The 115,343-nt window shown below is 48.2% G+C and carries 93 protein-coding genes (1 of these 93 only partly in view); 57 read left to right on the plus strand and 36 right to left on the minus strand.

The annotated features are described in order from the left end of the window. Nucleotides 1-1,583 carry the 3' portion of an alpha-ketoacid dehydrogenase subunit alpha/beta gene (locus tag AC4BAP_RS05805; RefSeq protein ID WP_490581677.1) on the plus strand. Its footprint begins 826 nt before the window's first position, so the window shows 1,583 of its 2,409 coding nt (coding positions 827-2,409); its start codon lies beyond the left edge, outside the window; the stop codon is at nt 1,581-1,583. 69 nt (nt 1,584-1,652) lie between these two features. Here AC4BAP_RS05805 and AC4BAP_RS05810 read toward each other — a convergent pair whose 3' ends face one another. Then, nucleotides 1,653-2,243 (minus strand): hypothetical protein, encoded by a 591-nt coding sequence (locus AC4BAP_RS05810; protein WP_490581678.1) that lies wholly within the window; start codon nt 2,241-2,243, stop codon nt 1,653-1,655. A 397-nt stretch (nt 2,244-2,640) separates the two neighbouring features. Between AC4BAP_RS05810 and AC4BAP_RS05815 the strand changes: the two genes are divergently transcribed. After that, entirely contained in the window at nt 2,641-3,561 is a 921-nt protein-coding gene (locus AC4BAP_RS05815; RefSeq protein ID WP_490581679.1) for a zinc-dependent peptidase, read from the plus strand. Nucleotides 3,562-3,893: 332 nt separating this feature from the next. Here the strand turns inward: AC4BAP_RS05815 and AC4BAP_RS05820 are convergent, their stop codons facing one another. The 6 genes from AC4BAP_RS05820 to AC4BAP_RS05845 all read right to left on the minus strand — a co-directional run bounded on the left by AC4BAP_RS05820 (nt 3,894) and on the right by AC4BAP_RS05845 (nt 8,591). Further along, nucleotides 3,894-5,060 carry a sigma-54-dependent transcriptional regulator gene (locus tag AC4BAP_RS05820; protein ID WP_490581680.1) on the minus strand — a complete coding sequence of 389 codons (1,167 nt, stop codon included), beginning with the start codon at nt 5,058-5,060 and terminating at the stop codon, nt 3,894-3,896. Between the two features lie 744 nt (nt 5,061-5,804). Then, nucleotides 5,805-6,218: a c-type cytochrome gene (locus tag AC4BAP_RS05825; RefSeq protein WP_490581681.1), complete on the minus strand. Its 414-nt coding sequence runs from the start codon at nt 6,216-6,218 to the stop codon at nt 5,805-5,807. After that, nucleotides 6,205-6,879 (minus strand): SCO family protein, encoded by a 675-nt coding sequence (locus AC4BAP_RS05830; protein ID WP_490581682.1) that lies wholly within the window; start codon nt 6,877-6,879, stop codon nt 6,205-6,207. The genes AC4BAP_RS05825 and AC4BAP_RS05830 overlap by 14 nt, the downstream gene beginning before the upstream one ends. Then, complete coding sequence (locus AC4BAP_RS05835) at nt 6,863-7,303, minus strand: hypothetical protein (RefSeq protein WP_490581683.1); 441 nt, start codon at nt 7,301-7,303, stop codon at nt 6,863-6,865. Before AC4BAP_RS05835 ends, AC4BAP_RS05830 begins: the two co-directional genes overlap by 17 nt. 294 nt (nt 7,304-7,597) lie before the next feature. Then, nucleotides 7,598-8,011 carry an OsmC family protein gene (locus tag AC4BAP_RS05840; RefSeq protein WP_490581684.1) on the minus strand — a complete coding sequence of 138 codons (414 nt, stop codon included), beginning with the start codon at nt 8,009-8,011 and terminating at the stop codon, nt 7,598-7,600. A 154-nt stretch (nt 8,012-8,165) separates the two neighbouring features. Next, complete coding sequence (locus AC4BAP_RS05845; protein WP_490581685.1) at nt 8,166-8,591, minus strand: DUF2267 domain-containing protein; 426 nt, start codon at nt 8,589-8,591, stop codon at nt 8,166-8,168. A 270-nt stretch (nt 8,592-8,861) separates the two neighbouring features. On the opposite strand from AC4BAP_RS05845, the gene AC4BAP_RS05850 reads away from it, so the two are divergent. The 3 genes from AC4BAP_RS05850 to AC4BAP_RS05860 all read left to right on the plus strand — a co-directional run bounded on the left by AC4BAP_RS05850 (nt 8,862) and on the right by AC4BAP_RS05860 (nt 12,971). Then, nucleotides 8,862-9,494, plus strand: coding sequence for an SIMPL domain-containing protein (locus AC4BAP_RS05850; RefSeq protein ID WP_490581686.1), 633 nt, complete (start codon nt 8,862-8,864; stop codon nt 9,492-9,494). Nucleotides 9,495-9,746: 252 nt separating this feature from the next. Next, the gene (gene gyrB / locus AC4BAP_RS05855; RefSeq protein WP_490581687.1) at nt 9,747-11,708 is read left to right on the plus strand and encodes a DNA topoisomerase (ATP-hydrolyzing) subunit B; all 1,962 of its coding nucleotides are present in this window, start codon (nt 9,747-9,749) and stop codon (nt 11,706-11,708) included. Nucleotides 11,709-12,530: 822 nt separating this feature from the next. Beyond that, nucleotides 12,531-12,971 carry an SRPBCC family protein gene (locus tag AC4BAP_RS05860; protein ID WP_490581688.1) on the plus strand — a complete coding sequence of 147 codons (441 nt, stop codon included), beginning with the start codon at nt 12,531-12,533 and terminating at the stop codon, nt 12,969-12,971. 55 nt (nt 12,972-13,026) lie between these two features. Here the strand turns inward: AC4BAP_RS05860 and AC4BAP_RS05865 are convergent, their stop codons facing one another. The 3 genes from AC4BAP_RS05865 to AC4BAP_RS05875 are packed head-to-tail and all read right to left on the minus strand — an operon-like array spanning nt 13,027 to nt 15,533. Then, nucleotides 13,027-13,968, minus strand: coding sequence for a DUF5996 family protein (locus AC4BAP_RS05865; RefSeq protein WP_490581689.1), 942 nt, complete (start codon nt 13,966-13,968; stop codon nt 13,027-13,029). Nucleotides 13,969-14,026: 58 nt separating this feature from the next. Beyond that, nucleotides 14,027-15,097: a hypothetical protein gene (locus AC4BAP_RS05870; RefSeq protein ID WP_490581690.1), complete on the minus strand. Its 1,071-nt coding sequence runs from the start codon at nt 15,095-15,097 to the stop codon at nt 14,027-14,029. Next, entirely contained in the window at nt 15,069-15,533 is a 465-nt protein-coding gene (locus AC4BAP_RS05875; protein WP_490581691.1) for a hypothetical protein, read from the minus strand. Before AC4BAP_RS05875 ends, AC4BAP_RS05870 begins: the two co-directional genes overlap by 29 nt. Before the next feature lie 172 nt (nt 15,534-15,705). Here AC4BAP_RS05875 and ppk1 point away from each other — a divergent pair, with 172 nt between their 5' ends. The 5 genes from ppk1 to AC4BAP_RS05900 all read left to right on the plus strand — a co-directional run bounded on the left by ppk1 (nt 15,706) and on the right by AC4BAP_RS05900 (nt 21,947). Next, nucleotides 15,706-17,808: a polyphosphate kinase 1 gene (gene ppk1, locus AC4BAP_RS05880; RefSeq protein WP_490581692.1), complete on the plus strand. Its 2,103-nt coding sequence runs from the start codon at nt 15,706-15,708 to the stop codon at nt 17,806-17,808. Nucleotides 17,809-18,595: 787 nt separating this feature from the next. Then, entirely contained in the window at nt 18,596-19,495 is a 900-nt protein-coding gene (locus tag AC4BAP_RS05885) for a Ppx/GppA phosphatase family protein (protein ID WP_490581693.1), read from the plus strand. A 98-nt stretch (nt 19,496-19,593) separates the two neighbouring features. Then, nucleotides 19,594-20,289 (plus strand): FRG domain-containing protein, encoded by a 696-nt coding sequence (locus tag AC4BAP_RS05890; protein ID WP_490581694.1) that lies wholly within the window; start codon nt 19,594-19,596, stop codon nt 20,287-20,289. Between the two features lie 117 nt (nt 20,290-20,406). Continuing rightward, nucleotides 20,407-20,865: a hypothetical protein gene (locus AC4BAP_RS05895; protein WP_490581695.1), complete on the plus strand. Its 459-nt coding sequence runs from the start codon at nt 20,407-20,409 to the stop codon at nt 20,863-20,865. 245 nt (nt 20,866-21,110) lie between these two features. Next, entirely contained in the window at nt 21,111-21,947 is an 837-nt protein-coding gene (locus tag AC4BAP_RS05900; RefSeq protein ID WP_490581696.1) for a murein L,D-transpeptidase catalytic domain family protein, read from the plus strand. Here AC4BAP_RS05900 and AC4BAP_RS05905 read toward each other — a convergent pair. From AC4BAP_RS05905 to treZ, 5 genes are all read right to left on the minus strand, one after another. Further along, nucleotides 21,928-22,485, minus strand: coding sequence for a thioredoxin family protein (locus AC4BAP_RS05905; RefSeq protein ID WP_490581697.1), 558 nt, complete (start codon nt 22,483-22,485; stop codon nt 21,928-21,930). The genes AC4BAP_RS05900 and AC4BAP_RS05905 overlap by 20 nt on opposite strands. A 67-nt stretch (nt 22,486-22,552) precedes the next feature. Beyond that, nucleotides 22,553-24,094 carry a 4-alpha-glucanotransferase gene (malQ, locus tag AC4BAP_RS05910; RefSeq protein ID WP_490581698.1) on the minus strand — a complete coding sequence of 514 codons (1,542 nt, stop codon included), beginning with the start codon at nt 24,092-24,094 and terminating at the stop codon, nt 22,553-22,555. Then, nucleotides 24,091-26,799, minus strand: coding sequence for a malto-oligosyltrehalose synthase (treY, locus tag AC4BAP_RS05915; RefSeq protein ID WP_490581699.1), 2,709 nt, complete (start codon nt 26,797-26,799; stop codon nt 24,091-24,093). The genes malQ and treY overlap by 4 nt, the downstream gene beginning before the upstream one ends. Nucleotides 26,800-26,801: 2 nt before the next feature. Then, nucleotides 26,802-29,228: a DUF3536 domain-containing protein gene (locus AC4BAP_RS05920; protein ID WP_490581700.1), complete on the minus strand. Its 2,427-nt coding sequence runs from the start codon at nt 29,226-29,228 to the stop codon at nt 26,802-26,804. Between the two features lie 4 nt (nt 29,229-29,232). Next, nucleotides 29,233-31,071 (minus strand): malto-oligosyltrehalose trehalohydrolase, encoded by a 1,839-nt coding sequence (gene treZ / locus AC4BAP_RS05925; protein ID WP_490581701.1) that lies wholly within the window; start codon nt 31,069-31,071, stop codon nt 29,233-29,235. Between the two features lie 213 nt (nt 31,072-31,284). Between treZ and AC4BAP_RS05930 the strand changes: the two genes are divergently transcribed. The 3 genes from AC4BAP_RS05930 to glgB are packed head-to-tail and all read left to right on the plus strand — an operon-like array spanning nt 31,285 to nt 39,031. Further along, nucleotides 31,285-33,306: an alpha-1,4-glucan--maltose-1-phosphate maltosyltransferase gene (locus AC4BAP_RS05930; RefSeq protein ID WP_490581702.1), complete on the plus strand. Its 2,022-nt coding sequence runs from the start codon at nt 31,285-31,287 to the stop codon at nt 33,304-33,306. A 24-nt stretch (nt 33,307-33,330) separates the two neighbouring features. Next, nucleotides 33,331-36,666, plus strand: a complete 3,336-nt coding sequence (gene treS / locus AC4BAP_RS05935; protein ID WP_490581703.1) for a maltose alpha-D-glucosyltransferase — start codon at nt 33,331-33,333, stop codon at nt 36,664-36,666. Continuing rightward, entirely contained in the window at nt 36,659-39,031 is a 2,373-nt protein-coding gene (gene glgB, locus AC4BAP_RS05940; protein ID WP_490581704.1) for a 1,4-alpha-glucan branching protein GlgB, read from the plus strand. Before treS ends, glgB begins: the two co-directional genes overlap by 8 nt. Before the next feature lie 236 nt (nt 39,032-39,267). On the opposite strand, the gene AC4BAP_RS05945 is transcribed toward glgB, so the two are convergent. Then, nucleotides 39,268-39,651: a hypothetical protein gene (locus AC4BAP_RS05945; RefSeq protein ID WP_490581705.1), complete on the minus strand. Its 384-nt coding sequence runs from the start codon at nt 39,649-39,651 to the stop codon at nt 39,268-39,270. 131 nt (nt 39,652-39,782) lie between these two features. Between AC4BAP_RS05945 and AC4BAP_RS05950 the strand changes: the two genes are divergently transcribed. The 14 genes from AC4BAP_RS05950 to AC4BAP_RS06015 all read left to right on the plus strand — a co-directional run bounded on the left by AC4BAP_RS05950 (nt 39,783) and on the right by AC4BAP_RS06015 (nt 48,937). Further along, nucleotides 39,783-41,171, plus strand: coding sequence for a tyrosine-type recombinase/integrase (locus AC4BAP_RS05950; protein ID WP_490581706.1), 1,389 nt, complete (start codon nt 39,783-39,785; stop codon nt 41,169-41,171). 709 nt (nt 41,172-41,880) lie between these two features. Then, entirely contained in the window at nt 41,881-42,405 is a 525-nt protein-coding gene (locus AC4BAP_RS05955; protein ID WP_490581707.1) for a hypothetical protein, read from the plus strand. A gap of 586 nt (nt 42,406-42,991) precedes the next feature. Continuing rightward, a complete protein-coding gene (locus AC4BAP_RS05960) occupies nt 42,992-43,372 on the plus strand; it encodes a hypothetical protein (RefSeq protein WP_490581708.1) in 381 nt (126 codons plus the stop codon). A gap of 59 nt (nt 43,373-43,431) precedes the next feature. Next, complete coding sequence (locus AC4BAP_RS05965; protein ID WP_490581709.1) at nt 43,432-43,653, plus strand: hypothetical protein; 222 nt, start codon at nt 43,432-43,434, stop codon at nt 43,651-43,653. Between the two features lie 344 nt (nt 43,654-43,997). Beyond that, nucleotides 43,998-44,639: a hypothetical protein gene (locus tag AC4BAP_RS05970; RefSeq protein ID WP_490581710.1), complete on the plus strand. Its 642-nt coding sequence runs from the start codon at nt 43,998-44,000 to the stop codon at nt 44,637-44,639. Between the two features lie 64 nt (nt 44,640-44,703). Beyond that, on the plus strand, nt 44,704-45,381 hold the full coding sequence (locus AC4BAP_RS05975) for a hypothetical protein (protein WP_490581711.1): 678 nt from the start codon (nt 44,704-44,706) through the stop codon (nt 45,379-45,381). A gap of 155 nt (nt 45,382-45,536) precedes the next feature. Further along, nucleotides 45,537-46,040: a hypothetical protein gene (locus AC4BAP_RS05980; protein ID WP_490581712.1), complete on the plus strand. Its 504-nt coding sequence runs from the start codon at nt 45,537-45,539 to the stop codon at nt 46,038-46,040. Between the two features lie 89 nt (nt 46,041-46,129). Further along, nucleotides 46,130-46,771, plus strand: coding sequence for a hypothetical protein (locus tag AC4BAP_RS05985; protein WP_490581713.1), 642 nt, complete (start codon nt 46,130-46,132; stop codon nt 46,769-46,771). 140 nt (nt 46,772-46,911) lie between these two features. Continuing rightward, on the plus strand, nt 46,912-47,247 hold the full coding sequence (locus AC4BAP_RS05990) for a type II toxin-antitoxin system RelE/ParE family toxin (protein WP_490581714.1): 336 nt from the start codon (nt 46,912-46,914) through the stop codon (nt 47,245-47,247). Between the two features lie 2 nt (nt 47,248-47,249). Continuing rightward, nucleotides 47,250-47,561: a helix-turn-helix domain-containing protein gene (locus AC4BAP_RS05995; RefSeq protein ID WP_490581715.1), complete on the plus strand. Its 312-nt coding sequence runs from the start codon at nt 47,250-47,252 to the stop codon at nt 47,559-47,561. 139 nt (nt 47,562-47,700) lie between these two features. Continuing rightward, a complete protein-coding gene (locus AC4BAP_RS06000; protein WP_490581716.1) occupies nt 47,701-47,940 on the plus strand; it encodes a hypothetical protein in 240 nt (79 codons plus the stop codon). After that, entirely contained in the window at nt 47,928-48,221 is a 294-nt protein-coding gene (locus tag AC4BAP_RS06005) for a type II toxin-antitoxin system RelE/ParE family toxin (protein ID WP_490581717.1), read from the plus strand. Before AC4BAP_RS06000 ends, AC4BAP_RS06005 begins: the two co-directional genes overlap by 13 nt. Before the next feature lie 156 nt (nt 48,222-48,377). Continuing rightward, a complete protein-coding gene (locus AC4BAP_RS06010; protein WP_089320658.1) occupies nt 48,378-48,623 on the plus strand; it encodes an AbrB/MazE/SpoVT family DNA-binding domain-containing protein in 246 nt (81 codons plus the stop codon). Further along, nucleotides 48,614-48,937: a type II toxin-antitoxin system PemK/MazF family toxin gene (locus AC4BAP_RS06015; RefSeq protein WP_490581718.1), complete on the plus strand. Its 324-nt coding sequence runs from the start codon at nt 48,614-48,616 to the stop codon at nt 48,935-48,937. The genes AC4BAP_RS06010 and AC4BAP_RS06015 overlap by 10 nt, the downstream gene beginning before the upstream one ends. Nucleotides 48,938-49,177: 240 nt before the next feature. On the opposite strand, the gene AC4BAP_RS06020 is transcribed toward AC4BAP_RS06015, so the two are convergent. Continuing rightward, nucleotides 49,178-49,777: a DUF2179 domain-containing protein gene (locus tag AC4BAP_RS06020; protein ID WP_490581719.1), complete on the minus strand. Its 600-nt coding sequence runs from the start codon at nt 49,775-49,777 to the stop codon at nt 49,178-49,180. A gap of 38 nt (nt 49,778-49,815) precedes the next feature. Further along, entirely contained in the window at nt 49,816-50,904 is a 1,089-nt protein-coding gene (locus AC4BAP_RS06025) for a mechanosensitive ion channel family protein (protein ID WP_490581720.1), read from the minus strand. Between the two features lie 925 nt (nt 50,905-51,829). On the opposite strand from AC4BAP_RS06025, the gene AC4BAP_RS06030 reads away from it, so the two are divergent. After that, nucleotides 51,830-54,049, plus strand: coding sequence for a bifunctional alpha,alpha-trehalose-phosphate synthase (UDP-forming)/trehalose-phosphatase (locus AC4BAP_RS06030; protein WP_490581721.1), 2,220 nt, complete (start codon nt 51,830-51,832; stop codon nt 54,047-54,049). Between the two features lie 606 nt (nt 54,050-54,655). Here AC4BAP_RS06030 and xseB read toward each other — a convergent pair. The 3 genes from xseB to AC4BAP_RS06045 all read right to left on the minus strand — a co-directional run bounded on the left by xseB (nt 54,656) and on the right by AC4BAP_RS06045 (nt 58,077). Beyond that, on the minus strand, nt 54,656-54,922 hold the full coding sequence (gene xseB, locus AC4BAP_RS06035; protein WP_490581722.1) for an exodeoxyribonuclease VII small subunit: 267 nt from the start codon (nt 54,920-54,922) through the stop codon (nt 54,656-54,658). Then, nucleotides 54,915-56,474 carry an exodeoxyribonuclease VII large subunit gene (xseA, locus tag AC4BAP_RS06040; protein WP_490581723.1) on the minus strand — a complete coding sequence of 520 codons (1,560 nt, stop codon included), beginning with the start codon at nt 56,472-56,474 and terminating at the stop codon, nt 54,915-54,917. Before xseA ends, xseB begins: the two co-directional genes overlap by 8 nt. A 121-nt stretch (nt 56,475-56,595) precedes the next feature. After that, on the minus strand, nt 56,596-58,077 hold the full coding sequence (locus AC4BAP_RS06045; RefSeq protein WP_490581724.1) for a helix-turn-helix domain-containing protein: 1,482 nt from the start codon (nt 58,075-58,077) through the stop codon (nt 56,596-56,598). Between the two features lie 154 nt (nt 58,078-58,231). Between AC4BAP_RS06045 and aceB the strand changes: the two genes are divergently transcribed. Further along, nucleotides 58,232-59,833 (plus strand): malate synthase A, encoded by a 1,602-nt coding sequence (gene aceB, locus AC4BAP_RS06050; protein WP_490581725.1) that lies wholly within the window; start codon nt 58,232-58,234, stop codon nt 59,831-59,833. A gap of 77 nt (nt 59,834-59,910) precedes the next feature. Continuing rightward, a complete protein-coding gene (aceA, locus tag AC4BAP_RS06055) occupies nt 59,911-61,191 on the plus strand; it encodes an isocitrate lyase (RefSeq protein ID WP_490581726.1) in 1,281 nt (426 codons plus the stop codon). Nucleotides 61,192-61,271: 80 nt separating this feature from the next. Here aceA and AC4BAP_RS06060 read toward each other — a convergent pair whose 3' ends face one another. Together AC4BAP_RS06060 and AC4BAP_RS06065 are read right to left on the minus strand one after the other, a co-directional pair. Beyond that, the gene (locus AC4BAP_RS06060) at nt 61,272-62,318 is read right to left on the minus strand and encodes a hemolysin family protein (protein ID WP_490581727.1); all 1,047 of its coding nucleotides are present in this window, start codon (nt 62,316-62,318) and stop codon (nt 61,272-61,274) included. 28 nt (nt 62,319-62,346) lie between these two features. Next, the gene (locus AC4BAP_RS06065; protein WP_490581728.1) at nt 62,347-62,739 is read right to left on the minus strand and encodes a hypothetical protein; all 393 of its coding nucleotides are present in this window, start codon (nt 62,737-62,739) and stop codon (nt 62,347-62,349) included. A gap of 259 nt (nt 62,740-62,998) precedes the next feature. On the opposite strand from AC4BAP_RS06065, the gene AC4BAP_RS06070 reads away from it, so the two are divergent. After that, on the plus strand, nt 62,999-63,844 hold the full coding sequence (locus AC4BAP_RS06070; RefSeq protein ID WP_490581729.1) for a hydroxymethylglutaryl-CoA lyase: 846 nt from the start codon (nt 62,999-63,001) through the stop codon (nt 63,842-63,844). 2 nt (nt 63,845-63,846) lie between these two features. Continuing rightward, on the plus strand, nt 63,847-64,587 hold the full coding sequence (locus AC4BAP_RS06075) for a (Fe-S)-binding protein (RefSeq protein ID WP_490581730.1): 741 nt from the start codon (nt 63,847-63,849) through the stop codon (nt 64,585-64,587). A gap of 75 nt (nt 64,588-64,662) precedes the next feature. Here the strand turns inward: AC4BAP_RS06075 and AC4BAP_RS06080 are convergent, their stop codons facing one another. Together AC4BAP_RS06080 and AC4BAP_RS06085 are read right to left on the minus strand one after the other, a co-directional pair. Then, on the minus strand, nt 64,663-65,367 hold the full coding sequence (locus tag AC4BAP_RS06080) for a hypothetical protein (RefSeq protein ID WP_490581731.1): 705 nt from the start codon (nt 65,365-65,367) through the stop codon (nt 64,663-64,665). Nucleotides 65,368-65,377: 10 nt separating this feature from the next. Continuing rightward, entirely contained in the window at nt 65,378-66,010 is a 633-nt protein-coding gene (locus tag AC4BAP_RS06085; protein WP_490581732.1) for an outer membrane beta-barrel protein, read from the minus strand. Between the two features lie 364 nt (nt 66,011-66,374). Here AC4BAP_RS06085 and AC4BAP_RS06090 point away from each other — a divergent pair, with 364 nt between their 5' ends. Together AC4BAP_RS06090 and AC4BAP_RS06095 are read left to right on the plus strand one after the other, a co-directional pair. Then, on the plus strand, nt 66,375-66,722 hold the full coding sequence (locus AC4BAP_RS06090; RefSeq protein WP_490581733.1) for a hypothetical protein: 348 nt from the start codon (nt 66,375-66,377) through the stop codon (nt 66,720-66,722). A 169-nt stretch (nt 66,723-66,891) separates the two neighbouring features. Further along, a complete protein-coding gene (locus AC4BAP_RS06095; protein WP_490581734.1) occupies nt 66,892-67,428 on the plus strand; it encodes a hypothetical protein in 537 nt (178 codons plus the stop codon). 43 nt (nt 67,429-67,471) lie between these two features. Here the strand turns inward: AC4BAP_RS06095 and AC4BAP_RS06100 are convergent, their stop codons facing one another. Then, complete coding sequence (locus AC4BAP_RS06100; RefSeq protein WP_490581735.1) at nt 67,472-67,843, minus strand: STAS domain-containing protein; 372 nt, start codon at nt 67,841-67,843, stop codon at nt 67,472-67,474. A gap of 395 nt (nt 67,844-68,238) precedes the next feature. On the opposite strand from AC4BAP_RS06100, the gene AC4BAP_RS06105 reads away from it, so the two are divergent. Beyond that, nucleotides 68,239-69,105, plus strand: a complete 867-nt coding sequence (locus AC4BAP_RS06105; protein WP_490581736.1) for a pirin family protein — start codon at nt 68,239-68,241, stop codon at nt 69,103-69,105. 344 nt (nt 69,106-69,449) lie between these two features. Here AC4BAP_RS06105 and AC4BAP_RS06110 read toward each other — a convergent pair whose 3' ends face one another. Beyond that, the gene (locus tag AC4BAP_RS06110; protein ID WP_490581737.1) at nt 69,450-70,862 is read right to left on the minus strand and encodes an MBL fold metallo-hydrolase; all 1,413 of its coding nucleotides are present in this window, start codon (nt 70,860-70,862) and stop codon (nt 69,450-69,452) included. Nucleotides 70,863-71,110: 248 nt separating this feature from the next. On the opposite strand from AC4BAP_RS06110, the gene AC4BAP_RS06115 reads away from it, so the two are divergent. From AC4BAP_RS06115 to AC4BAP_RS06125, 3 genes are read left to right on the plus strand one after another with little or no spacing between them, the layout of a single operon-like run. Beyond that, nucleotides 71,111-72,451, plus strand: a complete 1,341-nt coding sequence (locus AC4BAP_RS06115; protein ID WP_490581738.1) for a D-alanyl-D-alanine carboxypeptidase — start codon at nt 71,111-71,113, stop codon at nt 72,449-72,451. A gap of 42 nt (nt 72,452-72,493) precedes the next feature. Continuing rightward, entirely contained in the window at nt 72,494-73,522 is a 1,029-nt protein-coding gene (locus tag AC4BAP_RS06120; protein ID WP_490581739.1) for a dipeptide epimerase, read from the plus strand. 9 nt (nt 73,523-73,531) lie between these two features. After that, nucleotides 73,532-74,605, plus strand: coding sequence for an aminotransferase class I/II-fold pyridoxal phosphate-dependent enzyme (locus AC4BAP_RS06125; RefSeq protein ID WP_490581740.1), 1,074 nt, complete (start codon nt 73,532-73,534; stop codon nt 74,603-74,605). Nucleotides 74,606-75,325: 720 nt separating this feature from the next. On the opposite strand, the gene AC4BAP_RS06130 is transcribed toward AC4BAP_RS06125, so the two are convergent. The 3 genes from AC4BAP_RS06130 to AC4BAP_RS06140 all read right to left on the minus strand — a co-directional run bounded on the left by AC4BAP_RS06130 (nt 75,326) and on the right by AC4BAP_RS06140 (nt 80,569). Continuing rightward, a complete protein-coding gene (locus tag AC4BAP_RS06130) occupies nt 75,326-76,516 on the minus strand; it encodes a C40 family peptidase (protein WP_490581741.1) in 1,191 nt (396 codons plus the stop codon). Nucleotides 76,517-76,584: 68 nt separating this feature from the next. Then, a complete protein-coding gene (locus AC4BAP_RS06135; RefSeq protein WP_490581742.1) occupies nt 76,585-77,844 on the minus strand; it encodes a DUF819 family protein in 1,260 nt (419 codons plus the stop codon). 655 nt (nt 77,845-78,499) lie between these two features. Next, nucleotides 78,500-80,569 (minus strand): M13 family metallopeptidase, encoded by a 2,070-nt coding sequence (locus AC4BAP_RS06140; RefSeq protein ID WP_490581743.1) that lies wholly within the window; start codon nt 80,567-80,569, stop codon nt 78,500-78,502. A gap of 586 nt (nt 80,570-81,155) precedes the next feature. Between AC4BAP_RS06140 and AC4BAP_RS06145 the strand changes: the two genes are divergently transcribed. Further along, nucleotides 81,156-83,987, plus strand: coding sequence for a serine hydrolase domain-containing protein (locus AC4BAP_RS06145; RefSeq protein WP_490581989.1), 2,832 nt, complete (start codon nt 81,156-81,158; stop codon nt 83,985-83,987). Between the two features lie 263 nt (nt 83,988-84,250). On the opposite strand, the gene AC4BAP_RS06150 is transcribed toward AC4BAP_RS06145, so the two are convergent. Then, nucleotides 84,251-84,952, minus strand: coding sequence for an IS1 family transposase (locus AC4BAP_RS06150; RefSeq protein WP_490581744.1), 702 nt, complete (start codon nt 84,950-84,952; stop codon nt 84,251-84,253). 104 nt (nt 84,953-85,056) lie between these two features. On the opposite strand from AC4BAP_RS06150, the gene AC4BAP_RS06155 reads away from it, so the two are divergent. Both AC4BAP_RS06155 and AC4BAP_RS06160 read left to right on the plus strand, forming a co-directional pair. Further along, nucleotides 85,057-87,090, plus strand: a complete 2,034-nt coding sequence (locus AC4BAP_RS06155; protein ID WP_490581745.1) for a T9SS type B sorting domain-containing protein — start codon at nt 85,057-85,059, stop codon at nt 87,088-87,090. 77 nt (nt 87,091-87,167) lie between these two features. Continuing rightward, nucleotides 87,168-88,046, plus strand: a complete 879-nt coding sequence (locus tag AC4BAP_RS06160; RefSeq protein ID WP_490581746.1) for an MBL fold metallo-hydrolase — start codon at nt 87,168-87,170, stop codon at nt 88,044-88,046. A gap of 59 nt (nt 88,047-88,105) precedes the next feature. Here the strand turns inward: AC4BAP_RS06160 and AC4BAP_RS06165 are convergent, their stop codons facing one another. After that, nucleotides 88,106-89,137 carry an SDR family oxidoreductase gene (locus AC4BAP_RS06165; protein ID WP_490581747.1) on the minus strand — a complete coding sequence of 344 codons (1,032 nt, stop codon included), beginning with the start codon at nt 89,135-89,137 and terminating at the stop codon, nt 88,106-88,108. A 280-nt stretch (nt 89,138-89,417) separates the two neighbouring features. Between AC4BAP_RS06165 and hemN the strand changes: the two genes are divergently transcribed. The 10 genes from hemN (at nt 89,418) to AC4BAP_RS06215 (ending at nt 102,914) form a co-directional block, all read left to right on the plus strand. Continuing rightward, entirely contained in the window at nt 89,418-90,788 is a 1,371-nt protein-coding gene (gene hemN / locus AC4BAP_RS06170; protein ID WP_490581748.1) for an oxygen-independent coproporphyrinogen III oxidase, read from the plus strand. A 730-nt stretch (nt 90,789-91,518) separates the two neighbouring features. Continuing rightward, nucleotides 91,519-93,951, plus strand: coding sequence for a heavy metal translocating P-type ATPase (locus AC4BAP_RS06175; protein ID WP_490581749.1), 2,433 nt, complete (start codon nt 91,519-91,521; stop codon nt 93,949-93,951). Nucleotides 93,952-94,176: 225 nt separating this feature from the next. Further along, the gene (gene ccoS / locus AC4BAP_RS06180; RefSeq protein WP_490581750.1) at nt 94,177-94,365 is read left to right on the plus strand and encodes a cbb3-type cytochrome oxidase assembly protein CcoS; all 189 of its coding nucleotides are present in this window, start codon (nt 94,177-94,179) and stop codon (nt 94,363-94,365) included. 756 nt (nt 94,366-95,121) lie between these two features. Then, nucleotides 95,122-97,308 (plus strand): cytochrome-c oxidase, cbb3-type subunit I, encoded by a 2,187-nt coding sequence (ccoN, locus tag AC4BAP_RS06185; protein ID WP_490581751.1) that lies wholly within the window; start codon nt 95,122-95,124, stop codon nt 97,306-97,308. A gap of 101 nt (nt 97,309-97,409) precedes the next feature. Continuing rightward, complete coding sequence (locus AC4BAP_RS06190; protein ID WP_490581752.1) at nt 97,410-97,604, plus strand: hypothetical protein; 195 nt, start codon at nt 97,410-97,412, stop codon at nt 97,602-97,604. Beyond that, nucleotides 97,601-98,809, plus strand: a complete 1,209-nt coding sequence (locus AC4BAP_RS06195) for a c-type cytochrome (RefSeq protein WP_490581753.1) — start codon at nt 97,601-97,603, stop codon at nt 98,807-98,809. Before AC4BAP_RS06190 ends, AC4BAP_RS06195 begins: the two co-directional genes overlap by 4 nt. 416 nt (nt 98,810-99,225) lie before the next feature. Continuing rightward, nucleotides 99,226-100,632: a cytochrome c oxidase accessory protein CcoG gene (gene ccoG, locus AC4BAP_RS06200; RefSeq protein ID WP_490581754.1), complete on the plus strand. Its 1,407-nt coding sequence runs from the start codon at nt 99,226-99,228 to the stop codon at nt 100,630-100,632. A gap of 93 nt (nt 100,633-100,725) precedes the next feature. Further along, a complete protein-coding gene (locus tag AC4BAP_RS06205) occupies nt 100,726-101,205 on the plus strand; it encodes a FixH family protein (protein WP_490581755.1) in 480 nt (159 codons plus the stop codon). A gap of 2 nt (nt 101,206-101,207) precedes the next feature. Further along, entirely contained in the window at nt 101,208-101,939 is a 732-nt protein-coding gene (locus AC4BAP_RS06210; protein WP_490581756.1) for a sulfite exporter TauE/SafE family protein, read from the plus strand. 54 nt (nt 101,940-101,993) lie between these two features. After that, complete coding sequence (locus tag AC4BAP_RS06215) at nt 101,994-102,914, plus strand: universal stress protein (protein ID WP_490581757.1); 921 nt, start codon at nt 101,994-101,996, stop codon at nt 102,912-102,914. Nucleotides 102,915-102,919: 5 nt separating this feature from the next. On the opposite strand, the gene AC4BAP_RS06220 is transcribed toward AC4BAP_RS06215, so the two are convergent. After that, nucleotides 102,920-103,402, minus strand: a complete 483-nt coding sequence (locus AC4BAP_RS06220) for a hypothetical protein (protein WP_490581758.1) — start codon at nt 103,400-103,402, stop codon at nt 102,920-102,922. Between the two features lie 205 nt (nt 103,403-103,607). On the opposite strand from AC4BAP_RS06220, the gene AC4BAP_RS06225 reads away from it, so the two are divergent. From AC4BAP_RS06225 to hemA, 5 genes are all read left to right on the plus strand, one after another. Further along, nucleotides 103,608-105,173 (plus strand): PAS domain S-box protein, encoded by a 1,566-nt coding sequence (locus AC4BAP_RS06225; RefSeq protein ID WP_490581759.1) that lies wholly within the window; start codon nt 103,608-103,610, stop codon nt 105,171-105,173. Then, complete coding sequence (locus AC4BAP_RS06230; RefSeq protein ID WP_490581760.1) at nt 105,160-105,609, plus strand: response regulator; 450 nt, start codon at nt 105,160-105,162, stop codon at nt 105,607-105,609. Before AC4BAP_RS06225 ends, AC4BAP_RS06230 begins: the two co-directional genes overlap by 14 nt. A gap of 14 nt (nt 105,610-105,623) precedes the next feature. Continuing rightward, on the plus strand, nt 105,624-106,847 hold the full coding sequence (locus tag AC4BAP_RS06235; RefSeq protein ID WP_490581761.1) for a sensor histidine kinase: 1,224 nt from the start codon (nt 105,624-105,626) through the stop codon (nt 106,845-106,847). Between the two features lie 74 nt (nt 106,848-106,921). Further along, nucleotides 106,922-107,986 carry a response regulator gene (locus AC4BAP_RS06240; RefSeq protein WP_490581762.1) on the plus strand — a complete coding sequence of 355 codons (1,065 nt, stop codon included), beginning with the start codon at nt 106,922-106,924 and terminating at the stop codon, nt 107,984-107,986. 542 nt (nt 107,987-108,528) lie between these two features. Beyond that, on the plus strand, nt 108,529-109,803 hold the full coding sequence (hemA, locus tag AC4BAP_RS06245) for a glutamyl-tRNA reductase (protein ID WP_490581763.1): 1,275 nt from the start codon (nt 108,529-108,531) through the stop codon (nt 109,801-109,803). 389 nt (nt 109,804-110,192) lie between these two features. Here the strand turns inward: hemA and AC4BAP_RS06250 are convergent, their stop codons facing one another. The 3 genes from AC4BAP_RS06250 to AC4BAP_RS06260 all read right to left on the minus strand — a co-directional run bounded on the left by AC4BAP_RS06250 (nt 110,193) and on the right by AC4BAP_RS06260 (nt 114,799). After that, complete coding sequence (locus AC4BAP_RS06250) at nt 110,193-110,714, minus strand: GreA/GreB family elongation factor (protein WP_490581764.1); 522 nt, start codon at nt 110,712-110,714, stop codon at nt 110,193-110,195. Between the two features lie 2 nt (nt 110,715-110,716). Further along, nucleotides 110,717-111,907: a putative sensor domain DACNV-containing protein gene (locus tag AC4BAP_RS06255; protein ID WP_490581765.1), complete on the minus strand. Its 1,191-nt coding sequence runs from the start codon at nt 111,905-111,907 to the stop codon at nt 110,717-110,719. A gap of 165 nt (nt 111,908-112,072) precedes the next feature. Continuing rightward, on the minus strand, nt 112,073-114,799 hold the full coding sequence (locus tag AC4BAP_RS06260) for a DUF8696 domain-containing protein (protein WP_490581766.1): 2,727 nt from the start codon (nt 114,797-114,799) through the stop codon (nt 112,073-112,075). Nucleotides 114,800-115,073: 274 nt separating this feature from the next. On the opposite strand from AC4BAP_RS06260, the gene AC4BAP_RS06265 reads away from it, so the two are divergent. Continuing rightward, nucleotides 115,074-115,340 (plus strand): hypothetical protein, encoded by a 267-nt coding sequence (locus AC4BAP_RS06265; RefSeq protein ID WP_490581767.1) that lies wholly within the window; start codon nt 115,074-115,076, stop codon nt 115,338-115,340. Nucleotides 115,341-115,343 lie beyond the last annotated feature (3 nt).

Raw genomic sequence — 115,343 nt, forward strand, 5'->3', positions numbered from 1 at the left:
ATGTGCCGGTGCTGGTGCACGTTGAAGAGCTGACACAGCCTCAGGGCCACTCTACATCAGGTTCTCACGAACGTTACAAGTCTAAAGAGCGCCTGGAGTGGGAAGCCGATTATGATTGCCTTAAAAAGATGCGCGAGTGGATACTGGACAGCGAGCTTGCCACCACCGAGCAACTGGACGCCATTGAGGCAGAGGCTAAGGAAGCTGTAAAATCAGCCAGGGGAAATGCCTGGAACGAGTTTGCCAGCTCTATTAAAACAGACCACGAAGAGGCTCTGAGCCTTTTAGATAACCTGGCCGCCGCCAGTGAGCATATCACGGAAGTAGCCACTATTGCAGAAGAACTGCGCAAAACAACAACCCCGATCCGCAGCGATGCGGTTAGGGCAGTACGCCGTGCATTGCGTTACGTACGCGATGAGCGTAACCAGGCCAAGCGTGAGCTGGTTGAGTGGCTGGAACAAAGTATGGGAGAGAACGCTGATCGCTTTAACTCTTACCTATTCAGCCAATCCGATGAGTCGGCGCTGCAGGTAGAGGAGGTGAAGCCGGAGTTTGACGATAATTCACCGGTTGTGGATGGCCGTGAAGTGTTGCAGGCTTGCTTCGATGCCATACTTGCCAGAGACCCGCGCGTATTTGCCATCGGTGAGGACGTTGGCTTTATAGGCGACGTGAACCAGGCTTTTGCCGGCCTGCAGGAGAAGTATGGCGAACTGCGTGTTACCGACACCGGTATCCGAGAGTGTACCATCATCGGGCAGGGTATTGGTGCTGCATTGCGCGGCCTGCGCCCTATAACTGAGATCCAGTACTTGGATTATCTTCTGTATGCTATTCAAATCCTGTCTGATGATGTGGCTTGCTTGCAGTACCGCACCAAAGGAGGCCAGAAGGCTCCATTGATCGTACGTACACGCGGTCACAGGTTAGAGGGTATCTGGCATTCAGGTTCTCCTATTGGTATGATCCTGCACAGCATCAGAGGTATGCACGTACTCGTGCCGCGCGACATGACGCAGGCGGCAGGTTTCTACAACACATTGCTTAAGTCTGATGAGCCGGCATTGATCATTGAGTGCCTGAACGGTTACCGCCTGAAAGAGCGTATCCCGAATAACATAGCTGAGTTTACAGTACCACTTGGCAAACCGGAAATTCTTAGAGAAGGCGAGGACATTACCATCGTTACGTATGGCTCTATGTGCCGCATCGTGATGGAGGCAGCCAAGCAGCTGGAGCAGTTTGGTATCTCCGCAGAGGTAATTGACGTGCAGACGCTACTGCCGTTTGATATTGAGCACGTTATCACAGAATCTATCCGTAAGACCAACCGTGTGCTGTTCACAGACGAGGACGTGCCGGGCGGCGCTACTGCTTACATGATGCAGCAGGTAGTGGACGAGCAGGGAGCCTGGAGATGGCTGGACTCGAAGCCACAGTGCTTATCGGCACACGCGCACCGTCCTCCATACTCTTCTGACGGCGACTACTTCTCTAAACCAAACGCTGAGGATGTGTTTGAGACAATTTATGAGATCATGAACGAGGCAGATCCGGAGGCTTTCCCGAAGATCTACTAACGTATACTTATATATAAAAGAAGAGCCCCGGCAGGTTTACCTGCCGGGGCTCTTCTTTTATGGTTTGTCTTATGGTTTAAAAGTCAGTTTTATTGGCCGCGTTTCTATTATGTTGCTCTTATTAGGTATTGGCGTATTGCGGTCGTAAATAAAGATCTGGAACTTGATGATATCACCGGGTTTAAAGAATTCGTCTGTGATGCTGTTGATCGTATACTTTATCTCGCCTTCCAGTGGCTCGGCGCGGTCGTCGTTGGTTAGCCTTCTGAAGCGTCCGCTAAAGTCGAAGCCCTGCACCGGAAACTGAAACTTTACAAATGCCGAGTCGCTTGGGCTGCCTGGTACAGGCTTTTTGATGAAAAGGTCTGTAATGAAGTTGTTCTGGTATTGCGAACCTGCATTAAAAGGAGCCTTGCTGTCCGGGTCGGTGCTGTTCGGGTTGCTGTCCAGCGGCCTCAGGCCCAGGTTCCCGTTGCCATCCTGAAAACCGATAACGATAGTTAAGTTAGCCGTCGTTATTCCAAACTCCTTTACATAGCTTACATCAACCCGTTTAAACTCGATCTCGGGAGCATCGGCATAATCAGGTTCTTCGCGGCAAGAGGTTAACGTGGTTGCCAGCAGCATAAGGGCGGCGCCATACTTTAGCAGGTGTCTCATGTACAGTCAGAAAAGTGTACTTAAATTTACTAAACAAACGCATACAATATACTAATTGTTGTGATATCTTTTGGTGAGATGCCGGTTTGGGGGTTATGCCACAGCCAGTTGTTTTATACTTTGCCATGGTGCTTGTTAAGTATGAAATACACAATGCTTTGTAAGTATAAAATTGAAGCTGTATCAGAGTTTTTCTTAAAAAGTATAAACCCGCCATTGTTGGTGTTTCTCACCAACAATTAAAAGTCGCTGGCTATTGTACTTGCTGGTGAGAACACGCAGCAAGGGCAGGCAGTATGGATCTTAGTAAACTCTAAACAGGATTATTGATTAAAGTATGGTTACCCAAGTATAGTGCTAAAACATCTTTCCGCAGGTTTAAACGTTTATACCACTCATGGGATATGTAGTATTTACGATTTTGGTAGCAGGCATTTGCCTGCTTTTTTATAGATGGGCCACGCGCAAGGCGCGCAGGCGCAAAGTAGTGCTGGCTCAGGATTTTCCGGTAGAGTGGCGCAAGATACTCGTTGACAGGGTGGGCTTTTACCATACTTTAAAGACAGAGGAGGAAAAGCACCGCTTCGAGAAGATGTTGCAACTGTTTATTTCTGAAAAACGCATTACCGGCATACAGGTGGAGATCGACGACCTGACGAAGGTGCTGGTGGCAGCCAGTGCCGTGATCCCGATCTTTGGCTTCAACGACTGGGAGTACCATAACCTGGGAGAGGTGTTTGTTTTTCCGGGAAGTATAAAGCGCTTTAAAGACCAGGACAGCGAGGCTGTTTCGGAGATACTTGGGCGAGTCAACCCGTTTCAGAACGACCATTATGTTACCCTCTCTAAGCCTGCGCTGGAGCGGGGCTTCAATAACATGGCTGACCGTAAAAATGTGGGCATACACGAGTTTGCGCACATGCTGGATCAGGCTGACGGTGAGATTGACGGTGTGCCGGAAGCATACTTGCCCGATGAACTGGTGCAGCCCTGGCAGGAGCTGATGTACCGCAAGATCCAGAGTATAAAGAAAGGTAAATCAGACATAGATGCGTATGGTGCCACCAGCGAAGCGGAGTTTTTTGCTGTTGTAACCGAGTACTTTTTCGAAAAGCCCGATAAGCTGGCCGAAAACCACCCGGACCTGTATAAGCTCCTGACCAGGATCTTTCAGCAAAACCTGAAGCGGCGGTTCAGGATCAACTTCCAGGAATTGCTTAACCCCTACGGTAAGCGCCTCGGCCGAAATGAGCCATGCCCTTGCGGCAGCGGAGAAAAGTATAAAAATTGCTGTCTGGCTAAAAAGCAGGCTGCATAAGTGGTTTTGGACACAAGACACAAGACACAAGATAAAGGACTCAGGACATAAGACTCAAGACACAAGACTTTTTTCCTGTAACTCCGCAAGTATAAGTATACTATTGCCAGGATTTGTAATCCCTATGCTACTACTATGAGGATTTTCAATCCGATTCTAACCACGGTTAGTAGCTGACAAAGTATAATATCGGATTACAAATCCTGGCAATAGTATACTTCCGGATTGCAAATCCGGAAGAGCGGAAAGTGCCGCTAAATGCAACTTGACTCAATAAAAAAGCCCCTGCAAGTATACTTACAGGGGCTTTTAAAGTAAAAAAATCGACGTTTTTAAGTTACAACAGGTTTAGCATAGGCCTTTACATCTTCTAAAGTGATCTCTGGTCCGCTCATGATCACAAGGCGCTCCACCACGTTTCGGAGTTCACGCACATTTCCGCGCCAGTCCAGTTCTTTCAGGTTCTCCAGCGCATCTTCTGTGATGGTTTTAGGTTTGTTACCGTAATCGTTGGCAATATCACCCAGGAACTTTTGCACCAGGTCCGGAATATCCTCACGGCGTTCGTTTAGTGGCGGCACGTGTATCAGGATAACACCCAGGCGGTGGTACAAGTCTTCCCGAAAATTCTTGGCTTCGATCTCCTCCAGCAGGTTTTTGTTGGTGGCTGCCAGCACACGCACATCCACCTGTATGTCTTTGTCGCCGCCAACACGGGTTATCTTGTGCTCCTGCAGGGCGCGTAATACCTTGGCCTGCGCCGAAAGGCTCATGTCACCCACTTCATCAAGAAATAAAGTACCACCATTGGCCTGCTCAAACTTACCGATGCGCTGTTTTACAGCCGAGGTAAACGAACCTTTCTCATGGCCAAACAGCTCACTTTCTATCAGCTCGGCAGGGATTGCGGCGCAGTTTACCTCAATCAGTGGTCCGCCGGAGCGGTTGCTGTGTTCATGTATGGCGCGTGCCACCAACTCCTTGCCCGAACCGTTTGGTCCGGTTATCAGCACACGGGCATCGGTAGGGGCTACCTTTTCAATAGCCTGCTTCACACGTGTGAGGGCAGGGGAGTGGCCCACCATTTCGTAAGTCTTCGATATTTTCTTTTTTAATATCTTGGTTTCGGTAACCAGGTTAGACTTATCCAGGGCATTGCGCACGCTTACCAGCAGGCGGTTTAGGTCCGGTGGTTTCTGCAGAAAGTCGTAGGCACCTTTTTTAGTAGCCTCCACGGCAGTGTCGATGGTGCCATGTGCCGAGATCATGATAAAGGGTGTGTCCGGTGTGAATTCCATGGCTTTCTCCAGCACCTCAATGCCATCCATACCAGGCATCTTGATGTCGCAGAGCACCACGTCGTATTTATTTTTGCTAAGATGCTGCAGGCCTTTTTCTCCGTCCTCGGCCTCGTCTACGGTATAATCCTCAAACTCGAGAATCTCCTTTAACGTGCTCCGGATGGCCCGCTCATCATCTATGATCAGAATTTTGGGCATAGTTTTATTTTAAATATCTGGCTAAGTATATGAAATAAACAGCCGCTAGTCAAGGTATAAGCTGTTTAGCTGCGGAATTTCAGTTTTAACTGAATTTGGGTAGGGGAGGTTACAGATGGGGAATTATGAATGAGAAATTATGAATTAGGAATTAGTTCAGGTTTTGAGGCATCTTCGGTTATAGCTTTTTACTGCTTTAGAATATTTGCCCTAGCCTTAGCTACTTCTAGTCTATGTTTTGCATGCAAGTATCAATCTTGCTTCTACCGCGAGTTTTCAACTCGTGGTTGTAAATAGGGCAAGCTTTCAGCTTTCGTGATTTGCTTATTATACTTCTGTGTAGCTATGCAAGCAGAAAACTTGCCACATAATAACCCACGAGTTTTCAACCTTATCTTGTCCCATAATTTTTAGATATGAGACTATTCGCCTCAGGCGTATCAAAATTGTCCCTTGAGGGCAGGGCCGTTTCATTCTAAAAAAACATGAAAAAAACACTGTCATTCTGTAAAGAAACTTGGTGGAAGGGAGGTTAAGCTTATACTCCCAGCTACCAAGATCCTTTCAGGATGACAAAAAAAGTTAGAATGAAACAACCCTACCCTCAAGGGACAATTCTTCTAAAGAAGGGCCTAATCCTGTAAAGTCTTGGGACAGGATTAGGTTGAAAACTCGCTGCAGGAAAAATGGCAAGTATAAACTTGTGCCTAAATCGTAGCCCTCGGATTGGTTAGAAATAGTTATCTATTGCCTTTTAGGTGGGCAGGCCTCTAAAAGCTGTTCTACCTCTGGTATTGTGTAGCGCTCGTTGTTGTTGCCGAAATTGGTCTGGATGTAGTTGAGCAGGTTGGTTATTTTGTCTTCGCGCAGGTCTACGCCTGGCATGGGTTGGTTATACTCTATACCGTTTACCGTAATCGGGCCTTCCAAGCCATGGCGGATAAGGCAGGGCAGTTCGCTGCGGTGTTTTTGCAGGTAATCGGCTCCGGCAATAGGAGGGATAACACCACGAAGCCCACTGCCGTCTTCCATGTGGCAGCTCTGGCAATGGGTTTCGTAAAGGCGTTGGCCCTCGTTCTTTTTATCCGTGAAGCAATGGGTAAGTGTGGTTAGGGCAATTCCACTGAGGGCGAGTATAAGCAGTTTATTTTTTAGCATTGTTTGCCTCTTTCAATAGCACCGGTATGTCTTTTATCAGGCGGTCCACGTCTTCTTCCAGGGTGCCATTGTAGTGCCCCCGAATACGGCGTTGCGGGTCGATCAGGTAAAAGTCGCCGGAGTGCGTAAAGCCGCCTTCGGCATCGGCATCTTCCCGTGCTGCAGCCAGGTATTTCTCAGCAATAGTATAAATGCTGTCTTTGTCGCCGGTAAGCAAGTGCCATTTGGCTGTTTCTATTCCTAGTCTTTCAGCGTAGTCCTTTAAAACGGCCACCGTGTCATGTGCAGGGTCAATGGAGTGTGAAAGCAGCACTACGTCAGGATTATCCTTAAAAGCCTCGTACACACGCAGCATCTGCGATTTCATTTTAGGGCAGATGGTTGGGCAGCTCGTAAAGAAGAAGTCAGTTACGTATACTTTGCCATCTACTGTTTCCTGGGTAACGCGCTGACTGTCCTGGTTTACGAAGGCGAAATCCGGTATCGTATGGTAAAGCGTGTCTACTACCGTCTCACCGTTTACGGTGCGCTCCACAGGTTCACGCTCACCGTAAATTGGCAGGGTTTTATTGGAGTCGCTGTCACAGGCCGACAGAAACGTTATACCTGCCACAATTGCCAGAAATAGAATCTGGGATAAGAACTTATCTGATTTTCTCATTGGTATTATAAGTTGACCGGGCAGCATGGATCGTGCTGTCCATAAGGGTTTGAACTTTCTCAATTTTAACAAGCTCCTGCTGCAGGTAGTTTATGGCTTGCTCGTTTTCCTGCTCTTCAGTAGGGGCTTTGTACTGGCGCATCCAGGCCATCATGGCTTCATCAGCCTTGTTAAGTAACCGGATGTGTAGCTGCAGGTTATGAAGTATAGTGGAGTCTGTTTGGGCTTGTGCCTCAAGGGTATCGCGAAGGCTGCGCAGGTTTTTACGCAACTTGTAGATATCACCCATCTTTACCATTGCCGTGTCGTGCACCGCCAACACCTGCTGCTCTAAATTTTCCCGCTGAAGCTGTGGGTTGTTTTCTGATGAACAGGCGCAAAATAAAGTGAGTCCCAGGGAAAAGATAAGCAGTACGTATTTCATATAGAGTTGAGCCATGATAGCTGTGTACTGCAAAGGTAAGCCTGCTAATTTACAAGTGCAAAGGAGTAGGCTTACGACTGTATACCAGAACCAGGTTTGGTTATCCCTGCTCTGGAGTAGGGATAAAATGGACGCTCAAAAGGGAATTGTAGTTTTATGCTCGGGATTGCAAATCCGGAAGAGTTGTTAAGAGTGGCAAGTATAGCTGCCTTGTACAGATTGTCTGTAATGAAGTATAGTACAGGTGTAAATAAATGCCCTTGGCTGCTACCTCACAAACCAGGGGCATTTATTCTAACTATTCAGGGTGGCGTTCGCTGAAATTTCTGCGTTGAGGAGCCTTGAAACCGGGCAGTTCTTTTTAGCATCCTGTAACAGTTCATCAAATTTGTCTTTGTCGATGCCATCTACCTTTGCTTTAACCTCCAGGTGTGAACTGGTGATAGTACCGTTCTCTAAGGTAATGGTACACTCGGTTTCCAGTTGCTCCGGCTTGTGTCCGGCCTCTGTCAGGTTACCGCTCAGTTTCATGGTAAAACAACCTGCATGCGCAGCGGCGATCAGTTCCTCGGGATTTGTGCCAACTCCCTCTGCAAAACGTGAGTTAAACGAATACTGTACTTGCTTTAACGTGCCGCTTTTAGTGCTTAAATGCCCAGCACCTTCTTTTATTGTGCCATTCCATACTGCAGTTGCTTTTCTTTTCATTGCTTTAGTGGTTTAGTTTATATCCTGTGGTAATGCTACCTCTGAGATGTTCCATGTGATACTCCATCGCTGGTGTTGTTGTTTCAAAGTATAGCTCAGGTCAATAAAAAAGGCCTGACCTGTGCCAGACCTTTTGATGTTTGTTTGTTTCCGCTTAAACCGGGACAGTAATGTCGGAATGCAGTGCCTGTGCTATCTGGTTGTACTGGCCTTCGGATATGTGGTCGCGCAGGAATTTCATCACATCCTGAAAAGCGTAATATGCGTGGTCCAAGGTAGGGAAATCAGCATTGTCGGCAAAGGCGTCTTTGGTACGGATAAACTCCAGCCACTCGTCTTCGTGGCGGATGCGCACCGGGCTGTGCATATGGAAGCCATCGTAATAAACCCCCTTCCAAAGTATAGGCAGTTGCGCACCCAGGTGTATTGCCTCTGCGGTTGGTATCCTGTCGCGGATGGCATGCAACACAGCTCTGAATATCCTGTTAGCCTTGTTCTCGTCATCAATACCCAGGTAGTTGCAAAGTTCGTGGGTCCAGGTGTTAGCGTCCTTTACATAATTATCAAAATTCATTGCCATTTTAACCTCCTTCTTTTGTTAAAAGATAGTTTATTTAAATGAACGGCTTAAAATAGAGAGGGTTATGAGATGAATGTGAACAGCGGAAAGTATAAGGTATATTGCTTTTGAAAGCAGGCGAGGCTAGTTGAGTTAACCTATAAACAGGCTTCAAGATGTTGTCATAAGGCAGTCTGAATTATTTTGCCGCCAGCCTTAATTAATTTTACCGCGCACAAATTTTATGGCATGATTCTCGTTATGGAATCACTATATATAAAACCAGAAACTATGAAAAAAAATTTTAACCTTGGCGCTGCCATTATAGTTGGTGCAGTGCTGCTAAGTAGCTGCCAACCAATGGAAGCTGAAGAGAATTACTTTGAGGTGATCGGCGAATTTGAGCAGCCATCGCCGGAGGCCGGTTACAGGCTCAACCTGTCTTACAACGGACCGCTAAACCAACGCGATGGTTTTGTAAAATGGGTTGACTCGGTAAAGCAGCAAGTGCCCAGTATGGTGAAGCTTAGTGAAAACATCTATGTGAATTACCTGCCCGAGGAGATGAACCGAAGGCCCGTACGAGGCGATCTCCAGACCAGTGTAAGTTACATGCTAACGGCTACCGACAGCACCCTCTATAACAGGTTGACCAAAGACCTGCTTAAAAGGAACCTCCCTTTCAGCCTGAATGTAATGGGCTCTTACCTGGACCCTGATACCAGAATTAAGCTACAGCAGGAGATGATGCAGAAAGCCGTAGAGAATGCCCGGCAGAAACTTGAAGGTTTAAGTGGCGAAGGTAAAACGTTTGAGATAGTAGGCATAGAGGAATTAGACAATACAGTGCCTTATGGCCCGGAGTACTATGACTTTAACCGGCGCATGGTATCGCGGGTTAAGGTAAAGGCACGAGTAGATTAAAAGTATTTTCCTGTTTTTAGATTACCCAAGGCTACTTGCGCAGGCGGGTAGCCTTTTTGTGTTTTTTATAGTTCGGAGAGCATCTAAAAGGCACTATCGCAACCATTAATTTGTTAAAAATTAGTGGGTTGTGAAGGCGGCTGCGTGCATGTTCCAACTATCAGGGTATTACCTGTTAATTCAACCCTTAAAAAGTATAGTAAAAATCAATTAAATGTGGTAGTTTTACCTATTCAATCTACCCTAATACACATGAGTGAAGTAGAAGATAAAAAAGTATCAAAAGGTTATTCAGCAGATAGTATTCAGGTACTGGAGGGTTTAGAGGCTGTACGCAAGCGCCCTGCCATGTACATCGGTGACATTGGTATAAAGGGTTTGCACCACCTGGTTTGGGAGGTAGTAGATAACTCAATCGATGAGGCCCTTGCCGGACACTGTGATACGATCAACGTAACCGTAAATCCAGACAACTCTATCACGGTTTCTGATAATGGCCGTGGTATCCCGACAGACTTTCACCAGAAAGAAGGCCGCTCTGCCCTGGAGGTAGTAATGACGGTACTACACGCTGGTGGTAAGTTCGATAAAGACACCTATAAAGTATCGGGTGGTTTGCACGGTGTAGGTGTGAGTTGCGTTAACGCGCTCTCTACAGACCTGCATGTAACAGTGCACCGCAACGGTAAAATTTACGAGCAGCACTACAACATTGGTGTTCCGGCTTACCCGGTGCGCGAGATCGGCGATACCGACAGAACAGGTACAACTGTTACCTTCCACCCGGATGCCTCGATCTTTACCACCACAGAGTATAAATATGACACCATTGCCAGCCGTTTGCGCGAACTGGCATTCCTGAACAAAGGTATCCGCATTAATCTGCAGGATATGCGTGAACTTGACGAGAAAGGCGAGCCGGTGAACACGGATTCTTTCTTCTCGGAGGGTGGTTTGAAAGAATTTGTGGCCTACCTGGATGAGACACGTGATAACCTAATCCCGGAGCCGATACATGTAGAAAGTGAGAAGAACGGTGTGCCTGTAGAGATTGCCCTGCAATACAATACATCGTACGCCGAGAACATCTTCTCTTATGTAAACAACATCAACACCATTGAGGGTGGTACGCACGTAGCCGGTTTCCGCCGTGCTCTTACCCGTACCCTGAAAGCATACGCAGACAAGTCTGGTATGCTGGACAAGGTGAAAGTAGACATCACCGGTGACGACTTCCGTGAAGGCTTGACCGCTGTTATCTCGGTTAAGGTTGCTGAACCTCAATTCGAAGGCCAGACTAAGACCAAATTAGGTAACTCCGAGGTTTCTGGTGCTGTTGATGTGGCTGTTGGCGAGATGCTGAATGAGTACTTGGAGGAGAACCCGAAGGAGGCACGTACAATCGTTCAGAAAGTTATACTTGCAGCACAGGCCCGTAACGCAGCCCGCAAGGCCCGCGAAATGGTACAGCGCAAGAGCGTGCTTTCCAGCACCAGCTTACCAGGTAAACTAGCCGACTGCTCGGACAGTCAACCTGAAAACTGCGAAATATACCTGGTGGAGGGTGACTCTGCGGGTGGTTCTGCCAAGCAGGGCCGTGACCGTAAGTTCCAGGCCATACTTCCGCTGCGCGGTAAGATCCTGAACGTGGAGAAGGCGCAGGAGCACCGCATCTACGAGAACGAGGAGATCAAGAACATGATCACGGCACTGGGAGTGAGCTTTGGTACGCAGGAGGATGACAAGGCCCTTAACATGGAGAAGCTGCGCTACCACAAGGTTATCATCATGACGGATGCTGACGTGGACGGTTCGCACATCCGTACACTGATCCTGACATTCTTCTTCCGCTACATGAAGGAGCTGATTGAGAGAGGCTACATCTACATTGCGCTTCCTCCTCTATACTTAGTGAAGAAGGGCAAGGAAGAGCGTTATTGCTGGAGCGAGCAAGACCGTATGGAAGCTGTTGCCGAACTTGGCAAAGGTAAAGACGAGAGCGTGAACGTGCAGCGTTACAAAGGTCTTGGTGAGATGAACCCGGAGCAGCTCTGGACAACTACCATGGATCCAAGCGTACGAAGCTTAAAGCAGGTTACCATTGAGTCTGCGGCAGAAGCCGATCACCTGTTCTCGATGCTGATGGGTGACGAAGTAGGCCCGCGTCGTGACTTTATCGAGCGCAACGCAAAGTATGCCCGCGTAGACGTGTAATTTCAAGTATAAATTCATACTTTTTGGAAAGGCCAGCTGAAAAGCTGGCCTTTTTTGTTTGTCAAAGAAATCTGTTTCATTTCAAAAATTTTCTGGCGCGAATCTCCAGACTCGTGACTAACAGATAAGGTTGAGTCTTCCCGGGACTCCGCCCGGGACAGGCTTCCTCAACTGGCCCGGAGGGACAAATGTCCAGTTGTTATATCTACCCAATGACCGTTTATAGAAAAGTACATAGTGCTCAATTAACTCAAGTTGCGAGCTTCTTATTCAAAAACTGGATTTACCCACCCCATAGAGCTACGCTCGCTAGCTCAAAACTCTCGTTTTGGCTAGTCCAGAGGAGGGGAGTTTTACTCGTGCATGTTATTCCCCTCTGGGGGTAGGGGCCCTCTTCAAAGAGAGGGGTGCAGGGGTGTGTTTACACCTGCCGGGTTTATCATATCTCGCAACTTGAGTTAATAAGATGAAATTGTAGCCCCGAAAGCTTTTGGGAAATTTTGTATGTCGCAAGTTTAGCGTCAGCGCAACTTGTGACTAGTTATGAAGCCAGTTTGTAACTGGCGCTATCCAAAACTATACTTTCGCCAGTTACAAACTGGCCTCAACCTTAACCACCAGTCACCGCTGCGCTCAGACTGGCGGTATTCTCATGTAAAAAGCCCTGCTTAAAACTGAACCACGGTTAACGGGGACTAGGAAGTCCCCGGCAGCGTGCTTTCGGACAGGGATGTCCGAAAGAGCGGAATGTGAGAATATTTTATTCAGTGTAGTTTCGTATCTTCAGGCAACTTATAACTCATACTTAACCAGCACCAGCCAATGGAAACCACTGCAAAATCAACGCCAATCATAGTAGCACAGGAGTTTAATGCACCGAAGCAAAAAATATGGGAAGCCATTACCAACCTGGAGCAGATGACACAGTGGTATTTCGAAAACATCCCGGACTTTAAACCTGAAGTAGGCTTTAAAACAAAGTTTGTGATAGAGCTACCAGAACGCACATTCACGCATTTATGGGAAGTGGTGGAAGTAGAGCCCGGCCAGCAGATAAAATACCTTTGGAGCTACGAGGAGTACGAGGGGATGGGAAGTGTAACGTTTGAATTGTTTGAGGAGGGAGATAGGACTATCCTGCACCTGACAAACGAAGGCCTGGAGACGTTTCCTGCAGACGTTTCAGAGTTTGCGAGGGAAAGCTGCAGAGGAGGCTGGGAATACTTTATTAAAGGCCGACTAAAAGCGTACCTGGAGAAATAAACAGGTAGCGTTTAAACGCTACGATGCACCTGATCAATACCTGCGGTTTTACGTCCTACAACTCATTCAGCGGAATAGCCTTTAGTTCTTCGACTGGCCAGTTGGCAAGATTGGCACCTGCCGTGTAGGCGCTTTCCAGGAAGTTAAGCAAGGCCTCCTTTGGGTTGTCCATCAGGCGCAACTCTTCATAGTTAAGCAGGGCCATCGGGCTTCCGTTAGCATCCACCCACTGGGCACACTTCGGGTATAGTTTCTCCAGTTCAATGCCTGCCGGCGACGGGAAAGTATAGGAATAGAAGGCCGGAAAACGCACCTGGTCGTCGCCGGGCCAGAACCCAAAGCTGATCACCTCGTGCGAGTAGGCGTCTTTTTCGATCACGCTGGTATCAGGGTTAACCGGTATACTTTTACCAGAGAAGCGGGTAACGGTAAGGTCCATATGGTGCCAGTAAAGGTGCACCGGGCAGGTTTTGCCATAAAAACGGCCACTGAATTCTTTCAATACCTGGTCTACAGTAACTAGTGTGCGCCAGTACCTGTTTACCTGCTCCGGATTGTAGTTGGCATGCGCATGGTCCTCAGCAAACGGGATCTTGCTTTTAAGGTCATACGGTTTTGCCTGGATCTCTACCTCTATGCCCAATACTTTGAGCGCCTTCATCACGGAAGTATAAAAACTAGATACACTCAGGCCATCTTGTAAGTCAATACGTTCTGCGGCGCCAGTGCTTGTCCGGATAACCAGTTGATGATCAATAAAATCAAATTCTATCTCGAAGGTGAAAAACCTGCAGGGTATGGGGTGTGTGCTCATGCCCCGTGCGCTGACATACAAGGTTACATTCCACCAATGGTTCCGGCGCGGCATCAGGGCCAACCTGATCTTTCCGATGATCTGAAAGTATAAATGCAGTGTTTCCTTGGCAGGTTCCCACTCCTCCAGGGGCAGGGGCGGAAAATCGAGGCGGTTTGTTGTGTTTGTATCTGCTGTAGCCATAACCCGGTGTGTTTGTGTTTGCTTTTATGGTACGAGTAAATACGGGTTTGGGTATTTATCAGGGCCTCCGTAAAACCCTGTGTACCAGGTTTGCAAAGCTGCGCAGACCCGGCAAGTACAGCGGGCCAGCCAGGTAAAAAGCTTTTTTACCAAGCCTGTACCGAAAGCGCTCGAAAGATGTTGGAAGCATTGCTATACGCGCCCGTTCTGATGCAACATCCCTGTTAAAAGCCTTGCGCAACAGCAGGTCATAAGGCATAAAGAGGCAAAGTATGGTAATGGAGGTCACTTCAAAGTAAACCTTAAACACCAGCATGTTCAGAGTATGAAATACTAACAGGAACAAGCCCACCCAGGGCCGTAGCGACAACCTGAAAGCGCCGAATATACTTGATACCTGCAGGTACACCATCACCAGGAAGCCTGCCTGCCACAACAGCGGAACAGACGTGAACAGCGATGCCAGTTTGAAGTCCAGGTCCAGGCTGCGGTGACTAACGATGGCATTTACCAGTGCAGCCTTAGGATGAAGCCAGTGAATATACTCCGGCTCAAAAAACAGTTTATAAGCCAGTGAGGGTACTTTCCAGAGGCCGGCTAAGGTATAGGTAAACAGTAACCCTGCATAAAACCAGTTTATACTTTGGTGCAGGTAAACTGAGGGTTTCTGCAAAGCCTTTTTGCTGACGGGTATAAAAACCAGAAACAAATGCGCAAGCACAAACAAGTGATTTATGTGGCTCAAGAATCCATAACCCCACAGGACGAGGTTCAGCCAAAGTATACTTAATGCAACTACTAGCTGAGGCAATACTTGAGTACGCACCCGTAGCAACTGGTACAGGTTGCATGCCGCCACCAGCCCCACCAAAGTATAAACAACAGGCTGCGCGGGCAGCGAAGGCATCAGAAAGCGGGGCAAAGCATGCTCGTAAAAGAAGATGTCCCGGGGGCGCAGCAACAGGTACTCATACTTTTGAGCAAACCAGTACAGCCATACAAAACTGAACATCCTGAGCGCCTGAACAGCATAGAGAAAATTAAACGTGTTCCGGGATATCTCCGCACGCTTCTCAGCCGTAAACAACAGGCCGGATGGCTTAGAAACGGATAACTGTAAGCGTGTCATAGTGCTCGGGGTGTTGGAGATACTCAAGTGGCTGGTATGTTTCGCGTACAATTTTATAGGCCGCTGCCCCAGGGGCCGCATACTTTGCAAAGTTCAGTAGTCGGCTGTAGGCTGTTGCGCTATCCGTTTTACCAGATATGGCTGCCTGCGTAAGTCCGTCTAACGTATAGCTATACTCGTCGCGGGTAAAATTACCGTACAACGGTGCTACTTCCTGTCGTTTCCAGGTAGTGGCTTCCGGGGCCAGGGTATAGATCCTGAATTCCGATACAAGGTTATTACTGCCCAGGGGCTGCGTGAATAGTTTCCAGTTGGCAAAGGGGTATAACTCGCCATAGCCAAGCTTGCCCGAAGCCGTTGTTAACAGCGATCCGGCCATACTTGCCAATACAAGTATCCTGGTATACTTAAATCTGCTTTTGGCGCTGAACCGCATCTGTATAACTCGGGGCAAACAATTAAAATTGCTATGCTAAAGTAGTAAGAAATCGACTCTGTTTTATTTAAATACCATCCTGATATGCAGAAATAGCTATACTTTCTGAGTAAATTGTAAGTTTAGTGCGTATCTTAGGCTCTTGAACAAAGAGCCCTTAATCACAGGAAACATGCTTATCAACAAGGTTTCTGACCAGATAAAGAAAAGTAAGTACATTAGCCGCGACCTTAGCTGGCTGCGCTTTAATTACCGTGTGCTGGACCAGGCACGCGATACGAACAAGAGTTTTTTCGACAGGCTTAAATTCCTGGCCATCACGTCGTCTAACCTGGATGAGTTTTTCATGATCAGGGTGGGCAGCTTGTACAATTACCTCGACTATGGCAAAGAGCGAACCGACTACTCAGGCCTGAGGGAACTGCCTTTCCGTAAGAAACTGCTGGACTACGCCCATAGGTTTGTAAACGATCAGTACCTTACCTTTAACAGCGAGATAAAGCCGCTATGCGAAAAGCATGGCTTTGATATACCCAAGATCAGTGAGCTGACGGAGATCGAGCAGAAAAAAGTAGACTCCTACTTTAAGAATACGATCTACCCGCTGCTTACGCCTATGGTGTTCGACAACTACCACGGGTTTCCGCTGCTCATGAACCAGCTGCTTACCTTTGGCGTGGTTACCCGCACCACCGAAGACCAAAAGGCACAAGACAGGGTAACGTTTGTGCAGATACCCCAGAACCTGGCCCGCTTCTACGAACTCAACCGAAAGGACAAGATCATATTTGTGCCGATCGAGGAAATTGTGCGTTGGAAGATAAAGAAGCTGTTCAGGAACGTAGAGATCGTGTCGGTGAACCTGTTTAGGATTACCCGCAACGGCGACTTTACCCTGGAAGAATCTGACGACCTGGAGGCGGATTTTGTGCAGGAGATCAAGTCGAAGCTGAAGACCCGTAAGAAGGGCCGCGTGGTAAGACTGGAGATAGAGCGCAATCCGTCGCAGTTTATGCTGAAAGTGCTGAAAGAGCGCTGGACGATCGATAATGCCAACATCTTCACGATCAATAACCTGATAGACCTGCGTTGCCTGTGGCAGATCATTAACCACCGCCAGTTCAAGGACAAGGGGTTTAAACAGCCATCGTCGGTGCCGCCGCTTAGCCTGCCGAGCGACGGCGTAGACCTATTTGAATACCTGAAGGACCACGACGTGCTGCTGCACCACCCTTACAATAGTATGGAGCCGATGGTGGAGCTTTTGGAGCGTGCCGCTGAAGACCCTTCTGTGCTGGGTATCAAGCAAACAATCTACCGCCTTGCCGACCAAAGCCGCGTAACAGCCGCCCTGCTAAAAGCCGCCGAAAACGGGAAGCACGTATCGGTGTTGTTTGAGGTAAAGGCTCGCTTTGACGAAGAGCGCAACCTGCGCGAAGGCGAGAAGCTGGAAAAGGCCGGCTGCTTCGTAATCTATGGTATCAGCAAGTATAAAACGCATACCAAAATGATGATGATCATCCGGAAGGAAGGGGAGAAGGTAACGCGTTACGTGCACATTGGCAGCGGCAACTACAACGAGCAGACCGCCAGGCTCTACACCGACGTAAGCCTATTGACAACCAACGAAGTATACGCCCACGATGTATCGGAGTTCTTTAATGTAATAACGGGCCACTCCAGGCCAAACGAGTATAAATACCTGATCACTTCGCCAAAGAACATGCGCAACGAACTGATCGAGCTGATCAGGCATGAGGCGAAGAATGCTAAAAAGGGATTGAAAAGCGGTATTGTGATCAAGATCAACTCCCTGGAGGATAAAGAAGTGATCGACGAGCTTTATAAAGCGTCGAAGGCAGGAGTTCAGATTAAGTTGATCGTGCGCGGCATCTGCTGCCTGCGCCCTGGCCGCGAGGACCTGAGCGAGAACATTACGGTTAAAAGTATAGTGGGCGAGTACCTGGAGCATGCGCGTTTATACTATTTCCACAACAACGGCGACCCGAAAGTATACGGTGGCAGCGCCGACTGCATGGTGCGCAGCTTCGATCGCCGTATTGAGGCCCTTTTCCTGATCGTGAATGAGGAACTGAAACGCGAGGCCATCAACATTTTATACTATAACCTGCTGGATAACCAGAACTCTTACATTATGCGCGAGGACGGCACTTACATAAAGAAACGGAACCTGGCCACCGAAGACACAATAGACGTACACAAAATATTCTACAACAAAGCCAATGTAGAGGCACCCGTAACGGAGTTGGTGTAACGCAGTTCTAAAGTATAAACCTCAAAGGCCGGAGTATAGCAAGTATACTTCGGCCTTCGTTTTTTAGGAATTGTGCTGCTTTTAATATGGTATGGCCTACAGGGAACGATTGTCATCCCCCTGCCCCCCATGAGGCAGGGCCGTTTCATTCTATTTTTTTGTCATCCTGGAAGGATCTTGGGGGCTGGGAGGACAAGCTTAACCTCCGGGGGTAGGGGCCCTCTTTCTCTCACAAGTTTCCCCGAATCAAGTTCGGGGTTAAAACTTAACAGAATGACAGAAGTGTTTTCACTTTTTTATTAGAATGAAACGGCCCTGCTTCAAATAGGGACTACTTTGGAACGATTAACACACCCCTAACCCCTCCGAGGAGGGGAATTTTGCTCGTGCATGTAATTCCCCTCTGGGGCAGGGTCGTTTCATTCTACAAATTTCAAGGTCATGGCGCGAGCGTCCTCGCTCGTGACCTGCTATAGCTGGGCCTTCCCGTGACTGCGCCCGGGACAGGCTGGCCCAATTGGATCGCAGATCCAATTTTATAACAAGTCACGGATCACAGATCCGCGCCAGCAAAAAAATAGAATAAAACGGCCCTGCCCTCTGGGATGGTAAGATTCCCCTCTTGAGAGGGGTGCAGGGGTGTGTTTACATCTGCAAACACCCTATCTGAGAATCACACCAGAACAAGCCGGAAATCACAGCATACAAACCTGCCATACTTGTCCGTATCCTTCGGTAATTCTATGTATATTTACCATCATATCATTCATATTAAAATTTCGGTTTTTTGAAGTTAGCTGCTATTGATATTGGTTCTAATGCTGTGAGGTGTCAGATTTCCAGTGTGCTGAACCAGAACGGAAATGTTTTTTTCAAAAAGATAGAATACATCCGGTATGCCATCCGGTTTGGCGAGGATGTGTTTAACACGGGTTACATCAGCGAGTATAAAATAGAGAAGTTCATAAAGCTGTTGCGTGCCCTGCAACTCTTGCTGGATGTGCACGACGTAGACCATCACATGATCTGTGCTACCTCCGCCATGCGTAACTCCCTGAATGCGCCCGAAATTCTGGAGCGCGTTTACCAGGAAACCGGCATGGAGATAAATGTGATAGACGGCGTGGCAGAAGCTGAACTGATCAATAAGGTTATCTTTAACTTTCTGGATGAGCGTAACTACCTGCACATTGACGTGGGCGGCGGAAGCACAGAATTCAATATTTATGTGAACCGTGAAAAGATCGCTTCGCAGTCTTTTGAACAGGGCACGATACGGCACATGCACGGCCGCGACTCTGAGGAGCTTTGGAACAGCATGCGCCATTGGATCGAAACCAACTCTAAGAAATACCATTTGTCGCGGGCTATTGGCACTGGCGGCAACATCAACAAAATTTACGAACTGGCAGGTAAATCAGGGGGCAAGCCTATCTTCCGGAAACAGATAGAAGAGGTAGCAGCGATGGTGGGCAGCATGAGCATGGACGAGCGCATTACTAAGCTGTTACTTAACCCTGACCGTGCCGATGTGATACTTCCTGCCGCCGAGATATACCTTTCGGCAATGAAATGGGCGAAACTGGAAAGTATGATCGTGCCTGCGGTTGGCCTAAAAGACGGTATACTGCATGCCCTTTACGAACGTAACCACCCGGAACGCTTTGTTATAAGCAGACTGGGGTAGATTGATAGATTATACTTTAAAAATCAACTGCACTCCATACATAGTGCAGATAGTAGGAGTAGGTACTCCTGTTAGCTAGTAGTTGGGTAGGAACTAAGATGAAAAATATTGAGATAACTAATTTCAAAGACTTCCATGAGATAATCGAAGGTTACGCTGATAGTAACTTTGTTTTCCGTGGACAATCAAACTTTGAATGGGACTTAGTTCCAAAGGTTGCTAGACCTGAATTTAAGAAAACAGTTCCAGAAGTATTTAAGGAGCAGGATATAATAAAGGCTTGGAGGAGGTATGCTTCTCACCTAATCCATAAGGAACCGATTGATACTTGGGATTGGATATCTCTTGCTCAACATCATGGCTTAGCAACTAGATTATTAGACTGGACAAAAAACCCACTAGTTGCTTTATTTTTTGCTACTTATGGTTTAAATGAAGAAGTTGATGGTGCTGTATACATCTATGATTTTGGAAATTATGTGGTTGAAACAACCAAGTATGACCCTTTTGATATAAGCTATTCGGGCATTTTCTATCCGAAGGGAGTAACAGCTAGAGTAATCAACCAAAGAGGGGTTTTTTCAGTTTCACACGAGCCTTCTATCCCATTAAATGAACTCCGTTACGATAGAGAATTCATTAAAATTAAAATTCCCAATAATTCTAAAAAGCGAATTCAGAAGAACTTAGAGCAGTATGGTTTAAATGAATTTTCGATATATCAAGACCTAGATAATCTATCGAACTACTTGAATCGATTCATACTAAGTCGTGAAATAGATAGCATAATATAGCATCTGCCAACAAGGTGCAGCATTCATGGTCAGCTATGCTTCGCCCATCAGCTGCACTAGACGTTGAATATAAAAATTCAAAAGTTTACTGTTACTCAAGCGCTAAAGAACAATGTGATGGATCTGAATGAAGCATTTGACGAGATTTATAACTATACTCATATGTGGAATTGGGGACCTGATTGGGAAGTACTTAGAAGAGTATATTTAGCCTTTCCAAACTCTTATTCTGTATTGACACCTTTTGCATATTCATATCTGGAAGAAATGATTAGATCGACAACAAGTCAATATGGTAAAGATGTGTTCAATACAGATGGAACCCCTAAGAAATACCGAAAGGTTGGCATTAAATTAATCGATTTAGCTATCGCGGAAAATAAAGATAGAAAGCCTGAATTTGTGAAAATTTTACCTGAAATCAAGTCCTATTTCTCTCAATCTGAACCCACCGATATTGGAGACAATCGAAATAGCGTAGCTCATGGGTATATGCATCCTAGATTTTGGGATCAGGAATCATTTGAGAAGTTAATTTTAGACATTGCAAAACTTTCAAAATATGCTGGATTCTAAATCCCCAAATATTGTTTTACATTATAAAGCATTGTAAGATTTTGCAATAAACTAGCAAAGAATTAGAAACACCTAAATTTTAGCTACGCCACAGTTTAGCCAAGTACGTTAACGCCTTCGGTATCCTAACAATCACCCCCTTCAAAACCTTATACTTCCAGGCTACCTAACCCCTATGCCCTCATTTCATATTTAACCGCACCGGCTTCAACTCGTAAAATAAGCTATACCCATTAGTATATTTTATGAGAAAGCCCAGATTAAGAAATATAAGAAGAAAGCTAGCCAGGGGCATGATTCCTTTGTTTGCGCCATTGGTACTTACGCCTATGGCCACGCCAGCGGCAAGTGGTACGTCTGCTGCGCTTAAGAACCCGAAAAGAACAAAAGCCGCAACAGCAAAATACAAGGTAGTGAAGCTGAACCAGGTGGCATTTAACCTATATAATGTCATGGGGCTACAGGAGACCGGCATGCGGCTGGATGTGTTCGAGAAAGCGCTAACTGGCTACTACAACATGAAAAGCCGTGATGAAGTATCAGACAAACCAATCATCACGATCGTGGACTTCTCTAAATCCTCGAATGAGAAGAGGCTCTGGGTAGTTGACCTTGACAAAAAAGAATTGCTCTACAACACGTATGTGTCGCATGGCCGCAACTCCGGCGACGAGTTCGCTGAAAACTTCTCAAATAAAAAGGAGTCGTACATGAGCAGCATTGGCTTTTACGTAACAGAGGGCACGTATTATGGCAAGCACGGTTTGTCGCTTAAGCTGGAGGGGCTGGACCAAAACTTTAATACCAATGCCAAGGACCGCTGCATTGTGATGCACGGCGCTGACTATGCCACCGAAGAGTTTATTGCGCAGGCCGGCCGGCTAGGCCGCAGCCTGGGTTGCCCGGCCATACCCATGGAAGAACACGAAGACATTATTAAGACAGTGGTAGGTGGTACAGCCATGTACATACACGCTGAGCAGGATAACTACACCTCGCAGTACCTGGACCATGTAACCGCCATGGCTGAACTTGTAAAAGAAAATCAGAAAGACGTGCCGCCTACTGAACCCGCCACTTAATGCTGCACCCTACACTTGGCTGCTGTTCTGTTTGTGCCGGCTTGTTATTCAGTAAAAGATCCAGTGCCTGTTTCAGGTCTTCGCCTGTTACAGGCACATTGTTGTTTGGCCTGGAGCTGTCGAACTGGCCATGATAGGCCAGGCGCTTATGCCCGTCATACACAAAGAACTCAGGGGTGCAGGCGGCCATGTAATGCCGCGCCACCATCTGGGTATGGTCGTACAGGTACGGAAACGGGAACTGCATCTCGTCAGCCAGCAGCTTCATCTCCTCCGGGCCATCCAGTGGCTGTAGCTGGGCATCGTTAGAACTGATGGCTACAAAGTTCACTCCTTTTTTCTGGTATTCTTCTGCCAGCTTAACCAGTTCCGGCAAAATGTGCTTTACATAAGGGCAGTGGTTGCACAGAAACATGATCACGGTGGCCTTCTGCGAGGTCACATCGTCCAGGGATATCAATTTATCTGAAACCGTATCTAAAAGGGCAAAATGATGGGCCTTGGAGCCCAGCTCAACTTGGGTGGTGGAGTGTGCCATAGTTCTAGGGTTAAGGTGGGAATTTACTCTAAAGTATATTTTTAATTTCAGATTCCCAATAAGCAGCCTACAGATTATTTATACTATCCCTTTCTGATTCGCAACGCCCATACAAAGCGGTCATTTCCAGGAGATGTTTTACCTGGATCGGTTTAAACTGGCCTTTTTTCAGGCGCCACTCCCAATTGCCCTTCGAGGTAGACGGTACGTTCATAACCGCTTCGGCCCCCAGGCGCAGCACATCCTGCACCGGAAGTACAGCCAGTTGGGCCACAGAGCCAAGCGCCAGATGCATCATCACATCGGCCACATTGTTCGGGTTTAGTTTGTGATTGCTGTACTCACTAAGCCGGTGCTTGTCCTCTTTGCTGGCCGTTTCTTCGTACCATCCGCGCACGGTGTTGTTATCGTGAGTGCCTGTATACACAATGCTGTTTACAGTATGGTTATGCGGGGCATACGGGTTATTCGAAACATCATCGCCAAAGGCAAAAAGCAGTACCAGCATACCCGGCAGTTCAAACTTGTGCATCAGGTCGCGCACGGGCTGGTCTATCTCGCCAAGGTCCTCGGCAATAATAGGCATGGGGTGGTGCTTTTGCTTGATGATCTTGAGAATATCTGTCCCGGGGCTTTTTTCCCATTTGCCATGGATGGCGGTTTTCTCGCCGGCAGGCACTTCCCAGTAGGCGGAAAATGCCCTGAAATGATCAAGCCGCAACAGGCCAAACAGCTGTAAATTATGCTCGATGCGGTCAATCCACCAGTCAAAGTTGTGTTTCTTCAGCATTTCCCAATCGTAAACAGGCGTGCCCCAAAGTTGCCCGGTTTTACTGAAGTAATCTGGCGGAACCCCTGATACGGCAGTGGGGTTACCATCACGGTCCAGCTTAAAGTAGCGGGAGTGCGCCCATACGTCTGCGCTGTCGTGGCTAACGTAAAAAGGCATGTCGCCGAAAAAAGTTATGCCTTTCTGGTTGCAGTACACTTTCAGGCTTTGCCACTGCCTGAACACCAGAAACTGCAGGTACTCCTCAAACTCGATCTCATCTTCCAGTTGCTCATCCAGATCTTTTAGGGCCTCTTTCTCGCGATATTTGATCTCGGTTGGCCACTCTACCCAGCTTTTATGCGCAAAGTGTGCCTTGTAAGCAGAGAAACGTGCAAAGTCGTCGAGCCAGCAGTGGTGTGTTTTCTGGAATCTGGTAAACTCTTTCCATACTTTGTCTGGCAGCTCCGATTTAAAGAATTCATACGACTTCCGGAGCAGCGGGATCTTATACTTTACCACCGCCTTAAAGTCAACACGGTCCTCCGGAAAATCAGGTGCGTTCTCCAGGTCTTTAGTGTGTAGCAGCCCATCCTGGTGCAGTAGTTCCGGACTAATAAGCAAGGGGTTTCCGGCAAAGGCGGAGTGGCTGCTGTACGGTGAGTTGCCATACTCTTGCTCGGTTGGGTTAAGCGGTAAAATCTGCCAGTAGCGTTGGCCGGCCTCTACCAGCAAGTCGCAGAACTTATATGCCTCCGGCCCCAGGTCTCCGATGCCGAAGCGGGAGGGGAGGGAAGTAATATGCAATAACAGTCCACTGCTGCGTTTAGGTATGATCATGATGCTGAAGCCGTTAAAAATGCCACCGGAAACGTTTTGAAAATCTCTGCAACAGGTACAGTGCCTTTGCCCTGCCAAGTATCCTTACCGAAGACAAACTGCCATTGGCCCGGGGCCTGCTGCGGTAATTCAATGATGGTGTTTTCCCATACTTCAGGGCCCATCGGAAGGTTACCCTCCGGTACAATTTTTGCCAGCAATAGCGGCACAGCTACTAAGGCCCATTCCTGTTTATGGTGCCGCGCAAAGGCCAGTACATGGTCCTTGTGCTTGCCGGTAACGGTTAGTGGTATGTACTCGCCGTCGCTAAACAGTTGCGGAAAACGGCGCCTAGCATTTAAAGCCTTATATACTGTGTAAAGCTTTACCTGACCATCTTCCCAGTGTTGCAGTAGTTCGCGATGCAGCTGGTAGGTGTTTTGGTTTTCCTGTTGCTTAATGCGCAGGAGTTGGTGTTGGCGCAACCTGTAATCCACGGGGCGGCGGTTGTCCGGGTCTACCAGGCTCAGGTCCCAGAGTTCGGTGCCCTGGTAAATGTCCGGCACTCCGGGGCAGGTGATCTTCAGCAATGTCTGGCACAGTGCATATATCCAACCATAGTGCGCCACCTTTCGGAAGAAAGGCACAAAGGATTGCATGAACCCCTGGTCTTGCTGCAGCAGCTGTGGCACCAGGTCTTTTACCGCCTGCTCATAAGCCTCGTTTGGTTCGGCCCAGTCGGTGTTAACTTTTGCCTCGCGCAATGCCTTTTCCAGGTAAGCCTGCAGGCGCTCAATCAGCTTATAGCCTGCTTCTCCCTCTTGCGGCAGCACTCCAAGTATGGTCTGGAAGATGAAGTACAGATCGTTTGCTATTGGCTCGGAAGTATACTTTTTGCTGATGTCGATCCAATGCTGCACGTGCTCCTCCCACTCGTCCGGCAGTTCGCTCAACACATTCAGGCGCATGCGCACTCCTTCGCCGCGCTTGGTGTCGTGGGTGGCGGTGGCGTTAAGTGAGTGCGGATATTCTCTCTGCCGGTGCAGCATCCGCTCATGAAACTCCTCTGTTTCCAGGTGAAAAATGTCCGGGTTATTGCCTACCTCGTTCAGCGAGATAAGGCGGTTATAATTGTAAAAGGTGGTATCCTCCACACCCTTGGCCGCCAGCGGACCTGTGAACTGTTGGCTGCGCATCACAAAGTATAGTTTGTGGTGCTTTGTGTCGGGGGTGTCGTCGGGGCTTACGGTAAACAGTGTGTGGAGGTGCTCGAGTTGTGACTTCAGTTTTGGCGCCTGTTCGTGGGCCTCGGCAAAGGCTTTATCCACTACCTCCATTTCTTTATGAGAAAGCGGCAGGCGGTTGCCATAAATGCAGTATACCGGAAATGCTACCAGTAAAACAGCCAGTGCCTCACGCCAGGTATTCTCCTCTTCCAGCGGTATCAGGTGGCGTTCCTGCAGCACGCGCAGCAGGTTGTCCAGTTCGCCCTGCATGTAGTTCGTCAGGATGAACATTTTTTTGTTGTACACCAGCTGCTCGTAGTTGGTCGGGGCATCGGGTACCAGGCGGCGGTAGATCTCGGTTAGCTTCCGGCGACCAGAGGCAGAAGTATAAAGGTTGCTTACCCAGGCCAGAAAATCGTAGCCACTGTTGCCTTGAATCGGCCAGCGTTCCGGCAATTCTTCCTCACCTTCCAATATCTTCTCCACGATAAGGTATTTGTCCGGGCCGGCCAGCTGGCGCAGGCGCTTCAGGTAGGTGCTGGGGTCAAATAGGCCATCCACGTGGTCTACCCGCAGGCCCTGCACCAGGTTGTTGTGGCAGAGTTGTTTTATAAACTGGTGGTACTGCTCAAACACGTCCTGGTTTTCCATGCGCAGGCAGATCAGGTCGTTTACCGTGAAGAACCTGCGGTAGTTTATCTTCTTCTCCGTTTCCTTCCAATGGCAAAGTATAAAATGCTGCTGGTCCAGGAGTTGCCGCAGCTGCGCCGTATCCTTATTTACCTGGTCTATGACTTCCTCCAGCGCATTTTTCAGTTGTTCAGAACCGTAAAGTTTTTTCTTGTAGTTTGTCCAGGCGGCAGGCGTAAGGGTTTCTTCTTCCTCGAAGCGTTGCAGCTCTCCCAAAAACTGCCCTGCTAGTGGTGTTATGCCCGGCTCTCCGGAGTGCTTAAGTGCCCGTTGCAGCAAGGTATGGTAAGTGGCCAGGCTAAGTGGGTAGGCATTCTCAAAGTATACCACTTTCAGGCCATCTTCTTGCAGTTTTACTTGCAGCTGGTTTTCTTCCAGTACTTTATCCAGGGTATCTCCCAGAAAAGGCACCATGACCTGCCCTGCATAGTCCGGGTGCCTGTGGTCGATGTCGAAGAAAGTATAAAATGCTGATTGCGGACCTTTTTCCAGCACGTCCATCAGCCAGGTGTTGTCCGGGTGATAGGCCATGTGGTTTGGAACGATGTCCTGCACCCAGCCCATGCCCCGGCTTCTCAGTTCATCCGCGATCTGGGCCAGTTCCTGCTGTGTACCTACCTCCGGATTAATGTTGTACGGGGCCGTGACATCATAACCGTGCTCACTGCCAGGCCTTGCGCAGAAAATCGGGGCCGCGTAAATGGTGCTGATGCCGAGCTCCTGCAGGTAGGGCAGCAGGTGCAGGGTCTGCTGTAGGGTAAACCTGGGCGACAGCTGCAGCCGGTAAGTAGCCGACGGAATGTATGCCATGCTTATACTTTCAGGTTAAGGTTCTCGTACAGTTTCTCAAAATGCTCACACCAGGCCTTTGCCTCGCCGTCCCCGCTCTCGCTTCGCTTCTTCAGGTCAAGGTATCCGTTCTGCTGCATGTAAAAGGCGATGTTTTGGGCTTGCCAGTAGTCTGGCTCCAGTTTGGAACCGTCCAGTACATCCAGTAACTCAATAAGCAGGTTTATCTTTTCCATGTCCTGCGGGTTTTCCTGCACGTGCTTCATCAGCGTATCCACCCGGTTGGTAATGGCAAACTCCAGTTGCTTGTAGTTTAGCCTTACGCGCATGCGGTGCACTTCTTCCAGCACCCGCTTTATTTCATCCACGTTCGGGGTATCGCTTTCAAACTCACGCAGCAGCCGTGCATTTACAATATACTCTACCGTAGTTTGCAACGGACGGGGCAACTTCATACCTATTGTTTTCATGGCCGAGATCAGCGGGTAATTGTTGTCGTAGAGTTGCTGGAAATCGTTCTCCACGCCCTGCATGGTATTGGACAGTACCTGGTCCAGGATCTTTTTCTGATCGTCTTTGAACAAGTGCCAGAAAGAGTAGCTGTGCGATTCGAAATGCTTGTCTAACAACATGATCACTTCGCTTACATTGCCCTTGTCAAAGGCTTCCTTCATCTCAGCCTTCATACTTTCGTAACTCTCGGTATCCATAAATTCGCGCACGCCTCCAAAAAGCTGGTGGTCGCCGAGGTGCAGGGCTGCAAAAGTTATGGTTACTTCTTCCCAGGTGATTTTGGATTTGATTTTTGCGCGGCCTGTCACCATTTTCTGCTTGCCGGCTTCCTGCAGTTCATATGCTTCAGATGTAGCCTTAAAGCTATACAATTCAACTTCTCCTTCTGTCGGATTCTCAAAAAGGGACGAAATGGCATAGTGGGCTCCCACGCGCAGCAGGGTGATGATGGTCGGGGTGACGTGCTTGCGGTAAGCCTCAGCGGCATCCTTGTTCTGCTTAATGTTGCTTTTGGCGTTTTCGAGCAGTTCCAGGAAATGGGTTTCGTAGTCCTTACCGCTTATTTCGTTTGCCAGTTGCAGGGCACGTGCCGCATAAAACACATCCTGCATTGTCTCAATCCCGGTGACCTCGTCAAAGAACCAGCCACAGCTTGTGTAGATAAGCAACGTATGGTACTGCATCTCCATCAGCTTCAGAAACCGTACTTTTTCTTCCTGGCTCAGCTCTTTGGAAGTATGGCTTTTGATAAAATTCTCCACATTCTCTTCTGACCGGTCCATGATCACCTGGATGTAATCGTTGCGTACTGCCCAGGGGGCGGCACCTAGTTTTTGCAATTCCTGCTCATACAGTGGGTCTAACTCATCGCGTATCCAGTCAAAAGACTCGCGGAGTGGCTTGCGCCATTCCTGGTTCCAGTCGGGGTGGCCACCGGTGTTGCAGCCACAGTTGCTGCGCCAGCGCTCCACGCCGTGGGCGCAGCTCCACGAGGTTGCCTCGATGATCTGGGTCTCATATTGTGGCGGGTGCTTTTCCAGGTACTCACCGTAAACGGTTATCCGGGCCAGCTGTTCCTCCTGAGTATGGTGCAGGGCATAAGACAAAGCCATTTCGCCAAAGCGGTGGTGGTGGCCATACGTTTCGCCATCGGTGGCGATGTGCATTAGCTGGGGCTCTTTTGTTTTGTCGTCAAAAGTGCCAACCAGGCGCCTGGCCAGTGTTTCGCCGCTATTTAGCAAACGCTCAAAGGCAATCCCCTGCGATACAGGCCCATCATAAAAGAACAACACGATCTCTTTACCCGAAGGCAATTTGCATAGATATGGCCTGCGTGGGTTGATATTGGCTCCCTCAGCATTGTGCCACTCTTTTTCCCCGAGTTTGCGGTACTGTTTGGCCTGATACGGCGAAAGTATGGTAAACCTGATGCCATGCTCGGCCAGCACTTCCAGTGTTGGGGTGTCGGCAGCGGTTTCAGCCAGCCACATGCCCTCCGGGTCACGGCCAAAGCGTTTCTTGAAATCATAAATGCCCCAGATCACCTGCGTGTGCTTGTCGCGTTCGTTGGCCAGCGGCATGATGATGTGGTTGTATACCTGCGCCAGCGCAGACCCATGACCCGAGAAATGTTCCAGGCTTTGCTTATCGGCTTCAAGTATAGCCTGGTAGGTATCCGGTGCTTTCCGTTCCATCCATTCCAGCAGGGTAGGGCCGAAGTTGAAGCTGATGTTGCTGTAGTTATTGGTAATGGCTATGATTCTGCCTTCGTCATCCAGAATACGTGAGGCGGAGTTGCGGGCATAGCACTCGTCGGTGATGCGTTCGTTCCAGTCGTGGTATGGCGCCGCAGATTCCTGCAGCTCTACCTCGTTCAACCACGGGTTGTCGCGTGGTGGCTGGTAAAAGTGTCCGTGTATGCAAATGTATCGTTCCATGGTGTTATTTCTGTTCCTGAAGTATAAGTATGGATGCTGCCGGAATGGTTATCTCGTCCTGTTGGTGCAGTTCCTGTGGCAGATCATGGCCAGTGCCACCCCACGTGCTGTCAGCAGAGCAGAGCAGTACCAACCAGTTTCCATTAAACTTTTCTTTCTTTAATGTTACTGTCTTTGGTGTGTTATTTATGTTAAATAAGCAATAGATGTAGGGTGGTTTCGTGTGGTGGATCAGGTGCAGCACCCCGTCTTCCATAAAAGCCTGTACTTTGTTCTTGTCTGGCGTAGCCAGGGCAGGCGATGACTTCCGGAGAAGTATAAGGCGTTTATAGTACTCGCGCAGGTGCAGCTGTTTAACATCCGAAGTATAACTGTGCTGCAGTTTCGATTGCTCAAAAGTTTCTTCACTCTGCGGGTCGGGGGCTTCGCCCTGCCAGGCAAACGACGAGAACTCTTCGCGGCGGCCTTTGCGCACGGCTTCAATCAAATTCTTGTCGCTGTGGCTCACGAAGTATAAAAATGGATTTTGCTCACCGTATTCCTCACCCATAAACAGCATGGGCACATAAGGCGAAAGTATAACAAGGCCCGCCACCACTTTCAGCATGTCGTAGCTAACCAACTGGGTAAGCCTTTCGCCGAGCATGCGGTTGCCCACCTGGTCATGGTTCTGGGAAAACACCACAAACTGGTGTGCCAGGTTCTGTGCCGTGGAGCTGCCAAAGGTTCGTTTTCTGTGCTCAGAGTATAAGCCATCATACACAAACGCATGCGTCATTACTTTTGCCAGTTGCTCCTGTGTACCGAACCCAACATAGTAGCCGTCCTGCTCACCGGTAACCATGGCATGTATCACATGATGGAAGTCGTCGTTCCATTGCGCAGCCAAACCATAACCGCCGCGTTCTGCAGGGTTTATCAGCCGCACATCGTTCAGGTCGCTCTCGGCAATTACCAGGTAGGGGCGTTTTTCGTGTTGCTCAAGTTGGTGCACATGCTCCTGCAACTCCTGCAAAAAGTGCCTGGCACCATTGTCGAAAATGGCATGTACCGCATCCAGCCTGAGGGCATCCACATGGTAATCCCGGAACCACATCAGGGCGTTTTGGAAAAAGAAGTTGCGAACCGGGTCGGAGTGGGCATCGTCGAAGTTGATGGCCTCACCCCATGGCGTGTTATACTTATCGGTAAAGTATGGGCCAAAGTCGCGGAGGTAGTTACCCTCCGGCCCCAGGTGGTTGTATACCACATCCAGGATCACGGCTATACTTTGGGCATGGCAGGCATCTACCAGCGCCTTTAACCCCTCCGGCCCTCCATAAGAGTTTTGCACGGCATATGGGTAAACCCCGTCGTATCCCCAGTTACGGTTGCCCGGAAACTGCGCCACGGGCATTATCTCGATGGCGGTAATACCCAGGTTCTTAAGCTGCGGTAACTTTTCTATCACACCCTCAAAAGTACCGTCCTCTGAAAAGGTGCCAACATGCAATTCATAAATAATATACTGCTGCAGTGGTATTCCTTTCCATTTGGTGTCTGTCCAGGCAAAGGCGCTATGGTCAATCACCTCAGAAGGTTTGTGCACACCGTCGGGTTGCGAAAGCGAGGCAGGGTCTGGCCGTTCGGTTTTGTCGTCGAGCACAAATGTGTAGCGCGTGCCGGGTTCGGCCTCTTCTGCAAGGGCTGTCCAGTAGCCGAAGGCCTCTTTCTGCATGGCTATTTTCTGAGCCTTGCCGGTGTGTAGCTTTACTTTTACATCCTCCGCCTTTGGTGCCCACACGGTAAACACAGTCCCTTCCCGGGGTATATACTTTGCACCAATTTCTCTTAAGATAGACATAGAAGCACGGTTTTTTTCAGCTGGTATTAACTCAATTTCAGGGTAATAAGTTGTGGATTTTTAGCGAAGCAGACGCTCTGATAAGTATAAAGCAAGAGTGCGTTTACGGGTTTGGATGGTGTGGTTACGAAAGATATGGTGCGTTTTAGAATATTGTCCGAAACATATTTTTTGTAGCACAGTAACTACATAACTTAAAGTATAACCAATTGCATGGAAGGACTTGAAGGAACCAAACGTGTTGTTATAGAAAATGTAAAGCCGCAGATAAACTGCGGAAGATATCCTGCCAAACGTGTGGTGGGAGAAAAGCTGACCGTTACCGCAGATGTGTTTGCAGATGGCCATGATGAAGTAAAGGCCGCGCTGATCTACCGGCACTCCCGCCGAAAGAAGTGGGAGGAAGTGCCTATGAAATTCCTGGGCAATGACCGCTGGGAGGCCTCATTTACCCCCGAAACTATGGGCCGTTATGAATATACCGTACAAGGTTGGGTAGATCATTTTTACTCCTGGCAAAAGGGGCTCAAGAAAAAGTATGAGGCCAATCAGGATATTAGCGTGGAGTTGCTTATCGGAGCCGAACACCTGGAGAAAGCGGCGGCGAACACCAAGCCGGGCCAGCAAAAGCGCCTGAACAAGTGGGCTGAGCAGCTACGTAACGTAACCTCGGTGGCTGATGCCATGGCTCTGGCCACTGGCCCGGAAGTGAGTGACCTGATGCATGTATGCTGCGAACGCAGCAACGTGAGCACCTATGACAAAGTGCTGCAGCTGGATGTGGAACGACAAAAGGCGCTATTCAGTACCTGGTATGAGTTTTTCCCGAGGTCGGCGGCGCAGGAAGCGGGCAGGCACGGTACTTTTAAAGATGCTGAGCGCCTGTTGCCACGCATCGCCGAGATGGGTTTTGATACCATTTACCTGCCGCCTATCCATCCCATTGGCCGCGCTTTCCGCAAAGGCAAAAACAACTCCGTAACTTCTGAGCCGGGAGAGCCGGGTTCGCCGTGGGCCATCGGTGCCGAAGAAGGCGGACACGATGCCATACTTCTGGAACTGGGCACATTGGATGAGTTCAGGGAGTTTGTGCAGAAGGCCAGGGACTTTGGTATTGAGATAGCCCTGGATTTTGCCATACAGTGCTCACCGGACCACCCTTATGTAAAGGAACATCCGCAATGGTTTAAATGGCGCCCCGATGGCACGGTGCAATATGCCGAGAACCCACCTAAAAAGTACCAGGATGTGTTGCCGGTAAATTTTGAAACAGGAGACTGGCAAAATCTCTGGAAGGAGCTAAGGCGCGTACTGCTGCACTGGATCGATCAGGGGGTGTATATTTTCCGTGTCGATAATCCGCATACCAAGGCCTTTGCGTTCTGGGAATGGGTGATCGCCGATATCCACAGGAATAATCCGCAGGTCATTTTCCTTTCCGAGGCCTTTACCCGGCCACGCGTAATGGAACGACTGGCCAAGATCGGGTTTACGCAAACCTACACCTACTATACCTGGCGCAACACTGCCGACGAACTAAAGCAGTACATGACCGAGCTTACTCAAACCGACCTGCGTGAGTACTACCGCCCAAACTTCTGGCCCAACACCCCGGACATTAACCCTGTGGCGCTGCAGGAGGGAGGCGAGGCAGCCCACATTACCCGTGTGGTAATGGCGGCTACCATGTCATCTAACTATGGCTTGTACGGGCCGGTGTATGAGTTTGGCATTGCCACGCCTGTGCCCGGCAAAGAAGAGTACCTCGACTCGGAAAAGTATGAGATAAAGCACTGGGACTGGGGCAAGATGACCAAGATACGAGAGGTGATCACGCTCATCAATAAGATACGAAAAGTGAACCCGGCCCTGCAAACTACCTGGAACATTGAGTTCGGCGACACCGACAACCCAAGTATACTTTGCTATGCCAAGTGGAGCGATGACCTGAAGAACAAGATGTTGATGGTGGTCAACCTGGACCCGCACAATACACAGGCTGGTTGGGTAAAAGTACCAATCTGGAAGCTAAAGATCCAGCAAGACCAGCAGTACCAGGTGCACGACCTGCTTACCGAACACAAGTATACTTGGTTCGACGAATGGAACTACGTGGAACTACGGCCACATGAAATGCCGGTGCATGTATTCCGGATAGAGGCGGCCACCCCTGGCATGGGCCACGACAGCCTGGACGATACCTGGCTCCCTACTGAACATCACACAAACGAATAAGCAAAACCACCCTTTACCTACACTATGGCAGACGATAAATTCGAACTGGACGACAACATTCATTGGTATAAAGACGCCATCATCTACGAGTTGCACATAAAGGCCTTTAAGGATGGCAACAACGATGGCATCGGAGATTTTAAAGGCCTGATGCAGAAACTGGATTACCTCGAAGACCTGGGGGTGACCGCTATCTGGCTGCTGCCTTTCTACCCGTCCCCGCTGCGCGATGATGGTTATGATATTGCCGACTACCTGAGCATTAACCCGAACTACGGCAACATGCAGGACTTCAAGGCATTTGTGAAAGAGGCGCACCGCCGTGGGCTGAAGGTGATCACGGAACTTGTCATAAACCATACTTCCGACCAGCACCCCTGGTTCCAGCGGGCACGCAGGGCCAAAAAGGGCTCTAAATACCGCGATTGGTATGTGTGGAGTGATGACCCGAACAAGTACAAAGATGTGCGCATCATCTTTACCGATTACGAGCCCAGCAACTGGACCTGGGACCCTGTGGCCGAGCAATACTACTGGCACCGCTTTTTCTCGCACCAACCCGACCTGAACTACGACAACCCAGCCGTGCAGAAAGAGGTGTTTAAAGTGCTGGATTACTGGTTTGACCTGGGTGTAGATGGGTTTAGACTGGATGCCGTGCCTTACCTTTTTGAGCGTGAAGGCACCAACGGCGAGAACCTGCCTGAAACGCACGACTTCCTAAAGAAGCTGCGCGCGCACGTAGACCAGAAGTATAGCGGAAAGCTGCTATTGGCCGAGGCTAACATGTGGCCCGAGGATTCAGCCTCCTACTTCGGCAATGGCGACGAGTGCCACATGAACTATCATTTCCCGATCATGCCGCGCCTGTTCATGTCCCTGAAGATGGAGGACCGCTACCCGATCATCGACATCTTTAACCAGACACCGCCTATACCGGAAAGCTGCCAGTGGGCCATGTTCCTGCGCAACCACGACGAACTAACGCTGGAGATGGTTACCGACGAGGAGCGCGACTACATGTATAAAGTATACACCAAAGACCCGCAGGCGCGCATAAACCTGGGTATTCGTCATCGCCTGGCCCCGCTGCTGGGCAACGACCGCGCCAAGATAGAGCTGATGAATGTGCTGCTTTTCTCGATGCGCGGAACACCGGTAGTATACTATGGCGATGAAATTGGCATGGGCGATAACTACTACCTCGGAGATCGTGACGGCGTGCGTACCCCGATGCAATGGAACGATAACCGCAATGCCGGCTTCTCCGATGCTAATCCGCAAAAGTTATACTTGCCCGTTATCATTGACCCGGAGTACAAGTATGAATCCGTAAACGTGGAAACGCAGAACCACAACAGCAACTCGCTGCTCTGGTGGATGCGCAGGATCATCAACATGCGCAAGCGCTACAAAGCCTTTGGCCGCGGAAGCATAAAGTTCCTGAACCCTAGTAACTCCAAAGTACTGGCTTTTGTGCGCGAGTACGAGGACGAAACCATACTGGTGATCGCCAACCTGTCACGGTTCCCAGAGGCCGTAGAACTTGACCTGCACGACTTTAAGGGGCACGTGCCGGTGGAGGTGTTCAGCAAGAACAAGTTCCCAGCCATAAAAGATGACGACTACCTGTTCACGATTGGGGGGCACGGGTATTACTGGCTGGAGCTGAAACCGCAGGAGGTGGCAAAGGAAACACTGGACCAGCAAAAACGGCCGGCACTGCAGATGGGCTCTTTAAGAGAGCGTTTAAATGCCCCTGTGGTGAGGCTGCTGGAGAACAATTTGTTGCCTCCGTACATTGTGCAGCGCCGCTGGTATGGTGGCAAGGCCCGCACCGTGCAGCGCATGCAGATCATCAGGGATCTGCCGCTGCAGTTTGGTAAACAATATGCCTCGTTGCTGATGATCGAGGTAAGTTATAACGAAGGCCTGCCTGAACTTTACCAATTGCCCATAGCGTTTGCCGACGGCGAAGAAGCAGAAGAGATCAGTAACGGGCACCCGGCCAGTGTTATTGCCCGCGTCAGCCAGGAGGGTAGGGAAGGTATACTTTACGATGCCCTTTACAACGAGGAGTTCCGGCAGTTGCTGCTGCACCTGATCGTGAAGCGCAAGCGTGTTAAGGCGGATGGGGCAGAGATCGTAGGCTTCAGCCACAGGGAGGCAGGCGCCATACTTAGCGAGGCCGGTAACCAGCTTCCTTCTAAGATACTTTCGGCGGAGCAGAGCAATACCTCCATCATCTATAACAACTCCTTTTTCCTGAAAGTATACCGTAAACTGGACCGCATCATAAACCCGGATGTGGAGATAGTGCAGGTACTGACCGACAAAGTAGGTTTTGACCATGTGCCGCGCTTTATGGGTACACTGGAAGAGCACGAGGAGGGCCAGACCCCGATGATACTGGTGATGCTGCAGGAACTGGTGCCTAACCAGGGCGATGCCTGGAGTTATGTAACAGACTCGCTGAAGCGTATGTTCGAGCGTATCCGGACACAAAACCACCGCGTTAAGCTGAAGCCGGCTGTTGGCTCGCTGTCCCGTCCGATGGCTTTTGCCAACATACCCGATGAGGTGCAGATGCAACTTGGCGGTGCCCACGTGGAGCGCATTGAACTGCTGGGCCAGCGCACTGCTGAGATGCACCTGGCACTAAGCAATATTTACGATGACAAGGATTTTACGCCTGATAATTTTTCGCTGCACTATCAGCGTTCTCTTTACTCATCCCTGATCTCGCTGGTGCGCGTGAACTTCGACAGCCTTGCCAGCCACCTGCCAAAGCTTGAAAAGCACGTACGGGCAGAGGCGGAGGAAGTACTAGGCATGCGCGATGAGATCCTTGAAAGGCTGAAACTGATCTTCTCCAGAAAAATAGACACCCTTAAGATCAGGACCCACGGCGATTACCATTTAGGCCAGGTACTGTTCACGGGCAAGGATTTTTACATCATTGATTTTGAGGGTGAGCCGGCCCGTTCATTCAGTGAGCGCAGGTTAAAGCGATCTGCCCTGCGCGATGTGGCCGGCATGATCCGCTCGTTCCATTATGCAGCGTACAGTGCTTATTTCCAGCAGGAGGGTTTGCGCAAGGAGGAGTCGGAGTACCTGGAAGCCTGGGCAGAACAGTGGTACCATTATGCCAGCAATTTCTTTATGCACAATTACCTGGGCAAAACCATGGGCACTGGCGTGGTGCCGCCAAACGAGGAAGATTTTGAGATACTGATTCAGACGTTCCTGCTGGAGAAGGCGATCTATGAATTAGGCTATGAGTTAAACAACCGTCCGGATTGGGTGCTGATCCCGATCAGAGGCATTAAATACATCATGAGGAAGTATAGAAATGGCTAAGAAGAAAGCAGACAAAACAACTGAGACAGGAAGTATAAATGCAACTGGCGGAGCTGGGGCAACAAAGGCGAAAGCAACCAAAAAAGCCGCAACCCAAAAACAGCAGGAGGATGCACCTCTGGCAGAGATGGGGGCACCCATGACGGAACCAGCCACCGGCAAAGCAACAAAGACAGCAAAAAGTAAGACTGCCTCCAAAACAACGGCATCTAAAACCAAAAAAACCGCCACCGCAAAAGAGGTGGATGTGCCTGTTGTAACTGGTGATGGGGTGGCTGAGAAGCCAAGCCTTAAGCCTGCGACCAAAAGTAAGACAAAGGCCGGTGGCGGTAAAAAGCAAAAGGAAACGAGTGCCGCTAAGCCAAAGACAAGCACCAGGAAAAATACTGTGCCAGTCACGGCCATGCCCGAGGAGGTAGCACCCGTAGAGCCGCCTTCCCAAATACAGGAACAGCGTGCGGTGTATCCTGTCAGCAGGCTCACTGAATTTGACGTGTACCTGTTTAAGGAAGGCAGGCATTATAACCTTTATGAGAAGCTTGGTTCGCACCCCATGGAGCATGCAGGCAGGCAAGGCACCTGCTTTGCCGTCTGGGCCCCGAATGCGGAGCAGGTTTCGGTGATAGGCGACTTTAACAGCTGGAACCGTGAGAGTCACCAGTTGTTTGCACGGCAGGATGGTTCTGGTATCTGGGAGGGCTTTGTTCCAGAAGTATCACCGGGTATGTTATACAAATACCATATCAGGTCTCAGTACCATATGTACCAGGTCGAGAAAAGTGACCCTTTTGCCTTTGCCCGTGAAATGCCCCCGCAAACAGCATCAGTGGTTACCGACCTGGACTATGAATGGCAGGACGAAGCCTGGATGCAACGGCGCAAAGAGTTGACTGGTCAGCCGCAGCCTTACAGTGTGTACGAACTGCACCTGGGCTCGTGGCGCCGCAAAACCGAAGATAACAACCGCCCTTTAACCTACCGCGAACTGGCCGAAGAACTGCCTGCCTACGTGCAAAGTATGGGCTTTACGCATGTGGAGCTGATGCCGGTCATGTTCCATCCTTTCAGCGGATCCTGGGGGTACCAGATAACAGGTTATTTCGCAGCGCACAGCCTGCTAGGCTCACCGCAGGACCTGATGCACCTGATCGACGTGCTGCACCAGCACGGCATTGGAGTTATACTTGACTGGGTACCTTCGCACTTTCCTTCTGATGAGCACGGTCTGGCATACTTCGACGGCACGCACCTGTTCGAGCACGCCGATCCGCGCAAGGGCTTCCACCCCGACTGGAACAGCTACATCTTTAACTATGGCCGCAACGAGGTAAGGTCTTTCCTGATCAGCAATGCGTTGTTCTGGCTGGAGAAATACCATGCCGATGGGCTGCGTGTGGATGCTGTGGCCTCGATGCTATACTTAGACTACAGTCGCCGCGAAGGGGAATGGATACCAAACGAACATGGCGGCCGGGAGAACCTGGAGGCGATTTCTTTCCTGAAAGACTTTAACCAGGCGGTGCACGAGCGTTTCCCGGATGTGCAGACCGTGGCCGAGGAATCGACGGCATGGCCGGCGGTTACCGGCAAAGTAGAGCAGGGGGGACTTGGCTTTAACATGAAGTGGATGATGGGTTGGATGCACGATACGCTGCATTACTTCTCCAAAGACCCGATCTACCGTCGCCACCACCAGGGCGAGATCACATTCAGTCTGGTTTATGCCTTTTCGGAAAGGTTTATGCTGCCGCTGTCGCATGACGAGGTAGTGCATGGAAAAGGTGCCCTGGCTCGTAAAATGCCCGGCGATGAATGGCAACGCTTTGCCAACCTGCGTGCCTTGTATGCTTATATGTATGCGCACCCTGGTGCCAAGCTCTTGTTCATGGGCTGCGAGTTTGGCCAGACCAGCGAGTGGAACCACGACATCGGCCTGGACTGGCACCTGCTTCAATACGGCTTCCATCAGGGCATACAGGAAGCCCTCCGCGACCTGAACGCTATCTACAAGTCTGAGCCTGCACTTTATGCCCGTGCTTTTGAGCCGGAGGGTTTCGAATGGGTTGACTTCCAGGACGCCCACAACTCCGTGATCAGCTTTCTCAGGAAAGGAACCACGCCATCAGAGGAGGTGCTGGTGGTCTGCAACCTGACCCCTGTACTGCACGAGCATTACAAACTGGGTGTGCCCCACTTAGGCGAGTATGTGCAGGTGTTTAACAGCGACGATGGACGCTACGGCGGCAGCAATGTGCACAACACAGCACCTGTTCAGGCAGTGCCGGAAACTTACCATGGCCGCGAAAACTCGATCGTGCTAAAGCTGCCGCCGCTGGCAGTAGTGTATTTTAAGTTAAAGAGTTAGGGAGTTTTAGAGGTAGAGAGTTGAGAGTTTCTGGGATGCTTGCCTCAAAGGGAAGAGGGATGTAAATACATGCTGCTTAAAACTACAATTGAGGAGGCAAGTATAAATTTTTAATCTACCACGAGTTGAAAACTCGCGGTAGCTGTCAGGCTTATTTATACTTGTGCCTTAACCATAGCCCTTCGGAGGAGGGCCGTACAATTTACTTTTCCTATCTGGTAAAGTTGATGTCCTTATCATTTCTCCATGTAAGGCTGCCAGTTCACGATCAGCACCTTCTCGTCCTCGAGCAGCAGGTAGCCGTAGTCGTAGCAGAAGTGGTAGGTGTTGCCGTTCTTGGTGCGGTAAAGGTGGGTGAAGTGGCGGAAGTCGAAGCCGGCCAGCTGCAGCACCTCGCGCCTTAGGGTTGTCTTACCCTCGGGGCTGGCACGCTGCAGCACCTGGCGGTTGTGGCGGAGTTTGCTGTTGATCTCTTTCATCAGGCGCTCGCCCGAATCCTCAGTCCTCCGTTTGTTACTTGCTGCCGCGCGGCACTGGTTAGAGCAGAACCGCTTGTCTGCCCTGCCTAATAAAGATTGTCCGCATTGTATGCAGGGTCTGCTGCTGGTTTGTGTTTTCATGTTGCGCCAGATAAGCGTTTGTAAACGTTTAAAATCGTTTTATACGTTTACAAACGCATCTATGCGCATAGTCTGCGCTTATAAAGTATAAAAACCAGTACTTAGAGGCTGAAAGCATTGCCAGCAGATCTATGTACTATACGAATTCCCATCCTGTTATCTTCCTGAACCCCCTCGAGCACGAGGGCAAAACGTTCATCCGCATCTGGCACAAGCCCAACCCCTTCATCAGCAAGCGGTTGAAGGAGGCCGCCTGGGTTAAGTACAGCAAGACTTACAAGTGCTTTGTGATGCAGCGGAATGACAAGAGCATCGAGCAGTTGCACCGGCATTTTGAGGGATTGGCCAGGGTAGACAGCCGATACCTCGACCGCCCTAAGAGGCTGCGCCCGGCGGAGGGTGCCACGGTGCTGGCCGCAGGCCATGCCTCGGAGCCGCTGGCAAGGGTAACTGCATTGCCTGTGGTTCGTCTGCAACCCCTTGCGCACGAGGGTAAGACACTCATACAGCTATCATTTCAGTACAGCAAGGAGATCTATACTTGCCTGTGGAAATTCAGCGGATGCACCTGGATCAGGGAGCTGAAGTGCTTTGCGATGGGAACTGAGGCCAGGTGCTTTCACCAGCTGCTCGATACGCTGGAAGGCGTGGCGCAGGTGTGGCTTGCGCAGACGCTCCGTATCCGTGACCTGCCACTGCAAGCCAGGCTCTGGGAGCAGAACTATGTGAAAGCGGCCGGTTACATCAGCTGCCCCATGGCTTTTGTTGAGAAGCTTTTCCTGCTCAACTACTCCCTCAACACCATCCGCACCTACCACTCGCTGCTGCTCCGCTTTCTGAACGGGCACGGCGAACAGGGCATGGAAAACATCAACGCCTTTACGGCAGAGGAGATCAACCAGTACCACCGGGGCATGGTGCAGAGCCAAAGGTACTCCCATTCCACGGTGAGCCAGAGCATCAACGCCGTCAAGTTCTATTTCCAGCGCGTGCTGGGCCGCCACAGCGTGCGCCCGGAGGATGTGGAGCGCCCCGAGAAACCGAGGCGGCTGCCGCAGGTGCTCAGCAAGCAGGAGGTGCTGCGCATCCTGGCCGTGACTGAGAACCTGAAGCACCGCTGCCTGCTGCAGCTGCTTTACTCGGGTGGCCTGCGGATCAGTGAGGTGATCAACCTCAAAATCACCGATGTGCGCTCAGACAGGAACCTGCTTTTTATCCGCGGGGGCAAGGGCAAGAAGGACCGCACCACGCTGCTCTCGCAAAAGCTGCTGGAGAGCCTCAGGGCCTACTATAAAGAGTACAGGCCGAAGGTATGGCTTTTTGAGGGGCAGACAGGCGGGCAGTACACCGTGGAAAGCATCCGAAGCGTGTTCAGGGCAAGCATGGAGAAGGCGGGCGTGAAGACGAAGGCCACCCCGCACACCCTGCGCCATTCCTTTGCCACGCACCTGCTGGAGCAGGGCACTGACCTGAGGTATATCCAGACCCTGCTGGGGCACCGCTCGAGCAGGACCACCTAGATCTACACCCACGTGACCAGCTACGCGATAGACAAAATCACCAGCCCACTGGATTGTTTGTAAAATTATACTATATTGGCTTAAAATTTTAAAACCGATGAAAGCGCAAGTATACAGGTACAACGGCAGGGTAAAAGTGACAGGAAACAGCCTGGCCACCTTCGCACATAGTGCCCATAACCGTATGTTCACGCTTTCCCGGTAGTTGGGGTAAACTTGAAAGATTAAATTTAAGATATGACTCTACAGTTGTTTAAAACAATTTATTACATTTATGATAAGTTTATTTATAGGGGAACCTTGAAAAAGATTCATGTCTCAGGTTTTTCCAAAGAGCATGCCGTTGCCTCATTCGCTTTTTTGCAGTTAATGAACATTCTTACTGCTATGAACTTATCAGGGTTTGTTTGGATATGGAAGGTAAATATACTCATTCCTTTTACTGGCAGTATGTTACTATACTTTTTAAATCGGCATCTATTCATAGACAAAAAACTCGACCAAAAACCATCAGTCCAAATGATAATTGGTACAGTTACCTATGTCGTTTTAAGTTTAGTAATCTTTTGCCTTTCATTTATTAAAATCGTTCCAAAATAACTGAATAAACAGAAATCGCTAAAAAAGCTTAACCCCAACCAAGCCTATAAATTATGCTTCGGCTTAGCCTCGCACACTTTATTAGCCAAGCCCGTTCTCAGTAATAGAAATGAATAATAGAGTAGAAGTAGAAACTTCGGAATTTAGAATTCAACTTGCTTTAAGTGATGGAAGTAATATTATGTCTCATCTCTTAGACATAAGAGTGCATAAAGGAGAAGAAGAGTTAAATCATGTGTCTGTTGAAGTACATGGTACAGCCTTACTCTATACTGCATCTAATATAAATGAAGGGGCAACAGTAATTGCTGAAGGCGATTCACTATACATTAGCTGTGGAGATACTATTTATTCATTCCAATTACCTACATTAAAATTAAACTGGACTTACTGCCCAGATCAGTTTGAACTATATGAAATGTATAGGTTAGAAAATGACCTTCTGATACGTGGGGAGTTAGCTGTTCATCGCATTGACAAAAATGGAAACAGTATCTGGCGGTATGGCGGTAAGGATATTTTCGTCAGCATGGAAGGAGAAGAAGAAGTTAAAGTTTATGATGACTATATAATTCTTACTGACTTCAATGGTGATAAGTATAAAATAGATTACAACGGTAAAACAATCGAATAACTACTTCTGAGAACAAGAGCTAAAACACACTTAGGCGTGCTTTAGCCAATCCGTTGGACTAAACTTTAAAGTATAGAAACCAGAATTTTAAAAAGAAATAATAATCTCTTAGTAGAAGATGTTCAGAGCAATTTATTATATCTATGACTCTTATGTTTACAAGGGAATAATCGGTAAAATTCATGGAAATGGTTTTTCCAAAGAACATGCCTTAGGAGTATTTTCTTTCCTTCAACTCTGTAATTTAATCACAGTACTAATATTATTACAGATAAGATGGTTTGTGGAGCTGCATATTTTCTTCCAGTTCTCCTTTGCAATGCTAATTTACTTTATAAATCGTTGGCTGTTTATAGATAAGGAATATAAAGAAAAGCCATCTTTACTGATGATTATCGCAGCCTTTTCATATGCTGTTGGGAGTGTTTTAATTCTCTGTTTGTCTTTAATTATTGGGGAGCCAAGATGACAAATATTGAGAGGAGAAAACTTTAAAAAAAAGCTTAGTCCAACACAGCACATGAGCAAAGCTGCGGCTACACCTTGCTCACCTCATGTACAAGACCGTTAGGCGAAATTTTAAGCTATGAAGACAAGGTTATTTTACAAGGAATTTCAGAAGCCACTTGCTGTGACACTCCTTCTAATGCTGTTGTTAGGTAACCCAGCATTTGCACAAACATCTTTTTTTGTACCAAAATATTGGGGGACTTACTTAGTCCTTCATCTTTTACCCATCTTAGGATTATTAATTTCATTGTTATGGGGTAAAAAGCATTCCGCTGCCAGAGTTATAGCTTATGGGTTGTGTGGTATAGCTGCCATTTTGGGACTGCTAATTATACTCATCCACCTGTTTCTTAACGAAGAAGGTTTGTTCCTCTTACTCACGCTCACATCCTTGTCAATAGGAGTGATAATAATGACCGACAAAAGAAAAGAAAAACAAGCGCCTAACCACACCTAAACTTTAGCTCCGCCACAGTTTAGCAAAGACCGTTAGGGTCAAATTAAATCGAAGAAGAAATGGAGTTTCTACTTTTTGACATTTTACAAGCTGGAATTGGAAGGCTATACCTTCTGTTGAGATACAGGAAGAAAGAACTCATTGCTAAAGTGCTGGAAGAAAAATATGAAGGAAGCTATAGTAACGCAGGGAAGCTTTTGTCATTAAATTTCTTTGCTGTACTCTTTGGACTATTGCTTTTCGGGTTTATGATTTCTGTCATCATTGGCTCGTTTAAATGAACAGGTGCGGGAATAAAGAATTGACGTACGGTCAGTACAGAATGAAAAGGAATTTATCTGTAGGACGTGCAAAATGAATTGACTTACAGACCGCGCAGAATTAAAAGAATTTCTCTTGTAAACGTGCAGGATTTTACTCTGCACCACCACCATAGTCTTTGCTGTTGCCTCCACTATTCTGGAAGTAAGAAAAGAAGGAACGGCAGTCGGAACACCAGCGGCAGTAGCCTTGGACAAAGAAAAAGTAGTAGCTCGAACAGTAGAAAATCATACCCTAACCCAGCCTACAAGTTATGCTTCGGCTACGCCTCGCACACCTTATCAGGCAAACCGTTAGCATTAAAATGAACTATAAATTAAATATGAAAACAATCTTTCAAGCCATTCTTGTTGCTGTTGCATTAAGCTCATGCAATCCTGACGTAAAAACAGAAACAATTAGTAATAGTATCAATCAAACGGCAGTTGATAATTCAGACGCTCAATCTGCCCACTTCGCTCAGACAAAGGGAGAAAGCGAGTCCACGCAACAAAAGACTAGCAGCCTGATAGGCAAAACCAGTGTTGAAATAGAAAGCATGGGTTGGTTTAGTTGCGCTGGCACTGTAATAGATTCTGAAAAAAGCGAGATTAAGTACGCCGTCTCCCAACTTGCTAAATCACAAAAGGAATGTAGAAACGGCGAAGGTAAGATTCTGCTTGAAAGGTTTGTTAGGAGAAATGGGGACAAAGCTGTGTTTGAAGTCATAGATGAAATCAACATACAGTCAAACTATCCTGAAAAAGAATACAGCTGGACAACCTGTGAAGTAAAAGGTGCTGATGGTGAGCAATTTTATTTGATACATTTTAAAGACCAGCGGCAGGCTGAGCTCACGGAAATCTATGAATTGTGGGCTGTAGACCTTATTGCTGGTAAGTTTGTGAAGGTGAAGAGTTCGGAGGGTGTCACTTGCGTAAATCGTGACTACACTGAGGGATTATAAATTCTTATGCTAACCACACCTTTACCATAGCTTCGCCAAGGCAAAGCCAAGTCCGTAAGCAATTATGAGAAACATCTGTAACATAATTTTAATTTCAATATTCGCAGTTGGTTTAGCTAATGCTCAAGACAATCTAAAGACTGTCGAATACGACGAATTATTGAAATTGAAAGTTGATGAAAACCGATTTACATTTGGTTGGCTATACAATGTTTTCAGCGGAATTCCTTGTTTCAGAGATTATACAAAATCGGATATTCAAACTGAACTTGTTGACCCAAAAACGGACTCGATTATCTATACTTCATCAGAACCAAAAAGAAACGGATTGATAATCGTTCCTGACAACATAAGAGTTGACAAAAAAAGCAATAAATTTCAAATTAGCGGAAAAATAACCGGAGGTTGGGAAAGTGTAATTCCAACTGAATTTAAAATTTACATTGGACATCGGAACGACACGATTTCTAATACAACTCTTTCACCAAACTTGCACGGAGACATATATTTTAATGGAAAAAAAGTGGACAGTACAATTGTCATTGATACAGTTCCAGCCTTTTATATGAGTGATTTACAAAAATTTGAGGCTTATCGAGGAAAGGAATATTTAGAAAACTCAAAATACAAGGAAATGCTTTTTGAAATTAATGGAATAATAGACGAAAAGAGTATTTTAGTATTTGGACTTTCGTCACGCTATGCCGAGATATTTGAAATTGGAAAATTATTAACCGAATAAAATAACTGCTTACAACAATGGCTATAAGTAATTGCTTCTACTCCGCCTACTTTGGAAATTCCTTCGGAATTTCCAACTTGGTGTGTACTTGCAAAAGTTAGTGCTAACCCACGCAACTACTCATAGCCGAGACCGTTAGGCTCAAACAGCAATCATTGGAAAGACTATACTACATATTAAAACTTCAGCTGGATAATCAGATTAACTACCTGATTTGGTTTTCTGATGAACTTGATGGTTTGGTAGTAAATTCTTCTACAGCTAAAATAATAGCATTTAAGAATAAGAAAGAACTGTTAGAATTTGCAAAGAATAATAAATTAGTCATTCAAGATGAAAAGCCTGTACTGCATAATTTGGATTACGTTCAAGACTGGATAAAAAGCGGGGCAATTGATATAGATTGTCAGAAGGCTTTGATTGCTTGGAATCTGTTTACAGATGTAGTGACGACGCTGAATCTTGAATTTAAGGGAAATAAAAAGAATAAAATTAGAAACAAGATTTACGACAAACTCTTCTTTGGGTCAAATATTCCTGCAATTACTCCAGCAGGAGAGGAATTTGCTCCTAAATGGACAAAAGCAGAGTTAACTACAATGGCTGACATTATGAAAGAAGGTATAGCAATTACAAGAAGCAAACTGCAAGAAGTATAAAAATGTCAGAGCCTAACAATGTGCAGCTCTTAGGCTCAGCTTCACTTCGCCCATCGGCTGCACGAGTAACGTTGACACAAATAAAAAGTATGAAAACAAAATTTTTACTATTAATATCCTTGATAGCCTTTTATAGCTGCCAGTCTCCCAACGCTGAGACAGAGATGCAGGAAGGGCATTTTCCTGAAGCGAGCAAAGATGTTCTACAGGTAGAGGCATCCACTCTTGTTAACCAAAACCCTCCAATAGGTGAGAACGATGAATACTTAGATTGGGGAAGTATACTTATTAACGGCAAATTCCCCCTGGCAACATCGGTGAAGAACATAGAAGGCCTTTTAGGCAAGGCTGATAGTGTGGTGAGCATAAATTGGAACAACACCTGTTCTTCTCGTTACTCAAGCGAAGATTCAAGAAATGCTTATTTCGGCGGCGTACAATTCGAACAGTTCGGGGACTCATTGGATTTCCAACTCGCTAACTTCAGAAAAGACCACAGCGTGTTCCTCCAAAGTGGAAGCCTAAAGCTGAGCCATGCCACTACTTTAGATGAAATCAGGAAACACTTTCCAAAAGCAGTCAAAAACATTCGCAAGAACTTTTACCTTATTGATGGTAAGGATGCAGACGCAGTCAACTTGCCGCCCTCGAAAGAATTTTCTGACGGTCAATGGATACTCATGTTCCAAAACGGAAAGCTTATTAGGATAGACAACTGGTTCCCGTGCTAAAAATTACTTTTGTCAACCACACCTTTACCATAGCTACGCCATGGCAAAGCCCAGTCCGTTACCCACAATAGAAATTATAAAAAGTTTACATATAAGGAAACTTTACTTTATCTTTGGATGTATCTAAAGATAAGCAATACATGCAACAAAAATTTGAAGTTGACTTGCTGGAGGAGGCTTTCAAGTATTTGGAATCGCTTGAACTGAAGCACCGAGAGAAAATACTGCAGAATATCCGGCGAGCACAGTTCCACACCGACCCTAAGCTATTCAAAAAGCTAACCAGCGAGATCTGGGAGTTCAGGACTCTTTATGCTGGTCTTCAGTACAGACTTCTAGCTTTCTGGGATAAAACAGACAAGAAGGAAACACTAGTACTCGCTACCCATGGTTTCGTCAAGAAAACCAACAAAGTTGACAAAAAGGAAATTGACAAGGCCGAGCGTATTCGGGAAATGTATTTTAAAGAGAAATAACCATGAAAAGATATTCATTGAGCGAAGCCGAAGACAGGCTTATAGGAGTGAAAGGAACGCCAGAGCGTGACAATTACGAGTTCGAGCTAAGGCTGGAGCTGATTGGAGACATGATTCAGGCCGCAAGAAAAGAAAGAAACCTAACGCAGGAACAACTTGGGCAGCTTGTGGGAGTGAAAAAAGCCCAAATATCCCGACTTGAGAATAACGCAACTAACGTGACAATAGATACTATTCTGAAAGTATTCAATGCACTTGAGGCAAAGGTTAATTTCAAAGTTGAACTTCTCAACAGACAAGTGAGAGTCGCCTAAAAGAACTAAAGTGGGTAACCCAGTGCAGCCTTAACCCCTCACTTCGTTTTGGGCTTCGGCTGCACCAATCCGTTGGCACGTATAAAAGTTAAAAAGGATAAAAATTGAATTTATTCGTATATTTTCAAAAAGTTTAGATATGGCAGCTATAAAGGAAGATTTGCATAAACTGATTGATACAACTACTGATGAAAAATTATTAGAAGACATCTTCATGATTCTATCCAGTAGAAGAAATTACAAAGAAGGAAGCCTTTGGACCAGCTTAACAGAAGCACAGAAACAGGAAGTTTTAGCAAGTGAGAGCGAAATTGGTAACAAATCCGCCTGGATATCTCAGGAAGAGATGAAAAGAAGAAACTCTAAATGGCTCAGATAGTCTGGAATAAGCGGGCAAGCAAACAATTAGCTGACTTACAAGACTATCTGCAGCAGGAATTTGGAGAAAAAGCAGCGCAAACATTTACATACAGAATATTCCAGTCTTTAGAACTACTCGTTAAGTACCCTCAAATAGGAACACTGGAAAGCCCTGAAAAAGATATTAGAGGGTTTTTGCTGCACAGACACACTACAATTCTTTATAAGCAGAAAGAACAAACTATCTACATTCTCGCTTTATTCGATAACAGGCAAAATCCTCAGAAGAAGACAGTCTGAAAAATAACAGGTGCCAACCCAATTCAGCCTTTATGCTTGGCTCAGCCACGCCCATCGGCTGCACCAATCCGTTACCTCTCATAGTAATCTATAGAACTTTGTCTTGTAATTGAGCGTTAACGTAATAACTTTGTAATTACATTAAGTAGAAGTACTATGGAGGTATCAATCATTCAAATAGGAAATTCCAAGGGCCTACGTTTGACTAAGTCCATTCTGGATAGATATAACATCAAGGATAAAGTTGAGCTAATACTGGAAAAGGGTCAGATTATTTTAAAGCCAGTTGAGCATCCAAGGAAAGGTTGGGACAAGGCGTTCAGGAAAATGCATGAGAACGGTGATGATCAGCTATTACTGGATGATGTGTTTGGCGATGAAAGTTTTGACGAATGGAAATAAGCCAGTATGAGATAGTCCTGGTCAATCTGGACCCTACTGTAGGAAGTGAAATACAGAAAACAAGGCCATGTGTAGTGATATCCCCCGATGAGATTAATCATAACCTAAGAACAGTAGTTATCGCGCCGATGACCACCAAGAGCCGTAGCTACCCTACTCGCGTGAAAGTGCAGCACAACAGTCAAGTGGGGTGGGTCGTGATCGACCAGATAAGGACTATTGACAAAGTCCGCATTGTTAAAGTGCTAGGAAATCTAAACCCTTCAGAAGTAGCTTCCTGCAAAAGTGTGATAAAAGAAACTTTTGTGGACTAACAAAAAACGACGATAGGTAACCCGGTGCAGCCGTAACCCTGCGCGATGTTTTGGGCTTAGGCTGCACTAATCCGTTGCTCCATGCAGATGCAGATTAAACTCAGGCTTCGGGAGTGATAAAAATTATTGCAGTCTGATTTCATGTTTCATCTTCTGCCGTTTGGTAGCCCAAAGTATAAGCACGCCTGAAATGAAACGCATTACCTTGCTATTTTACCTCTCTAACTCTCTACCTCAAATTCACTTTCCTTTCCGCAGCGGGAACAGTTTCCGTAGGCCAAGTTGCCGGCTGCTTTCTTCCTGTGGCACATCAAACTCAGATACCGAGCGTACATCCTCTACAGAGTAAAAGGCCTGGGGGTTATAGTCCCGGATAATATCAATTACTTTGTCCAGTTTTTTGCGCTTCACGATCAGGAACAGCAGGTTTACTTTACCGCGGGTGCCCCTTGCATCGATACAGGTGAGTCGGTAACCATGTCCTTTCAGGCGCTCGATCAGCTTGTCGGCAGGCTCAACGGTTATAACTCGCACCACCATCTGGCCCAGCGCCAGCTTCTGCTCTACGCGCAGCCCCAGGAAGTTGCCAGTGGCAAAACCTCCGGCCCAAGCCAGGTACGACACCACGTTGTTCAGGTTCTCCATTACCTGCGTAATGGCAATCAACCAGATAAGCACCTCCAGGAAGCCAAGTACGGGTGCAATTACTTTATCGCCTTTAGATATGAAAACGATGCGTAGCGTGCCCAGTGTAACGTCGCAGATACGGGCAAAGAAAATTAATAATGGTATAATGACCCAATCAACAACCACCGGGTCCAGTCCTTCAAACAGATTCATGCAGGTTTGGCTAAAAGGGTTGGTATTTATACTTTAAGTTAAGAATGTTTAGGTACGGTTTTCAAGGTTGCTTGGCTTAATTCTGTGCGAAGCTTAGGCAGAGACGCCGGGTAGTTTTGCTGGATAAACTGCACTAGCTTTTCCCGAACAAGGCAGCGCAGATCCCAGGCCATGGCCGAACTGTTGGCGCTCATGAGGGCACGCAGCTCCAGCGTGTGCTCTTTCGAGTCGGTAACCTGCAGCACGGCCACCCGCTTGTCCCAGAGGTCGGTGCCGGCAAGTATGGCATCAAACTCCTTTCGCACGGCTTCTATCGGAATGGTGTAATCGGTGTAAAGGAAAACGGTGGCCAGAATATCGGAGCCGGTACGGGTCCAGTTCTGGAATGGCTTTTCGATAAAGTAATTAAGTGGTAAGATCATTCTGCGGTTGTCCCAAAGCTTCAGCACAACATAGGTCAGGGTTATTTCTTCAACCCTGCCAAACTCATCTTCGAGCACCAATACGTCATCCAGCCGGATGGGTTGGGTAAAAGCGATCTGCAGGCCGGCCAGCAGGTTGGCAATTGATTTTTGTGCGGCAATACCCACCACAATGCCCACCACACCCGCTGAGGTAAGCAGGCCCGTACCCAGTTTGCGCACCGCATCAAAGCTTAGCAGTATCATAGACAAGGCGATAAACGCAATAAGCACGATGGTAAGCTTGCGGATGAACTGAAGCTGCGTAAATAGTTTCCGCTCCCTGAAATTGTCCGGCTTCTCGATCTGGTACTTCTTACGCACCATGTCGCGCGCCACGTTCGTGATATTGATCAGGGCCCAGGCAAACACCACAATATCAAAAACCTCAATCACCCGCTTTAGCACATACACCGTTTTATCGGAGTAGGGCAGCAGCGGCATCGACATTGAGAGAAAAAGCAGCGGTATTAAAAACGATAGGGGATGGTTAAGGTGATGGGTAAGCGACTTGACCAGCAATGGGTTGTCCTGTTTATTGTAAATCCTCAATAGTTTAAACAGCATGAATTTTACAAGAATACCCGCTATCAGAGCCACAAATATGATTACAAGCCCCAGCGCCAGATCATCTAGTTGGTTAAAGTATTCGTTTATCCTGTTCATTTTTATTTCCGGAGGATCTTTTTCAAACCTTTAAAAGATTCCTTTGGCCTAGACTTACTGTGCAAGTATGCTTCTGGTTGTGTTTTGCCGAAATACCGGCCTGCAATCGTTAATTTATTCAAGTTGCGCTATATGATATACCAGGCAGGTGTAAACCCAATGCCTGAGAGATACGCTCGCTAGCTCAAAACGCTCATTTTGGCTAGGCTTGAGGAGGGGAATAATTTACACCTGCGAAGTTCCCCTCTTGAGAGGGGTGCAGGGGTGTGTTAATCGTTCCCTAAAAAACTCCCCTCCTTAGCTAGGCTACTCTTAGGACCCAAATTTACATTCGCTGTTATTCCTGCCGCGAGTTGAAAACTCGCGGTAGATAGAGCATTTTATACTTGTGTCCTAATTATAGTCTTGGATAAGGAGGGGCAGAGGCAGTTTGACCCGGTATTTGCGTATTCCCTTCTTTTGAGTATGGGCGTTTCATCCTAATGAAATCTCTGTTTCGGTTGTAAATTATCTTGCACTCGAATCGCATTTTTGGCTCTCCGAGCCAGTTGAGGAAGCCTGTCCCGGGCGGAGTCCCGGGAAGACTCAACCTTACTTGTTAGTCACGAATCTGGAGATTCGCGCCAGCGAATAGTTGAATGAAACGGCCCTACTCTTAGGAGAGGAATTTTACTCGTGCAATTAATTCCCCTCTCTGGACTAACCAAAACGAGAGCTTTGAACTAGCGAGCGCAGTTCTTTAAGGGTAGGATAAACGCAACTTGAGTTACTTATTTCATTTATAGTGAAACATATATATAGAAAAAACGTGTACAAGCAGACTTGCGTAGTATTAAGCAGTGAAAACTGATTTTTTTACAAAACCTGCTTAGAAGTATTGCATCCACACTGTTCGAGCAGCTTTTCTTATATTTTTTAAGCTTACATGGCAAAACTGATCATAGTATCAAACAGACTTCCCGTAAAGCTCCATGAAAAGGAGGGAGAACTACAATTTAAGACAAGCGAAGGCGGCTTAGCCACAGGATTGGGCTCCATTTACAAGGAAGGCGACAATCTGTGGATCGGCTGGCCCGGTAAAGTTGTAGATGAGGAAGAAAAGCAGCAGAAGGTTGTAACGGAGTTACAAAAGGAAAATATGTCGCCGGTGTTTTTGTCGGAGGCGGAGATAAAGGAGTACTACGAGGGATTCAGCAACGAAACACTGTGGCCTACCTTCCATTACTTCAGCCAGTATGCCGTTTACGATCAGCAGTTCTGGAAGACCTATGAAAGCGTTAACCAAAAGTTCTGCGACGAGATCGTAAAGCTGGCCGGTCCGGAAGACACCATCTGGGTGCACGACTACCAGTTGCTGCTACTGCCCTCTATGTTAAGAGAGAAGCTGCCTGAAGCTACCATCGGCTATTTCCAGCACATTCCTTTCCCGAGTTACGAGGTTTTCAGGTTATTGCCCTGGCGTAAGCAATTGCTGGAGGGCATGCTAGGCTCCGACCTGATCGGTTTCCATACCTATGACGACATGCGCCACTTCCTGAGTTCGGTAAACCGCCTGGTGGGTTATGGCAGCATGCATGGCTGGATAAACACCGGCACCCGCTCACTGCTCGTAGATTCCTTCCCGATGGGGATTGACTATGACAAATACTCCCAGACAGCTGTTTCGGATGAAGTGGCAAAGCGGGAGCGCATTTACCGCAGTAACTTAAAGGCCGAAAAGCTGATCATCTCCATCGACAGGCTGGATTACTCGAAGGGCATACCGCAGCGCCTCGATGCTTTTGAGAAGTTCCTGGAGAAGTACCCTGAGTTCCATGACAAGGTAACGCTGGTGATGCTGGTGGTGCCAAGCCGTGATGAGGTGGAGAAGTATAAGGAACTGAAGGAAGAAGTAGACGAGATGGTGGGCCGCATCAATGGCAAGTATAGCAACATCGACTGGAATCCGATCCAGTACTTTTACCGCTCTTACCCACTCGAAACCCTTTCTGCTTTTTACCGCATGGCCGATGTGGCGCTTGTTACCCCTATGCGCGACGGCATGAACCTGGTGTGCAAAGAGTATGTGGCCAGCAAGCATGACCAAACGGGGGTGCTTGTACTTAGCGAAATGGCGGGTGCATCCAAAGAGCTGTCAGATGCTTTGCTTATAAACCCCAACGATATCAACCAAATGGTAGAGGCACTGCACCAGGCACTAACCATGCCCGTAGAGGAGCAGAAAGTGCACATGGCCAGCATGCAGGAGTCTATCAAGCGCTACAACATACATCACTGGGTGTCCATGTTCATGGACCGGCTGTCTTATGTGAAGATCAAGCAGCTGTCTATGGCTACCAGCTACCTCGACAATGCCACATTCCAGGAGCTTACCAATTCCTATGCGGCCGCCAGTTCACGCTTGTTCTTCCTGGAGTACGATGGCGCACTGGTTGACTATGCCAACCGGCCTCTGATGGCAAACCCTTCAGAGGAGCTGATCGAATTGCTTGACAGACTGGGCAGCGACCCTAAAAACAGAGTAGTAGTGGTTAGCAGCCGCGACAAAGACAACATGGAAGAATGGCTTGGCCACCTGAACATTGATATCATAGCCGAACACGGTGTTTGGATAAAGCAGAAAAACGCAGGCTGGCAAACTGTGCTCAGCCTGATGGACGACTGGAAAAGCGATATCCGATTGATACTGGAGCTTTACGTGGACCGTACCCCGGGTTCGTTTATAGAGGAAAAGGATTACTCGCTGGTATGGCACTACCGTAAAGTAGAGACTGGCCTTGGCGAGTTGCGTGCCCGTGAGTTGGTGAGTCACCTCAACTTCCTGGCCTCTAACAGCAACCTGCAGGTGCTGGATGGGCAAATGGCCGTTGAGGTAAAAGCACAGGAGATAAACAAAGGTAAAGCCGCCAGTTACTGGCTGGGCAAGTACCCGCACTCGTTTGTGTTAGCCGTAGGCGATGACTGGGGAGATGAGGACGTGTTCAAGGCAATGCCGCGCAGTGCCTACACTGTTAAAATCGGCACAGGCAGCTCAGTAGCTAAATACCACCTGGATACCTGCCAGGAAGCCCGCTGGATGCTCTCCAAACTACTGCGTTACTCCAGCTCGGAGCAGGCCACAGACGCCATGATGACGGGATCGTGATAACTTTTCCCATAAATATAAAAGCCGCCGCAATTCGTTTTGCGGCGGCTTTTATACTTTCAGATATGTTGTTTGGCTCAAACCAATATAGCTTAAGTTATAAATCAAGTTGCGATTTCCGATGAATCAGGCAGATGTTAACCCACCTCTAACCCCCAATGCCGTTGGCATAAGAAAAGAATGTCATTTCGAACGCTAGTGAGAAGTCTGAAATAATGCGATACTATGACATACTCCAGATTTCTCACAGCTCCGCTGGTCCCTTTCGACTCCCGTCTCAGGCATGGTCGAAATGATAGCTTCCCATTACATTGAGGGCATTGCCCCTAGCCCCCCCAAGGAGCAAGGTCTTTTCATTCTGGAAAATTATAAGGTAAAAGCGCGAGCGTCCTCACTCGTGATTGGTTATGGCTGGACCTCCGGCCCAGTTGAGTTGAAAACTCAACACCATGTCAAACCACAAGTTGAAAACTTGCGGCAGGAAATAGAATGAAGTGGCCCTAACTCCGAGGAGGGGTTAGGGATGGGTCAATCGGAACCAGAGCTTTATACTTGGAGTAAACATGTGCAACAAGTAAGAGCAGCCAGCAACCAAGAAGCTGATTCTTAGGAAAACAGTGTGTCGCCTCCGTTGGAAGGTTTGTTGGCAGCCTTTGCCGGTGCCGGTTCGCAGTTTTCCTCGTTAAAGACCTGGTCTATGGCTTTCTCGGCTTTTTTCAGTTTTTCCTTGCAAAGCTTTATCAGTTCGGATGACCGCTGAACCTTTTGCGTTAGCTCATCCACATCCACGGCGTCATTTTCGATGGCGCGCAGAATCTCCTCCAGTTCCTGGGTTGCTTCCCGGTAAGTCATTTCGTTCAGGTTCTTATTCATCTGTATCAATATTTACGATCATACTATGCAGGGTGCCGTTTTGCATCCTGGTTTCTACCACATCACCGTTTTTTACCTCTTTTATACTTTTAATGATCCTGCCGTTTAGCAAGGTCAAAGTATACCCCCTTAAAAGCAGGCGTTCCGGGTTGTTTGCTTCTATACTCATCTCCAGCAACTTCAGGCGGTGATCTTCCTGCTGCAGTTTGCGTTGTGTGGTGTATTCCAGCTTGTCGTTATACTTTGTAAAAGATATCTGGCTGCGTTTTAGCTTGTCTTTTGCCTCTGTTTCCAGGCAATGCACCAGGGTGTTAAGCTCATGCTCCTTCATGTGCAGGTAGCGCTGACTTCTGCCTTCCACGCAAACCGACAGCTCCTGCAGTTGTTTTTCGCGCTTGTGCAACAGGTCTTTTGTTTCAGAACCAATGTCTTTCTCCAGATCTGAAACGATGTGCCGCTGCTGCACCAGGTAGGCCTTTGGCTTTAGCAGCAAACCTCTCGAGAACTGCTCCAACCTGTCTTTGCCGTTTTGCAGCAGGTTTCTGGTGGTGTTATGCAAGCGCAATTGCAGCCTTTCCAGTCTGTCTTCCGTGGTTTTTAGCTGCTGCGCCGAAAATATCCTGATTCTGTCATACAGGTCCTCAGCCAAAGTTTCTGCTTCCCTGAACCTGTCTACCAGAAATCCGGCTACGGCAGTAGGGGTTTTTAAGCGTGTATTGGCCACCAGGTCGGCTATACTTTCGTCGCGTTCATGCCCAATGCCGGTAAGCACTGGAAGGGGAGAGTTGCCAATGGCTGCCGCTATTTTGTAATCATCAAAGCAACTCAGGTCGGTTTGAGAGCCTCCTCCGCGTATCAGCACCACTACATCATAGCGGTCTTTATACTTTGCCACCAGGTCAAATGCGGCTGATATGGATGCAGGCGCTTCGTTACCCTGCACCACTGCCGGGAAAAGCGTGGTCTCAAAAGTATAGCCGTAAGGGTTGGTGTGTAGCTGGTGTATAAAGTCCTGGTAGCCAGCCGCCGTTGCCGACGAGATAACCGCCAGCCGTTGCGGTACCAGGGGAAGTGTAAGCGCTTTATTTGCTTCCAGCAGGCCTTCCGCAGCCAGGCGCTTCAGGGTTTCCTGCCGCTGCCTTGCCAGGTCGCCGATGGTATAGTTCGGGTCGATGTTGGAAATGTCTAAGCTCAGGCCATAGAGCTCATGAAAACGCACCGAAGCCTGTAGTAGCACTTTCAAGCCTGCCCGTAACTGTTGTCCGGTCTTTTCTTCAAAATAGCGGCTCAGCATCTGGTAACGGGAGGCCCAGATGGTTGCCTTTGCCTGTGCCAGTATCTGGCGGGCATCGTCGCCTTTATCTACCAGGGTAAGGTAGCAGTGGCCCTTGCGCCTGTCTACGTTTACCTGGGCCAGCTCTGCCACTACCCAATAGCTTTCCGGGAAAGCCAACTCCAACTCCTCCCTGATCTGCTGGTGCAGCTCAAAGAGCGAGAGCGGGTTGTTCAGTTCCTCGTAAGCAATGGTTTGTCTGAAAAAAATCTGGGACATGGCAGCAAATGTTCTTCTCCTTCTATGCCGGCAGGTGCCGGCTCCTCCGATTCGAAGATAGGATATTTTATATTATCAGGCTACATGGTAATTAAGAAATGTTCCGTCAGAGAGGTGCTTCTTACTCTGCAGGGTTTGCCAGTTCGCCCAGTATATGATTTACGCTTTCCTGCCAGAGCTGTTTTTCAAGTATGGTCGGGGCGGCAGCACGCTCCAGGCAATCTGCCGCGGGGCAGCGTTCGCAGGTCTCGTTTACCTCTCTGGTAACTATGGCGGGGTCATTCAAAAACTTGATCTTATGCCGCAGGTGGTCGTTTATCAGCAGTCCTATACTTATGGTGTTGCACGTGCGCTCTGCTGGCTGTGCAAGGGCCAGTACCAGGTATTCATTTGCTGAATTGATGTACGCGGAGCGCTGTATGCCCACCAGTGGCCTGCCCGTGGGTTTAGCGTGTTCCATTTTATCAAACAAAGTAAGTGATATCCAGCGGCGGCAATAGTGCTCGTTCAGGAAGGAGGCATGCGGGTTGTGCAAACCCGCTAGATGCAGTTCTTTGGTAAGGATGTATTGCTCCTGGGCTGGCTCATGGTAAAAGCGCAGGAAAAAGAGCTGCTTTATACTAAAGAACTTTGGCAGCAGGGAAGTAATGCGATGCAGGAAGGTTTCCGGTGAGGTATTATACTTTTCCATCAGCCGCAGCAAAGCATCCGGATCCCATTTTGGCATAGCAAAAAAGCCCTCCAGGTCCTGTACCAGCCTGTCGCGGTTTAGCAGAAGTGCACCCGCAAAATAAGATGCCTTAAAGTTGTTCAGTACCTCCTCAAAAGAGCCGACCTTGACCCAGGTAGAAGTATAAGGCCGCTCCTGCAATTGCAGATACTGAAACCCGATCTCGCGGGCCAGTGCAAATGCGCGCTGCTGCTCAGTAAGGTTAGGGTTGAGAAGTAACTGCGGCGAACTGCCAGGTACAAAAATGCTGCGTAATGGCTTCAGTTCCGGGTGATCGGTCAGGGAGATTGGTTTGATTGTTATGTTAAACTGATCTTCCAGCACCTTTCTTAATTGACCAGTATCAGGAGTGAGGTCTGGGTTTATACTTTGTTGCTCCAGAAAACGCTCTACCTCCAGTTCGATTTCATCGAAGTAGTTGTCGTGCAGTTCCTGGTAGGAGCGCAGGGCAGAGAAGTAAAACTGCTCCACTCTCAGATCGAAGGCCCTGGAAATTTCCAGCAAGGTGTTTACGAAGGCGCTCAGTTTTGCCGGGGCAGTGGCAAACAGGTCTAATACACGGCTCATGTCCAGGCCAAAGTGCTCCAGAGGTAGTTCCGACAGGATATTGGAATGCAGCAGTTCCCCGACAGGCTGTAGCCTCTTGCTTAGCTGCAGCGAAACCAGGTAATCGTAGGTAACGCCAAGCACATCCGCTATCACGGCGATTTTACTGGGCTTAGGGTGCTTCTTCCCCTTCTCGATCTCATTTAAGTAAGAAACAGAGATCCCTGTTGTAGTGGCAAGGTCGGTTAGCGAGATGCCTTTGTCCGTGCGCAACTGCTTTACTTTCAAGCCAAATATCAGCCTTATAACTTCTTCTTGCAGTCTCATAAAAGAGTCGTTTACCAAGGGTTTCAGTCTAATTACGGATAAAAAGCGATTATTTCCTAAAAACGTATATTTTCTTTTAGCGAAAATTCGCCAAAAATAAATTGTTCGCGTAAGATATGTAAAACAACATCACAACTTATTCAAATACAGCGATATGATAATCTCAACAAGCACAGTAGAAATTAAAGGTACCCTGGAAGAAAAGTATGAAAACGTGCTCACCCCGGACGCGCTCGAGTTTTTAGAAATGCTGCACCAACAGTTTGATGAACGTCGTGAGGCGCTTCTGGAGGCCCGTTCACAAAGGCAGGCGGAACTGGATGCCGGCAAAGAACTGGATTTCCTGGAAGAAACCGAAGCGATCAGGGACGGCAACTGGCAAATCGGCGATGTTCCGGCTGATTTGCAGCAGCGGCGCGTGGAGATCACCGGCCCTGTAGACAGAAAAATGGTCATCAATGCTTTAAATTCTGGCGCAAATGTGTTTATGGCAGATTTTGAGGATGCCACTTCCCCCACCTGGGATAACCTCATGCAGGGGCAGCTTAACCTGCGCGATGCCATACGCCGGGAAGTGGACTTTACGGCGCAGAACGGTAAAACTTACCGGCTGAACAAGGAGGTGGCAGTGCTGATGGTGAGGCCTAGAGGCTGGCATTTGCCAGAGAAGCACATCACTGTAAACGGAAAAGCGATCTCAGGGGCACTGGTAGATTTCGGGTTGTTCTTTTTCCATAATGCCAAAGAGTTGCTGGCACGTGGCTCGGGTCCATACTTCTACCTGCCCAAACTGGAAAACCACCTGGAAGCCCGGCTGTGGAACGATGTTTTTGTGGCGGCACAGCAGGCGCTGGACCTGCCTGTGGGCACTATAAAAGCTACTGTTCTGATAGAGACCATTACGGCAGCCTTTGAGATGGACGAAATCCTGTATGAGTTACGCGACCACATTATCGGGCTAAATGCCGGCCGCTGGGATTATATCTTCAGTGTTATCAAAAAATCCAGAAACAAAAAGTGCATCCTGTTCCCGGACAGAACGGATGTGACCATGCAGGTGCCCTTTATGAGTGCTTATACCGACCTGCTGGTGCAAACCTGCCATAAACGAGGTGCCCACGCCATGGGAGGTATGGCGGCATTTATACCTAACCGCCACAACCCGGCCATTAACGAGCGTGCGATCCGGAATGTGAGAGCCGATAAGGCGCTGGAAGCCAAAAAAGGGTTTGACGGTACCTGGGTGGCACACCCCGACCTGGTGCAGGTTGCCCGTGAAGAGTTTGACAAAGTGCTGGGCCAAAAGCCACACCAAAAGGAGGTGCTGCGCAATGAAGTACAAATAGCTGCAAATGATTTAACTGACTTCGCCATACCCGGCGGAAAAATCACAGAGGCTGGCCTTCGGCTGAACATCAATGTCGGTATCATGTACATCGGCAACTGGCTGTGCGGCAACGGGGCTGTTGCCATACATAACCTGATGGAAGACGCCGCCACAGCAGAAATATCGCGGGCACAGGTATGGCAATGGCTGCACCAGCCAAACACCCAAACCGAAAGCGGTCACGAAATAACAGAGACATACGTGTTGCAGCTAATACAGGAGGAAACAGCAAAAATAAAGGAAGAGGTTGGCTTGGTTAAGTTTATCAACTGCCATTTCGAGAGGGCTTCACAATTGTTTGCAGAGCTTGTCTTCAGCACCTGCTTTGTCGACTTCCTGACGATACCGGCCTACAAGTATATCGACTAAAGTATATGCGGCTCCAATGTACAGGTAACCTCATCAAACACTTAAATCAATCATCTTAAACACTATAGTTTTTTATCATGACATCAAAGGAAAGAATTCAGAGAATTGAAAGAGAATGGATCGAGAACCCACGTTGGGCAGGTATCCGGAGGCCTTACAGCGCCGCCGAGGTTGTAAAGCTGCAGGGCTCGGTTAAAATTGAGTACACCCTGGCACGTAACGGAGCGGAAAGGCTCTGGAAGCTGCTGCACAAAGAGCCTTATGTCGCCGGTTTGGGGGCGCTAACAGGAAACCAGGCAGTGCAGGAAGTGCAGGCGGGGCTGAATGCCATTTACCTGAGCGGCTGGCAGGTAGCCGCCGATGCTAATCTGGCAGGCCAGATGTACCCGGATCAAAGCCTGTACCCCGCTGACTCAGTGCCGAATGTAGTGAAGAGAATAAACAACGCCTTACTGCGCGCGGATCAGATTCAGGCTGTGACAGGGGAGGGGGATATTGACTGGATGGTACCGATTGTTGCGGATGCTGAGGCAGGCTTTGGTGGTACCCTGAATGCTTTTGAATTAATGAAGATGATGATAGAGGCAGGTGCGGCCGGTGTACATTTCGAAGACCAGCTTTCTTCCGCCAAAAAGTGTGGGCACTTAGGGGGGAAGGTACTAGTGCCCACGCAAGAGGCTATTAACAAACTGGTGGCGGCGCGCCTCGCCACCGATGTAATGGGCGTGCCAACCCTGGTGGTAGCCCGCACCGATGCCGATGCCGCAGGCCTGATCACCAGTGACGTTGATCCTCGGGATCATGCGTTTATACTTGACAAACCCCGTACCAGCGAAGGGTTTTACCATGTGCGCTGCGGTATAGAGCAGGGCATAGCCAGGGGCCTCGCCTACGCACCTTATGCCGATCTTCTCTGGATGGAAACCTCGCACCCGGATTTAGAGCAGGCACGGCAATTTGCTGAAGCCATACACGCAGAATACCCTGGTAAGCTGCTGGCGTATAACTGTTCTCCATCTTTTAACTGGGCCGCAAAATTAAGCGTTGAGGAGATGCTTACATTCCGGGAAGAGCTGGCTGCCATGGGCTACAAATTTCAGTTTATTACCCTGGCAGGTTTCCATGCCCTGAACACAAGTATGTTTGAGTTGGCAAAGGCTTACAAAAACACAGGCATGGCCGGGTACTCTGAACTGCAGCAGCGTGAATTTGCGCTTGCACAGGATGGCTTTAAAGCCGTGAAGCACCAAACTTTTGTAGGAACAGGTTATTTTGATGCAGTGCAGAACACAGTTACAGCCGGTGCAGCCTCAACAGCCGCCTTGGTGGGATCAACAGAAGTAGAGCAATTTAGCTAAGATTTTATACTGTTCTTCAAAAGCAGAAGCCCCATGTAATTGCTATTACACGGGGCTTCTGCTTTTGAAGAAAGATGCCTTTAAGTTCTGTATCCCATGCGTTTGGCGCGTTTTTCCCAATTGCTCTTGGCCCACTCCTGAAGGTCAGCGATCTGGTCCATTTCGTCTATTATCTCCATTCCCAGCAGGGTCTCAATAATATCCTCCATACTTACCAGTCCGGCTGTGCCACCGTATTCATCCACTACCATGGCGATCTGGTCCTGTTTGTCCATGAGGCGGTTAAAGAGGGTGGGGATGGGCATGTGCTCCGGCACTGCCTGGATGGTGCGCGCAATAGAACCAAGCGAGTCATCACCCTCCATGTTGATGAGCTTGTACAGCACCTCGTCTTTCAGCACATAGCCGGAAACGTCGTCGAGGTTGGTTTTATAGATCGGTATCCGGGAAAAGCGGAGGTCCGGAAACTCCCTGAAGAAGTCTTTTATGGTCATGTCCTGCTGTGCGCTTACGATAACGGTGCGTGGTGTCATGATGTGGCGCACCAGGATGTTGTTGAATCGCAGGATGTTCTGGATGATCTGCGACTCGCCTTTTTTGAAGATGCCCTCTTTTATGCCCAACTCAGCCATGGCCGTGAAATCAGCGCGGCTAAGCACGCTGCGGTTCTTGTCTGTTTTCAAGTTTCGGGTTATAAACTGCGACAGAAGTATAAAAGGGTAAAGCGGGGAGTAGATCAGGATATTGAGTGTGCGCACCGTAAAGGGGGTAAGCTGTTTCCAGAAATTAGCACCGAGGGTTTTAGGGATTATCTCGGTAAACACAAGTATAAGTATGGTAAGCACCACCGATACAGCCGTCAGGTACTCGTCTCCCCACAGGATCTGGGCCTGCGCACCCACGCCGGCTGCACCCACGGTATGGGCAAAGGTATTAAGAGTAAGTATGGCCGCCAGTGGCCGGTCTATGTTGTCTTTAAAGTGTTGCAGGTCCTTGCCCATCTTTGGGTTGTCTTTGCTGATGATGCTAACATGAGAAGGCGATATACTTAGCAGGGATGCCTCCAGCAAAGAGCACAGAAAAGAGAAGAAAAGCGCGATGGCAAGGTATAAAAGGAGTAAGGCCATTCAGTGAGATTTGTTTACAGGTATGGTTTTAGTGAACTACGCGCAGCACTGGCTCCGGAAGTTCCTGGTGTGTTTCGTGGTCTACGGTAAAGTAACCTACCATGCTTGGCCCGTACCCAAGGTTGATTTCGATGAACTTGTTTTTCTCAGGCAGCATCCCGATCACTTCCTGCTTCAGATCCTCATACCGCTTCAGCAGGTTTTCCAGGTGCTGCTGGTGATCTCCCAGTTCCGACTCCTCGGCGCCAATATCTGCCTGCGCCTCAGACTGCTCTGGCTCGTCGGCTGCAGCCACTTTGTTTTGCAGGGTTAGTATCTTTACCTCCAGTAGCCGGATCTCTTTCTCCACCTCCAGGTACTCCTGTATCTTTTGTTCCAGCGGAACCAGCGATTCGTCCAGGTATGCAATTAGATTTTCCATGGGCGGTTATATAACTTGTCTGTTTGCCCCTGTATACGGTAGCTTATCGTTTTTATATACATTTTGTGCAACTGGCGGTGTTTCTCAGGGCATGGCATTGGCAACTGCTGTTCTCTTTATACTTTTCTCCTGCTGAAAATCATGCTTAAGTATAAATCTTGAACCTGTCAGCGCAGAATTGAGTAGAAGCTTCCGTTAATTTGTATCTTTGAAGTATGGCTGCCCGTCAGCCATTGCTCACGAACCAGGCTACAGAACCATGAAAATAATAGAATGCCCCCGCGATGCCATGCAAGGTATCAAGGAGTTTATCCCAACCGAGAAAAAGATCGCTTACCTGAACTCCCTGTTGCGGGTCGGGTTTGATACCCTGGACTTTGGCAGTTTTGTTTCGCCGAAGGCTATCCCGCAGATGCAGGACACCGCAGAGGTGCTGGCCAACCTTGACCTGAACGAAACCTCAACAAAACTGCTGGCGATAATCGCCAATGTGCGCGGGGCAGAGGATGCTGCACAACATCAACCTATAGACTACCTGGGCTTTCCACTTTCAGTGTCGGAAACGTTTCAGCAGCGCAATACCAACAAAAGTATAGCCGAGGCCATGGAGCAGCTTGCCCAGATACAGGACATCTGCCACAAACACGGCAAAACGCTGGTAACGTATATCTCGATGGGTTTTGGCAACCCCTACAACGACCCTTGGGATGCTGAAACCGTGATCCGCTTTGTAGAGGAATTGCACAAGCTGGACGTAAAGATCATCTCCCTGTCCGATACCATTGGGGTTTCAAACCCGGATAATATCACTTACCTTTTCGAAAGCCTGATACCTGCCTTTAAAAGTATAGAGTTTGGTGCACACCTGCACACCACGCCTACAACCTGGCAGGAGAAAGTGGAGGCGGCCTACAATGCCGGCTGCAGAAGGTTTGACGGGGCAATGCGCGGCTTTGGCGGCTGCCCTATGGCAAAGGACGAATTGGTTGGCAATATGGCCACTGAAAATTTAGTCGCATACTTCGAAAAGATTGGCTTAAATTTGAACCTGAACAAAGCAGCATTCGATGTCGCGCTGGCAGAGGCTAATGCTGTGTTTTCCTGATTATGGCGAAAAGAATAATTGTAGATATTTTTATACCCTGCTTCGTAGACCAGCTGTTCCCGGAAACGGGCATGAACATGGTAAAAGTGCTGGAGAAAGTAGGCTGTGAGGTTAACTATAACCCCAACCAGACCTGCTGCGGGCAGCCTGCCTTTAACGCCGGCTTTTTTGACGAGGCCCGTGAGGTAGCCACCAAGTTCCTGAACGACTTCTCCAACGAAACATCGCATTACATTGTGGCCCCTTCAGCCTCGTGTGTGGGCATGGTACGCAATGCTTACCAGGACATCTTCGTGAAGTCGTCGAATCTGGTGAAGTACCGCACCATGCAGAAGAAAGTATACGAACTGACGGAGTTCCTGACGGATGTGCTGGAGATCACGCACATTGAGGGAGCCGCGTTGCAGGGCCGCTATACATACCACGACTCGTGCAGCGCCCTGCGTGAGTGCGGCATAAAGGCGGGGCCCCGTGCCTTGCTTGGCAATGTACAGGGCCTGGAGCTGGTAGAGATGGAAGACAAAGAAACCTGCTGCGGATTTGGCGGAACCTTTGCCGTAAAATTTGAGGCGATCTCTACGGCCATGGCCGAGCAGAAGGTAGACAATGCCCTGGCCACCGGCGCCGATTACATCATCTCGACAGACAGCAGTTGCCTGATGCACTTGCAAGCCTACATCAACAAGCAGAAAAAACCGATCAGGACCATGCACATTGCTGATGTGTTGGCGAGTGGCTGGTAACGTATAAATCAGTATCATAAAAAAAGCCCGGACAAGTATAAATTGCCCGGGCTTTTTGCATTTGTTCCTCAACCTTTACCTGAAGTATAAACTAAGGCCAAGGCTAAGGGATTGCCCGCTGAAGTCGAAGCGCAGGTCATAAGCGTCTGTGCTGTATTCCGAAGAATTATTCTGACCGAAAATTACTTCGGACCGTTTGTGGTCCATATCAGACCGGCTGTAGCTTAAGGCACCGTACAAGGCATTCAGACTGATTCTGTCGTGCACAAAAAAGGACACACCAGGCCTTAAGTTTACTGAAAAATGCTTCACATCAGACCTGTAGTCAGCTTTATAAGTATTAAAAGCACCGCTGCCAACAAACTCTGAAAGCACATCGGAGGCAATGTAATTAATATCTCCCTGGCCAAACACAGCCACGTTGGCGGCCAGAAACTTATACTTTCGCGCATACACGCCAGCTGTATAACTCTTTACCTCGTAGCTGTTGGCAGTGGCATACGTCTGAGTAGAACTATTACGCACATAATCTGAGTAGTCGTATCCGGCAGTAATGCCCAGCTCAAACCCATCCGACACAAAGAAGCCTATGGAGGGCCTTAGTTGAAACCTTTCATACTTTGCTTCAACTTTTGGCTGTGCGTCTGTGGCAGCATCGCGTTCCTGGTTCTCCCGGAGGTAGCTAATGTTGCCGGTAGTAGCCCAGGTGCCTTTCTGCAACTGCGCAAAACCCGTATGCACCAGCACGCAAAGCAAAGCCGTTAGAAATATCTTGTTCATGGCTTATTCTTTATCGGTTTATAAAATAGCGGATGCCCAGGGTAGCCGTTGCAGGGGTAATGTCGAATTCGAATTGCTTTGAAGTATGCTCATTCTTTGGCGTAGACTGCTCATCAGTAATGGTGGTGCTGTTGTAGCCGATGTTGCCGATGGTGGCGGTAAATCCCAGTTTAGGTGTTGCAAAATAAGTCAGCCCTGGCACAGCCGTTATGTAATACCCTGATGCGCTGGAAAGGAGTTCTTTGTCCAGGTCCGGGTTCTTGGTTCTGCTGTGCTGATACCCAAAACCACCTGTGGCGGTAAAATGAAGCTTTTCGGTTATACTTACATACTTTCTGAGATAAGGGCCTATGGCATAGCCAAAATCCTTGTTCTTTACTTCTGATGCTGAGCCCTCGCTTTTCGTGGTGTTAGTCCCGAAGACAAGCTGCGTGTTCAGGCCAAGTTCCAGTCCGTCTTTCACAAAGTACCCGATAGATGGGTTAATTGAAAACATGGTGTACTTATTTTCGGAATTTAACTCATCCTGGGAAGAGGTATTGAAACCGACAGAACCGCCCAGCGATATGTTGCCGGCAGTAGTTTGCGCAAACGCCCCCGTGCTAAGCAGCACCAGCAGGCCAATCAATGCAAATTTCTTCATGTTTGTTTTTATGGGATTTTAAGATTCAAAGAACGAATATAGGAAAAAATAGTTTGAGATATATTCGATTGTTGCTATGGTTAGCCAGGTGCCAATAGTATGATTGGTACTACTTTCCGGTGCGGGAAAGCTTTGTTTAAGTATAAGTTATTAAATAACAGTGTTTTGCCATTAAACTTATTGGCCGATTATTTTTGAGATTCGTTTAAAATAGTAGCTGAATTCCGAAGATAACTTTAGGCAGAAGGGCAGAAAATAATGATGCGCAGTATAAGTGAAATTAAATAGGCTTATGAGGGGAACTACTACATTAAAAATACGTTTATAGTGCAAGTTATTGTTAAATTATTTTAATTGTAAGGTTATGTCTAGAGATTATCAGTCTGATCGTTCTTCTTACGATCCATTCGACAACAGTTATGATTCTGGCTTCAGTGGGCAAAGCCGTGAATACGCCGATCTTTATAACCCTAACAAAAGTGTTTGGGGATATGCTTTGAAAAACAAACCTGCTGTAAACGAGGCGCATCCTAGGTTTAGTGAACAAGGTGGAAGAGCCAAGAGCCTGGGACAGGAAAGAGCTCTTAGGCAGGCTGGCAGCAATTACCACTCATTACCCCAAAGCGAAGAAGAAATTTTTGACTCCGGATATGACGTAACCAAAAGAAACACCTATGGCTATCGTACTTCCGGCTTCGGTCCACGCGATTAAGCAATACGACATGCTCGCTGGCGAAACAATGCACTGATAATAACAAAGACAAATATAAACTATGAAAAAGGCCCACTAGTGGGCCTTTCTTTTTTGTACAGCCCAGACAAGGCCAACCGGAGGCCTCACAGTACGTTAAAAATAAAGGTTAATTTAAATTACAGATGCTATGGAAAGATACTATCGGGATGACGCATACTATGGCCATGAACACGGCAGACCTGAAAGGGACCGCTTCGAGAATAGATGGGGCCATGGCAGACCAGGGCAGCACAGCGGCAGGCATGGGGACTTTAACAGGGAACAGGAAGCTGAGGAATATCGCCACCGTGACTATGACATGGTAAGAGACTACTATGATAGCGTAAGCAGCAGCCGGCACGAACTGGATGACATACGCCAGGGCTATGGCTACCCCAGTTTCAGGAACAATGCTTATGAGGATGACTATGTGGAACAAATGAAGCGGGAGCGCCAGGCACAGCGCATGCAGGGCTATGGCTCTGGCAGATTAGGTGGGTACAGCGGGGCTGCTTTTGGAGGCTCAAACTACAGTTCGCACGGAGGCTATGGCGGTGCACCGGAGTACGGTGCCATGAGTGGCCGCGGTGGTAATGCTGGCTATGATGCCTCCTCATCGGGTTATGGCGGCAGTCACCCCAACGATAGGTATGATAACTATGACAAAAGACGTGACAGGTGGTAAGCTATATAATGGCAAGGCCCGGTAAAATACCGGGCCTTGATATTTAATGGCCGTTCTGGCCTGATCCGTTATTTAGAAAAGCCAACGCTTCCTCTTCATTGGGGGCAGTGTTTATGATCTTTTCAATGCCTAAAATGGCAAACACATTCTTGATTTTTGGTTGCAGCCCAAAAAATGCCACTTTTATGTTATGTTGCTTACACAAGTGCAGAGAGGAAAGTATAACACCTAATCCGGCAGAGGATATGTAGTGTAGATCTGTGCAGTCAATCAGCAGGGCTTTGTTAGGTGCCTGTGTAATCGCCTCCTGCAACGCATCGTCGGCAGACACTGCGGTATTGGCGTCTAGCTCACCTGATAACCGCACGGCTGTTACGTTTTCTACTTTTTCTACCTCTGCTGTAAACTTCTCCATCACACTTCTATCTTGTATTAAAAGATCTCTATCATATCAGCTTCCTGCTTTAGTTTATCTGGTTGCAGTTTTACCTACATAAACCTACTTTGTGATAGCAAATATATGTATTATTTCTATAAAAAATATTCAAATAATAATTATTTAAATTGTGTTTTTATAACTCTCTTACTATATGTATACTGACTATATGTATACTGATTTAAAGTTATTTAGTGTTACATAACCCAAAAAGTGCAAGGTGTTTCGCTGAAAGGCTCTATGCATTAGCTAAAGCTACACATCTGATTTTTAAAAGATATGATAACTATTTGGCTTAAAATGGTATATAATGAGTGTAGCAACATGAAATACGGTGATTATGCACTATAATGGAGTATCTTTATATAGTATAAATGAAGAATAGGACTGTAAATAAAATATTATTTGCCGAGATGGTGGATATGGGCGGAATGCCGGTGCGCCAGCCTTTCCCAACGCAGCAGGTTGAGCATTTGGATCCGTTCCTGTTGTTACACCACCATGTAGGAAAACTGCCTAAAGGTACCATTCCAAAACGCTCCGGCGTGGGGCCGCATCCGCACCGGGGTTTCTCACCGGTTACCTTTGTCTATAAGGGTGGTGTGCACCACCGCGACTCCAGAGGCAACGATAATGTGGTGTACGAGGGCGGCACCCAGTGGATGAATGCCGGCATGGGCATTGTACACAGCGAAAGGCCCCCGGAAGACATTGAGCAACGGGGAGGAGTGCAGGAGATTATACAGCTGTGGGTAAACCTGCCTAAGTCGCATAAAATGAACCAGCCGCAATACATACCGCTACAAGCCGAAGATACCCCAACCGTTGAACTGAACGGAGGAAAAGTTACTGTAAGTGTTGTGGCAGGCGAGTTTGAAAGTATAAAAGGGCCGGTAAAGATGGCAGTGCCTATACTTTCGCTGCGTATTTTTATGCAGGCAGGCGCAAAGTATACTTTCCCGATTCCAGTAGATCATAACGCCTTTTTATACATACTGGATGGCAGCATCAGTTACGAAGGCTTTGGTTTGGTGGAGGGCCATAACCTTGTGGTGCTGCACAACGACGGGGAAGCGTGCACCCTTACTGCCAAGGAGGATACACGCATATTGCTGATGGCGGGTAAACCGATCAATGAACCGGTAGTATCGCATGGGCCGTTTGTGATGAACACCCAGACCGAGATCATGCAGGCCATGCGGGATTATCAAATGGGTAAAATGGGGATACTAATAGAGTAGCTCTTAAAACGAAGCGGCCCTTGCAGCAAACTGCAAGGGCCGCTTCGTTTTAATTGGCTTAAGTTGCGAGTTACAATAAACCAGGAAAGTGTAAACTCAATGCCGTTAATTTAATGTAAAAGCTCTTTCGGATTTGCAATCCGAAAGCAGTTTATTATCAGGATTTGTAATCCGCTTTAATTTCCCCAAGCTTGTTCTAGCGACACTGATGCTAAGCCGGATTGAAAATCCTGATAGTATATACTTCGGGATTACAAATCCCGAAGAGCAAAAGTAAAGTACGTCAAAAAAATAAAGGCCGTTGCAGCAGGTTGCAACAGCCTTTATTTTTAGAAAATGGCCGCTTAACCCACAGTGCTCGGGCAAACGAATTTGGTTTTTGGGATATCAGTTTTAGAGATCGCACCATAACCACCCTGCACATCGATCAGTTGCTCGAAACCACGTGCCCTAAGTATAGAAGCCGCGATCATGGAGCGGTAGCCACCAGCACAATGGATATAAAGTGTCTCGTTATTTGGTAAAGCAGCCAGGTTATCATACAGGTAATCCAGTGGGCTGCTCTGGGCTGTAACAATGTGCTCTGCCTGGAACTCACCTGGCTTACGCACATCAATCACGTTTATACTTGCATCCTGTGCATAGCAAGCGGCAAATTCATCTGCAGTTATCGAAGTGATGGTGTCTACCTCTTTTCCGGCTGCTTTCCAGGCTTCTATGCCGCCCTGCAGGTACCCGATGGTATTGTCGTAACCAACTCTGGAAAGGCGGGTAACCACTTCTTCCTCGCGTCCGGTATCAGCTACAAAAAGTATAGGCTGCTTCAGGTCTTTGATCAGAGTACCTACCCACGGCGCAAAACCACCGTCAATGCCAATAAACAGAGAGTTCGGGATAAAGCCTTGTGCAAAAGCCTGCGGTTTACGGGTGTCAAGAATAAGCGCGCCGGTTTCTGCAGCGGCTGCGGCAAAGGCTACCGGCGACAGCGCTGTTAATCCTTTTTCCAGCACCTGGCTGATGCTGTCGTAGCCCTCTTTGTTTAGCTGCACGTTAAAAGGAAAGTAGTTTGGCGGAGGCAGCAATCCATCGGTAACCTCTTTCACAAACTCTTCTCCGGTCATGTCGGCACGCAGGGCATAGTTGTTTTTCTTCTGGTTGCCCAGCGTATCGAACGTCTCTTTGCTCATGTTCTTGCCACAGGCTGAGCCAGCGCCATGTGCCGGGTAAACGATCACATCATCAGCCAACGGCATGATCTTGTTACGCAATGAATCATATAGGAAACCAGCCAGTTGCTCCTGCGTCAGGTCCGATTTGGCAGCCAGGTCAGGGCGGCCAACGTCGCCGATAAACAGCGTGTCGCCGGTAAAGATCGCATAATCCTTGCCCTGCTCATCCTTTAACAGATATGTTGTGGACTCCATGGTATGGCCGGGAGTATGCAGCACTTGTATGATTAGGTTGCCAACTTTCAGTTCTTCACCATCAGTGGCAATGTGCGCATTGAAGGTTGGGTTAGCGTTTGGCCCGAACACAATGGGTGCGCCAGTTGCTTTTGCCAGGTCAAGATGGCCTGAAACAAAATCGGCGTGGAAGTGCGTTTCCAGCACATACTTTATAGTTGCCCCGTTTTCAGCTGCTTTGTCCAGGTATGGCTCTATCTCACGAAGCGGATCGATGATCACAGCTTCGCCGTTGCTTTCGATGTAGTAAGCGCCCTGGGCAAGGCAGCCAGTATAGATCTGTTCTACTTTCATATCGTTAGGTATTAGCGTCGGTGTAAATATCAGCTTTAAAATTACAAATTATGATGACTAATGTCATTACCAATGATCTTGCCGCAGTGATTTATATCAATAAATGCAGGTAAAAGGCGGTGCGGTATCGTAGTGTAATCGCTTGATAATTACTTGACTGTAGATGCCTGTAAAATAGGTGGATAAAAGTTTTGAGTATATAGTAAAATTCGTTTATTTAAGCTTTCTGTTTCACAAACCGCATAAACATGCAGATACGCGTTTACTCATACTTTATACTGGCTATGCTGCTGTTTGCGCAGGTTTCGTGTGTTACCCAGAAACAGCCTGTGTCCACTGCAGACAAGTATGGCCCGGAAACCATTCTGCAACGGGTTAAGGAATCGGAGAAGAAGGTAAGTCGCTTTGTGGGCTTTGCCTTGTATGATCCGGAGTTGGGGCAGATGGTGGTGGAACATAACGCCGACAAGTACTTTGTGCCAGCCTCCAATACAAAACTCTTCACGTTCTACGCCTGCCTTAAAATGCTGGATGACAAACTACCGGCTTTGAAGTATACCGTGCGGGGAGATTCGTTGCTTTTCTGGGGTACCGGTGATCCCACCTTTACGCACATGGACGTAAAGAATACCATTGCCTACGATTTCCTGAAGAAGAGAAAAGAGAAGCTATACTACATCGAAGCACCTTTTAGCAGCACGCCCTTTGCCATTAACTGGGGCTGGGATGACTACAACTATTATTACCAGCCGGAGCGCAGCGTTTTCCCGATCCATGGCAACATCGTAAAATTCTACCGCAAAGAGAACAGTCCGTACACCACGGCACCTGCCTTTTTTAAAGCCTCTGTTAAAGCAGATACGGCAACTGTGCAGCCGCAAGGCGACTCGTTTGTGCGTGGGTGGCGCAGCAACAGCTTGACCTATTATCCGAAAAGCGCCAGGCCAAGTTTTTCGGTGGAGGTGCCTTTTATAACCTCTCCGGAGCTGACCACCCAGCTGCTTGCCGATACACTTAAAAAAGAAGTGCGATTGCTGAAAAAGCCAATCCCGAAAGTATACCAGGTGCTGCCAGGTTTGCCCTCGGACAGTGTGTACAAGCGCATGTTGCAGGTAAGCGATAACTTGCTGGCGGAACAACTGATGGTGTTATGCTCTGGTAAGCTTTCCGATACTTTATCCGTAGAGAAAAGTATAAAATACGTACTGGATAATTACCTGCAGGATCTGCCGGATAAACCCGTTTGGGTGGATGGTTCGGGTTTGTCTGCGATGAACATGTTTACCCCGAGAAGTATAATTGTGCTATTGCATAAGCTGCAGCAGGAACGCCCCAACGAAAGGCTGCTGCCCTTGTTGGCGGTAGGGGGAAGGCCAGGCACTTTCCGGAGCATCTATAAAGCAGAGGTGCCGTTTGTGTTTGGTAAGTCGGGCACCTTGGCGCATGTGCATAACCAGAGCGGCTACATCAGAACCAAAAGCGGGAAGCTGCTGCTTTTCAGTTTCATGAACAACAACTTTAAAGAATCTTCGGATGAGATACGCCAGGAAATGGTGCGCATCATGACCGAGATCCACGAGAAATACTAACCTTGATTTATAAGTTACAGCATCACCTAAACAAGCCATACTATGAAGTTAACTATCCGATCTTTTGCCTTGCAACTGCAGCACACCTTTACCATATCCTACGACTCGCGCGATGTGCAGGACACCCTGATCGTGGAGTTGCAGGACGGAGAGCACAAAGGGTATGGCGAGGCCACCAGCAACCCATACTATGGCGTTACCATTGAAAGTATGACACAGAACCTGGAGAACATCCGGGAGCAGATCGAATCTACCAACATCACTGACCCAGCCGCTTTCTGGGAGCAGGTGCGTCCGGCTTTGCAGCACAGTTCTTTTACACAATGTGCCCTGGACATCGCGGCCCACGACCTGTATGGCAAAAAGATGGGAAAACCCTTGTATCAACTATGGGGCCTAGACCCTGCCAAAGCGCCTGTCTCAAACTATACTATTGGTATTGATACTGTTGAGAAGATGGTGCAGAAGATGAAAGATAAACCGTGGCCGATCTACAAGATAAAACTGGGCACCGACAACGACCTGGAAATTGTGCGTGAACTGCGCAGGCATACTGATGCTATTTTCAGGGTGGATGCCAACTGTGCCTGGGGCGTGGACCAGACGATAAATTACTCGGCAGAGCTGAAGAAGCTGGGCGTGCAGTTTATCGAGCAACCCATGAAAGCCGACAACCTGGAAGGCATGAAAGAAGTCTACAAACATTCTGCCTTGCCGCTGATGGCTGATGAAAGCTGCATTGTAGAGCAGGACGTAGCCAAATGCCATAACCACTTCCATGGAGTAAATATTAAGCTGACCAAGTGCGGTGGTGTAACCCCTGCGCTGCGCATGATCAAACAAGCCCGTAAACTGGGTATGAAAGTGATGATCGGGTGCATGACGGAGTCTTCTGTGGGCATATCTGCCATCGGCCATCTGGCCCCTATGCTGGATTACGTGGATATGGATGGCGCCATACTTCTGAAAGAGGACATTGCCTCGGGGGTAAGAGTAACAGAGAACGGGATTATTTACCCGGAAGCTAACGGTACGGGTGCTTACCTGTTGCCTCAGTTAATAGAAGCTTAAGCCTGTACTATGCCTGTGGTAGAGCAGCTTACCGGCCGAACCGTTGTAGTTGACGGGCAGGAACGCCTATACTTTAGTGGTACCTCTTACCTGGGCATGAACGCTAACCCGGAACTGGCGGCACTGCTGCAGGAGGGGGGCAAACGCTACGGGACTACGTACTCCAGCTCCAGGGCATCGAACCTGAAACTGGCGGTGTATGAGAAAGCGGAGAACATGCTGGCTGCCATGGTAGGAGCAGAGGCGGCGCTTACGTTTTCGTCGGGGTATATGGCGGCGCAGGCCCTGATCCGGACTTTGGATAAGGGGCAGCCATTCTTTTATGCACCCGATGCGCACCCGGCCTTGTGGCGTACGCCTTCCGATGCCAACCATACTTCCTATACTGCGTGGGTGCAGTCATTGGAAGAGCGTTTTGAAACAGTAACAGAGGAAGTCGTGCTGGTGATGAACTCTGTGGACCCTCTCAGGGCCTGCAGATATAATTTTGAGTGGGTTGTCAGCTTGCCGGCAGATAAGCAGATTACATTAGTGCTCGATGACTCGCATGGGTTGGGTGTGCTGGGAGAGAAGGGTGCTGGCATGTATCCTGAGCTGAAAAGACTTATTAATTCCAACGTGCGGTTGGTGCTGGTATCGTCACTGGGCAAGGCTTTGGGCATTACTGGCGGCGTGGTGATGGGGTCAGAAGAATGCATTGCAACACTGCGGAAGTCTTTATACTTTGTAGCAGGTTCTCCAGCACCTCCAGCCTATATGTACGCCTATGTGCATGCCGGGCAACTTTATGCTGAGGCCAGGCAGCAACTTCAACAGAACGTGCAGGTTTTCCAGGAATTGGTAAGTCACACGCAGTTGTTTGCTTATTTTGATACCTATCCGGTTTTTTATACTTCCGACCACCATTTATACTTTGCTTTAAAAGACAAGGTAATCATTTCCTGCTTCCCTTACCCCGAACCCAACAGCGAACCCATCACCCGCATCATCATCAACAGCCTGCATACTTCAGAGGATATTGCTCAATTGGCTGAGATGATTGGGAAGTATAGTGTAGGGGGGAAGGTGAAGTATAAAGTATAAGCGGTCTAGGGTCCAACAGCTCCCTCTCCCTTTGAAAGTCCAGTATTTTGATTGTGTAGCAATCGTTGTTAAGTATGCTGCTTTCTCTCTGTATGTTTATCTAATTGCTGTTCATCCTCAGTCTTACCTGCCTATAGTTTCACCTTAGGCTTTGGTGCCCTCAAGGCCGGGTGGCCTCGTCCTTGGCCATCGCGCTGCTTTCGCTTCCTTTGCTCCTAACGTCGCAATGCCTCACTCCGTTCGTCACCGGAACCTCTCGAGGCGCTCAGTCCAAGGACTGGGATGGACACTTCTTTGTAAGCGGCTGTCGCAATTGGAGAGGAAGTATAAAGTCCGATTTGTAGGGACAGGTCGTGACCTGTCCGAGGAATAGCCTCAGCAATGAAACTTACATTATAATGTAGTAATAGCAGAGATTCCCCTCTCGAGAGGGGTGCAGGGGTGTGTCAATCGTTCACTAAAAACTCCCCTACTTTGACTCTAAAGGGGGCCCCTTCACCCCCAGGAGGGGATAAAGGGGTGGTTTGACCCGGTATTATGAAAGTCCCCCTTTGAAGGGGGCGTAGGGGGATGTTTACATCCTGCGAAAAACTCCCCACCTTAGCTAAATCTACAATCCCGGATCTACATAAATCGAAAAGGGAAGAAGACCTACGAATAAAAAAATCCCGCTACCTTAACCTGGCAGCGGGATTCTGAAATTATTTGAATGCGGACGCACTATTCATAAATAGAACTGGCGCGCAGGTCAATCACATTTTGGCTCGGCTTTAGGCGTTTTGTTCGGAGGTAACGGTTGTTTTCGTAGTCATCATAATTGGCGGCTGCAGGGTCCATGGAGTTGATGCGCACGCGGCCAGCTGAATGGATAAACTCTTTGTTGCCCCCGATCCACATACCAACGTGAACTACACGCTCTGGCTTACCGTCTTTGGCTGGTGTGCCGAAGAACAATAAATCGCCGGGGCGCAGGTTGTCCCAGTTCTTCTCTGTATCTACCAGTTCGCCCTCGTGCACTTGCTGCGAGGCATCGCGGGGCAGCACCATGCCGTTCATAAAGTACACCGTTTTGGTAAATCCGCTGCAGTCCACGCCTTTAAAGGAAGTGCCTCCCCATAAGTATGGAAGCCCCAATAACTGCTTACTGGTTTTCACAAGGTTTTCCTCGGTTGGCTGCCGGCTTGTGATCCAGTCTTTATAAAGTATGGCTTCTGATGCAGGTATAAATCCGGTGCGGCCATCCGGGAAACTCACTTCGTAAAAGTCTTTGGCTTTGTTTTTCAGTAGCATCACGTCACCATAAACAAGGTCTGAGATAGTGGCGCTCCGCTTATCTGAAGATGAAAAGACAAACCCATACGGATTCGTATAAATTAGCTTTTCGCCTTTCTGCCAGCTTTCCAGTTCAGCTTTGGTCATCAGCTTTATACCAGCGTAATCTACCCAGGCCAGGTAATGATCCGGGGTTTGTACCAGGTACCAGCCGTTTTCCTTTTTCCATACTTTTACCGGGGTACCCATAGTAGCCTGTGTGGCTAACTCTGCCGGGTGTTTTGGCTGTGAGCGTATGTTGGCCACTGAGATCGTAACCACGCCATAGTGTTTGCCATCCAGCTCAGCCTCCGGCAGTACGTTGATGCTATCTGTAAAAGCCAGGTTTGCTGCCTGCAGCCTTTTCAACAGTTCGGCCTTTGCCTCCGGAAGTATGGTTTCGCCGGTGAGCACACCATTCTCTTTAGCGGATACATCGAACAGCACCGTGCGTTTGTCTGGCGCAAATTGCTTGCGCACCGCCTCTATGTGTGTGGCAAGCGGCGAAGGGGCTGGGCTTGTGGCTGTAGGCATGGTTGTTTTTGTTGATGTGCAGGCTAGTAAAGTGCCAAGTAACAATATAGAAGCACCGTTTTTCATAGTAAAGTATGTTTCAGGATTAACCTAGCGTTCCAGAGTATAACTTAAATTATCGGAATAAAATTCTGTCAGGGGGCTACCAGTTGCATCATTAACCCAGACAAATAAGCACCATAAGTACCTACAGCATAGCCCAGAATAGAGAGTAACACGCCAACAGGGGCAAGCGCAGGATGAAAGGCAGCCGCCACAATAGGGGCAGAGGCGGCCCCGCCCACATTCGCCTGGCTACCCACCGCCAGGAAGAAGAACGGCGCGCGTACCAGTTTACCGATCACGAATAGCAACAGCATGTGCACTATTATCCAGATGATACCTACGAGAAATAAACCCGGCTGACTGACAATGGCTGTAATATCCATCTGCATACCGATGGTGGCTACCAGTATGTACAGGAAAAGACTGCCTATTCTGGTGGCACCTACGCCTTCCAGGTCACGTGCTTTGGTAAATGACATCAAAATACCAATCGTTGTGGCGATTACCACGATCCAGAAAAAGCCAGAAGTCAGGCTGAACTTATCAAGGTAAGGTGCATTCAACTCGATCCAGGGGGCAATGATGTCGGCAAAGAAGTGAGCTATACCCGTAACACCCAGGCCAACACCGGCTATCATGGCCAGGTCAGCCAGGCTTGGGATCTTCATGATGCTTTGCTGGTGCGTCTCTATCTTTACTTTCAGGTCGTTTACAGCAGTACTATCCGCCTTAAAGAACCTGTCGATGCGTTCGCTGATACCTGCCCCGTAAAGTAACACGGCCATCCATACATTGGCTACTATCACGTCAACGGCGATCACAGCGGAGAAAAGGTTCGGGTCTGGTTTAAACACCTCAAACATGGCCAACTGGTTGGCACCGCCGCCGATCCAGCTGCCGGCTATGGTTGAAAGCCCGCGCCATACAGCCATCGGACCCTCTCCGCCCACTATGTCAGGGGCAAAGGTTGACACGATCAGTATGGCCATAGGTCCTCCGATCATGATGCCTGCCGTGCCGGTTATAAACATTAAGCCCGCTTTATGGCGAAGCTTCCAGATCTCCTTCAGGTCCAGGCTCAGGGTAAAAAGCACCAAACTGGCAGGCAGCAAGTAACGCGACGCCACTGTGTACAAGCCAGATTGCGCTCCGGATATGATGTTGAGGGAGTTAAGTATACTTGGGATCAGGTAACAAAGCAGTACCGAAGGCACCACTGAGTAAAACTTTCTGAAAAAAGGATGCTTGCTGGCCGAGGTTTTAAACACAAATGCCAGAATAACTACCAGAATCCCCAGCACAACGGCATCGTTGGTGATTAGCGGGGCTGGCGAAGAGACTTGCTCCATGTAGGTGTTGTCGTGTTAGTGTTGTTGAGAATTGATGGTGCGGCAACTTGCAGTGTTTACTCAAAATCTGACCTAATGCCGCAACCCTAAACTACGTTATTTTTATTGGGATTATCAATAGAAAATATAACGTATTGGGTGATTTGTATTTTCTGTATACTACAAGTTGGTGAATCATTGTTTCTAATACGATTGTCATCCCCCTACCCCCTTCAAAGGCAGGGTCGTGTCATTCTAAGATTAATCTTATATAGCACAAGTTTTTAAGTTCATTGCCTGCTGTTTCTGGCCTTTCAGGCCAGTTGAGTCGGAGACTCAACATTACTTGTAAGTCACGAATCTGGAGATTCGCGCCAGGAAATAGTAGAATGAAACGACCCTGCCTTCAAAGGGGGACAATCACTTATGTAATTCCCCTCTTGAGAGGGGCCTACTACTATTAGGACACAAATTTACATACGCTGTTATTCCTGCCGCGAGTTGAAAACTCGCGGTAGATTGAGCATTTTATACTTGTGTTCTAAGCGTAGCTTGAGAGGGGCAGGGGGATGATTATACCTGTGTAGAGTCCTGATGTACCTAAAAACAAAAAGAGGAACCAACAACTAAGTCGTTTCCTCTTTCAAAGTTCAAGTACACTTAGTATACTTTATACTTACCAGATTCTGATTCTGTCTTCTGGCTTTTTGTACAGCTTATCACCCGGTTTCACATCGAATGCTTTGTACCAGGCATCCATGTTAACTGGAGCACCAATTGTACGGTATTGTCCCGGAGAGTGAGTGTCTGTCAGGATAAGCTGAGCGGCTGTTTCCGGAAGGGTATTAGCGCGCCATACCTGTGCCCATGCTAGGAAGAAACGCTGATCCGGCGTAAAGCCATCGATCATTTCGTTAGACTGGCCCTGCTTCGTCATTTTAAACGCTTCGTATGCAGCGCTCAAACCACCAAGGTCACCGATGTTCTCACCTAACGTAAGCTTGCCATTCACATGGATGGTATCAAGTACAGTGTAATCATCATACTGCTTGGCAAGGGCAGCTGCCTTCTCCTTGAATTTAGCTAAGTCTTCTGCTGTCCACCAGTTGCGCAGTGTACCGTCTTTGTCGTATTGGCTGCCAGAGTCGTCGAAACCGTGTGAGATCTCGTGGCCGATCACGGCACCGATACCACCATAGTTAACCGCATCGTCGGCATTCGGGTCGAAGAACGGGAACTGCAGGATACCTGCCGGGAACACGATCTCGTTCATTACCGGGCTGTAGTAGGCGTTTACAGTCGGAGGTGTCATGCCCCAACGCTCACGGTCTACTGGCTTGCCAAGCTGGCTTACCATTTTGTTGTAACCCCACTGGCCAGCGTTGCGCATGTTTGTAAAGAAGGAGTTGCGAGAGATCTCCAAACCTTCGTAAGCCTCCCACTTGTCAGGGTAACCCACCTTCGGACGGAAAGCATGCAGTTTTGCCAGTGCTTTCTCTTTTGTGGCGGCACTCATCCAGTCCAGTCCTTTGATGCGGATCTCGTAAGCCTTGATCAGGTTGGCGATCATCTCGTTCATACGTGCCTTTGCTTCCGGCTTAAAGTGCTTCTGCACATACAGCTGTCCCAGCAATTCGCCAATAGTGCCGTCCGTCAACTGCGACATGCGCTGCCATCTCGGGGTCTGTACTTTCTGGCCCGTTAAGGACTGTGAATAGGCAAAGTTAGCGTTCACAAAATCAGCGCTTAAGTATGGCGCAGCAGATTTCAGTACGTTCCACTGCATGTAAGTAGCCCAGTCTTTGGTAGGCACACTCTTCAGCATCCCGTTTAGCTCAACAAAGAATTTCGGGTTGTTCACAAGTATAGTGTCCTCGCCGTTTACTTTCATCTTTGCCATCAGCGCTTTCCAATCCATATTCGGAGTGGTTTTGCTAAACTCGGCTACAGCAAACTTATTGTAGGTTTTGTGCGGGTCGCGCATCTCTACGCGTGCCATTTGTGCAGCAGCCAGTTTCTTCTCTAAAATGAAGATTGTCTCGGCGTTTTTCTCGGCAGTTGCTTTTGGCACACCTGTTAAAGTAAACAGGGTAGTGATGTAGTTTTTATAGGCAGCCTGGATCTTCTGGCTGCGTGCGTCGTCTTTCAGGTAATAGTCACGGTCTGGCAATGTGGTGCCACCCTGGCTAAGCTGCGGTATCATGGTGTTCGGGTTCTTGCGGTCCTGGCCCACAAAGAAACCAAACATAGGAGAGCCGGAGCCAGTGGTGCGCATGTACGCCACCTCATTCAGCAAACCGTTAACATCTTTTATCTTGCCGGTTCTTTTCAGGTCGGCTTTAATAGGCGTGTAACCCGCTTTCTCTATAGCTGCGCTGTCCATGGCGGCGGCATAGAAATCGCCAACACGTTTCTCCACAGAGCCAGCAGCAGCATTGGTTTTGGCAGCCGATTCGTTCAGAATGTTTCTAACCGCGTTGATGTTAAAATCACGCAGTTCGTTAAAGCTGCCCCAACGCGTTTCTTTTGCCGGAACCGGGTTGTTGCGTAGCCAAACACCGTTTGCATAAGTATAAAAATCATCGCCTGGCTTCACCGCAAGGTCCATGTTGGCCTTGTCGATAAACACCGTTCTTTTGTTCGGCTCCTCGGGTTTGTATTGAGCCGATGCTTCAGTGGCCGTAAAAACAGCAGCTCCAAAGAGTAAGATCCGGAGGTGGTTTTTCCAGTTGTTCTTAGACTTCATGGTTGTCATTGGTTGTAAGTAGTAGTTTAGTTTTAAGTTAAAATAGAATTAGTTGGATGTTTCTGCTTCAATTGTTTTAGCAATGTAAAACAGCTCAATGTAAGGGTTTATCATGAAATTCCTGCAAAATATCAGCGCTGCCAAAGTATAAATTTGATAATCAGGAGCAGAAGTTTTAAAGGCTGTTGCCAGTCACATACTATAAGTATAAATCCTTACCACCAGTTATGCACTATTACCGTTAAAAGTGTAGGTTAGATGAAGAAAGAGGCGCAGGGTTTAATCAGGGGTTCGTTTAATATGGTTTCAGGGTCGTTTAAATTAATTGCACTTTTTAACGTAATTTTACCTTGTATATAACAAATCTATTCAGTTGTTCCTTAACCATCCGATCGTTTTGAAAAGATTCCTGCTATACTTTTCCCTGGCTGCTTTCATGCTGTGCGGTGCTGTAAATGCCTATGGCCAGCGCACGAAATCCAAAACCAGACGCACAACCATACAGAAGGCAATTGTTACTTCTTTTGATGCCAAAAGAGATCCTGCTTTCCTGGCGAACCTGAACTCTAAGTGGGTTGACTCGGTGATGAAGACCCTGACTCCAGAGGAACGCATTGCGCAGCTGATCATGATTCCGGTATACTCCAACCGCAACCAGGCCCACATCGACTCGATCAGCAATATCATAAAAACCTACAAAGTAGGCGGCTTGATCTTTTTCCAGGGCGGACCGGTGAGACAGGCCAGGATGACGAACCGCTACCAGGCTGAGAGCAAAGTGCCTTTAATGGTAAGTATAGATGCCGAATGGGGACTCATCATGCGCCTGGACAGCACGGTGCGCTTCCCGTACCAGATGGCGCTGGGCGGAATAGAAAACGAAGAACTGATCTATGAAATGGGGGCGGAGATCGCACGGCAGAGCAAGCGGCTTGGCATACATGTAAACTTTGCACCGGTAGTAGACATTAACAATAACGCCAATAACCCGGTTATCGGCTTTCGCTCTTTTGGCGAGGACAAGTATAACGTGGCCCGTAAGTCCATTGCCTACATGAAAGGCATGCAGAGTGAACATGTTCTGGCAAACGCCAAGCACTTTCCGGGGCATGGCGATACCAACGTAGACTCGCACGCCGACCTGCCTGTCATTCACTTCTCCCGCATTCGCCTCGACTCTACGGAGCTGTACCCGTTCCGTGAACTGATGAAAAACGGGCTGGGCAGCGTGATGGTGGCCCATATGAACATCCCGGTGCTAGATAACACCCCGAACCTGGCATCCACATTGTCTGAAAAGATCGTGATGGACCTGCTCAAAAAAGATATGAACTACAAAGGCCTGGTGTTTACAGATGCTTTGAACATGCAGGGGGTAGCCAAATTCTATGACCCGGGCATTGTGGATGTAAAGGCACTGCTGGCTGGCAACGATGTGCTCCTGAACACCATGGACGTGAAAACAACCATCGAAGAAGTAAAGAAAGCCATCGCAAACGGACAGATCACACAGGAAGAGATCGACGCTCGTGTTCGTAAGCTGCTGGCCGCCAAACAGTGGGTAGGTTTGGATGAGTATAAGCCTGTGGAACTGAAGAACCTGGTTGCTGACCTGAACAACCCATATGCCCAGTACCTGAGCCGGCAGTTAACTGAAGCCTCCCTGACGCTGCTTCGCAACAAGCAAAGTATACTCCCGCTTAATAAACTCGATACACTGCGCATTGCTGCCCTGGCCATTGGCACCGATAAGGAAACTGATTTCCAGAAAGGGCTGGCACGGTATACCAAAGTCGATACTTTCTTCCTGAAACCAACTGCTTCTATTTCCGAGCTTTTGCAGTTAAAGCAGGACCTTTCAAAGTATAACCTCATCATTGCCGGTGTGCACAGGCTCAACCTGAAAGCCGGCAGCAGTAACTTCGGAATCACCGCCGAGATGGACCTGTTCCTGAAAGACCTAATCCGCAGCAAGCCAACAGTAGTGAGCGTGTTTGGAAATGTGTATAGCCTGGCCAAACTTGAAAATCTGGATAAAGCTGATGCCGTGCTGGCTGCTTACCAGGAAACGCCGGTAACCCAGGACCTGGCAGCACAGTTGATATTTGGCGGGATAGGGGCAAAGGGTAAACTACCAGTGGCTGTATCAAACGCGTTCAAACTTGGCGACGGACTGAAAACACCTGGTGGTATACGACTGGCATACAGTATGCCGGAAGCCGTGGGCCTTAAGTCGGAGCACTTAACAGGGATCGATTCTCTGGTTGCCGAGGCCATACGCGAAAATGCGACTCCTGGCGCCCAGGTGCTGGTGGCCAAAGACGGCAAGGTGATCTACCAAAAATCATTCGGCTACCACACTTACGATAACCAGACACCAGTACAAAACACCGACCTCTACGACCTGGCCTCTGTGACCAAGATAAGCACCACCATGGCTGCTTTTATGAAACTGAGCGGAGAAGGGCGGTTCGATGTAGACAATACCATCGGTTCCTACCTGCCAATGCTGCAAGGAACAGACAAGGAAAACCTGAAGTATAGAGATATCCTTACACACCAGGCGCGTCTGTACGCCTGGATACCATTCTGGAAAGAGACCGTGAAAAAAAGCGGCAAGTTTAAGTGGCGCACTTTCAAGGATGAACCTTCCAAACGCTTCCCGATAAAGGTGGCAGATAACCTCTACATGCACCGGAAATATCACGAGAAAATCTACAAGACCATAGCCGAGTATCCGCTTAACGAGAAGCCAGGCTATGTGTACAGCGACCTGTCGTTTATACTTGCGCCACTGGTGATCCAAAACATTACCGGTGAGGACTTTGAAACCTACCTGAAAGAGAACTTTTACGAACCGCTGGGAGCCACAACACTTACGTTCAACCCATACTTGCATTACCCGCTGTCGCGCATTGTGCCTACCGAGTTCGACCCACATTTCAGGAAAAGCCTGCTGCATGGCACTGTAAACGATGAAGGCGCTGCCATGCTGGGAGGTGTTAGCGGCCACGCCGGCCTGTTTGGTAACGCCAACGACTTAGCCAAGCTGATGCAAATGTACCTTAACGATGGTGAGTATGGCTACCATCGCTACATCGCCGATAACGTGGTGGAGAACTTCAGCAAGTGCCAGTTCTGCGAGCAGGGCAACCACCGCGCACTAGGCTTCGACAGGCCAGCCAAACCAGGCGAGCAGAACAGCAATGCCGCCCCATCGGCACCCAAAGAGAGCTTTGGCCACTCCGGTTTTACAGGTACCTATGCCTGGGTAGACCCCGTAAATAATCTGGTTTATGTATTCCTGAGCAACCGCGTAAACCCAAGCAGGGAAAATCCAAAGCTGAGCAAGCTGAATACCCGCACCAATGTACTGCAGGTGGTTTATGATGCTATCGAGAAGAGTAAGAAGCAGTAATAAATGCCAAAAGTATAAAAAGTCAGCGCCTGTTCCGGTAAAGCACAGTCGCTGACTTTTTTGATGGTATTAGGATACAAAATACGTTCTTAGTATTTATCCAGCCTGAAAATGATTAATCCGGAAGTTTAATAATTTACTCAAGTTGCGATTAACCCACCCCTAAAGAGCTAGCGAGCGCAGCAATCAGGGGTGTGTTTACACCTGCCTGGTTTATCATAAATCGCAACTTGAGTTAAATAATATATTTATCTGGTTGTGGTCTACAATGTATGATAGTTTCTGTAATAGAATATTAGTTTCATGGCGTTGTAATGGTTCTGCTCTTTTTTAGAGAAGCAAGCCGTTTTTCTTACAATTCTTCTGTTTCTTGTCCTCAAACACAGGTTCACTCCTTCAATGTGTTTAGTAAAAGCTTTCCCAATCAGGTGCCTTTCCTGGGGCAGCACTTTAGTAAAAGCTGGCCAGTCATCGGTGCAGAAGCACTCTATTTCAAGCTTCTCCAACTGCCGGTAGAGCCTTCTGACCGTGTGCTGGCTGCGGTTGCCCCAGCTCCAGGCCAGCACCTCGCCCGTCTCCGGCGCGTAGGCGTAGAAAAGCCACCTCTTGCGCCTCTTCCGCTCTTTTACAAACGTCCACACCTCGTCTATCTGTACTGAGGTGTAGCGCTGCTGACGGGGCCTGAACTCACAGGCATCTGCCTGTTTAGTGAGCCACCTGAGCACGGTCTGCCGGTGTGCGCCCGTCACCTGCTCAATGTCGCGTATGCCGGAGTTCCTCACCAGCATGCCCAGCACCAGCTGCTTTGCCTGGGGACGACAGCCAGCCTTTTCATATGCATGTTGAAACTGCTTCCTGCAGGATCGGCACAGGAAATTCTGCTTCCCCGTGCGCTTTACGCCATTTTTCACTACCTTCATACTGTGGCAGTAGGGGCAACTTATCTGGATAGTTATCTCGCACATAACTTCCTATAAACACCCTTGCTGCCATACTTATTCCAATATCATACATTGTAGACCACAACCATTTATCTTGTAGCTTCTTACCACATCTTCCAACCAAAAGCATGCTTAAGTTTATACTTTCCCTTATACTGTATTTTTCTGCTTTGGCTTTATTTGCACAGGTACAGTGGGCGCATCAAATCAAATCAGACTTAACAGATAACTTAGAGGACCATATTGTAGATACCGAAGGCAATATAATAGCTGTCGGGCACTTTGAGGGTACAACCAAAATAGGGAGTTTTACACTAACTAACCAGGAGGCAACGGATATTTTTATCTACAAAGCTACCCAAGGTGGTGATGTATTGTGGGCTAAAGCTCTTAAGGGACCGAGTTACGGAGGCGATGCAGGTTTGGCCACCGATAAGTATGGGAATATTTATGTGACAGGAGGGTTTATCCAGGAACTGATAATTGATGGCATCTCAGTTCTTAAAGGTAACAGTTACTGGAACACCTTTTTAGCTAAATTTGATAAGAAAGGGCAACTACTTTGGGTAAAAGGAATTACAGGCAGCACATCCTTATCTGAGGCAAAGGGCTTTGGGGTAATAGCAGCAAACGACGCAGGAGAGGTTGTTATATCTGTTAACGTTTCTGGTGCTGTATCGATAGGAGCAGGGATGGAAGTAACCAGCGGAAGTGCATCCGCTAATAATTTGCTGCTGGTTAAGTATACTGCAGATGGAAGTATAACATGGTACAGGCAGCCAATAGGTTCCTCTAACACAGTAGTTAAAGACATTTGGCTTGATAATAATGGAGAAGCATACTTTACCGGATTTTATACAGGGACGGTAAGCTTTGGTACAAGTATACTTAAAGCATCTGCAGAAGGCCATGGAGACGTATTCCTGGCAAAGCAAGCTGCTAACGGAGATTTTCTTTGGGCTAAAAGTATAAATAAGACATCTGCCTTGCAACTGAATAACAGCGGTCAGGCAATGGCTTTAGATCCTGTCACCAAAAGCATTTACCTGGCAGGAAACTTTAAAGGCAATATCAGGCTCGATAACCAGGTTATCACCTCAGTCAACACCAGCGAAGACCCTGCCAGCGCTGATATTTTCCTGGCTCGGTATAGTGCGACTGGAACCCTTGAATGGGCTAAAAGATTAGGCACGGATGGCCATGATTTTGTACGTGACATCCAATTGAAGGAGGGTAGGATAGCCGTAGCCGGTGCCTGGAATTTCATGCCCTTTTTTCAGACTTACGATACTACCGGTAAGCTCCAAACCGAGGTAAAATTAGCAACAGCCGGCTGGGCTAACAGCATTTCAATTGTAAACGCTCAGGAGTTTTATTTAGGTGGTTTATTCTTTGGCACTTTCAAAGAAGAAAATGTTTTAGATTGGATAGCCGCCGGGCAGTCTGATGGATTTTTACTAAAGCTGGGTGGATGCTCGGGTAATAATTTGCCGGTGCCCGTTCTGTCGTATAATTGCAATAGTATAAAAGTTGATAATTTTAGTTTTGGTCAAAGAGTTAAATGGTACAGAAACGATGTTGAGATTGCCGGGAAGCAGGATAGTGAACTAATATCGCCTGAAAGTGGTAACTATACGGTAAGTTATGAGAATGGATGCGGCATCAGCTTCAGTACTTCTGTGACTTTCAACAAAGAGACTTTTCTTCCAGAAAGGCCGCAGCTAGAGTATGGCTGTAAAACCATAAAAGTGCTTAACCCGGGTGGCAACAGGATAGCGTGGTACCGGAACGGCCAGTTATTGCCAGGAGAGAATAAAACTGAATTGCCGGTTACAGTAGCTGGAGAATACACTATAGTTTTTAGGAACGAGTGCGGTGAAACGGCTGCTAAGATCAAAGTGGGTCTCACAAATAAAAGCAATTATGCAAGCTACAATGTTATTACCCCGAATGGTGATGGGAAGAATGATTTTTTTGTAGTAGATGCTGCTCTGGTTGGGTCAAGACTACAGGTTTTTAACCGCTGGGGAACAGAGGTTTTTAATGCTGAAAGATATCAGAATGACTGGAACGGGAGTGGGCTTGCTGCAGGTGTTTATTTCTGGGCAATTACCAATGACTGCAAAGAACAGCTAAAAGGATCAGTCACCATTATCCGTTAGTGTTTAAAACTGTTCAGACTAATTAAAACTTAAACTTAAAAAATAGACCAGGAGGGGCTAAGCTCTTTTTGTAATACATGCATCTTTACATAACATCCCTAAACTCCGGCAGCAACGGTAACTGTTATTACATTGGCAACCAACAGGAGGCTATACTTGTAGACGCGGGCATCTCGTGCCGGGAAACCGAAAGGCGTATGGCCCGGCTGGGACTTTCGATGCAGAAGGTGAAGGCCATTTTTGTGTCGCATGAGCACTCCGACCACATCAAAGGTATACCGGTACTGGCCAAAAAGCACCAGCTGCCGGTTTATATTACGCCCCATACTTTACGGAGGGCCAGATTTGAGGAGGTAAGTTTTCCGGTTGAAACGTTTTATGCACAGCAGCCTGTAACAATAGGCAACCTGGAAGTAATCGGTTTTCCAAAACTACACGATGCTATAGACCCTTATAGTTTTGTGGTTTCTTACCAGGGCACAAAAGTAGGCGTGTTCACGGATATCGGGGCACCCTGCGAGCAGCTGATCCATTACTTTAGCCAGTGCCATGCAGCCATACTTGAGGCAAATTATGATGAAGTGATGTTGGCAGAAGGATATTATCCATACCACCTGAAACACAGGATCAGTGGTGGTAAAGGCCATTTATCCAACCGACAGGCCTTAAACCTGTTTACAGCCTATAAATCTGAATACATGAGTCATGTGCTGCTGGCACACCTCTCTAAAAATAACAATTGCCCAAAGCTCGTAGAAACGCTATTTAACGAACATGCAGCCGGAACCGAGATTGTGGTGGCCTCCCGTTACCAGGAAACACCTGTTTTCAGGATATCAAGCAGTAACGATGTTTGTGTAGAGCCTGCTGTGCCATTTGTGCCGGCACCGATAATTAAAGCTGCAAAACCAAAGAGCAAAGCAAAGGTAGCAGACAACCAGCTGGAGTTATTTTAACGAAACGTATAAGTATAAAAGAAGGCGCCTGAAAAAGCGCCTTCTTTTATACTTATACGTTATTTTTTCAAGTTTCTGTCTAGCTTTTCAAGCCTGTTTTTACCGATTAGGGCCAGGGCTGCCGCACTCGCCGTGGCTATGGCAACACCCGTAATCACTGGGTTTATCTTGGATCTGGTATAAATGCTCTTCATGGCATGGCCATCGTAGTTACCGTAAATTTCGCCGTCCTGGCCTGGGTGGTGCAGAGAGCCTTCGTGGTGTCGTGCAGGTTCGTTCTTTTTCTGCTGATCAACCAGCAGTGTTTCGCTGTACCAATCCATAGCATTAGGCGCATACTTGTTCAGACTGCTCATAAATTTGCCGCCACTACCAATAAAAATATCGCGCTGTGGGTGAGCGGCTGCATAAAGTATAGCATCGGCCACTTCCTCAGGCTGGTAAACGGGAGGGGGTAGGGTTGGCTCCTGGTCCATGTAGTTGCGGGCATGCTGGGTGTAAGGGGTGTTTATGGCTGCCGGTTTGATCAGGGTAACTGAGATAGGAGCCTGCTCTTCTTCCAGCTCTAACCGGAGGGCATCGGTAAATCCTTTTACTGCATGCTTGCTGGCGCTGTACATCCCCTGTATTGGAATAGCCACATCCGACAATACACTTCCGATGTTTATAATAGCACCACCCTCACGCGATTTTAAATGTTGGGCAGCCGCAAGCGACCCGTACACCAGTCCCCAGAAATTCGTATCGAAAAGCCGGCGGTTATCCTCATCCGATACTTCCTCCAGGCGTCCGTAGATCGAAACCCCGGCATCGTTTACCCATGTGTCGAAACCACCGAAGCGGCCAAGGGCGGCATCTGAGATTTTATGCACATCCGATTGTTTGCCCACATCGGCCACCACATGTATAGCCTCGCCGCCTTCGTCTTTTATCTGCTGCTCAATTTTGGCAAGGGCCTCGCCGTTGCGTGATGCCAACACTACCCTGGCGCCTTTTTTTGCCGCCCTCAGCGCCGTAGCAAGTCCGATGCCGCTGGAGGCGCCTGTTATCACAATTACCTGATCTTTGAGTGGTTTAAGCTGTAATGCCATATTAATAAGTCTGTTTTAGAGGGTTATACTTCTGTGCTGGTTAAATCCGCACAATAGTATACATACGGTGTGCAGCACAAATCTCATAGCCTGGTTGTGTAAGTGGGCTTAAACAGCGCCTCAACGTATTATTCAAACATGTGAACGCACGTATAATTTGAGTGTAAATCAAAGTGTAAAGATCAAAAACTGATAAAGATCACTTTCCGGGATAAGAAATGTCATAAAGGCTGCCTGGGGTTTTCCTGAACTTTGCTGCATGTAGCAACGGCTTTTGACCATGAACGCAACCCAGGAATATCTCATCCAGAAGTATAACGTACCAGCGCCACGTTACACCAGCTATCCTACCGTGCCTTACTGGGACAAGCAGGTGCCGCATGCGCAGCAATGGATGGATATAGTAAAGTATACTTTTGATGCGTCTAATGCCACTAAAGGGATCAGTCTGTACATCCACCTGCCATTTTGCGAGGTGCTATGTACCTACTGCGGCTGCAATACACGCATCACCAAAAACCACAGTGTAGAGGAAGGTTACATACAGGCCATACTTGCCGAGTGGAGTTTATACTTGCAGCAGTTCACCGAAAAGCCAGTTATCCGGGAGTTGCATCTTGGAGGAGGAACCCCTACTTTCTTTAAACCTGAGAACCTGCGCAAACTGCTGGAGGGAATTTATGAAGGAGCGATACTTCACCCTCAAAAAGAGTTTAGCTTTGAAGGCCACCCAAATAACACCACAACCGAACATTTGCAAACACTTTACGATCTTGGCTTCAGGAGAGTGAGTTACGGTATTCAGGACTTTAATCCGAAAGTACAGCTTACCATTAACCGTATTCAGCCCTTCGAGAATGTAAAGCACGTTACCGATGAAGCCCGCCGTATCGGCTATGAGTCGGTTAATTTTGACCTGATCTACGGCTTGCCTTACCAGACCATGCAAAGCGTTGGCGAAACGATAGACAAAGTTGCGGAACTGATGCCTGACCGGATTGCCTTTTACTCGTATGCGCATGTACCATGGGTAAAACCGGGCCAGCGTAGCTACTCCGACAAAGACCTGCCAGACAATGCTGAAAAACGTGCCTTATATGAACTGGGCCTAACAAAACTGAAATCGCTTGGTTATACCGATATCGGCATGGACCATTTTGCATTGCCAGGTGATGCCTTGTACAAAGCATGGCAAAACAAAGAGCTACACCGCAATTTTATGGGATATACCACTTGCCAAACCGATCTGTTACTTGGGCTTGGAACCTCATCCATCAGCGATGCCAAGTATGGCTACTTGCAGAACCTTAAAAAAGTGGAATCCTATAAAGAGGCAGTGCTTGGCGGAGAGTTGGCTATACTTAAAGGGCATTTCCTGACCGAGGATGACCTCCTTTTGAAAGAAGCTATACTTAGCATTGCCTGCAAAGGGGAGTTGCTGTTAAATGAAAAGCTGCTGTCTATTTTACCGAACAATGATTATGCCCAACTCCAGGAAATGGAGCAGGAAGGCTTGCTGGAATTATCAGATAATAAACTAATTGTAACATCTCAGGGCAAGGCTTTTACCAGAAACATCTGTATGGTTTTCGATTTAAAACTAATGGAAACAGCACCCACTGAGCAACAGGTTTTCAGCAAAGCGATATAAGTTAGACATAGTGATTTAGTGGAAATGCCCTGGTGCTGAAAGGTGCTGGGGTATTTTTATTTGCTGTGTCCTGAGTTTAAAATACAGGTACTGGCGCCAGCATCCAGTTGGTGCCGCCAGGTGCGTGCGAGTCTCCAGACTCGCTTTTGCATTACCGGGTCAAACCACCCCTAACCCCTTGTCTAAGGCGGGGAATTTTTACTAATGATTCTGCGGCTGCTCAAGTAAACTCATTTGCTCTTTGTCATCCAGAAAGGATCTTGCGGGAAGGTAGGTTAAACACCAACTACAGAGTTTATACTTAAGCCGAGGTAAGAACAAAATTCCCCGCCTTAGACAAGGAGGGGTTAGGGGTGGTTGGACCCGGTGCTTAAGTTAGTTCTGTTTATACTCTGATCCTGCAGATCCTGGTCCAGGCGAATCCTTATTAACAGGAAAAGCAGGCTGCAAAGCAACCTGCTTTTAAAACGGCCAGGTGAGGCCGAATATATACCATTTACTAAACTAAACTCTAAAAAATCGCAGAGCTAATGCCCTTATACTTTCTCCTTTTTTCAAAAGAAAATATCGTTACAAGTTGGACTCCTGAGAGTCTCCTCGGCAGGACCTTGGCCTGCAACGCTTATTTGTAACACTACAAAAGTATAGATCTCTTACAGGCAACCAACTGACAAGCATCAACCTAAAAGCTGATACATATCATCTTTTAAGGGTATGCTTCCATTTAACTTTGTTAAGTACCATAAAAAGGGAAATTGAGATGGAAGCCGCACTCCAAACCAATGTTCAGAACTGCTACCATTGCGGGGATTCCTGCGCTGAGGAGCTGATCATAGCACACGATAAAGCATTTTGCTGCTCCGGGTGCAAAACCGTGTATGAGCTGCTGGAGGAAAACAACCTCTGCACCTACTATAACCTGGAGCAGAACCCTGGCATCACAGGTAAATCAAATCTTTCAGAAGCGCGGTTTGCCTACCTCGATGATGCCGGCGTAGAAGCCCATCTTGTAAACTTCCGTAACGATTCTATTTGCAAACTGACTTTTTACGTGCCACAGATGCACTGCAGCTCCTGTATCTGGCTGCTGGAGAACCTGTTTAAGCTGAATCCCGGCATTTCGGAGTCTACAGTAAATTTTCTGCGCAAAGAGATTTCGCTTACATACTTCCATAACAAAACAAGCCTGCGTGAAGTTGTTGCCCTTTTGGCCCGCATCGGCTACGAACCGGAAATAACACTAGCCGATACAGATGGCAAGAAGGTAAAGAAGCAAAGCCACACGATTATCTATAAACTGGGCATTGCCGGCTTTTGCTTTGGTAACGTTATGTTGCTCGCCTTCCCGGATTACCTGGCTGTAACAGATGGGTTGCAGCGCACATTCGGCTCTTTCTTTGGCTACTTAAGCCTTATACTTTCGCTGCCGGTGCTGTTTTACAGTGCGAGGGGCTTTTATACTTCTGCGTGGGAAGGGCTGAAGCAGCGTTTTGTAAACATTGATTTCCCGATAGCCCTTGGCCTGACTGCCCTGTTTTTTGTAAGCCTTTACGAAGTGCTATCCGGTACAGGACCCGGCTACCTGGATTCCTTCACCGGACTTGTTTTCTTCATGCTGATCGGTAAATATTTTCAACAGAGAACATACGACTCCCTTTCTTTTGAGCGGGATTATACGTCATACTTTCCGGTATCTGTAACCGTGCTGAAAGATGGTCAGGAAGAGGCAACAGCAGTGCGTAACCTGAAAGTCGGTGATCGTATCCGCATCCGAAACCAGGAGCTTATACCTGCCGATGCCATACTGCTGCGCGGCAAAGCCATGATCGACTACAGCTTTGTTACAGGTGAGTCGGAGTTGGAGGAGAAAGTGGCAGGGGAAGTGATTTATGCCGGCGGACGACAGGTAGGAGAGAGCCTGGAACTGGAGGTGGTGAAGGAAGTTTCGCAGGGGTACCTGACGCAACTCTGGAACGACAGCGCCTTTTCTAAAGAGGAGAAACAGTCTGTGGCAACGTACGCCAACGTGGCAGGCAAATGGTTCGTTATCGTTACGCTAATTGTAGCCGTCGGAACACTGCTGTTCTGGGTTCCCCGGGATATGGACATGGCGATGCGTGCCTTTACTTCGGTTTTAATTATTGCCTGCCCATGCGCCCTTTCGCTGGCTACGCCTTTTGTGCATGGCCATACCATGCGGGTGTTTGGCCGGAACAAATTCTATCTTAAGAACACATCGGTTGTAGAAACGCTGGCCAAAATAGACACAGTAGTGTTCGATAAAACCGGCACCCTCACAGAGCCTAGTGCTGCAGAAGTCAGCTACTCTGGAAAGGCACTGTCAGCGGATCAGGAAAAAAGTATACTTTCAGTATTGCGTCACTCTACTCACCCGCTTAGCCAGCGCATCAGTGATAACCTGAAAGTAACTCCATATCAAGTTTACAACTTTAAAGAGTATGCTGGCAAGGGAGTATCCGGAGAAGTCAATGGGCAACTGATCAGGGTTGGCTCTGCAACCTACCTTGGCATACCTGCCGATAAAGCTACAGACACTCTGAAAACAACAGTTTATGTTTCGGTTGATGGAGTGGTGCTGGGATATTATACTTTCTACAACGTTTATCGAAAAGGCCTGAAGAGTATACTTACTGATCTGTCTGACAAAAAAGTAGCGGTGCTTTCCGGCGACAACGACCACGAAGCGGCGAGGCTGCGAGAGTTGCTGGGGCCGGAAGCGGAACTGGTATTTAATCAGTCGCCGGTACAGAAGCTGCAAAGTATTCAAGTTCTTCAGGAGAAGCAGCACCAGGTACTGATGGTAGGAGACGGACTGAACGATGCCGGTGCCTTAAAACAAAGCGATGTAGGAATAGCCCTGACTAACAGCGTGACTAATTTCTCACCGTCATGCGATGCTATACTTGATGCCACCGCATTCGATAAACTGAGCAGGTTCCTGGCCTTTTCCAAAAAGTCGATGCGCATTATACTTGCCACCTTCGCTGTGTCGCTGGTATACAATGTTATTGGTCTGTCACTGGCAGTGCAGGGTTTGTTCTCGCCAATCGCTTCTGCTATACTTATGCCGATCAGCTCACTGAGCGTGATCATCTTCGCCACCCTCTCCGTCAAGTTTGCATCCAAACGGGCAGGATTGTAAATACATAAGACCTCGCAGCGTGCGCAGCTCCTGCGAGTGTCTTGTGAGGTAGTGAGTTAAAAAGTTAGAGAGTTTGAGAGTTAGTATTCACTCATGCACTCATCCGCTCATTCAAAATTTACTTGTTTTATTTGCAAGACACTCGCAGGAGCTGCGCACGCTGCGAGGTCTTAGAACTAATTACTAATTCATAATTAATAATTCATCATTCATAATTAAAAAGCCATGTACATCATCTTTTTAATGATCGCCATCAGCATCTCAGTAGCGGCATTGTTTCTGGGAGCATTTCTGTGGGCTGTCAGGTCTGGGCAGTACGACGATGATTATACACCAGCCGTACGCATGTTATTTGATAATGAAACAGCGCCAACTGTTAAAGGTAAAGAGGCCCCTAAGCCGCAGCGGGCTTAGGGGTTATACTTTATGTGGTTCCGGGGCTTACTACTAATCGTTTAAGCCTCACTTGTCAAATCTTTGGGCAGGTCTTATCCTACGAAGGTCTAAATACTGCCCATTCTAAATGAATTTCTGAATAGGTTTACTCCAGCAGGTGTAAACACACCCCTTCACCCCTCTCAAGAGGGGAATTTAGGCCTTTTCTTTAGCGAGCTTTCATTTTCATTGAAGAAGTCAATCCTTGGACAGGTCTCGACCTGTCCCTACGAATCAAAATATATCCTTGCTGGCCAATTGCAACAGCCTTCAGCTAAGAAGTGTCGATCCCAGCCTTTGGGTGGGGGAAGGGGCCCTCGATAAAGAGCGCCTTCTATTGTTGCGGTGCCCGCTAGGGCAGCCCGCAGCGGAGCGAGGAGCAGCTTCAATAGACAGCGCGATGCCCAAAGGCGAGGCCTCGCGGCCTTGAGCGCAGCAAGCCTGAGATGAAACTATAAGCCTGTTAGACTGAGGGAGTACAGAAATTCGATTCATAACCAGAAATTTACTCAAGTTGTCTTAACAGCCAACGCTATAAAATTTCGTTTCCAGCACCCAGCCTCACACTACTGATATCAATCAATCCAGATACTGACATTCATCATCTTTTCAAAAGCTGTACTTACCGAATTTTGAAGTGTTGATTCAGGCATTTACACATACTTCTGAACCAACATTTCCAGAGAGAATAATCAAAACAAACAAGTATAACTTAAACAAAAGAGGACACCGCACATGTCAAGTAATGTAGCTGAAGTCTTGGAAAATGCACCCGACCGGGTGGTGCCGAAAGGCAGGGACCGGGGGTTAACCGACACGTTCTTTTATGACAACAAGATCGTTCGGGATTTTGGTATAGCCACCGTGTTCTGGGGAATTGCCGGTATGCTGATAGGCGTGATCATTGCCTTCCAGCTGGCTAACCCGGATGTGAACATGGGGAACCAGTATACCACTTTTGGTCGTGTAAGGCCGCTGCACACAAATGCTGTGATCTTTGCCTTTGTGGGTAACGCCATTTTTATGGGTGTATATTACTCGCTGCAGCGCCTATGCAAAACCCGTATGTACAGCGACATACTCAGCAAAATCAATTTCTGGGGCTGGCAGCTAATCATTGTTTCTGCGGTAATCACGCTTCCGTTGGGTATCACTACGTCTAAAGAATATGCAGAGCTGGAGTGGCCGATCGATATTGCCATTACCCTGATCTGGGTAGTGTTCGGCTGGAACATGTTTGGAACGATTGCCAAGCGCCGTGAGAAGCACATGTACGTGGCCATCTGGTTCTACATTGCCACCTTCCTGACGGTTGCCGTGCTGCACATCGTGAACTCTTACGAGATGCCGGTTAACTTCCTGAAGAGCTACTCTGGCTACGCCGGTGTGCAGGATGCGCTGGTGCAGTGGTGGTATGGCCACAATGCGGTTGCATTCTTCCTGACAACGCCATTCCTGGGCCTGATGTACTACTTCCTGCCGAAGGCGGCGAACCGTCCGGTTTACTCTTACCGCCTTTCTATCATTCACTTCTGGTCGCTGATCTTCATCTATATCTGGGCTGGTCCGCACCACTTGCTTTATACTTCATTGCCGGACTGGGCACAATCGCTGGGTGTGGTGTTCTCCGTAATGCTGATCGCGCCGAGTTGGGGTGGTATGATCAACGGTTTGCTTACATTGCGTGGTGCCTGGGATAAGGTGCGCGAAGAGCCGGTGCTGAAGTTTATGGTGGTAGCAGTTACAGCTTACGGTATGGCAACCTTCGAAGGCCCGATGCTGTCGCTTAAAAACGTGAACGCCATTGCGCACTTCACTGACTGGATCGTAGCACACGTGCACGTAGGTGCCCTTGGCTGGAACGGCTTCCTGACATTTGCGATGCTGTACTGGTTGTTCCCACGCCTTTACAAAACGCAACTGCACTCTAAAAAGCTTGCCAACGCGCACTTCTGGTTAGGTACGCTGGGTATACTTTTCTATGCCATTCCGATGTACTGGGCGGGCTTTACACAAGGCTTAATGTGGAAACAGTTCACAGCAGAAGGTACTTTACAGTACTCTAACTTCCTGGAGACCGTGCTGCAGATCGTACCGATGTACTACCTGCGTGGTATCGGTGGTGTGCTATACTTGGGTGGTGTATTCCTGATGGTGTACAACCTGTACAAAACAGCCAAATCTGGTAGCCTGGTAGCTGACGAAAGAACAGAAGCTCCGGTAATTGTACCTTCAGTTCCTAAAAATGCAGGTCACTGGCATAGCTGGATCGAGAAGCGCCCTACACAAATGGCTGTTTTCGCTACAGTTGCTATTGCAATCGGTGGATTGGTAGAGTTTATACCTGCTTTTGTGATCAAGTCTAACGTTCCTACCATTGCCAGCGTGAAGCCTTATACTTCGCTGGAGTTACAGGGCCGCGACCTGTACATCAAAGAGGGTTGCGTTAACTGTCACACGCAAATGGTTCGTCCATTCAGATCGGAAACAGAGCGTTACGGTGAGTACTCTAAAGCAGGTGAGTTCGTGTACGACCATAACTTCCTGTGGGGCTCCAAGCGTACCGGTCCGGACCTTCACAGAGTAGGTGGTAAGTACCCACACAGCTGGCACTACCACCACATGATGGACCCTACGTCCATGTCACCGGGCTCTATCATGCCAGCTTACCCATGGTTGTTTGAACAGGACATCGACCTGAGTACGACACAGGATAAACTGAAGACCCTCAAAACACTGGGCGTACCTTACGAGGATGAGTACATCGCCAACGCCAACGAAGACCTGTTGAAGCAGGCTAACAGCATCGCGGCTGATCTGAAGAAAGAAGGTATCGAGGTAAAACCAGAAGCCGAAATCGTTGCCCTGATCGCCTATCTGCAGCGCCTGGGTACAGATATTAAAGTGAAAACGGAAGAATAACCGACACACGTATCACGTATCACGACACATGATTTTCAAATTATTTAAGTCGTGATACTTGATTCGAGATACGTGATACGTGTGTCACAAAGTCTAGAAAAATGTACAAAAACGTTTTACAAGCCATTGACGGCATCGAAATATATCCGCTGATCTCGTTTGGCATCTTCTTTCTGTTCTTCCTTGGGTTAATTGTGTATGTGGCCCTGATGGACAAAAAGCATGTGCATGACATGAGCTATGTTGCCTGCGGTAACGAAGATGAGAACACCACAAGGGAAGGAGTAAGACAATGATCTCGTTAAAGACAATTTTACGAAAAAGCAGCCTTGCTCTGGTGGCAGGTTTGCTGCTGCTAAGCGCGCCTGCAGTGCAGGCACAGGATGCCGTTGCCGGTAAAGCTATCTTCGAAGGTAACTGCCAGGCCTGCCATAGTATAGATGCCGATGTTGTAGGTCCTGCGCTGAAGGATGTGCATAAGCGCAGAGGCGATGAGTGGCTGGTGAAGTTTATCAAGAACTCTCAGGAGTTGGTGCAGGCCGGCGATAAAGATGCTATTGCAGTTTACGAGAAATTCAACAAGGTGCCAATGCCTGCTTTTGGCAGCTCGCTTTCAGATGAGGATGTGGCAAATGTTATCGCATACATTAAGGCAGAGAGTGATAAACCAGCCGTAGCAGCTGCTGAAATACCGTCCACTCCAGGTGCGGAAACAGAGGCCGGCCTGTCAGAAGCAGATACAGAAGTTGCTTTTCTGGACCTTCCGCCGATGCTGCTGTTCACGTATGCACTTGCCGCATCCATTATCCTGCTCACCATACTTATACTTGTTACGCTCTTCCGCATCTTTATACCTATGATGGGAGACTCGATCTACGATGAAGATTTCCGTAGTTCGTTTGCGGGGCGAGTACTGTTCCTGATGCGCGGTGATGCAACCTTGATGACAGGTGTGGCAAAAGACCACATCCATTCTGATCATGATTTCGATGGTATCCAGGAGTATGATAACGACCTCCCGCCGTGGTGGAAAGCCATGTTTTATGTTACCATCGTTTTCGGTATCGGTTATATGCTGCACTTCCATGTGTTCCGGACAGGTGCACTGCAGGAGGAAGAGTATGAGATGGAAATGCAGCAGGCAGCCTTGTTCGCCGCTAAAAACGCTGACGACCCGAATGCTGTTACAAACTATGAAGTACTAACCGATGCTGCTGCGCTGGAGTCTGGTAAATCACTCTTCAACACGAACTGCGCTGCCTGCCATGGTCAGGAAGGACAGGGTACTGTAGGGCCTAACCTGACAGACGAATACTGGCTGCATGGTGGCGATGTGAACGACATCTTCAAGACTATCAAGTTTGGTGTGCCGGCAAAAGGTATGGTGCCATGGCAGGGCAAGCTTACCAAAGATCAGATCCTGGAAGTATCCAGCTACATCCTGAGCCTGCAGGGCACAAACCCGGCAAATGCCAAAGAGCCGCAGGGCGAGAAAATGTAAAGTATAAAAGCTGATGAATAGGTAAGTTGCAGGTGCTCATGTGCCTGCAACTTTTTTGTTTATAGTCTAACTCTTTTGCCCTCGCTCGCCTCCGGCGAGTGTGAGTTATAATCAGGCCTCTGGCCAATTTAATTTGTACCATGAAAGACAGGTGGCGGGACGCCACAAAATAGCCCACACTCGCCGGAGGCGAGCGAGGGCAGTAGTTCTTTGAAAAACTTGAGTCAGCAGCCGTGACTGATGAAGATCACCGGGAAAGATGACTTTCGTCATCTTTTTACACATGCTGATTGCGGAATTTTGTAACAGTAGATTTTGGAGAAAGTGGTGGCAGAAAATAACACTCACTCATACAAAATTCACTCATTCAAAATTATAATCAGGCAGGAGTAATATCCGCACAAATTATCACTGCCATGGCAAGCAAAATCCAAACGGCCCCCGATGAGTTTCGGGACCACATCTCTACGGTTGATGAAGAGGGTAAACGCCTGTGGGTGTATCCTAAGCAACCAAAGGGTAAACTTTATACTTATCGCAAGCTTGTCAGCTATTTGTTGCTGACGTTGCTATTTGCTGGTCCATTCATTAAGATCAATGGCTTGCCACTGCTCATGCTGAATGTGGTGGAGCGTAAGTTCGTGCTCGTCGGTATTTTGTTCTGGCCGCAGGATTTCTTTCTGCTGGTGCTGGCTTTCCTTACGCTGGTAGTCTTCATCATACTTTTCACGGTAGTATACGGCCGCATTTTTTGTGGCTGGGTTTGTCCTCAGACCATTTTCATGGAGATGGTTTTCCGCAGGATTGAGTACGCCATCGAGGGGGATTATACCAAACAGCGTGCTTTAAACAAGATGCCCTGGAACACTGAGAAAATCCTTAAGAAAGGGGCTAAACTCAGCATCTTCCTGCTCATCTCCTTTGTCATCTCAAACTTGTTTTTGGCTTATATCATCGGTGTTGATGAACTGCAAAAAGTGATTGTGGAGGGGCCGCTGGAGCACAAAGCTGGCTTCGGTGCATTGCTATTGTTTACCGGTGTTTTCTTCTGGGTTTTTGCCTGGTTCCGTGAGCAGGTCTGCACCATTGTTTGTCCGTATGGCCGCTTGCAGGGGGTAATGCAGGACAAGAAAACCGTGATAGTAGCCTATGATTATACTCGTGGAGAACCGCGCGGCAAACTGCGCAAAAACCAGGTCAGAACAGAAGGCGACTGTATCGACTGCAACCAGTGCGTTTATGTTTGTCCTACGGGTATAGACATTCGCAACAGTTCACAGCAGCTGGAGTGTATCAACTGTACTGCCTGCATCGATGCCTGCAACGACATTATGCGCATGATCGACAAGCCGGAGGGATTGATCCGGTATGAGTCGGAAGAGGCATTGGAAACAGGCCGGAAGTGGACCTTTTTGACACCGCGCGTGATGGGGTATACCGCTGTGCTGGCCATACTTTTGACTGCCCTTACCACACTACTTTTAACCCGTGACGAAGCCGAAGCTACCATACTTCGCACACCAGGGCAGCTGTATCAGCAAACAGAACAGGGGCATATCAAAAACCTCTACAACATCTCCGTGATCAACAAAACAAACCACGACATGCCGCTTACCCTGAAGCTGATGAATAAAGAGGGAGCAATTAAGGTGATAGGCAACGACCTGGTGCTGCCGGCACAGGGGATAGCAGAAGGTGTGTTTTTTACAGAGATAGCCAAAGAGCATCTGACAAGTATAAACTCCGACATTGAGATAGGGGTGTACCACGGAGATGAGCTAGTAACAACAACAGAAACTAAGTTTTTAGGGCCGGCGAAATAGATTTTAGACACAGGATATAAGACATAAGACAAAGGACTTGTGGAAGGCTCGGGCTTCCTGGTAGTTCGGCCAACTAACAACGATTAACGAAAAATGAAACAAATGGAAACCGCACAAAAAGATAAAAACTTTACCCTTTGGCCATATGCTATTATAGCAGCGATTGTGTTGTTTATGGGCTACATCGCCATGTTTGTGTACAAAGCCATGCAGCAGGACGTGGATCTTGTTAGCAAGGATTACTACGAACAGGAAATTAAGTACCAGGACCAGATCGACAGGATAGGCCGGACGAAAGCTGCTGGTGATGTAATGATAAACTATAACCCGGAGGCGCAGCATATTCTGGTACAGTTACCGGAAAGTTTTAAGGCGCAAAGTATAAACGGAAAGGTTAACCTTTTCCGTCCGTCTGACGACAAGCTGGACCAGGAGCTGCCACTGCAGCTGGGTCGTGACCTGAGCCAGCTGGTAGAAACAACGGAGCTGGAAAAAGGACTTTGGAAAGTAAGCGTGAGCTTTACAGCTGCTGAAGAATCGTACTACGCAGAACAGACAATACAGATAAAATAGCCATGATCTGGGCAGGGTTTGTATTCGGACTGATTGGTAGTTTTCATTGTGTAGGGATGTGCGGCCCCATCGCAATGGCGCTACCCTTTGTCGGGAGTTCCGGCTGGCGCTACTATGCCGGCCGGCTCCTGTACAATGGTGGCCGCATCGTAACTTATGCCGGACTGGGAGCTTTGGCTGGGGCATTCGGCGAATCGCTTCAGATGGCAGGGCTGCAGCAAACAGTGTCCATAGTCTCGGGTGCGCTGATCCTGCTTTTACTGGTTTTACCTGCTGCCCTTAAAGGAAAATCTGCAACTATACCAGGCACCGGAAAACTGATGGCCTGGGTAAGGCAGAGACTGGGTTATTATTTCCAGAAGAACTCGCTACAGTCTTTGTTTACGGTGGGCTTGTTAAACGGCCTGTTGCCATGCGGCTTTGTATACATTGCCCTGGCTGGCGCCATAAGCGCACCCGGCATTGGTGGGGCCATGCTGTATATGGCGCTTTTTGGACTGGGCACATTCCCGCTAATGCTACTTGTGTCGTTGTCTGGTAAGCTCATCAGCCTTAAAATGCGAAGCCTCTTCAACAGGTCGGTACCTTACGTGGGCATGGCGCTGGGCATACTTTTTATTGTGCGCGGTCTTGGCCTGGGCATACCGTACCTGAGCCCGAAAGTAGTAGAGACAAGTACGCATAAAACCGAGATGAGCTGCTGTAAAAAGCCTGCCGTGGCTAAAACTGAGTAAGCATGAAGTATAAACTATAACGATCGATCCCTATACCAAACTATTACTAAACGTATGTGTAAGAGCAAAAATATAAACCGTGTGCTGGTGCCTGTGCAGTTCGACAAGGCAAGCACAAAACTGTTGCGCTATGCCTGGCACCTGGCCAGTAACCTGGGCGCAGAACTGGTACTGCTGCACACCAGCCGCACCAAAGACCTGACCTTTACCCAGCAGAGCCGCAACATCCATCAGCTCAGAACTTTCGGGGAACGCATTTTGACAGAAGAGCAGAAGCCGAATAATAAACCTGTGCCTTACGAGTGTGTGGTACGGCCAGGTTACCTGCACGAGTGCGTTGCAAATGTAGTGGCAGAGTACGCTGCTGACATAGTGCTGATGGAAACCTGTGTGCTGCACCAGGATGAAGCGGAAAACGACCCGGACAACGCGGCTGCCATCATGGAGCTGGTAAGCTGTCCGGTAATGGTGATGCCTTGCACTGTAACTTTTAAAAAACTGGAGAATCTGGTTTTTGCCACAGATTTTACCGACCAGGAGCACCTGGTGTTGCAGCAGATCGTAGCTTTCGCAGAACAGGCAAAAGCGAACTTAACCCTTGTACAGATATACAGTGCAGCTGAGCGTTCGCAGTTAAGCAGTTACAAAACTGCCATGCGTGCCATCGAAGCAAAGCTAAGCAGCAAAAAGGTGACACTGAAGTTATTGGAGGAAGAAGACACCCTGGAGGGCATCAGCGATTTTGCCGAAAGCGCCGCCGCCAACATGCTTATACTTGCCACCCAGGACAGCTATTTGTTAAAGCGCCTTTTCAGCAGCAATTACATCAAAACCATGGCCTACCATACACGCTATCCTATACTTACGTTCAGGCAGGAGAAGCGCAAGCCGTGCGCCGGAGGTTGTGCCAACTGCAAGAGCAGGAAAGTAATCGAGCAGCTGGTTTCGGGTGAAGCTGGAACAACCGTGAAATAAGCGGATCAGCATACTTCCGGATGGGGAGTGGGGGGAGTTTCTGGTGTATATAAATGTGCTGTGATCAGCTTCCGTAACAGGACTTCACCTAGTGGCTTGGCAGTAGAAACAAGTATGGCCGGCACACCGGATTTGTAACAGACTGCAGGAATATCGGCATCATCAGGATCGGAGTTGCAAACGATGGCCAGGGTTGCGTTCAGCTGTTCCGCAATTTCGAGCACATTTTCTGAACCGGTGTATGGCTTTACCAAACGGCTAACAGAAGCACCGCTTTGCTGGTGTATGGTACAGGCTAGTTGATCCAGGCGCTGTTGCAAAACCCGTTCACTTTCCAGCGGTTGCCCTTCTAGATTGGGTGTGCCGGAGTGGTGATAGCACTGGAAAAGTATAAGCCTGGAGCCGGTTTCACGCGCACAGGCTGCGGCGATCAAAGCTACTTTTCTGGCATTGTTAGTGGGGTTCAGGGAAATGAAAATGCTTTTCATAAGCGATTGGCAGCCAGGGTGATTCGAACGCATGGCTGGTGAATTGATAAATGGATGATGGCAAAGTTAGGGAGTCTTTGCTGCTGGCGTAATGACTATAGGCAATAATACAAGTGATAATTATCATGAACACGACAGGACATAATTTCGCATTGCATAGTTATTCTTTACCGAAGTGGTTATTTTTAGGAAAATAAACTGAAGATTGAAAGATTCCGCACACACTTACGAAAATAGCCTGGAGCAGAGCACACGACTAAAGGCAATAATCGATACAGCGATCGATGGCATCATCACGATCGATAGCAAAGGCATTATTGAAACTGTAAACCCGGCTGCTGCCCGCATCTTTGGATACAGCCCCGAAGAAATGATCGGCAGAAACATAAAAATGCTGATGCCGGAGCCGGACCGCAGCCAACACGACGGATACATCGAAAACTACCATCAAACGGGCATCGGTAAGATCATCGGCATAGGGCGCGAAGTGCTGGGCATGAGGAAAGATGGCACCGTTTTCCCTTTTCTGTTAAGTATAAGCGAGGTTAACCTGAAGGATAAACAGATCTTTACAGGCATTGTGCACGACATCTCAGAGCTTAAAAAAGCAGAGGCCGCCCTGCGCGAAAGCGAGAACAAGATCAACTCCATCATACAGGGCGCTGTGGATGGCATTATTACCATCAACACCCGTGGCGTCATAGAAATGGTGAACCCGTCGGCAGCCAAACTGTTCGGGTATGAAGCAAGCGAGTTGCTGGGTAAAAGTATAAATGTGCTGATGCCGGAGCCGGACCGCAGCCTGCACGACAGCTACATGCATCACTACCAGGTTACAGGTGAAAAGCGCATCATCGGCATCGGCAGAGAAGTTACCGGTATGCGCAAAGACGGTTCTATTTTTCCGTTTTACCTAAGTATAAGTGAGGTGCAACTGGCGGACCGCAAAGTATACACTGGTTTTGTGCACGACATCACCCGGCAAAAACTAACCGAGGAACGCCTGCGCCGCTACGCAGCCGAACTGGAACGGAGCAACCGCGAATTACAGGACTTTGCTTATGTGTCGTCGCATGACCTGCAGGAGCCGCTGCGCAAGATACAGGCCTTCGGCGACAGGCTTTTGAGTAAAGAATACGATAACCTGAGCGAGCAGGGGAAGGATTACGTTGACCGAATGCTGAACGCGGCATCACGCATGCAGAACCTGATAAACGACCTGCTTGATTTCTCCAGGGTAACTACTAAATCCAAGCCGTTTGTGAAGGTGAAGCTGGATGATATCCTGACAGAAGTAATCTCGGACCTGGAAGTGACCATCGAGAAAACAGGTGCCAGGATAGTTCGTTCGCCATTACCGGAAATAGAGGCTGAGCCAACTCAGATGCGCCAGCTTTTCCAGAACCTGCTGAGCAATGCCATCAAGTTTAGAAAAGAGAACGAAAGCCCGATCATTAACATTTACGCAAAAAGCCTGCAGCGCCAGGCGCACCTCACGGCCACTCCCGGCGACGAGCTGACCGAGATCTATATTGAGGACAACGGCATCGGGTTCGACGAAAAGTACCTGGACCGCATCTTCAACATCTTTCAGCGACTGGAAGGGCAGAAGTATGAGGGCTCGGGCATAGGCCTGGCCATTTGCCGCAAAATAGCCATCAGGCACGGCGGTGACATTACAGCCCAGAGCCAGCCAGGTATAGGCACCCGCTTTATAATTACATTAGCCATTAAACATCCTGAGGAAATAGAAAACCATGGGCGAGAATAAAAGATCGATCGTTATACTTATCGCCGACGACGACGAAGAGGACCGTATGCTGGTGAAGGACGCGCTGGAAGAAAGCCGCCTGAAAAACAGTATCCATTTTGTGGAGAACGGCGAAGAGCTGATGGATTACCTGCACCACAGAGGCAAATTTGCCGACAAGAACGAGTACCCTACGCCGGGGCTTATACTTTTAGACCTCAACATGCCGAAGAAGGACGGCCGGGAGGCGCTAAAGGAAATAAAGGCAGATGACCGTCTTAAACTTATACCTGTGGTGGTGCTCACTACCTCAAAGGCTGAGGAAGACATATTAAGAACCTACGATTTAGGCGTTAGCTCCTTCATTACCAAGCCGGTTACATTTGGGTCACTGGTGGATGTGATGCGCACACTAAGCAAATACTGGTTTGAAATAGTGGAACTGCCTAAACTATAAAAGATCAATTCAGGATGGCCGAAAAGATCCGCATACTGCTCATCGACGATGACGAGGACGATTACATCATCACCCGGGATATCATAGACGATATACCGGGCCGAAACTACGTGCTCGACTGGACAGGGTCTTTTAACGAGGCATTGGACATTATTGCGGAAGGGCGGCATGACATTTACCTGGTAGACTACCGGCTGGGTGCACACGATGGACTGGAACTGATACGCGAGGCGATAAAGCATGGAAGCACTGCTCCGTTTATACTTTTAACTGGCCAAAGCGACCGTGAAACCGACGAGAAAGCCATGCGCGCCGGGGCCATGGACTACCTGGTAAAAGGCACCCTCAACCCGAACGAGCTGGAGCGTGCTATACGCTATAGTATAGAGCATGCCAAGAGCCTTGCTGTTATACAGCGGTTAAATACCGAACTGGAACAACGGGTTAAAGATCGCACGCAGGAGCTGGGCACCGCCATTCAGAAACTGGAGCAGACCAACAGAAGCCTGTACGAGGCGGAGCAGGAGGTACGCAAGGCCCTGCAAAAGGAAAAAGAACTGCACGAGCTAAAGTCGCGGTTTGTAACCATTGCCTCCCACGAGTTCCGGACGCCATTAAGTACCGTGCTATCGTCGGTGTCGCTGATAAGCAAGTATAAAACCACCGAGGAGGACGACAAACGCATGAAACACGTGGACAGGATAAAATCGGCGGTGAGCAACCTGACCGGTATTCTGAACGACTTTTTGTCGATAAGCCGCATTGAGGAGGGGAAGATCTACAATGTACCCACCACTTTTGACCTCGAAGCCTTTGCCTCTGAAGTAGCCGATGAAGCGCAGGGAGTGCTGAAGCTGGGACAGAAAATCAATTACGAGCACCAGAGCCATGACAAGAAGGCCTACCTGGATAAACAGTTGCTAAAAAACATATTGCTAAACCTGCTTTCCAATGCCAGCAAGTATTCTGCCGAGCACAAGCAGATAACATTTACAACCGCTATCACTGACAATAACATTAAGATTGAAGTACAGGACGAGGGTATTGGCATACCGGATGCAGACCAGGTGCATTTGTTCACACCATTTTTCCGGGCTCAGAACGTAACCAATATCCAGGGCACGGGCCTGGGGCTTAACATTGTAAAAAAATATGTAGATATTATGGGTGGCACCTTAAACTATCATAGCGTGCTGCACAAGGGCACTACATTTACAGTCACCTTGCCCCAGGAGTAAAAGTATAATCACAGAAAATTTAAAGCAGAAAACCAAAAGCTGCTGCCAAGTACATAAACATCAACCCAGATCAGATGAAAAAGATATTGCTGATTGAAGATAACCACGAGATACGTGAAAATATCGCCGAGATTTTAACACTTGCCAACTACGAAGTGCTGGAAGCCGAGAACGGAAAAGTAGGCGTGGACCTGGCCAAGCGCGAACTCCCTGACCTGATCATCTGTGATATCATGATGCCGCAACTGGACGGGTACGGTGTGCTGCGCATGCTTAGTGGCAATACCAGCACCGCCAGCATTCCTTTTATTTTTCTAACGGCAAAGTCGGAGAAAGAAGACTTCAGAAAAGGTATGAACCTGGGCGCTGATGACTACCTGATAAAACCCTTTGATGACCTGGAACTGCTGGACGCGGTAGAAATGCGCCTGAAGAAAAATGAAAACCTGAAAGCCGGATTCCAGAAAAATGCCGATGGCCTGAGCGATTTTCTGCATGAGGCTAAAGGGCAGGAGAACCTCGAGAAGCTCACATCTGAAAAACAGAAACTGCAGCATTATAAAAAGAAACAGACCTTGTTTTTGGAGGGGAATTACCCTTCAGCCTTATACTTTCTGAACAAGGGCAAGGTAAAAACTTATAAGTCTAATGAGGAGGGGCGTGAGTACATCACAAACCTGTACAAAGCCGGAGACTTTATCGGTTACCTGGACCTGATCGAGGAGAATGCCTACCGTGAGTCGGCGGTGGTGATGGAAGACTCGGAAATCTACGTAATCTCGAAAGAGGATTTCTTTTTACTGCTCCACAACAACCGACTGGTGGCAAACCAGTTTATTAAAATACTGTCGGATAACCTGGCTGACAGGGAAGAGCGTCTGTTAAAGCTTGCCTACAACTCTGTGAGAAAAAGGGTAGCAGAGGCGCTGCTTTTTGTTGAGAAACAGTATGCCGGCAACCCTAGCCATGCCGAAACCCAGGTAGCTATTTCCCGTGAAGACCTCGCCAGCATAGTTGGTGCCTCCAAAGAAACGGTTATCCGCACATTGGCTGATTTTAAAGACGAAAAGCTGATCAAAAGCCAGGGCAGCAAGATCACCATCATCAACAGCGATAAGCTAAAGCGGATGCGTAACTAAGACCGGTGATTAAGGGGATTTTAGAGATTTATTGATGAACAGCATTAAAAGACCTCGCGGTGTCCGAAGGTCCCGCGAGCGTCTGGCTGCATTACTTGTCCAACCACCGTTGGGCCTTCTCGAGAGGGGAATTACCTCCCCCGGCCCCTCCTAAAAACAGGAGGGGGGGATCTGCCATTGCTCAACTGCTAATTAAGTTTTATAGCTAAGGCTGTACCTCGGACAGGTCGCGACCTGTCCACACAACAATCACAGCTATAAAATTTATACTTTCTCGGAAGCAACGGCAGAAGAGTCCCCCTTTCAAGGGGGTAGGGGGATGTTTACACCTGCAGAAATTCACAACCTTAGATTAACGCGGGTTTGAAACTAAACAGCAAAGCTCTGAGGGGCCAGGGGTGGTTGGACACGGAACTGCAAAAGTATGGATCAAGACAGTAATTTAAATCTATACTTCTGCGCAAGATCATCCCTAAAACTGAGCAATGTCATCTTTTTAGCTTCCTTATTTACAGAACTTTGTAGCTTAAAACAGTTAAAAGATGCAAGGCAAGTTAAGAGCAATTACCCTATCCTATAAAAACGCACCCATAGCTGTACGTGAGGCGGTAGCCCTCAACGAGATTGGCTGTCGTAACCTGCTGGATAAGATAAAGGAGTTTACCACCTGCTCCGAAGCGCTGGTGCTCTCAACCTGCAACCGCACCGAAGTATACTATGTAGCGGATCAGGACCTCACAAAGGAACTTGTAAAGCTGCTTGCCATCGAGAAAGGCTTTATCGCCACCAAAGCCATACTTCCATACTTTACATCCATTACGGATCATGTTGCTGCCATAACGCATTTGTTCAGAGTAGCCATTGGCCTGGAGTCGCAGGTGGTGGGGGATATGCAGATCATGAACCAGGTGAAGCATGCCTACCAGTGGACTGCAGATGCCGATATGGCCGGGCCTTTTCTGCACCGCTTGCTACACACGATCTTTAATGCCAACAAGAAAACCGTAAACGCTACCAATTTCCGCGACGGGGCTGCTTCTGTGGCTTTTGCCACCGTGGAGATGGTGGAAGAACTGACACATAAAATGCATAACCCGATTGTGTTGCTGATTGGAGTAGGAGACATTGGAAGGGAAGTTTGCCTTAACTTTCAGAAGTCGCGGTTAGAGCAGATCACCATCATCAACAGAACACACCACAAGGCCCTGGAGTTTGCCAGCAAAACAGGTGCACGTGTAGTGTACTGGGAAGAAGTTTGGCAAGAGATAGCGAAAGCAGATGTGGTGATCAGCAGTGTGCCGGGAGACTGCTTTTTCATTTCAGCGGATAAAGTTAAAGAGTTACAGCCCTGCATTAAGCCGAAGATCTTCCTTGACCTTTCGGTACCCAGAAGTATAGACGTGGCCCTCAACAACCTGCCAGGATGCTCAGTTTACAACATCGATGCCATTCGTAACCGAACTACAGAGGCACTGGAAAAACGCTTAGCCTCTATTCCGGAAGTGGAGCTGATTATCAAAGAGGCTGTTGATGAGTTTATTGCCTGGACAAACGAAAACGCCTTTACCCCGGTAATACAACAGCTCAAAAGCCACCTGGAGCAGATACGGCAACAGGAACTAGCCCGCTACCTGAAAAAGCTAAACCCACAGGAAGCCCAACTCGTGGAAGCCGTTACGCAAAGTATACTGAACAAGATCGTAAAGCTGCCCGCCTTAGAACTGAAAGCCGCCTGCCAGCGCGGAAACGCAGCGGCTCTAAGTGAGAGCCTGTATGCGCTGTTTAACCTCGAAAAGGAAAGCACGTTCGTGCAGTAAGCTGTAGAATCTGCTACTTTAGCTTAAGTTCTGATTTTGGAGGGTAAACCAGGCAGGTGTAAAGCCAATGCCGTCAATTTTAGAATAATTCATAGCTGATCCGGACATCCCTGTCCGGGTCTTAAGCTGCTGCGGACATCCTTGTCCGCATTCCAGAATACGGGGACAAGGATGTCCCCTGGCAGTTTTGCTTTCGGACAAAGAAGTCCGAAAGAGCTTTTGGCTTAAGTTGACGGCATTGGGTATAAACCCACCCCTAAAGAGTTAGCAAGTATAGCTCTTAAAGCTGGGTTAAATTTTTAGCTGAGCATTTTCATAACCAACGTATCGCGCAACTTGTGTACTTTATTCGATTCGTCAGGATAAGACGAAAATGTGTAGGTAGCATTTCAGTGCGCATACCTGATCTCCTTCACCATCACTTCTTCTTTGTTCCGGCCAAACTGCAGGGTAGCTTTTTCGCCTTCTTTTAAGCCTTGCACCGCCTGGGCTATCGGGGCAACAAATGCGATCAGGCCTTTTTCTACTGATGCCTCATCCACACCCACAATAGTAAACGTTCTGGTGAAGCCGGTTTTGCCTCCGCTCAGGGTCTGCAGCGTTACGGTGGCGCCAAACCGAACCTCATCTTTTGGTTGATCTTTTGGATCAATTACTCTGGCTGTAGAGATGCGGGCATTCAAAGCGCTTAACTGGCTGTTAAGTATGGTCAGCTGTCGTGTCCTTTCTGCTTCGTCGTCACGGGCTGCCTCGGCTTTTGAGCGTGCTGTTTCCAGCTCAGCATGTTCCTGGTGTAATTGCTCCAGGCCTTGTGGTGTTACATAGTTGGGCACGCCCGGTGGCAAGGCTGCCCTCGGCGGAATGATTGGCATCTGGCCGGCATTGTCTTCTTTTACAAATGCTCTGCTCATACTTAAAGTAATAAGGTATCTATTCTGTGTGCCTGTACCACCTCATCGCAGGTAGACCAGGAAAAAACGGTAAAACGCCCGTCCTGAGAGGCTACAAGGGCGATGGCATTACGTTGGTCGTGCACAAACTGAGCTGCTGCCAGGTGGCGCGTGCCGCCTTTCAGCGAGGGGTGTGCCCTTACAGCTTTGCCGCCCACAACGGGTTCTGTCATAACGATCTCCTTTACCGGGTCGTTGCCCTGCAGCCTTCCGATCTTGGCTCCAAATGCCAGCAGCTCATACTTGTCGCTGATTACGGTGGCCCCGTCAATGGCGGTGAGGCCGGCAATCATGTCCACTTCACGTTGGATAGCCTCCTGCACATGTACTTTATCTTGCTCTGCTTCTGTTTTTTGCAAGAGGTCGGCCAGCAGCGTAAAGGCAGGCTGCACGGTATAGGCCATTGGCTGCACCATGGAGTACTGCCAGGCTTCGTCGGCTGCAGGCACCACTAAAAGTATACCGCCGCGTTTATGTGCCCGCATCGAAACAGCCAGCTGCACCAGTATATTATAAGTGCTGTCTTGGATGTAGGCTGATTTAAAGCGAAGCAGCGATGTAAGCACCGAAGGACAGTCCGGGATGTGGGCAGCCTGTTCATCCACCAGCTTCACCTGGTCGCCTTTCAGTACGGCAACATTCACAAATTTACCGAACCCGTCGGCTCTGCGGTGTTTGATCACTAGCAACCCCGGTTCCGATACATCCACTACCATACACAAGCCCGGTATCGTGCTCGTTGTGCCCCAGATGTACAGTTCACCGTCTTCGTGCCACACGCCCAGATGGATGCCCGGCCGTTCCACGCCCGGTGCGATCTTAGTCAGGATAGCAGAGTTTAAGGGAAAGCGCTGCCCCAGCAAAAGGGGCTGCGGTACTTGTTCCGGCGGTACATAAGCCAACGAGATACGCGGAGAAATGCCTTCCTCGCGCCGCAGACTGGCCCAGAAAGCCGTATCAAGTATAAGCTCGATGTGTGTAGCTGGCGGTTCAGGTGCCAGATCTCTGGTCTGTAGCTGCATTTCTGCCTCCAGTAAGCCGGCAAAATGCGCCTCAATGGTAAAGGCTACAGTCTGGGCTGCCTGGTAAGTGGTGGTGCGTGTTGCCTGCATGTGGGTCTGGCCAATAAGCTTTAAAACATATACCTTACTCATTAAACCCATACGTGCCTGAATAGTTAGGGTGCACAGGCTTGATTCACAAACTACTAGAGCAGTGCCAAGGCAATCGTGTTCCCCGGTTTGCCCACACTCACCAGAGACGAGCAAGGACTCAAAATTTAAAACTTAGAATTAAGCATCCAGTCCTCCACTTACATCCTAATGCAGCACAATTTTACGTTGTATAGTCCCGTCTTTTGTGATAAGCTGCAATAAGTATATGCCACTTGGTTCCTTTTTAAGCGACAGGCTTTCCTGCAACTTAAATTGTCTCCGGTATTCTTTGGTATAGATCACCCGGCCACTCAGGTCGGTTAACCGCAGGGTGGCATCAGTGCCGGTAGCAAAATTAACCTCCACAGAAACGCGACCGCTTGTAGGATTCGGGTAGATGGATACCGGTACTTTCAGGTCATCGTCATCAATACTGGTAACTGAGCAATTTGTGACGGTTATGGTTTGGTTTGTACTGGCGGTGCAGCCTTCAGGTGAGGTGTAAGTATAGGTTATGGTGTGTATGCCCGGACCAGCCTCACCAGGATAAAACTTCCCATTTGCCACACCTTTGCCCGTGTAAGTGCCCCCAACAGGCGAGCCCCCGCTTAAGTTAAAGGCGGCTGCGTTGTGGCAGGTCTGCTCAAAAGTGCTCAGGCTTACGGCCGGCATCGGGTTTACGGTAATCTTCACAGGGTCACTGGTAGAAGAGCAGCTACCTGAAGTTACTATTCTCCTGAACCAGGTAGTGGATTGTAGAGTCCCGGTTTCGTAGTTTTTGGTATTAGAATTGGCTATGTCGGTAAAGTTACTGCCGTTGGTGCTGCGTTGCCATTGGTAAGTATATGTGCCGTTACCGCCCTTTGGTGTTTCCCCCACAAGGGCTGCTGCATTTCCGCCACTGCAAATGCTTTGGTTTCTCAGGATGATGTTATCGGTGATACTGGCCAGAACGCTCACTTCCTTTACAACTGATGTCTCGGAGCAGGTTCCATTGGACACGCGTACTTTATAGGCTCCGCTGGTATTTACCAACAGCTTGGAAGAGGTGGCGTCCTTTATCTCATCTCCGTTGCGGAACCATTGGTAACCGCTAATGCCTGTACTGGTAACGGCTGTTAGCTCAACGCTGCCCCCCTGGCAGAAAGATGTAGCTGAGCCAGCCGTTATGCTTACTGTTGGTACCGGACTGACATTTACCGTAACCTGTGCCGTGGCGGTGCATCCCTCCGCATTGATAGCAGTTACAGTATAGGTGGTAGTTTGGGAAGGAGAGGCCACCGGGTTTGCCACGTTGCCAGCCGAAAGGCCCGTAGCCGGCGACCAGGAGTAAGTAGCCGCTCCGGAGCTTACAGCAGCTTCAAGTTTTACTTCTCCTCCTGCGCAGATTGTTTTATTCTGAGTGGCACTTACCGTAAAATCGTTGCAATTGGTGTATCGGGACACTACCAGGTTGCCGCCAGTCATTTGTCTGCCCGACAAGTAAAAGCTCCTGTCGGAGGTGAAATCCAGCCCATAGCCTGTTTGCCATTCATCAGCCATACTTCTTCGGGTCTCTGTCCAGGTGGTGTTGCCGGTAGTGTTGTAGAGTATGGTGGTGGCCCTGGCCGGTGCAATTACGATTGGGTCTAAGTACCAGGCTGGTGGCCGTTGCACTACATCCCGGTATCCTGTTATAGCAACAATTCCATGAGGCGATAAGCCCAGGTCTGAGGGTACCACCCGTTTAATATCAGAGGTTTGCTGGTTATACTCGTTATACTTATGGTAATACTGGCGCTGGCCGGAGCTGTTGAAGGCGGTCAGGAAATAGTCCCAAATGTCTCTGTACTTAAGCTCTTTGCCAAGTATGGTAATCTGTTCGTCTTGGCTTAGCACTGCTTCCATGTGCGTAGATTCATCGGTGGCGCCGACGGCTTTTGTAAATTTCAGGTCGCCTGCCTCTGATACCTTATAGAGCAGCACCTGGTATAGGTATAAGCCATCCCTTTGGGTAACCAGGTATATATTCCCGCTTTCAGCTACAAGCACCTGGCTCAGGGTCTCATAGTCTGTTTTGAACGTTACATCATCAGAAACATAGTTGCCCGTAAAGGTTTTTGCACCGGTTTGTGCGTTTAGTTTAAGTAGCCGCGCACTATATTGTGACGGACTACCGGGTGTATATTCTTCCAGGCTTCCACCCACTAATAAAGAGCCTCTGCCGTCCAGTGCCAGTGCGGTGGGGTTACCACCCTTGCCATCAAAGCCAATAAAATCCGTGGACCAGGCCTCCTCACCGTTCGGGTTAAATTTAAAGATGCGTGAAGATTCGCCTATACTCTCGTTCTTACTCCCGGTGACGTATACTTCTCCTGTCTCAGAAACTACAAATGCATGTCTTGTCATGTGCTTGCGGCCAACAGGGCGGCTCCATGCTTTGTTGCCGTTGGCTGTATACTTTGCGATAAAAAATGTGCCATCATCATCTGTTAGCTGGCTCCAGCCCAGCAGGTAAATGTTGCCTTCGCTATCAGTTTTTATTCCCACAGGTTGGTCCCATTCCGATTTTTCATCAAGGTAAACTGAGCTCCAAAGCTTTTGTCCTTTGGGGTTGTGCTTGGTAAGTGCAATGTGATAGGTTTCGCGGTAGATGCCATTAAAAGTAGCCGTTATGATGTTCTGTTGCCTGTCGGTTACCTGGCTTGTAAACTCCTGTCTGCTTTCGTTTCCGCTCAGGATAGGCTGACTTACCCACTGCCTGCTAAACTGGGCATGTGCATTAAAGCAGCACAATAGAAGGAGCCCCAGAACCAGAGATTTATAGCACGACAAGGCTGTAGGTATACTTGTCCAATTGAGGGCTGGACGGTTTTCCGGTATACAGGTTGGCGAATGGTAAGTTTGTTTCATAGCGCGCGGAACTAGGGGTATTAATAAACTTGCTTTGCAGTGTAATCCAAAATAGGTTATACTTCAGTTTTTTAAATCTGTTGCACTTAAGCAAGTATAATTTTGATTATTGTAACTTTTATTAGGCTGGATATCAAGAGATTGCAGCGGGAAAGTATAGACTGTTGAGTGAACACAGCTCGGGATAGTTAGCCGGTATACGTGCGCTTTCGTAAAGAAGTGTAGATAAAAAGTATAAAAGTTAATGTGTAACCGTTGAAAAGGAGAGAGGAAAATGAAGCGCAGACATCATGAGCAGGACCTGCAACCAGACGAAGCCTACGAGCCTGGAATTGGCAAGTATACTTTATCTGAAAATCAGCTTAGAACCGGAACCATACCTCACAAGAAGCATAAAAGCACAACAAACAAAACAGCACAAGAGCAAAGCGCCTCAAAAGAAACTGATATTAGCAGCAGGAACCTGGAAACCGGAGATCTGACACGGCTTGACAGCGAACAGCTCCGGGATGAAAACACCAACCTGCACAACAACTGGTAATAT

Source organism: Pontibacter sp. GD7, from assembly GCF_058216375.1.

Bases quoted from the DNA above. Each gene is read 5' to 3' on its own strand.
- AC4BAP_RS05945 (WP_490581705.1), bottom strand. From the start codon at position 39,651: ATGAAAACACAAACCAGCAGCAGACCCTGCATACAATGCGGACAATCT.
- aceA (WP_490581726.1), top strand. From the start codon at position 59,911: ATGACATCAAAGGAAAGAATTCAGAGAATTGAAAGAGAATGGATCGAG.
- AC4BAP_RS06210 (WP_490581756.1), top strand. From the start codon at position 101,208: ATGATCTGGGCAGGGTTTGTATTCGGACTGATTGGTAGTTTTCATTGT.
- AC4BAP_RS06160 (WP_490581746.1), top strand. From the start codon at position 87,168: ATGCATCTTTACATAACATCCCTAAACTCCGGCAGCAACGGTAACTGT.
- treZ (WP_490581701.1), bottom strand. From the start codon at position 31,071: ATGTCTATCTTAAGAGAAATTGGTGCAAAGTATATACCCCGGGAAGGG.
- AC4BAP_RS05970 (WP_490581710.1), top strand. From the start codon at position 43,998: ATGAACTATAAATTAAATATGAAAACAATCTTTCAAGCCATTCTTGTT.
- AC4BAP_RS06260 (WP_490581766.1), bottom strand. From the start codon at position 114,799: ATGAAACAAACTTACCATTCGCCAACCTGTATACCGGAAAACCGTCCA.
- AC4BAP_RS05840 (WP_490581684.1), bottom strand. From the start codon at position 8,011: ATGAAAAGAAAAGCAACTGCAGTATGGAATGGCACAATAAAAGAAGGT.
- AC4BAP_RS06105 (WP_490581736.1), top strand. From the start codon at position 68,239: ATGAAGAATAGGACTGTAAATAAAATATTATTTGCCGAGATGGTGGAT.
- treS (WP_490581703.1), top strand. From the start codon at position 33,331: ATGGCAGACGATAAATTCGAACTGGACGACAACATTCATTGGTATAAA.
- AC4BAP_RS05995 (WP_490581715.1), top strand. From the start codon at position 47,250: ATGAAAAGATATTCATTGAGCGAAGCCGAAGACAGGCTTATAGGAGTG.
- AC4BAP_RS06005 (WP_490581717.1), top strand. From the start codon at position 47,928: ATGGCTCAGATAGTCTGGAATAAGCGGGCAAGCAAACAATTAGCTGAC.
- gyrB (WP_490581687.1), top strand. From the start codon at position 9,747: ATGAGTGAAGTAGAAGATAAAAAAGTATCAAAAGGTTATTCAGCAGAT.
- hemN (WP_490581748.1), top strand. From the start codon at position 89,418: ATGAACGCAACCCAGGAATATCTCATCCAGAAGTATAACGTACCAGCG.
- AC4BAP_RS05875 (WP_490581691.1), bottom strand. From the start codon at position 15,533: ATGCGGTTCAGCGCCAAAAGCAGATTTAAGTATACCAGGATACTTGTA.
- AC4BAP_RS06195 (WP_490581753.1), top strand. From the start codon at position 97,601: ATGATCTCGTTAAAGACAATTTTACGAAAAAGCAGCCTTGCTCTGGTG.
- AC4BAP_RS06025 (WP_490581720.1), bottom strand. From the start codon at position 50,904: ATGAACAGGATAAACGAATACTTTAACCAACTAGATGATCTGGCGCTG.
- AC4BAP_RS06075 (WP_490581730.1), top strand. From the start codon at position 63,847: ATGGCGAAAAGAATAATTGTAGATATTTTTATACCCTGCTTCGTAGAC.
- AC4BAP_RS05905 (WP_490581697.1), bottom strand. From the start codon at position 22,485: ATGGCACACTCCACCACCCAAGTTGAGCTGGGCTCCAAGGCCCATCAT.
- AC4BAP_RS06115 (WP_490581738.1), top strand. From the start codon at position 71,111: ATGCAGATACGCGTTTACTCATACTTTATACTGGCTATGCTGCTGTTT.
- AC4BAP_RS06085 (WP_490581732.1), bottom strand. From the start codon at position 66,010: ATGAAGAAATTTGCATTGATTGGCCTGCTGGTGCTGCTTAGCACGGGG.
- AC4BAP_RS05985 (WP_490581713.1), top strand. From the start codon at position 46,130: ATGAAAACAAAATTTTTACTATTAATATCCTTGATAGCCTTTTATAGC.
- AC4BAP_RS06215 (WP_490581757.1), top strand. From the start codon at position 101,994: ATGTGTAAGAGCAAAAATATAAACCGTGTGCTGGTGCCTGTGCAGTTC.
- AC4BAP_RS06135 (WP_490581742.1), bottom strand. From the start codon at position 77,844: ATGGAGCAAGTCTCTTCGCCAGCCCCGCTAATCACCAACGATGCCGTT.
- AC4BAP_RS06090 (WP_490581733.1), top strand. From the start codon at position 66,375: ATGTCTAGAGATTATCAGTCTGATCGTTCTTCTTACGATCCATTCGAC.
- AC4BAP_RS06080 (WP_490581731.1), bottom strand. From the start codon at position 65,367: ATGAACAAGATATTTCTAACGGCTTTGCTTTGCGTGCTGGTGCATACG.
- AC4BAP_RS05860 (WP_490581688.1), top strand. From the start codon at position 12,531: ATGGAAACCACTGCAAAATCAACGCCAATCATAGTAGCACAGGAGTTT.
- AC4BAP_RS06155 (WP_490581745.1), top strand. From the start codon at position 85,057: ATGCTTAAGTTTATACTTTCCCTTATACTGTATTTTTCTGCTTTGGCT.
- AC4BAP_RS05845 (WP_490581685.1), bottom strand. From the start codon at position 8,591: ATGGCAATGAATTTTGATAATTATGTAAAGGACGCTAACACCTGGACC.
- AC4BAP_RS05835 (WP_490581683.1), bottom strand. From the start codon at position 7,303: ATGAAATACGTACTGCTTATCTTTTCCCTGGGACTCACTTTATTTTGC.
- AC4BAP_RS06015 (WP_490581718.1), top strand. From the start codon at position 48,614: ATGGAAATAAGCCAGTATGAGATAGTCCTGGTCAATCTGGACCCTACT.
- xseB (WP_490581722.1), bottom strand. From the start codon at position 54,922: ATGAATAAGAACCTGAACGAAATGACTTACCGGGAAGCAACCCAGGAA.
- glgB (WP_490581704.1), top strand. From the start codon at position 36,659: ATGGCTAAGAAGAAAGCAGACAAAACAACTGAGACAGGAAGTATAAAT.
- AC4BAP_RS06190 (WP_490581752.1), top strand. From the start codon at position 97,410: ATGTACAAAAACGTTTTACAAGCCATTGACGGCATCGAAATATATCCG.
- AC4BAP_RS05895 (WP_490581695.1), top strand. From the start codon at position 20,407: ATGGATCTGAATGAAGCATTTGACGAGATTTATAACTATACTCATATG.
- AC4BAP_RS06030 (WP_490581721.1), top strand. From the start codon at position 51,830: ATGGCAAAACTGATCATAGTATCAAACAGACTTCCCGTAAAGCTCCAT.
- AC4BAP_RS05825 (WP_490581681.1), bottom strand. From the start codon at position 6,218: ATGCTAAAAAATAAACTGCTTATACTCGCCCTCAGTGGAATTGCCCTA.
- AC4BAP_RS05990 (WP_490581714.1), top strand. From the start codon at position 46,912: ATGCAACAAAAATTTGAAGTTGACTTGCTGGAGGAGGCTTTCAAGTAT.
- AC4BAP_RS06065 (WP_490581728.1), bottom strand. From the start codon at position 62,739: ATGGAAAATCTAATTGCATACCTGGACGAATCGCTGGTTCCGCTGGAA.
- ccoG (WP_490581754.1), top strand. From the start codon at position 99,226: ATGGCAAGCAAAATCCAAACGGCCCCCGATGAGTTTCGGGACCACATC.
- AC4BAP_RS05950 (WP_490581706.1), top strand. From the start codon at position 39,783: ATGTACTATACGAATTCCCATCCTGTTATCTTCCTGAACCCCCTCGAG.
- AC4BAP_RS06110 (WP_490581737.1), bottom strand. From the start codon at position 70,862: ATGAAAGTAGAACAGATCTATACTGGCTGCCTTGCCCAGGGCGCTTAC.
- AC4BAP_RS06230 (WP_490581760.1), top strand. From the start codon at position 105,160: ATGGGCGAGAATAAAAGATCGATCGTTATACTTATCGCCGACGACGAC.
- AC4BAP_RS05920 (WP_490581700.1), bottom strand. From the start codon at position 29,228: ATGGAACGATACATTTGCATACACGGACACTTTTACCAGCCACCACGC.
- AC4BAP_RS05850 (WP_490581686.1), top strand. From the start codon at position 8,862: ATGAAAAAAAATTTTAACCTTGGCGCTGCCATTATAGTTGGTGCAGTG.
- AC4BAP_RS05960 (WP_490581708.1), top strand. From the start codon at position 42,992: ATGAAGACAAGGTTATTTTACAAGGAATTTCAGAAGCCACTTGCTGTG.
- ccoN (WP_490581751.1), top strand. From the start codon at position 95,122: ATGTCAAGTAATGTAGCTGAAGTCTTGGAAAATGCACCCGACCGGGTG.
- AC4BAP_RS06000 (WP_490581716.1), top strand. From the start codon at position 47,701: ATGGCAGCTATAAAGGAAGATTTGCATAAACTGATTGATACAACTACT.
- AC4BAP_RS06205 (WP_490581755.1), top strand. From the start codon at position 100,726: ATGAAACAAATGGAAACCGCACAAAAAGATAAAAACTTTACCCTTTGG.
- AC4BAP_RS06020 (WP_490581719.1), bottom strand. From the start codon at position 49,777: ATGAATCTGTTTGAAGGACTGGACCCGGTGGTTGTTGATTGGGTCATT.
- aceB (WP_490581725.1), top strand. From the start codon at position 58,232: ATGATAATCTCAACAAGCACAGTAGAAATTAAAGGTACCCTGGAAGAA.
- AC4BAP_RS06060 (WP_490581727.1), bottom strand. From the start codon at position 62,318: ATGGCCTTACTCCTTTTATACCTTGCCATCGCGCTTTTCTTCTCTTTT.
- AC4BAP_RS06265 (WP_490581767.1), top strand. From the start codon at position 115,074: ATGAAGCGCAGACATCATGAGCAGGACCTGCAACCAGACGAAGCCTAC.
- AC4BAP_RS06220 (WP_490581758.1), bottom strand. From the start codon at position 103,402: ATGAAAAGCATTTTCATTTCCCTGAACCCCACTAACAATGCCAGAAAA.
- AC4BAP_RS06010 (WP_089320658.1), top strand. From the start codon at position 48,378: ATGGAGGTATCAATCATTCAAATAGGAAATTCCAAGGGCCTACGTTTG.
- AC4BAP_RS05830 (WP_490581682.1), bottom strand. From the start codon at position 6,879: ATGAGAAAATCAGATAAGTTCTTATCCCAGATTCTATTTCTGGCAATT.
- AC4BAP_RS06240 (WP_490581762.1), top strand. From the start codon at position 106,922: ATGAAAAAGATATTGCTGATTGAAGATAACCACGAGATACGTGAAAAT.
- AC4BAP_RS06045 (WP_490581724.1), bottom strand. From the start codon at position 58,077: ATGAGACTGCAAGAAGAAGTTATAAGGCTGATATTTGGCTTGAAAGTA.
- AC4BAP_RS06145 (WP_490581989.1), top strand. From the start codon at position 81,156: ATGAAGACCCTGACTCCAGAGGAACGCATTGCGCAGCTGATCATGATT.
- AC4BAP_RS05810 (WP_490581678.1), bottom strand. From the start codon at position 2,243: ATGAGACACCTGCTAAAGTATGGCGCCGCCCTTATGCTGCTGGCAACC.
- AC4BAP_RS06255 (WP_490581765.1), bottom strand. From the start codon at position 111,907: ATGAGTAAGGTATATGTTTTAAAGCTTATTGGCCAGACCCACATGCAG.
- AC4BAP_RS06070 (WP_490581729.1), top strand. From the start codon at position 62,999: ATGAAAATAATAGAATGCCCCCGCGATGCCATGCAAGGTATCAAGGAG.
- AC4BAP_RS06150 (WP_490581744.1), bottom strand. From the start codon at position 84,952: ATGTGCGAGATAACTATCCAGATAAGTTGCCCCTACTGCCACAGTATG.
- AC4BAP_RS06095 (WP_490581734.1), top strand. From the start codon at position 66,892: ATGGAAAGATACTATCGGGATGACGCATACTATGGCCATGAACACGGC.
- AC4BAP_RS06120 (WP_490581739.1), top strand. From the start codon at position 72,494: ATGAAGTTAACTATCCGATCTTTTGCCTTGCAACTGCAGCACACCTTT.
- AC4BAP_RS06235 (WP_490581761.1), top strand. From the start codon at position 105,624: ATGGCCGAAAAGATCCGCATACTGCTCATCGACGATGACGAGGACGAT.
- AC4BAP_RS05815 (WP_490581679.1), top strand. From the start codon at position 2,641: ATGGGATATGTAGTATTTACGATTTTGGTAGCAGGCATTTGCCTGCTT.
- AC4BAP_RS05975 (WP_490581711.1), top strand. From the start codon at position 44,704: ATGAGAAACATCTGTAACATAATTTTAATTTCAATATTCGCAGTTGGT.
- AC4BAP_RS06130 (WP_490581741.1), bottom strand. From the start codon at position 76,516: ATGAAAAACGGTGCTTCTATATTGTTACTTGGCACTTTACTAGCCTGC.
- AC4BAP_RS05865 (WP_490581689.1), bottom strand. From the start codon at position 13,968: ATGGCTACAGCAGATACAAACACAACAAACCGCCTCGATTTTCCGCCC.
- AC4BAP_RS06165 (WP_490581747.1), bottom strand. From the start codon at position 89,137: ATGGCATTACAGCTTAAACCACTCAAAGATCAGGTAATTGTGATAACA.
- AC4BAP_RS05900 (WP_490581696.1), top strand. From the start codon at position 21,111: ATGAGAAAGCCCAGATTAAGAAATATAAGAAGAAAGCTAGCCAGGGGC.
- ppk1 (WP_490581692.1), top strand. From the start codon at position 15,706: ATGCTTATCAACAAGGTTTCTGACCAGATAAAGAAAAGTAAGTACATT.
- AC4BAP_RS05820 (WP_490581680.1), bottom strand. From the start codon at position 5,060: ATGCCCAAAATTCTGATCATAGATGATGAGCGGGCCATCCGGAGCACG.
- hemA (WP_490581763.1), top strand. From the start codon at position 108,529: ATGCAAGGCAAGTTAAGAGCAATTACCCTATCCTATAAAAACGCACCC.
- AC4BAP_RS05955 (WP_490581707.1), top strand. From the start codon at position 41,881: ATGAATAATAGAGTAGAAGTAGAAACTTCGGAATTTAGAATTCAACTT.
- AC4BAP_RS06140 (WP_490581743.1), bottom strand. From the start codon at position 80,569: ATGAAGTCTAAGAACAACTGGAAAAACCACCTCCGGATCTTACTCTTT.
- AC4BAP_RS05930 (WP_490581702.1), top strand. From the start codon at position 31,285: ATGGAAGGACTTGAAGGAACCAAACGTGTTGTTATAGAAAATGTAAAG.
- AC4BAP_RS06125 (WP_490581740.1), top strand. From the start codon at position 73,532: ATGCCTGTGGTAGAGCAGCTTACCGGCCGAACCGTTGTAGTTGACGGG.
- AC4BAP_RS05965 (WP_490581709.1), top strand. From the start codon at position 43,432: ATGGAGTTTCTACTTTTTGACATTTTACAAGCTGGAATTGGAAGGCTA.
- treY (WP_490581699.1), bottom strand. From the start codon at position 26,799: ATGGCATACATTCCGTCGGCTACTTACCGGCTGCAGCTGTCGCCCAGG.
- AC4BAP_RS06100 (WP_490581735.1), bottom strand. From the start codon at position 67,843: ATGGAGAAGTTTACAGCAGAGGTAGAAAAAGTAGAAAACGTAACAGCC.
- AC4BAP_RS05870 (WP_490581690.1), bottom strand. From the start codon at position 15,097: ATGACACGCTTACAGTTATCCGTTTCTAAGCCATCCGGCCTGTTGTTT.
- malQ (WP_490581698.1), bottom strand. From the start codon at position 24,094: ATGATCATACCTAAACGCAGCAGTGGACTGTTATTGCATATTACTTCC.
- ccoS (WP_490581750.1), top strand. From the start codon at position 94,177: ATGTACATCATCTTTTTAATGATCGCCATCAGCATCTCAGTAGCGGCA.
- AC4BAP_RS05890 (WP_490581694.1), top strand. From the start codon at position 19,594: ATGAAAAATATTGAGATAACTAATTTCAAAGACTTCCATGAGATAATC.
- xseA (WP_490581723.1), bottom strand. From the start codon at position 56,474: ATGTCCCAGATTTTTTTCAGACAAACCATTGCTTACGAGGAACTGAAC.
- AC4BAP_RS06250 (WP_490581764.1), bottom strand. From the start codon at position 110,714: ATGAGCAGAGCATTTGTAAAAGAAGACAATGCCGGCCAGATGCCAATC.